81 protein-coding genes (1 of these 81 running past the window's edge) are annotated in these 91,599 nt (G+C 44.2%); 43 read left to right on the top strand and 38 right to left on the bottom strand.

Annotated elements, in window-relative coordinates; all coding sequences use genetic code 11:
• A partial coding sequence (locus tag PLE34_RS04035) for a methylenetetrahydrofolate reductase (protein WP_324554479.1) occupies positions 1-812 on the top strand: 812 nt, incomplete at its 5' end.
• A 272-nt stretch (positions 813-1,084) separates the two neighbouring features.
• On the opposite strand, the gene PLE34_RS04030 is transcribed toward PLE34_RS04035, so the two are convergent.
• A complete protein-coding gene (locus PLE34_RS04030; RefSeq protein WP_324554477.1) occupies positions 1,085-1,648 on the bottom strand; it encodes an AAA family ATPase in 564 nt (187 codons plus the stop codon).
• A gap of 160 nt (positions 1,649-1,808) precedes the next feature.
• Here PLE34_RS04030 and PLE34_RS04025 point away from each other — a divergent pair, with 160 nt between their 5' ends.
• Positions 1,809-2,939, top strand: coding sequence for a saccharopine dehydrogenase family protein (locus PLE34_RS04025; protein WP_324554475.1), 1,131 nt, complete (start codon positions 1,809-1,811; stop codon positions 2,937-2,939).
• Positions 2,940-2,994: 55 nt separating this feature from the next.
• Here PLE34_RS04025 and PLE34_RS04020 read toward each other — a convergent pair whose 3' ends face one another.
• Positions 2,995-3,591, bottom strand: coding sequence for a NifU family protein (locus tag PLE34_RS04020; RefSeq protein ID WP_324554474.1), 597 nt, complete (start codon positions 3,589-3,591; stop codon positions 2,995-2,997).
• 167 nt (positions 3,592-3,758) lie between these two features.
• Between PLE34_RS04020 and PLE34_RS04015 the strand changes: the two genes are divergently transcribed.
• The 4 genes from PLE34_RS04015 (at position 3,759) to PLE34_RS04000 (ending at position 6,756) form a co-directional block, all read left to right on the top strand.
• Entirely contained in the window at positions 3,759-4,280 is a 522-nt protein-coding gene (locus tag PLE34_RS04015) for a ferritin (protein ID WP_324554472.1), read from the top strand.
• A 211-nt stretch (positions 4,281-4,491) separates the two neighbouring features.
• Positions 4,492-5,589: a magnesium/cobalt transporter CorA gene (gene corA / locus PLE34_RS04010; protein ID WP_324554470.1), complete on the top strand. Its 1,098-nt coding sequence runs from the start codon at positions 4,492-4,494 to the stop codon at positions 5,587-5,589.
• Between the two features lie 73 nt (positions 5,590-5,662).
• The gene (locus PLE34_RS04005) at positions 5,663-6,052 is read left to right on the top strand and encodes a DUF1398 domain-containing protein (RefSeq protein WP_324554468.1); all 390 of its coding nucleotides are present in this window, start codon (positions 5,663-5,665) and stop codon (positions 6,050-6,052) included.
• Positions 6,053-6,246: 194 nt separating this feature from the next.
• The gene (locus tag PLE34_RS04000) at positions 6,247-6,756 is read left to right on the top strand and encodes a DUF4251 domain-containing protein (protein ID WP_324554466.1); all 510 of its coding nucleotides are present in this window, start codon (positions 6,247-6,249) and stop codon (positions 6,754-6,756) included.
• A 49-nt stretch (positions 6,757-6,805) separates the two neighbouring features.
• Here PLE34_RS04000 and PLE34_RS03995 read toward each other — a convergent pair whose 3' ends face one another.
• The 3 genes from PLE34_RS03995 to PLE34_RS03985 form a co-directional block, all read right to left on the bottom strand.
• Entirely contained in the window at positions 6,806-9,349 is a 2,544-nt protein-coding gene (locus tag PLE34_RS03995; protein ID WP_324554464.1) for a phosphocholine-specific phospholipase C, read from the bottom strand.
• A gap of 359 nt (positions 9,350-9,708) precedes the next feature.
• Positions 9,709-10,101 (bottom strand): GxxExxY protein, encoded by a 393-nt coding sequence (locus PLE34_RS03990; protein ID WP_324554462.1) that lies wholly within the window; start codon positions 10,099-10,101, stop codon positions 9,709-9,711.
• 142 nt (positions 10,102-10,243) lie between these two features.
• Complete coding sequence (locus PLE34_RS03985) at positions 10,244-11,155, bottom strand: hypothetical protein (protein WP_324554459.1); 912 nt, start codon at positions 11,153-11,155, stop codon at positions 10,244-10,246.
• Between the two features lie 178 nt (positions 11,156-11,333).
• Here PLE34_RS03985 and PLE34_RS03980 point away from each other — a divergent pair, with 178 nt between their 5' ends.
• A complete protein-coding gene (locus PLE34_RS03980; protein WP_324554457.1) occupies positions 11,334-12,851 on the top strand; it encodes a DUF4832 domain-containing protein in 1,518 nt (505 codons plus the stop codon).
• Positions 12,852-12,858: 7 nt separating this feature from the next.
• On the opposite strand, the gene PLE34_RS03975 is transcribed toward PLE34_RS03980, so the two are convergent.
• From PLE34_RS03975 to PLE34_RS03965, 3 genes are all read right to left on the bottom strand, one after another.
• Positions 12,859-14,283 carry a PepSY-associated TM helix domain-containing protein gene (locus tag PLE34_RS03975; protein WP_324554455.1) on the bottom strand — a complete coding sequence of 475 codons (1,425 nt, stop codon included), beginning with the start codon at positions 14,281-14,283 and terminating at the stop codon, positions 12,859-12,861.
• 137 nt (positions 14,284-14,420) lie between these two features.
• Entirely contained in the window at positions 14,421-15,974 is a 1,554-nt protein-coding gene (locus PLE34_RS03970) for a SusD/RagB family nutrient-binding outer membrane lipoprotein (RefSeq protein WP_324554454.1), read from the bottom strand.
• 39 nt (positions 15,975-16,013) lie between these two features.
• Positions 16,014-19,049: a SusC/RagA family TonB-linked outer membrane protein gene (locus PLE34_RS03965; RefSeq protein ID WP_324554452.1), complete on the bottom strand. Its 3,036-nt coding sequence runs from the start codon at positions 19,047-19,049 to the stop codon at positions 16,014-16,016.
• A 248-nt stretch (positions 19,050-19,297) separates the two neighbouring features.
• On the opposite strand from PLE34_RS03965, the gene PLE34_RS03960 reads away from it, so the two are divergent.
• The 6 genes from PLE34_RS03960 (at position 19,298) to PLE34_RS03935 (ending at position 25,306) form a co-directional block, all read left to right on the top strand.
• Complete coding sequence (locus PLE34_RS03960; RefSeq protein ID WP_324554450.1) at positions 19,298-20,359, top strand: helix-turn-helix transcriptional regulator; 1,062 nt, start codon at positions 19,298-19,300, stop codon at positions 20,357-20,359.
• A gap of 71 nt (positions 20,360-20,430) precedes the next feature.
• Complete coding sequence (gene purU / locus PLE34_RS03955; protein ID WP_324554448.1) at positions 20,431-21,267, top strand: formyltetrahydrofolate deformylase; 837 nt, start codon at positions 20,431-20,433, stop codon at positions 21,265-21,267.
• Positions 21,268-21,422: 155 nt separating this feature from the next.
• Positions 21,423-22,268, top strand: a complete 846-nt coding sequence (gene dinD / locus PLE34_RS03950) for a DNA damage-inducible protein D (protein WP_324554446.1) — start codon at positions 21,423-21,425, stop codon at positions 22,266-22,268.
• Positions 22,269-22,439: 171 nt separating this feature from the next.
• Entirely contained in the window at positions 22,440-23,414 is a 975-nt protein-coding gene (locus PLE34_RS03945) for a deoxyhypusine synthase family protein (RefSeq protein WP_324554444.1), read from the top strand.
• A 238-nt stretch (positions 23,415-23,652) separates the two neighbouring features.
• Positions 23,653-24,186 carry an NADPH-dependent FMN reductase gene (locus PLE34_RS03940; RefSeq protein WP_324554442.1) on the top strand — a complete coding sequence of 178 codons (534 nt, stop codon included), beginning with the start codon at positions 23,653-23,655 and terminating at the stop codon, positions 24,184-24,186.
• 169 nt (positions 24,187-24,355) lie between these two features.
• Complete coding sequence (locus tag PLE34_RS03935; RefSeq protein ID WP_324554440.1) at positions 24,356-25,306, top strand: sugar phosphate isomerase/epimerase family protein; 951 nt, start codon at positions 24,356-24,358, stop codon at positions 25,304-25,306.
• A gap of 20 nt (positions 25,307-25,326) precedes the next feature.
• On the opposite strand, the gene gldB is transcribed toward PLE34_RS03935, so the two are convergent.
• The 5 genes from gldB to PLE34_RS03910 all read right to left on the bottom strand — a co-directional run bounded on the left by gldB (position 25,327) and on the right by PLE34_RS03910 (position 32,036).
• Entirely contained in the window at positions 25,327-26,451 is a 1,125-nt protein-coding gene (gene gldB / locus PLE34_RS03930; RefSeq protein WP_324554438.1) for a gliding motility lipoprotein GldB, read from the bottom strand.
• A gap of 202 nt (positions 26,452-26,653) precedes the next feature.
• Complete coding sequence (locus PLE34_RS03925; RefSeq protein WP_324554436.1) at positions 26,654-27,226, bottom strand: gluconate 2-dehydrogenase subunit 3 family protein; 573 nt, start codon at positions 27,224-27,226, stop codon at positions 26,654-26,656.
• Positions 27,227-27,479: 253 nt separating this feature from the next.
• Positions 27,480-29,192, bottom strand: coding sequence for a GMC oxidoreductase (locus PLE34_RS03920; protein WP_324554434.1), 1,713 nt, complete (start codon positions 29,190-29,192; stop codon positions 27,480-27,482).
• A 6-nt stretch (positions 29,193-29,198) separates the two neighbouring features.
• On the bottom strand, positions 29,199-30,974 hold the full coding sequence (locus PLE34_RS03915; RefSeq protein ID WP_324554432.1) for a GMC oxidoreductase: 1,776 nt from the start codon (positions 30,972-30,974) through the stop codon (positions 29,199-29,201).
• A 156-nt stretch (positions 30,975-31,130) separates the two neighbouring features.
• Complete coding sequence (locus tag PLE34_RS03910; RefSeq protein ID WP_324554430.1) at positions 31,131-32,036, bottom strand: hydroxypyruvate isomerase family protein; 906 nt, start codon at positions 32,034-32,036, stop codon at positions 31,131-31,133.
• Positions 32,037-32,151: 115 nt separating this feature from the next.
• On the opposite strand from PLE34_RS03910, the gene PLE34_RS03905 reads away from it, so the two are divergent.
• From PLE34_RS03905 to PLE34_RS03890, 4 genes are all read left to right on the top strand, one after another.
• On the top strand, positions 32,152-33,309 hold the full coding sequence (locus tag PLE34_RS03905) for a Gfo/Idh/MocA family protein (RefSeq protein WP_324554428.1): 1,158 nt from the start codon (positions 32,152-32,154) through the stop codon (positions 33,307-33,309).
• Between the two features lie 115 nt (positions 33,310-33,424).
• Positions 33,425-34,480 (top strand): sugar phosphate isomerase/epimerase family protein, encoded by a 1,056-nt coding sequence (locus PLE34_RS03900; protein WP_324554426.1) that lies wholly within the window; start codon positions 33,425-33,427, stop codon positions 34,478-34,480.
• A 36-nt stretch (positions 34,481-34,516) separates the two neighbouring features.
• On the top strand, positions 34,517-34,975 hold the full coding sequence (locus PLE34_RS03895) for a c-type cytochrome (RefSeq protein ID WP_324554423.1): 459 nt from the start codon (positions 34,517-34,519) through the stop codon (positions 34,973-34,975).
• Positions 34,976-34,980: 5 nt separating this feature from the next.
• Positions 34,981-35,709: a 3-keto-disaccharide hydrolase gene (locus PLE34_RS03890; RefSeq protein ID WP_324554421.1), complete on the top strand. Its 729-nt coding sequence runs from the start codon at positions 34,981-34,983 to the stop codon at positions 35,707-35,709.
• A gap of 68 nt (positions 35,710-35,777) precedes the next feature.
• Here the strand turns inward: PLE34_RS03890 and PLE34_RS03885 are convergent, their stop codons facing one another.
• The gene (locus tag PLE34_RS03885) at positions 35,778-36,008 is read right to left on the bottom strand and encodes a hypothetical protein (RefSeq protein ID WP_324554419.1); all 231 of its coding nucleotides are present in this window, start codon (positions 36,006-36,008) and stop codon (positions 35,778-35,780) included.
• Between the two features lie 542 nt (positions 36,009-36,550).
• Positions 36,551-37,663, bottom strand: coding sequence for a Gfo/Idh/MocA family protein (locus PLE34_RS03880; RefSeq protein ID WP_324554417.1), 1,113 nt, complete (start codon positions 37,661-37,663; stop codon positions 36,551-36,553).
• A 311-nt stretch (positions 37,664-37,974) separates the two neighbouring features.
• Here PLE34_RS03880 and PLE34_RS03875 point away from each other — a divergent pair, with 311 nt between their 5' ends.
• Entirely contained in the window at positions 37,975-38,412 is a 438-nt protein-coding gene (locus tag PLE34_RS03875) for a DUF6526 family protein (protein ID WP_324554415.1), read from the top strand.
• A gap of 2 nt (positions 38,413-38,414) precedes the next feature.
• On the opposite strand, the gene PLE34_RS03870 is transcribed toward PLE34_RS03875, so the two are convergent.
• A complete protein-coding gene (locus tag PLE34_RS03870; RefSeq protein ID WP_324554413.1) occupies positions 38,415-38,897 on the bottom strand; it encodes a hypothetical protein in 483 nt (160 codons plus the stop codon).
• Positions 38,898-38,967: 70 nt separating this feature from the next.
• Positions 38,968-39,474, bottom strand: coding sequence for a pyridoxamine 5'-phosphate oxidase family protein (locus PLE34_RS03865; protein WP_324554411.1), 507 nt, complete (start codon positions 39,472-39,474; stop codon positions 38,968-38,970).
• Positions 39,475-39,648: 174 nt separating this feature from the next.
• On the opposite strand from PLE34_RS03865, the gene PLE34_RS03860 reads away from it, so the two are divergent.
• Positions 39,649-39,804: a hypothetical protein gene (locus PLE34_RS03860; RefSeq protein WP_324554409.1), complete on the top strand. Its 156-nt coding sequence runs from the start codon at positions 39,649-39,651 to the stop codon at positions 39,802-39,804.
• Between the two features lie 16 nt (positions 39,805-39,820).
• Entirely contained in the window at positions 39,821-40,243 is a 423-nt protein-coding gene (locus tag PLE34_RS03855; RefSeq protein ID WP_324554407.1) for a VOC family protein, read from the top strand.
• Positions 40,244-40,255: 12 nt separating this feature from the next.
• On the opposite strand, the gene PLE34_RS03850 is transcribed toward PLE34_RS03855, so the two are convergent.
• Both PLE34_RS03850 and PLE34_RS03845 read right to left on the bottom strand, forming a co-directional pair.
• Positions 40,256-40,831, bottom strand: coding sequence for a DUF1543 domain-containing protein (locus tag PLE34_RS03850; protein ID WP_324554405.1), 576 nt, complete (start codon positions 40,829-40,831; stop codon positions 40,256-40,258).
• Positions 40,832-40,851: 20 nt separating this feature from the next.
• A complete protein-coding gene (locus PLE34_RS03845) occupies positions 40,852-41,064 on the bottom strand; it encodes a hypothetical protein (protein ID WP_324554403.1) in 213 nt (70 codons plus the stop codon).
• Positions 41,065-41,158: 94 nt separating this feature from the next.
• Between PLE34_RS03845 and PLE34_RS03840 the strand changes: the two genes are divergently transcribed.
• Positions 41,159-41,872: an MBL fold metallo-hydrolase gene (locus PLE34_RS03840; RefSeq protein WP_324554401.1), complete on the top strand. Its 714-nt coding sequence runs from the start codon at positions 41,159-41,161 to the stop codon at positions 41,870-41,872.
• 20 nt (positions 41,873-41,892) lie between these two features.
• Here PLE34_RS03840 and PLE34_RS03835 read toward each other — a convergent pair whose 3' ends face one another.
• The 6 genes from PLE34_RS03835 to PLE34_RS03810 form a co-directional block, all read right to left on the bottom strand.
• A complete protein-coding gene (locus tag PLE34_RS03835; protein WP_324554399.1) occupies positions 41,893-42,762 on the bottom strand; it encodes a pirin family protein in 870 nt (289 codons plus the stop codon).
• Positions 42,763-42,816: 54 nt separating this feature from the next.
• Positions 42,817-43,200 (bottom strand): hypothetical protein, encoded by a 384-nt coding sequence (locus PLE34_RS03830; protein WP_324554397.1) that lies wholly within the window; start codon positions 43,198-43,200, stop codon positions 42,817-42,819.
• Between the two features lie 42 nt (positions 43,201-43,242).
• The gene (locus PLE34_RS03825) at positions 43,243-43,962 is read right to left on the bottom strand and encodes a pirin family protein (protein WP_324554396.1); all 720 of its coding nucleotides are present in this window, start codon (positions 43,960-43,962) and stop codon (positions 43,243-43,245) included.
• Positions 43,963-44,054: 92 nt separating this feature from the next.
• Positions 44,055-44,639, bottom strand: a complete 585-nt coding sequence (locus tag PLE34_RS03820; protein ID WP_324554394.1) for a Crp/Fnr family transcriptional regulator — start codon at positions 44,637-44,639, stop codon at positions 44,055-44,057.
• A gap of 53 nt (positions 44,640-44,692) precedes the next feature.
• Complete coding sequence (locus PLE34_RS03815) at positions 44,693-46,009, bottom strand: MutS-related protein (RefSeq protein WP_324554392.1); 1,317 nt, start codon at positions 46,007-46,009, stop codon at positions 44,693-44,695.
• A gap of 49 nt (positions 46,010-46,058) precedes the next feature.
• Complete coding sequence (locus tag PLE34_RS03810) at positions 46,059-47,450, bottom strand: dihydroorotase (RefSeq protein ID WP_324554389.1); 1,392 nt, start codon at positions 47,448-47,450, stop codon at positions 46,059-46,061.
• Between the two features lie 479 nt (positions 47,451-47,929).
• Between PLE34_RS03810 and PLE34_RS03805 the strand changes: the two genes are divergently transcribed.
• Positions 47,930-50,146, top strand: a complete 2,217-nt coding sequence (locus PLE34_RS03805; protein WP_324554387.1) for a S9 family peptidase — start codon at positions 47,930-47,932, stop codon at positions 50,144-50,146.
• A gap of 2 nt (positions 50,147-50,148) precedes the next feature.
• Positions 50,149-52,134 carry a lectin-like domain-containing protein gene (locus tag PLE34_RS03800; protein WP_324554385.1) on the top strand — a complete coding sequence of 662 codons (1,986 nt, stop codon included), beginning with the start codon at positions 50,149-50,151 and terminating at the stop codon, positions 52,132-52,134.
• Between the two features lie 89 nt (positions 52,135-52,223).
• Here the strand turns inward: PLE34_RS03800 and PLE34_RS03795 are convergent, their stop codons facing one another.
• Entirely contained in the window at positions 52,224-52,586 is a 363-nt protein-coding gene (locus PLE34_RS03795) for a DUF4870 domain-containing protein (RefSeq protein WP_324554384.1), read from the bottom strand.
• A gap of 79 nt (positions 52,587-52,665) precedes the next feature.
• Positions 52,666-56,070, bottom strand: coding sequence for a transcription-repair coupling factor (mfd, locus tag PLE34_RS03790; RefSeq protein ID WP_324554382.1), 3,405 nt, complete (start codon positions 56,068-56,070; stop codon positions 52,666-52,668).
• 228 nt (positions 56,071-56,298) lie between these two features.
• Between mfd and PLE34_RS03785 the strand changes: the two genes are divergently transcribed.
• Positions 56,299-57,321 (top strand): hypothetical protein, encoded by a 1,023-nt coding sequence (locus PLE34_RS03785; protein ID WP_324554380.1) that lies wholly within the window; start codon positions 56,299-56,301, stop codon positions 57,319-57,321.
• A 218-nt stretch (positions 57,322-57,539) separates the two neighbouring features.
• Here PLE34_RS03785 and PLE34_RS03780 read toward each other — a convergent pair whose 3' ends face one another.
• Entirely contained in the window at positions 57,540-60,467 is a 2,928-nt protein-coding gene (locus PLE34_RS03780; protein ID WP_324554378.1) for a leucine--tRNA ligase, read from the bottom strand.
• A gap of 280 nt (positions 60,468-60,747) precedes the next feature.
• On the opposite strand from PLE34_RS03780, the gene PLE34_RS03775 reads away from it, so the two are divergent.
• The 4 genes from PLE34_RS03775 (at position 60,748) to PLE34_RS03760 (ending at position 65,158) form a co-directional block, all read left to right on the top strand.
• Positions 60,748-61,596: a cell division protein FtsX gene (locus tag PLE34_RS03775; protein ID WP_324554376.1), complete on the top strand. Its 849-nt coding sequence runs from the start codon at positions 60,748-60,750 to the stop codon at positions 61,594-61,596.
• A 27-nt stretch (positions 61,597-61,623) separates the two neighbouring features.
• On the top strand, positions 61,624-62,655 hold the full coding sequence (gene pheS / locus PLE34_RS03770; protein ID WP_324554374.1) for a phenylalanine--tRNA ligase subunit alpha: 1,032 nt from the start codon (positions 61,624-61,626) through the stop codon (positions 62,653-62,655).
• A 168-nt stretch (positions 62,656-62,823) separates the two neighbouring features.
• The gene (locus PLE34_RS03765; protein ID WP_324554372.1) at positions 62,824-63,792 is read left to right on the top strand and encodes an NAD-dependent epimerase/dehydratase family protein; all 969 of its coding nucleotides are present in this window, start codon (positions 62,824-62,826) and stop codon (positions 63,790-63,792) included.
• A 145-nt stretch (positions 63,793-63,937) separates the two neighbouring features.
• A complete protein-coding gene (locus PLE34_RS03760) occupies positions 63,938-65,158 on the top strand; it encodes a carboxypeptidase-like regulatory domain-containing protein (protein ID WP_324554370.1) in 1,221 nt (406 codons plus the stop codon).
• 68 nt (positions 65,159-65,226) lie between these two features.
• Here the strand turns inward: PLE34_RS03760 and PLE34_RS03755 are convergent, their stop codons facing one another.
• Complete coding sequence (locus PLE34_RS03755) at positions 65,227-66,180, bottom strand: UDP-3-O-(3-hydroxymyristoyl)glucosamine N-acyltransferase (protein ID WP_324554368.1); 954 nt, start codon at positions 66,178-66,180, stop codon at positions 65,227-65,229.
• A gap of 406 nt (positions 66,181-66,586) precedes the next feature.
• Here PLE34_RS03755 and PLE34_RS03750 point away from each other — a divergent pair, with 406 nt between their 5' ends.
• Genes PLE34_RS03750 through PLE34_RS03730 form a run of 5 tightly spaced genes read left to right on the top strand, consistent with a single transcriptional unit; the run spans position 66,587 to position 70,328 of the window.
• Positions 66,587-67,216, top strand: a complete 630-nt coding sequence (locus tag PLE34_RS03750; protein ID WP_324554366.1) for a pseudouridine synthase — start codon at positions 66,587-66,589, stop codon at positions 67,214-67,216.
• Positions 67,217-67,245: 29 nt separating this feature from the next.
• Positions 67,246-68,121, top strand: coding sequence for a YicC/YloC family endoribonuclease (locus tag PLE34_RS03745; RefSeq protein WP_324554364.1), 876 nt, complete (start codon positions 67,246-67,248; stop codon positions 68,119-68,121).
• 16 nt (positions 68,122-68,137) lie between these two features.
• Entirely contained in the window at positions 68,138-68,629 is a 492-nt protein-coding gene (locus PLE34_RS03740; RefSeq protein WP_324554362.1) for a gliding motility lipoprotein GldH, read from the top strand.
• Positions 68,629-69,621 carry a sensor histidine kinase gene (locus PLE34_RS03735; RefSeq protein ID WP_324554360.1) on the top strand — a complete coding sequence of 331 codons (993 nt, stop codon included), beginning with the start codon at positions 68,629-68,631 and terminating at the stop codon, positions 69,619-69,621. Before PLE34_RS03740 ends, PLE34_RS03735 begins: the two co-directional genes overlap by 1 nt.
• On the top strand, positions 69,618-70,328 hold the full coding sequence (locus PLE34_RS03730; RefSeq protein WP_324554358.1) for a response regulator transcription factor: 711 nt from the start codon (positions 69,618-69,620) through the stop codon (positions 70,326-70,328). The genes PLE34_RS03735 and PLE34_RS03730 overlap by 4 nt, the downstream gene beginning before the upstream one ends.
• A 343-nt stretch (positions 70,329-70,671) precedes the next feature.
• Here the strand turns inward: PLE34_RS03730 and PLE34_RS03725 are convergent, their stop codons facing one another.
• Positions 70,672-71,058 (bottom strand): VOC family protein, encoded by a 387-nt coding sequence (locus tag PLE34_RS03725; protein ID WP_324554356.1) that lies wholly within the window; start codon positions 71,056-71,058, stop codon positions 70,672-70,674.
• Positions 71,059-71,300: 242 nt separating this feature from the next.
• Positions 71,301-71,729 carry a DUF1761 domain-containing protein gene (locus tag PLE34_RS03720; RefSeq protein ID WP_324554354.1) on the bottom strand — a complete coding sequence of 143 codons (429 nt, stop codon included), beginning with the start codon at positions 71,727-71,729 and terminating at the stop codon, positions 71,301-71,303.
• Positions 71,730-71,811: 82 nt separating this feature from the next.
• Here PLE34_RS03720 and PLE34_RS03715 point away from each other — a divergent pair, with 82 nt between their 5' ends.
• From PLE34_RS03715 to PLE34_RS03700, 4 genes are all read left to right on the top strand, one after another.
• Positions 71,812-72,891: a sensor histidine kinase gene (locus PLE34_RS03715; RefSeq protein ID WP_324554352.1), complete on the top strand. Its 1,080-nt coding sequence runs from the start codon at positions 71,812-71,814 to the stop codon at positions 72,889-72,891.
• Between the two features lies 1 nt (position 72,892).
• Complete coding sequence (locus PLE34_RS03710) at positions 72,893-73,642, top strand: LytR/AlgR family response regulator transcription factor (protein WP_324554350.1); 750 nt, start codon at positions 72,893-72,895, stop codon at positions 73,640-73,642.
• A 198-nt stretch (positions 73,643-73,840) separates the two neighbouring features.
• Complete coding sequence (locus PLE34_RS03705) at positions 73,841-76,252, top strand: hypothetical protein (protein ID WP_324554348.1); 2,412 nt, start codon at positions 73,841-73,843, stop codon at positions 76,250-76,252.
• 167 nt (positions 76,253-76,419) lie between these two features.
• Positions 76,420-77,286 carry an OmpA/MotB family protein gene (locus PLE34_RS03700; RefSeq protein WP_324554346.1) on the top strand — a complete coding sequence of 289 codons (867 nt, stop codon included), beginning with the start codon at positions 76,420-76,422 and terminating at the stop codon, positions 77,284-77,286.
• Between the two features lie 121 nt (positions 77,287-77,407).
• Here PLE34_RS03700 and PLE34_RS03695 read toward each other — a convergent pair whose 3' ends face one another.
• Positions 77,408-77,977, bottom strand: a complete 570-nt coding sequence (locus tag PLE34_RS03695; protein WP_324554344.1) for a DUF1579 domain-containing protein — start codon at positions 77,975-77,977, stop codon at positions 77,408-77,410.
• A 138-nt stretch (positions 77,978-78,115) separates the two neighbouring features.
• Here PLE34_RS03695 and PLE34_RS03690 point away from each other — a divergent pair, with 138 nt between their 5' ends.
• Positions 78,116-79,150: a ThuA domain-containing protein gene (locus PLE34_RS03690; protein WP_324554342.1), complete on the top strand. Its 1,035-nt coding sequence runs from the start codon at positions 78,116-78,118 to the stop codon at positions 79,148-79,150.
• 6 nt (positions 79,151-79,156) lie between these two features.
• Here the strand turns inward: PLE34_RS03690 and PLE34_RS03685 are convergent, their stop codons facing one another.
• Positions 79,157-80,131: an ABC transporter ATP-binding protein gene (locus PLE34_RS03685; protein ID WP_324554340.1), complete on the bottom strand. Its 975-nt coding sequence runs from the start codon at positions 80,129-80,131 to the stop codon at positions 79,157-79,159.
• A gap of 229 nt (positions 80,132-80,360) precedes the next feature.
• Here PLE34_RS03685 and corA (PLE34_RS03680) point away from each other — a divergent pair, with 229 nt between their 5' ends.
• Positions 80,361-81,335, top strand: a complete 975-nt coding sequence (gene corA / locus PLE34_RS03680) for a magnesium/cobalt transporter CorA (RefSeq protein ID WP_324554338.1) — start codon at positions 80,361-80,363, stop codon at positions 81,333-81,335.
• Between the two features lie 191 nt (positions 81,336-81,526).
• On the opposite strand, the gene lysS is transcribed toward corA (PLE34_RS03680), so the two are convergent.
• From lysS to PLE34_RS03665, 3 genes are all read right to left on the bottom strand, one after another.
• A complete protein-coding gene (gene lysS / locus PLE34_RS03675) occupies positions 81,527-83,065 on the bottom strand; it encodes a lysine--tRNA ligase (RefSeq protein ID WP_324554336.1) in 1,539 nt (512 codons plus the stop codon).
• 69 nt (positions 83,066-83,134) lie between these two features.
• Positions 83,135-84,055: an NAD(P)H-binding protein gene (locus tag PLE34_RS03670; protein WP_324554334.1), complete on the bottom strand. Its 921-nt coding sequence runs from the start codon at positions 84,053-84,055 to the stop codon at positions 83,135-83,137.
• 56 nt (positions 84,056-84,111) lie between these two features.
• Complete coding sequence (locus PLE34_RS03665) at positions 84,112-86,790, bottom strand: MGH1-like glycoside hydrolase domain-containing protein (RefSeq protein ID WP_324554332.1); 2,679 nt, start codon at positions 86,788-86,790, stop codon at positions 84,112-84,114.
• A 314-nt stretch (positions 86,791-87,104) separates the two neighbouring features.
• On the opposite strand from PLE34_RS03665, the gene PLE34_RS03660 reads away from it, so the two are divergent.
• From PLE34_RS03660 to lptC, 4 genes are all read left to right on the top strand, one after another.
• Positions 87,105-87,686 carry an IPT/TIG domain-containing protein gene (locus PLE34_RS03660; RefSeq protein ID WP_324554330.1) on the top strand — a complete coding sequence of 194 codons (582 nt, stop codon included), beginning with the start codon at positions 87,105-87,107 and terminating at the stop codon, positions 87,684-87,686.
• A gap of 152 nt (positions 87,687-87,838) precedes the next feature.
• Positions 87,839-88,561 (top strand): type III pantothenate kinase, encoded by a 723-nt coding sequence (locus tag PLE34_RS03655; RefSeq protein ID WP_324554328.1) that lies wholly within the window; start codon positions 87,839-87,841, stop codon positions 88,559-88,561.
• A 25-nt stretch (positions 88,562-88,586) separates the two neighbouring features.
• Entirely contained in the window at positions 88,587-89,846 is a 1,260-nt protein-coding gene (gene bamG / locus PLE34_RS03650) for a BamG family beta-barrel-assembly machinery protein (protein WP_324554326.1), read from the top strand.
• Complete coding sequence (lptC, locus tag PLE34_RS03645; RefSeq protein WP_324554324.1) at positions 89,846-90,562, top strand: LPS export ABC transporter periplasmic protein LptC; 717 nt, start codon at positions 89,846-89,848, stop codon at positions 90,560-90,562. The genes bamG and lptC overlap by 1 nt, the downstream gene beginning before the upstream one ends.
• Before the next feature lie 317 nt (positions 90,563-90,879).
• Here lptC and PLE34_RS03640 read toward each other — a convergent pair whose 3' ends face one another.
• Positions 90,880-91,425 (bottom strand): CvpA family protein, encoded by a 546-nt coding sequence (locus PLE34_RS03640; protein ID WP_324554322.1) that lies wholly within the window; start codon positions 91,423-91,425, stop codon positions 90,880-90,882.
• A 28-nt stretch (positions 91,426-91,453) separates the two neighbouring features.
• Positions 91,454-91,599: the end of a GatB/YqeY domain-containing protein gene (locus tag PLE34_RS03635; protein WP_324554320.1), read on the bottom strand. Its footprint extends 307 nt past the window's final position; only the last 146 of its 453 coding nucleotides appear in the window; its start codon lies beyond the right edge, outside the window; it ends in the stop codon at positions 91,454-91,456.

Raw genomic sequence — 91,599 nt, 5'->3', positions numbered from 1 at the left:
TAACCTATCACCGGGCAGAGCATATCTTTAAGAAAAAGGCCGACAGCAGCTTTGAGAAGGTGGAGATCAGGAAGCGGCCGGGAACCGTAGGCATTTGCGCCGCCATTATGAATCACTATAAGGTAGACGCGGTTCCGCATCTTATTTGCGGAGGCTTTACCGTTCGCGAAACGGAAGACGCGTTGATTGACCTTTATTTTCTGGGGATAGATAATGTGCTGGTATTGCGCGGGGATGCGGCAAAAAATGAAACCTTTTTTGAGCCGGAGCCCGAAGGGCACAAATACGCCATTGATCTGCTGAAGCAAACGGTAAACCTTAACAACGGCATTTACTTAGAAGAAAGCATTCGCAATGGTTTCCGAACCGATTTTTGCATTGGCGTGGCGGGTTACCCCGAAAAACATTTTGAATCGCCCAATACTTCTACCGACATGCTCTACCTTAAAGCCAAGGTAGATGCAGGCGCCGAGTATATTGTAACCCAAATGTTTTTTGATAACCAGAAATATTTCGATTTCGTTAAAAACTGCCGGGAGAACGGCATTGATGTCCCCATCATTCCCGGGCTAAAGCCCATTTCATCTATTAAGCAACTGAATGTGCTGCCCCGTACTTTTCATGTGGATATACCCACCGAGCTGAGTACGGAAATACTGAAATGCAAAACAGATGCCGATGTGGAGCTGGTAGGAACGGAGTGGCTGAAACAACAATCTATTGAACTCAAAAAAGCCGGGGTGCCCGTACTGCATTATTATACCTTAGGCAGGCCAAAGATCATTGAAAACGTGGTAAGAGCGATTTTGTAAACGAAGCCGGGAACACAATGAACCACGGAGGCAAGTGACACAGAGGGAATGGATGATTTGCATTTTATCCCGAAGCCTTAAATCCGAAACCCAAAGAGAAGAACCAAATCACAAAAAACAAACCTGCCTGCGGCAGGCAAGCTTGTCCGCCGGAGCGGATAAAATTAAAACATCAAATCCAAAGGAGGCCGTTAGCGGTCAGTATCCCCTGAAACTTGTAACCTGCAACCTGTACCCACCCTGCAACTTGTACCCTGCACCTCGCATCAATCTCAAACTTCAAATAGCTTTCCCACTGCCTTTTTTGCTTTTTCAAACCGCCCGGTATAATCCCCGCTAATATCGGCCCACGGCGTGTGCTGATTGATCATAATATCTTTATACATCCGGTACAACCTTTCCCTCGTTTCCAGGTCGGGATATTCCCGGAGTTCATCTTTCGTCCAGGGCAGGTCGGTATTGCATAGCAGGTAAAGATCATAACGGCGGGTAACGATCTGATCAATGATCCATTGATGACATTGATTAAAAACAAATTCACACCACACTTTCATCACGTACATATCCGTATCAATAAAAAGGAGCGGGCTGCCTTCTCCCGGGCTGTATCTGTACTTTTCAGCTACACCGGCTGCTGTTTTGTCTTCCAGCGCTATTTGTCCTTTTGCAATCTCCAGCAGGTTATCATACGTATAATCCATTCCATGCTTCAGCAGGTATTCCCTGGCATATTCCCTACACCATATTGTTTTATAATGACCGGCTAACTGTTCGCATAAAGTACTTTTACCTGTTGACTCCGGGCCAATAACTACAATTTTCTTTAGTTGCTGCATAGCTGGGTTTTAGATGGCGCTTCTATCTGCCACGGAAAGTATGCACAGAATATGAAAGCACAAAGCCTGGTGGAAGATTATTACTACAACGCTTCATTAATGAGAGATTTGATCTCATGTAAAAGTGAAACAATATCTTTATTCTTTAAAATAATCATCAATGAAAATTGCTGTTCTGGGCGCCGGTATGGTTGGACGCGCCATTGCTGAAGATCTGTCCACCTCTTTCGAAGTAACTTCTTTTGATAAAAATTCCGGATCGCTTGCTTTGCTGGCACAAAGAGCACCTTCCGTAAAAACGGAGCAGGCCAACCTTTCGGAACTGGCAAGCTACAACGCGTTGCTGAAACCTTTTGAGCTGGTGGTAACCGCTGTTCCGGGCTTTATGGGATTCGGCGTATTGAAACAGGTGATAGCAGCGGGGAAAAATGTGGTGGATATTTCTTTTTCACCGGAAAATACTCTTCAGCTGGATGCACTGGCTAAAGAAAACAGCGTTACGGCTATAGTAGACTGTGGTGTTGCGCCGGGCATGAGCAACCTGGTGCTGGGCCGCTATAATGAAGAAATGAAAGTAGATAATTTTGAATGCTATGTAGGCGGATTGCCTAAGATCAGGAAAAAGCCTTTTGAATATAAAGCGCCTTTTTCGCCGGTTGATGTTATTGAAGAATATACCCGCCCGGCACGGCTTGTAGAAAACGGGCAAATGGTTACCAAAGCTGCATTAACCGAAATAGAGCTGATGGACTTTGAAGGCGTGGGAACCTTAGAAGCTTTTAATACGGATGGACTGCGCTCCATTATAGATACGATGAAGCATATTCCCAACATGAAAGAAAAAACGCTCCGGTATCCGGGCCATTGCGAACTGATTATAGCATTGCAGCGAAGTGGTTTTTTTGACAAAAAGCGCATTGCCGGTAAGGGAATTGATATTTCACCGCTCGAATATACTTCCGCCATTTTATTTAAGGAATGGAAGCTGCAACCGGGTGAAGAAGAGTTTACGGTAATGAAGATCATTGTACAGGGAGAGCAGGAAGGCAAAAGAAAAACCGTTGAATATGCGCTGCTCGATCATTATGATGTGCAAAGCCAAACTACTTCTATGGCGCGTTCTACCGGCTATACATGCACAGCGGCCGTTCATCTTATTGCCAAAAAATTATTTGCGGCAACCGGAGTTTTCCCGCCCGAAAAAGTTGGCAGCAACAAAGCGTGCTTCAACCATATTATTCAATATCTCAAAGAGAGAAAGGTGAACTGGGAAAAAAGGGAATACGCATAAAAAAAGAGACATGCAACCGCATATCTCCTTTATATTTCTTATCAAACCAATTACCTTATTCGGCTTCGGCTACCACTTCCTTCACTTCGGGCACCATTCTTTTCATCATGCCTTCAATACCTGCTTTAAGCGTGATCATGGAAGAAGGACAGCCTGAGCAGGAACCCTGGAGCATCAGGTTCACCACGCCATCGTCGTAGCTCCTGAATTGTATAGCGCCGCCATCCATTTCAACGGCCGGCTTTACATAATTATCAAGGATCTCTTTAATTCTTTTCACTACATCATCATCATCGGCCGCAACGCTGTTGGAAGCTTCGGGCTTTAATGCCGCAACTTCATCTTCATTGATGATGGCTTTGCCTTCTTCGAGATACTCTTTTAAAAAACTGCGTATGGAAGGGATCACGTCCTGCCATTCTGTTTCAGCCGTTTTTGTAAGTGTTACAAAATTGCTGGCAATAAATACCGACTTTATAAAAGGGAAACCAAAAAATTCCTGCGCCAGAGCTGAAGGCTTTGCTGTTTCTATATCCGGGAAATCAATGCTTTTTCCGGGATAGAGCAGCTTATTAGCCACAAACTTCATGGTTTCGGGGTTGGGCGTCATTTCCGTATAAATGCTTATAACGGGGTTACCTGTCCTGATCATACACGCAAAATTTAGGAGGCAAAGATAAAAAAAATTATGCTTCGCCAGCCGGTTTTCTGTTGTTGACTGCCGATTAGGCAATCATTTAACGATTCCGTACATTCGGGAAAAGAATAATTCCTTTATCTCTAAATCCTTCTCTTTTTATCACCGATAAACTAAATAGTATGATTTCTCCCAAAATCGAAAAATCGTTGAACCAGCAGGTTCAGTTAGAAGCCGAATCTTCGCAAATATACTTAGCTATGGCCAGTTGGGCCGAAGTAGAAGGCTATAACGGCATTTCCGATTTTTTATTCAAGCATTCCGATGAAGAGCGGATCCATATGCTAAAGCTGTTAAAGTTTATTAATGAACGGGGAGGGCATGGCATTATCCCGGCACTTCCGCAGCCGGCGCAAAAATACAAAGGTATCCGCCCCCTGTTTGAACAGGTTTTGAATCATGAAATTCATGTAAGCACTGAGATCAATAAGCTGGTAGACATCTGCCTCAAAGAAAAAGACTACACCACGCATAATTTCCTGCAATGGTATGTAAGCGAGCAGATAGAAGAAGAAGCGCTTGCCAGAAGAGTAATTGATAAGCTGAAGCTCATTGGTGACGACAAAGGCGGTTTGTATTTACTTGACCGGGATATTGTTACTATTGAAAGCACGCTTAAAATAGAAAAAGGAGGCAGGGGCTAAAATTATTAATAACTATCCGGCATTGGGATTTATACGCCACGAATGCACGAATTATTAATCGGGCTTTCGGTAAAACTATACTAATTCGTGCATTCGTGGCATAAAACGCTATAAGGCTTCTATTATTCCCCAAAGGGGACAGTTATTCTAAAACTTCCTATATCATTTTTAACGTCGGGCTACCGGTATACCGCTCATTAAACAACACCTGATGGTAAAAAACAAATATTTACGTTATTTGCCGCTGGCCTCACTGTTTGGTACGCAGCGCACGAGAGAACTGTTTCATTATAATCCTACCATACTTCCCGTTAGGGAAGAGGCGGAAGATGTAAAGTTATTCGTGTATGATTACAACGCGGATCATTATGAAGAACGTACCCTGGAAAATGTAGCAGACTGTGTTGCTTTCAAAAACAATGATCGTATTACCTGGATCAATATTGACGGGTTACGGAAGCAGGATGTAGAAACCATTTGCAATACGTTTGGCATTCATGCCCTGCTTACAGAAGACATCCTGAGCATAGGGCAACGCCCCAAGATGGATGATGTGGAAGGTATTTTGTTCTGCCTGCTTAACATGCTCTATTTTAATGAAACAACCAGAACCGTGGAAACGGAGCAGATCAGTATTGCCCTCGGTAAAGATTTCGTTATTTCCTTCCAGGAAGACGGCTCCCGTGATGTATTTGACCCTATGCGGCACAAATTAAAAATGGCGAACAGCAAGATCAGGCAAAGAACAGCGGATTATCTCTGCTATTCTATGCTCGACATGATCGTGGATAATTACTTTATTGTGATGGAAAGGTTGGGCGAACAAATTGAACTGCTGGAAGAAGAGGTGATACGCCGCAGCAATACCCGGTCGCTGGCGCATATCAATCATTTGCGTAAGGAATTAATCGTGCTTAAACGTAATATCGCTCCCGTGCGGGAGCTGATCAACGGTTTTATACGGAGCGAAAGTGATTTGCTGGATGATCGTACGACCAAATATTTTAAAGATGTTTACGATCATATTGTGCAGGCATACGATTTTACGGAGAACTACCGCGATATGATGATGAGCATGCAGGATATTTACATTAACAACGTAAACCTGCGTATGAATGAAGTAATGAAAGTAATGGCCATAGTAACCTGCCTGATGGCGCCGGCAACGGTTATCGGTGGCATTTTTGGTATGAACTTCGAAGCGATTCCCCTGCTGCATAATAAATGGGGCTTTTATATTTCGGTAGGCGCCATGCTGTTTATTCCGCTGATCATGCTATATCTTTTCAGGAAAAGAGGATGGTATTGAGCTTATTCACTTATACCAAAAACTCATTTGCGCTATAATTCAACCAACCGCTTAACCATAAAATTCCGGGACCGTGTTTACAGCAGAGCAAATTAAAGCAGCACACGAAAAGGTGAAATCAGGAGCAGATTTTCCAAAATACATTCAGGAAATCAAACAACTGGGCGTAACCGCTTTTGAAACATGGGTGAAGGACAGTCATACTGAATATTTCGGGGACAATGATTTTCACACTTCCTCAACAGCCATGTATGCAAACCTGGCTGTTGCCGGTACCAGTAACAAAGCAAAATTTGAACATTACCTCAAGATCCATCAGCAGGGAGCAACTGATTACTTTACGTTTTGCCATCATTGCGCGGAAACAGGTATCGAAAAATGGTTCGTCAGTCTCGGCAAAATGACCTGCACGTATTACAACAAAGCAGGAAACGAAGTTCTGGTGGAAAAAATTCCGCAGTAGCGGAAGGCCAGGTAAAAATTATTTTTTCATATCTTTTTAAAGGACTTCAACGACAAGCAGGATGTGAAGCCTGTTATTGTAACTCAAATATTGCGGGAACCCTATTTAAAAATAGTATACACTCCTTACCTGTTTTACCAGCTATCCTGTAACTTTAGCAAGGAAGATCCCCGCACTTTTTTAAACCTATGCATATGAAACAACAATTTAATTCACTGCTGCGCTGCTGCTTATTTACAGGCGTGCTGTTTGTTTTTATACATGCCGGCTGTTCTCCTGCTAAACATGCTGCCACCGGTGCAGCTTCTGATGAAGCCATCGCAGCGGCCGTTGCTGCAGATAACTGGGTCTTCAGCGCTAACCAGGCCCTGCCACAGCGCGGACGCTCACGAAATCTGACAGGTGGCTATGAGGTGGCATGCCGAAAGGATACCCTCCTGTTTTACCTTCCTTACTTTGGCCGGGCCTATTCAGCAACCATTGGTGAAACCACAAGCCCTTTGAATTTTAAAACCACAGACTTTAGTTTCAGCAAAACGAACAATGATAAAGGCAGATGGAATATTACCGTTGTTCCTAAAGATTACCGGGAAGTACAGTCCTGCGATTTTACTTTGTATGAAAACGGCACCGCACAGCTAAATGTGCAAATGACAAACAGGTCATCCATTAGCTTTAGCGGTTTTGTACGACCGGGAAAATAAACGGTCGCATATTTCCCGTAGATGCAGGAATTAGTATCCTTCATGATGTTTACCCTGTTACTCTACCCATGAAAGGGTCGGTGAAGCTTTCGTTACCCGTTTCAACCCTTCCGGTATAGCGTTTTTCAAAATCATCAAAACCGGCCGCCTTAATACTGAAATCGTACCAGCCATAGCTGCTTTTAAGATTAAGTACAATGTTTTCAGCGGTGGCCAGGGTGAGCGTCTTTTTTATCGTTTTCTTTCCGTAAGCATTATCCCTGATCTCAATATGCAAAGGCTTTAAAGGATCAGCATTGGTTATGCCAAGCATGATATTGCCTGTAGGCTTTTTATTCCTTCCTCCCGTTTCGTAAAGGCAATTCACTTCCAGCAGGGGGTCTTCGTCATTTCCCATGCACTCGCGGTAAAAGCCGTTAGGGCCATACAAGCGCAGATGATAATGCTTATGCTCAAAAGCTGCTACCGGCCAGCTATAGCTCAGGGTATCGCCGGCCGAAACTGCAAAAGACCAGTTTCTTGCAGCTTCAGCAACGCCTTTCTCATCGGTAAATATACCCGGGGCATATACTGTAAATGGTGATCCCGCAGCTCCTGTTCCAAAAAATTCATTGCCCGCTTTCAATTGAAACGCTACCTCCTTGTTACCGGCGTTCATTTTACTATCCGCATACAGCTCATAAGGCAAAGCGCTCGATGGGCGAATGCCCGCTTCCTGTTCGGGTAATAAAGCAGCGCCAACAGGATCCTGTATCACAGCATCAATCTCTTTCGCCGAAAACTGCTGGTATCCCGATGGTTCTTCCTTGAATTTCGCGTTATAAATAGTTGCTACAAAGGTATCGCGTTTAAGAAAAGGAACTTTATCTACTTTGTTGCCGTTAAATGGACTGAAGGCTTCCGTAAGATCACCGCAAATGGTGCGTCGCCACCGGCTGATATTATCAAGCCTGATGCTTTTGTTAAACTTTTTGTTTACAAATGTTTCCAGGAACTGAAGGGTAGACGTATGATCATACACTGCTGAACAAACCTTGCCGCCACGGCTCCAGGGAGAAGCGATGATCATGGGTACGCGAAAGCCGAGCCCTATGGGCGCTTCGCGGGCCTGTTTGGCTGCTACGCCCAGCTTACGCTCGCTTTCCATACGAACGTGCTCTATCTCCGTATCAATGCCGGCAGAACATTTACCGGTTTCCGGTTTGTTATTATCCGGCACAGAGAACGGTGGTACATGATCGAAGTAGCCGTCATTTTCATCGTAGGTTAAAATAAAAATGGTTTTCTTCCACACTTCAGGATTTTTAGTGAGGATATCTAATATTTCAGATACATACCATGCCCCATACCACGGCGCGCTGGGGTGATCGGAAAAATTCTGCGGGCTGGCCAGCCACGATACCGTTGGCAGCTTCCCTTCATTTACATCTTTCCTGAACTGGTGCAGCACATCTCCTGCAGGCACGGTAAGTTCACGTTCGTCGTTTCCTTCTTTATATTGCAGGGTAGTAATATTATGATAAGAAGGATCGCCACTGTTTACTACAAACGCGTTGCGGTACAATGCTTTTTCTTTCTCAGGTAATTTTTCAAACGTTTCCTTATTCCATTTGTTCAGTTCCTGCTTTGCATTATCTAATACTTCCTGCTTTTTTGCAACCTCCGTTTGTATTTTTTTAGCGGCTTCATCCGTTGACGGGCTTTCTTCCTGCAGCTTATTGATTTCACCGGGCAATTCATCTGCCAGCTTCTGCAGGTTTTGTATATAGCGCGGAGAAAATTTCACATTAAAGGCCGCGAAAAACTCTAACAGGTTACATCCGAAGTTAGCCAGCCATGATCTTTCTTCTCCTTTAAACCCGCCGCCACAGCTTATTTCGTTCTGGTAAAACTTCCAGGCAATATCATTTTCTTCCAACAGCTCAGGAAAAGCTTTCCAGGGCATTTTAGCATAGCTGTAATTTTCGTTGCGCATATTGGCCTGCATAACACCATCCTGTTCATGACTGACCTTACCCGTCCAGAAAAAAGAACGGTTAGGCGTTGTGCTCGTCATGGCAGATGAGAAATGCTGGTCGCAAACCGTAAACGCGTCGGCCATACCATAGTTAAATGGCAGATCGGTTCTGTTATAATAGCCAAGCGTTAGCGGCATACCGGAATATTTTTTATTCCCCGACCGTTTAGCGGTTAGCCATTTATCATATTTACCTCCATTGTACGCATCCACCTGGCTGGGGCGCGAATGCGGCAGGTCGCCCATCCAGGTTACTTTGGTATCTTTAATATCCAGCCGGAAGGGCGCATAGGTTTCTCCTTTTTCATTGGTTTGCAGCCAAACCGGTTTTTTATCGGGCAAGGCTATCGCTCTCGGGTCATTAAATCCCCTAACGCCCTGCAGGCTGCCGAAGCAATGATCGAAAGACCTGTTTTCCTGCATAAGGATAACAATATGTTCTGCGTCAAGATAGGTGCTGCCTGCGGGCGGATCAATAGCGAATGCCCGCTGTACCGAGGCTGGAAGTAAACTGGAAAAACCGGCGGCGCCGGATAATAAAACGGATTTCTTAATAAAATCTCTGCGCGAATCCATGGTATCTTTTTGGGTGGTAAAACAATTGTTGAGTTATTGTCGGAGGTGACTTTTTTCCGTTAGACTGAAAAGGTGGATTGCATTGGCTATAGCAATGAAGTTAAGAATTTTGTTTGAAATCTAGTATCCTTCGTTGTTTGCCACGAAGGCACGAGGACACGAAGGTTCACAAAACATCCTGGTGCGCCTTAGTGACTTAGTGGCTTAGTGGCATTCGTTTATTACCTGCCACGAAGGCACGAGGACACAAAGATTCACAAAACAATTTGGTGCTGCTTGGTGCGCTTAGTGTCTTAGTGGCATGCCTTTATTACTTGTCCCGAAAACACAAGGTTAATTTTAACGTAGCCGTAGTTTAATTATACTCTATACCTTTTTATACCGTTTTTAATCATTGGAACAGTAAAATTTATAAGGTATCCAAGTCTGAGTCGGGTCATTTTTAAATGACTTATTATTTGCGCCTGCCAAACAGGATTTACAGTTTCTATCGCTTTTAATTCTGCTATGACTAAATCGTCCACCAGCAAATCTAATCTCAGTCCTTCATTGAAAACCATTCCATCATAAACAATAGGTATATATACCTGGCGCTGCACATGAAAGCCGTTTTTAGTAAGTTCATGAACCATGCATATTTCATAAACCTTCTCAAGTAAACCGGGGCCCAGCGCTGTGTGGATTTTGAAAGCAGCATTTACGATAGCTTTTCCGATTGTTTCTTCTTCTTTGGTCAGTGGTAAATATTCCATAAGTTTTATGTTTTTATGAGGTTTTTATTGGTGGCTTTGCTTTGTTACTTGCCACAAAGTCACGAAGACACAAAGATTCACAAAACAACCTGGTGCGACTTAGTGCTTTAGTGGCTTAGTGGCACTACGCGTCTCCATCACTTTATCTTCTTTCGCGCCCTATGATCAGGCTTAGCTTACACTGCACGGTAAAATAGGAATCGTTCCTGCTGTTGTTGCCTCTTATGGCATTGGGTATTGTTGTAGCGGAAGGATCAATTTCTTTTTGCCTGTCGTGCAATTGCAGGGCATATGCTGCCTGGTAAGGAGAAAGATATTTTTGAAATAAATCAGGATCAATATACCTCGTGCTCACATCATCCAAATAATCCGTTCGGGTAATGCGATGCAATATTTCGATCCGGAGATTCAGTAAGGCTGAGCATTCGAATTGTATACCGGCTCCCACTGGAAAATTCAGTTGGGTGAGTTTGTATACCTTTCTTTCCGGGTATTCTTCAAAGCCCTGTCCCTCTGTATGGATTGTATTCAGTGAAACCCATTCGCCGTTCAGACAGGCCCGCGGATCAAAAATAAACAAGCCTGTACCTCCAACTAAATAGGGCGATACATTCGCTTTATTTTTTGCAGGGAATAACATCAGCGGGTGCAATTCGGCAAGCAGCAGCAGCTCAGTAATACGGCTTTTAAAATGAAGGTTACGGCGGTAGCGATTGCGCGCTTCGGAAGGATCATTTTTTAGAATGCTGTCGTACGCCATAATGTTACCCATGTTAAATTCCAGCCGTGCGCCAAGGGCATACCTATAGGTAAAGCTCACAAAAATTCCGCCGCTCATTCGGGTGTTTTGCCAGTTGAGGTCTTTCAGGAATTTTTTACCATTACCGGGTCTGCCGCCTATATCTGTGAGGCAGTTGATAGCGCCAAGCGACAGTCCTCCTTCAAAAAGAAAATCGCTTTCGTAATAACGGTTATTGTAAAAATAATCCTGTGCAAAGGAGGGATTGCTCAATAAGCAGCACAGGAACAGCAGGTAAACTGTGTGCACTTTCATGGTTAGCATTTTAGGTGTTAGCTGTAAATAATGAAACGGCGGGAACGGGTAGTTTAAGATAATAAATTATTTATCAATCCGCAAAGGGTTTTTAAAAAACATTCGGTGGCAATTCCATAATATCAAGAGTAAAATGTACGGGAAGCCGTATTTTTAATAGCATTAATTAAGCGTCTCCATGAGAAGTTTCCTGTCTATCCTGCTTTGTGTTTATTTTATTATTAGCTTTCAATGGCTGTATGCACAGCCTGTAACGATCAGCTATACCGAAAACAGTAATGATTTTCCCAACCCCGAAAGAGGCTTTTATATTCCTTCACAAACACACGCGGGCAACTTTGTTCCGCTGAATGGGGAGCGGCTCATTTCCTACAGGAAAGCGGAGCAAAAGCATGGCAGCGCCAGTTACGCAGTTTATTCAACGCTGCTGTTCCGCTATTACATATTGGATAAGTTTGTTGACCGGCCCCTGGATGAGGATTTTCTGAAGGCTTTGGAAAATGATTTGGCTATTGTAAGAAAAGCCGGCTTGAAAATGATCCTCCGTTTTTCCTATATCAATAAAGTACATTCGGATGGCTGCGCCGATAAGGAAGGTATTTGCCCGCCTTATGGCGATGCACCCAAAGCCATTGTATTACAACACCTCTCACAGCTAAAACCATTGCTGCAAAGGAATGCGGATATCATTGCTGTGGTGCAACAGGGCTTTATTGGCATATGGGGAGAAAATTATTATACCGACTATTTTGGCGATGCGTCGGAAAACGGCGCCGGCAGGATATTAGACAGCAACTGGCACGACAGGAATGATATACTCAAAGCCCTGCTGAATGCACTGCCCAAAAACAGGATGGTACAGGTGCGTACACCACAAATGAAACAGAAGTTTGTATACGGACCTTCAGCGTCTACCGATTCAAAACCCCTGAGCCGTGAAAAAGCATATAGCGAAACGGATGAAGCAAGAATAGGTTTTCACAACGATTGCTTTTTAGCAAGCGCCGATGATTATGGCACGTACTACGATTATGGCAGCTCATCCACTCCCAAAAAACCTGCAAATGAGATCATGCGAGAATATTTTGAAGCCGACAGCCGCTACGGGCCGGTAGGTGGCGAAACCTGTGATGATGCTTTTAGTCCGCAGAACGACTGCGCTCCTGCCGGGCATGCGGAGCAGGAAATGGCGGCTATGCATTACAGTTATCTTAATACGGGTTACAACAATAAAGTAAACAACGACTGGGATTCGATGGGTTGCATGGGCAGCATTAAAAAAAGGCTCGGCTACCGTTTTGTTTTGAAGGATGCACTGTTTCCCGCTGCCGCCAAAGCGGGCGAACCATTTGCTTTTTCCGTTAGTCTCGTTAACCGGGGGTATGCTGCTCCTTTTAATCCCCGCAGGGTTGAACTGGTATTACGCAATATGGAAACCGGGAAAATTTTTATCCTTCCATGTAAGGCAGATATACGATTCTGGTTTCCGGGCGATATTGCATGGAAAGAGATCATACAGCTCCCTGTTAAAATTCCCGCCGGGCGGTATGCCCTATTGCTGAACCTTCCTGATGCTTATCCCACGCTTTCCAAAAGACCCGAATACAGCATGCAACTGGCCAACCAAAGCATGTGGGAGCCGCATACAGGATTCAACAGCCTGCGCCATACGATTACTATAACCGGCAGCAGGTGAGCTGTTATTACGCATTCCTTAATATACCTGAATTAAATGCTGGTTCTTTTGCAGGCTGAACGGCCAGTGGTTTCCTTTTTCTTTTTTTCTTCAGCTTGTTAAGCCAGATGAGGGTACCTGTTACGGGCAGGGTAGTGGCAACCAAACAGGCAATGAAATAGAGCAGCTTGCTAAACCCGCCATATACATTGCCTACATGCAGCGCTTTTATGGAACCTGCAATTCGCTCATTAAAAGGTTTGTCCCTGAAAATATCTACTTTAACGGCAGCCGCTGTGTATTGATCCAGGGTTAGCCTGTCGCCTGCTGCCGGTGCAAAAAAGCCCACTCTTGTTTTACTAACGGATACCGGGGCTTTTGCATCCGCCGGCAGGTTTACCATATAGTTTCCTTTATAGGGCAACAGCTTGCTGGCTGCTGCTACATACGCCGTAATGCTTAATGGTTCCTGTTCATCTTCAACAGGCGACGCGCTTGTGCCGGCTGATACTTTGGATGACTGGCTTTTTTCTGCTTCACCCTTCTTTTCTCCACTACCCCGGTTAGCCGCGGCTGTTCCCCGGGTTTTATTTTCGCTTTCTTCTTTCCTTTCTGTACCGGCTTCCCTGCTTTGTGACTTTCCGCCAGATTCACCTGCTTTACCTTCCGCTCCCTGTGGCTTTGGTTTGTATGTTCCCAGTGTTTTTTGCAAGCCATCCCTGTACCATTCAAATGACCACTGCGGGCCGGTAAGCCCCATCACCAATAAAAAAATGAGCGAATAAAAGGCGAGTGTATTGTGCAGGTCGTGGTTAATGCGTTTCCAGTTGCCGGTAAGCTTTATTTTTAATCCCTGCCGCCATGTTCTCACTTTTTGCGGGAACCATATGATCAAACCGGTTATACAGCCTACTGTAAAAATGATGGTAGTCCACCCGGATATTTTGCTTCCCAGTTCCCTGTTGGTCATGCTGCTCAAAATCGGCTGCTCCACTTTATCGAGCAGCAGCCAGCGGTGCAGACTGAACATGGTGCTCATGAATTCCTTGGTGCCGTTTTTTTCAAGCGAATTTCCCACGATCTCTCCTGAATAGGGATCAACCATATAAGTAGTGCCGAAACGCGATTTATCATCTTTCGTTCTTACATTAAACTGGTATGTTCTCCCGGGGTCGGCAGGTATGTTTACCGCAGTTACTTTACCTCCCGACACCTGCTGCACTTTTCCTACCAGTTGCTCGGGTGCAATGCGTTCCGCACCCGCTACCTGTTTTACTTCATATAAATGGGGTGCGGCCATTTCCGTTAGTTCGGTATTATACACGTATGCGGTGCCGCTGAAACAAATCACAATTACGATCAGCCCACTGCCAAGCCCCAGCCAGAGGTGAATATCATTGAATAATTTGCGTACTTTTTGCCAGGTTGTTTTCTTTTTCTTCGGCAGTGCCATGGGCGTTATTGTTGTTTGATATAAAGGATAAATTCCCAAAAGCGGAAAATAAAGATTTGCTTTCCCGGAAATTTACAAAAAGCGGAAATTCTTCATTTGAAATCGTTAAAATCCGGGTTTTTGTGTGTTCTTATCGTTTATTTATCCCAAAAAACGGAAGCGGTGAACGGATCTATATTACCCTGCTTTGCCACTTCTTCCCCGTTACCGGTAAGTTCAGACTTGCGGTAAGTAAGCCTTAGCGGACGGTAAGCCGGATCAGCACTGGGGCTTCGTAACGATTGCGGTATAGCCGGTATACCCAGCCTGCGATAATCATTCCATGCTTCAAAACCGTTAATGGTGTTCAGCGAAAGCCATTTCTGTTCTATGATCCTTTCTATTTTATCGGCTGCCTGGTCAAGATCTACTTCGTTCTGTATAATATAGTCAGCGTATCCGGCCACGGCCTCCATGTATTTCAAAGATTCCTGCACTCCAAGGTTGTAAAAATCCTTTGTATTGCCGCTTATCCAGCCCCTTTCCGCGGCTTCCGCCTGTAAAAAAAGGCTTTCAAAAGAACCTAACAATACAGACGACTGGGTAGAACGCTTAAACAATGCACCAGGCTGTCCGCCATTTTCCTGGGGGCCAAGAAAGGGTGAAGTATTTGCCATCGAAAATGCCCCATCTTCCGTACCTAAAGGCACGCCTGTATATTCGCCGGTTGCCTGCGCCCTGGCATATAATTTTTCCAGGCGGGGGTCATTCAACCGCTTATATTCGCTAACCAAAAATGCTGTTGGGCGAATGGTATTATAAGCGGGGGTTAAAGCGCCAACAGCAGTACGGTAATAGGTTTCCCAAAGCGGGTTTTGTAACCCGGCGGTACCATCTGTATAACCGGGATTTACCTGTGCACTTTCTCCCACGCTCAAAAAGCCGCTTCCTTCTGCCGCTATTTTAGCAAGCTCGGCATCAATATAGTTAGCATTACCTGTTTGACTTTGGCGAAGCAGGGCTCTTAATTTAACCGTATTCGCAAATTTTATCCAGCGGGCCATGTCGCCTTTAAACAGGATGTCGTCTGCGGCAGGATGCTTTGAAAGGGGAGTGGCATTTTTAATATCCGCTATACCGTTAGTGATCAGGTTAACAGATTTTTCATACACCGTTTGTCCGTCTTCAAAAGCCGGGGTGGCATTATCTGTTCCCTGCAATGCTTCCTCAAAAGGTACATTGTTGTATAAATCTACCAAACGCATAAAATGCCAGCCCTGCATAATTTTAGCCACCCCGGCATACGCCAGGTGGCCTTCCTGGCTTGCTTTGGTTTCTATATTCCTGTAATTGGTGAGTATCTTATAAATATCTTCCCAAAAATTCCTTCCATCACGGTCGGATGCCATCGCTTCTACGGCGTAGGTTTCTTCCAGCAAGAACAAAGAAGCTGCAGACGGGCCATCGGTAGCCTTAGCCCAGTAACCGCCCCAAACCGAACCCAGTTGATTCAGTGATCCGCTTACACCGGGAGAGTTGGAGATCCCTATGATCTCAATATTTACGGAACTCACCAGCACATTGGGCAGTATCTGTTCTACCGGCACATCAGACGGCGCGTTGGGGTTTTCATTTACATCCAGGAATTTGGAACAGGAAGCCAGTGCGGCTGTTACAATAACCGCAGTGATATATGTTATAAACTTTTTCATTTCTTCTTCTTTTAAATATTTTAAGTGACCGTCATTCTGCTAAAAGCCAACATTTAAGCTAAAACCAATCATACGCGTGGGAGGAAGATGTCTCCAGCTCAGGTATCCTTCGCTGCTGCCGCCTGCATATACAAATTCGGGATCGTTGTAAATGTTATCGGTATGCCATATAGAAAACAGGTTACGGCCAATTAAAGCAACGCCCGCCTGTTTAATGATACCCTGGCGTGCCAGCAAGCCTGCGGGAAGCTTATATCCTATCTGCAGCTCGCGCAGCTTAAAAAAGTTAGCGCTCACAGCATAGGTGGATTGAACCGGGGAAACATAAGAGGTAAAGTATGCCCTGTCTCCCGCTACTGCTGTGGTATTAGCCACATATTTACCGGCTTCGGTTTCCACCACGGAGCCGGGAATAACAAAAGGCTCGCGATTATAGGCTGTGGTAAGCGGGCTGGTGCCATCCTGTATCATACGGTTGGCTGCCTCGCTGTACATTACCGCGCCTAACCGGTAGTCGAACTGCATTCCGATATGAAACCCTTTAAAATCAAAGCTGGTATGTAAACCCATCTGCCAGGGTGGCGTTCCGGTTCCTGCATTGTACAGTTCGGTGGTGCTTACGGGTAAGCCCGTAGCGCCATTTACGATGATATTACCGTTAGGATCACGCCTGTAATCGTAAAACATGAAAGTGTTATATGGCTGTCCCAGCACCACATAGTTCTGCCGGAAGGTATGCAGCGCATCGAGCTCCCCGTATATTTTTGTTACCTTATTATCCATGTAGTATAAGGTTACACCTACGTTCCATTTCATAGCGCGGTTACGGATCACATCCCCGTTAATGCCTGCTTCATAAATATTATTGCTTACTTCAAACGCGTTCACCAACGCTGTTGCATAGCCCGTTGAGCCCGGAATATCTGTTTGTATGATTCCATCCGTAGACAGGGAATACGCATAAGTTAAATCTACATTCAGACGGTTATTGAAAAAGCCCAGTTGGGTACCCGCTTCGTAAGAAGTAACGAATTCAGGTTTCATGTTGAAGTTGGGATAGTTGGTACCCAGTGAAAAGCCCGGCAGGGTTCCAAAAGGAAAGCCGTTGGTTTGACTGTAAGTATTGTTAAGCGCATAGGGCGATATGCCGTTTACATTTCCCGTTCTGTTGTAAGACGCGAATAGCTTACCAAATGAAAGGATGCTGTTGTTTCTCAGCGCATGGATAGCATCGCTGAAAACAAAGGTAGCGCCAACGCCGGGGTAGAAATAAGACCGGTTATCGGGGCTGAGCACCGATACCCACTCCTGTCTTCCGGTAAGGGTTACATATAAATAGTTATTGTAACCGGCAGTAAATTCGCCATATACAGCGGTTTGCCGGTATTGCGTGGTGGAAGCGCTTCCCCCCAGTTGGCCGGTACGGTTGCCGGGATTGAACAGGCCCGGAACCACCAGTGCCGATGCGCTTACCAGCGAAGACTTCGTATCATCGGCCCTAAGGTTATTACCTACCAGCAGGCGGGTGGAAAACTTACCGAAATCTTTATTAAAATTCAGTATGAGGTCGCTGTTGATCCTGCGAAAATCATCTGCACCGTCACTTACGCTTCCCGGAATATGGGTGCGCCCGGGCGTGGTGTAGGTGAATTTACCCGTTGTAGATCCCGTTTGTGCGTTGCGGTTATATACCCCCACCCGGTAAATGGCATTGAACCACGATGCGAATGCATAGTTCAGCTCAATATTGGCATTAAGGGTTTGCTGGTTGGTTAGGGTTCGCTGGTTGGCTGCATTAAAATAGGGGTTGGGCTGGTTGGTGCTGTACCAGTAATTGGGATTGGCGTAAGGTGTATTTTCCCAATCGCGTACTGCATCATAGGAAAGATGCGCCGGATGCCTGTATACAGTTGACCAGGGTTCGCTGGGCGTTACATCATTTCGGTTATACACATAATTTAAATTAAATAATGCGGTGAGCTTGCCAAATTTCCTGGAAGCATTGAAACGGGCGCCTGTTCTCGAGTTTTTATCTCCTTCAATGATACCTTTGGCTGATACGTTTTGAGCCGAAAGGAAAAAAGTTGAAATGTCGTCGCCACCCGAAAGCGAGACGTCTGTTTGCGTGGTAATTCCGGTATTGAAAAACGCTTTCCGGCTGTCTTTATCCGCAGTATAAGGCAATTCCCACTGGCTGCCATCGGGCAGCACGGCTCCCACCGGTTTCATGCTGCCATCGTATGCCGGACCCCAGGAGCGGTATTCTGTTGGATTGTACACGCCGTTAACGCCATTACCATATATGGTTTGCTGCTCAGGCAACTGTGTAACAGATTCAAACAAAGTGGTATTGGATACCGCAATTTTCTGGCGGCCCGCACGTCCTTTTTTGGTTGTTATCATCAGTACACCATTAACGCCTTCCGAGCCGTAAACAGCCGCGGCATTGGCCCCTTTAAGCACATTAATGCTTTCAATATCATTGGGGTTAATCCGGTTGATGTCGGGAATGGGTACGCCATCCACAACGTACAGGGGTGAATTGTCGCCGCTGTGTGAACGGATGCCGCGCAGGTTAACCTGCACATCCGGATCAACCTTGCTGTCGAACATGTTAATGCGCAGTCCGGCTACTTTTCCGGCTAATCCCAGTATAGGATTAACAGGTTTTCCCTGTGTAAGCTCCGCGTTATTCACTTCCTGGCTGGAGGTTGCCAGCTCGCGTGCTGCACGCTTAATGCCCAGCACACCGGTAACTACCACTTCAGAAAGCTGCCTGGTAACAGATTCAAGGGAAATATATATATCGCCCGTATTGTGATCCACCGGCACTTCCGTTACCGAATAAGATATATGCGATATGCTTAATATTTGCCCGCTCCGCACATTAATGGCAAATTTTCCTTCTGCATCCGTTAATACGGAAAGGGCACTTCCTTTAACAACAATACTGGCTTCCTGCACGGGCTGCCCGGAAGCGCCATCGGTTATTATTCCTTTTATAGTACGCTGCTGCGCCTGCAGCACATGAATGGTGAGTAATAAAATAATCAAAAAAACGGGTCTCTTAAACATTGCTGGTCAAATTTTTAACTATACTGTAAATATTAATTTGACCACAAAGTTCTTTTGAAGCAATATCATATGCGGGAAAACAAATAACGCATCAGGGAGAAAAATACTTTCAAATCCGCTCCCAGCAAAGATTTTACGGAATTCGTAAACGGGTTTTACTTTATTGTGACAAATTTGTAACCGTGTACCATTATACTTGCGCAAAGCAGGTATAGTATTCTACTGTTTTATCGTATTTTCTGAATCTCATGAGCATCATGTCATCTCCTCCGCCCCCGGTTCCCATGTGCAGGTTTCACCAGCCTGTAAGTATCGCGTATTCCGACCTTTTCACATTAAAGGACGGCGCTATTATAGAACGGAGAGATCCTTTTCAAATAAATCCTGATGTAGACTATTGCACCGAAATCCTGATCCCGGGTATCCTCCATTTTGCACACTATAAAAGCATTTTACCACAAAAGGAAGAAATACTGCTCAGGAACAGCGGCGCATACCTGAGCATGGTTTTTTCCCTTAAAAACAGGAGCACTTATGCCTGCAGGAATAATGGCGTATTTGCTGCACTCTCCCATAACCAGCACACCCTTGTTTTTATACCCGGTGAGGACGCCATCATTCGCTGGGAGCCGGAAAAATATGGTGAAGTATTTGTTATCAACCTGACACCTGATTATTTTCAAAGATTCTTACCCGAAACACACCCTTTTTTCCCTATCCTGCAGGCGGCGGTTAAAAATAATAAGCCGGTGGCCGCAGGTGCGGAAAACCTTGTTATTACACCCCGGATGTTATCCCTGCTGTATGCCGTATTGCAGTGCGAACATAAAGGTCATTACAAGCGGTTGTTCATCAAGTCGAAGGTAATGGAGCTGCTGATGCTGCAACTGGAGCAGTATGAACAGGAGCCTGCAGCCGATATACCGGAAGAGCTGGGTGAGGCGAATATAAAAAAAATGCACCTGGCGCGGGAGATCATCGCTTCCAATCTTGCCCGGCCCTGCTCCATTATTGACTTGGCGCAACAGGTAGGTACCAATGATTGCTATTTAAAAAAGAACTTTAAGCAGGTATTTGGTACTACCATTTACGGCTACCTGCAAAAAGAGCGGATGGAAAAATCGAAAGCGCTGATATTAGCAGGCAACAAAAAAATAGCCGAAGTGGCCAGGATAGCGGGGTACAAACACGCTTCTCATTTTACCACAGCGTTTAAAAAATATTTCGGGTATTCACCCAATAAGATCAGGCTGGGCATTCTTTCCCTGTTTTATGACTTTGTTTCTCTTTGTGAATTACCGCTTTTATAAAAAGGGGCGCCTGAAGTCATTTTTTCAAGAATGTTTTTAAGCTATACCTTAGCTCATTACCACCATATTAAATGAATACATCACGAACCATATTGGTGAATTGCACCGATGAGAAGGGGCTGATCTACAAGATCACCCGCGTATTATATGAAAACGGGTTGAATATTGTAAAGAATAAGGAGTTTGTAGATGAAGCGAACAACCGTTTCTTCATGCGCACTGAAGCGGAAGGAGAAGCCGATCAAAGGGTATTGCTGGAGGCATTAACAGCAGTGCTTCCACGCAACAGCCGGATAGAAGTTGTGCCCGACCGGAAGAAGAAACTGGTTATACTGGCTACTAAGGAAAATCATTGCCTCGGCGACCTGCTGATGCGCAATCATTTTAATGAATGGAACGCGGAGATAGGCGCAGTAATAAGCAATTATGACCTGTTAAAGGATTTTACCGAAAGGTTCAACCTGCCCTATCATCATATTGCCGCCGAAGCGCTTTCCCGGGAGGAACATGAACAATTGCTGATCAGTGCTATCAACAGCTATGCACCGGATTATATTGTATTGGCCCGGTATATGCGCATACTCACCCCTGCATTTGTACAACAATATGAAGGAAAGATCATCAACATCCACCACTCTTTTTTGCCGGCATTCATCGGTGCGCAGCCATACCGCCAGGCCTACGAGCGTGGGGTAAAGATCATTGGCGCCACCGCGCATTTTGTTAATGATCATTTAGATGAAGGCCCTATTATATGCCAGAACGTTATTCCCGTTGACCACTCGCAGAATGCAGCAGAAATGGCCAGGGCCGGCAAAGGCATAGAGAAAATGGTGCTGGCGCAGGCCTTAAAGCTTGTGCTGGAAGACAGGGTGATGCTGAGCGGAAATAAGACAGTGATCTTTTAATGAAGAACGGCTTAAAAGGAACCTGAAGCACCTGCCCGGTGAGCCTTTTGATGAGTAAAAGCAGTAAGTGCTGTGAGCGGGACGGTACCCGGCCGGTTTTTTGAACGCTGAACAATAGAGGCTTTACTTTCACATTAAACATAAAGCTAATCATTATGAAAAAAGAACAGATCGCAGCATTATTTCAACAGTTTGAACAAGCTGCTTACCATTATAAGGACATTGAATGCTGGAGCGCAAGGGAGCTCCAGGAAGTGTTAGGGTATACCAAATGGGATAATTTCCTCAAAGTAATTGAAAAAGCCAGGGCAGCCTGCGAAAGCAGCGGCGTGGCGGCTTCCGATCATTTTGCCGGCACCGGCAAAATGATCGAACTGGCAAAAGGTGCACAAAGAGAAATTGATGATATAGCCCTTACACGATATGCCTGTTATCTGGTAGCGCAAAACGGCGATTCTTCCAAGCCGTCAGTAGCATTTGCACAAACCTATTTTGCGGTACAAACGCGCAAACAGGAAATCATTGAGCAAAGGTTGCTGGAAGTTGATCGCGTTACGGCAAGAGAAAAACTCACAAAGAGTGAAAAGAAGTTATCCGGTATATTGTTTGAGCGTGGCGTGGACAGTGCAGGTTTTGCCATCATCAAATCCAAAGGCGACCAGGCGCTTTTTGGCGGTTTTACCACTGCTGATATGAAGCGAAGGCTGGGAGTGCCTGCTACTAAACCATTGGCTGATTTTTTACCAACCCTCACCATTAAAGCCAAAGACTTTGCCAATGAACTCACCACGCACAATGTAACAGAAAAAGATTTAAGGGGAGACCAGCAGATAGGCAAAGAGCATACAGACAATAACAAAGCCGTAAGGGATATTTTATTACAGCGTGGCGTAAAGCCAGAATCTTTACCGCCCGATGAAGATGTAAAAAAAGTAGAACGCCGCTTGGAAAGCGATGAAAAGAAAATAGCAAAAGCAATAAAGAAGGATAAGCAGCAATGAGCAAAGCAAAGAACAATATAATAAATAGTCATCCCGGGATTAACGGTGGATTACCGGAAGGGTGGTATGGAAAAATGCTGACATAAAGGTAGCTTGCGTAAGAGATATCATCCCCCAACCCATCCCGCCTAATTATCCTATTTTTGCCGGCAATACCATAAAGCTATTATTATGCAAAAAGGACCCGTATCGCAGTTCATACAACATCACTACAGGCATTTTAATTCGGCCGCGCTGGTGGATGCGGCTAAAGGATATGAAACCCATTTATCAGAAGGCGGTAAAATGATGATCACCCTCGCCGGCGCCATGAGCACCGCCGAACTGGGACTTTCGCTGGCCGAAATGATAAGGCAGGATAAAGTGCAGATCATTAGCTGCACCGGGGCTAACTTAGAAGAAGATATCATGAACCTGGTGGCGCACAGCCATTACAAACGCGTACCCCATTACCGCGACCTGAGCCCGCAGGAAGAATGGGAGCTTTTAGAAAACCATTACAACCGCGTAACCGACACCTGCATTCCCGAAGAAGAGGCTTTTCGCAGGATACAAAAACATATCGTAAAAATATGGAAGGAAGCGGATGCCAAAGGCGAACGTTATTTCCCGCACGAATACATGTACAAGCTGTTGCTGAGCGGCGTACTGGAAGAGCATTATGAAATTGATCCGCAAAATAGCTGGATGCTGGCCGCTGCACAAAAAAATATTCCTATTGTTGTGCCGGGCTGGGAAGACAGCACCATGGGCAATATTTTCGCATCCTACATTATTAAACAGGAGCTAAAAGCCGGTACCATGAAAAGCGGCATCGAATACATGGTTTGGCTTACCGAATGGTACCGGGCTAACAGTGGCGGTAAAGGCGTTGGGTTTTTCCAGATCGGCGGCGGCATTGCCGGCGATTTTCCTATATGCGTGGTGCCCATGATGTACCAGGACTTAGAATGGCACGATGTGCCTTTCTGGAGCTATTTCTGCCAGATCAGCGACTCTACCACCTCTTATGGCTCTTATTCCGGCGCAGTGCCCAATGAAAAAATCACCTGGGGTAAATTAGATATCAATACGCCGAAATTCATCGTGGAAAGCGATGCTACCATTGTAGCGCCGCTGATATTTGCCTGGTTGCTGGGATGGTAAAACAAATATTAAAATTATAAAGGGGCTGTCTCAAAAGTAATATTTTGCCACGAAGCAGTCAGGAAAACACAAAAAAAATAAAACCTGAAAATCAGGGCTTTGTGCCCTTGTGTCTTAGTGGCATATCTTCTATACCGGCCCTTTTGAGACAGCCTCTTTTAGTGCATTAAAATACTTTTGATCATCCTTAGATATTTCATTCGCTAAAGAAAAAACAGATCATTAACCATTGTAAACGATGCCAGGAAAAAACATTCTCGCCATTTCGGGCAGTACCAGGAAACACTCTTCCAACCTTAACCTTATAAAGGCCATCGAAAAATTATATTCAAATGAACTATCCATAAAAGTCTACGATGGGTTATTAACCCTCCCGCAATTCAACCCGGACGATGATACTGAAAACCCGTCCATTCAGGTAACGGATCTCCGCAAACAAATAAAGGAAGCGAATGGTATCCTGATCTGTACTCCGGAATATGCCATGGGTGTGCCGGGAAGTTTGAAGAACTTATTAGACTGGACCGTTTCTTCCTCGGATTTTTCAAACAAACCCGTAGTTGCGATAACGGCGTCTTCGCTGGGGCAAAAAGCACACGCTTCGTTAGTAGCCACGCTTCAGGTAATTGAAGCAAGGATCACCGAAAGCACACAACTGCTCATCTCTTTTGTTAAAACAAAAATGAATGACCGGCAGCAGATCACAGATGAAAATACATTAAAGGATGTGAGGAGAGTGATGGATGCATTTATCGCTATGTTAAACAATTAAAGCACCTTCACAGCGAATTGAAGGTACATACGCCCGCCAATCATTAACAACTGTTTACTACCGCCTGCTTTTTTATTCCTGCGTTTATTTTTTTCGTAGCTTAGTCGCCCTGTTTAACTAACAGCATGGCATATACGACATTGGTCTTACCCATACTTTAATCACATCAATGAAACGCAGAAATTTTATCGGATTGGGAACCGCTGCTGGCATAGCCGCAGGTTCGGCATCGCTTCTTTCTTTTACGGAGAAGGATGCTGCACAAAAAAAAGAAAAAAGATACCAGAAAGGAGTAAGTCCCTGGCCCATTTGCCTTGATACGGCTACTATACGCCCGGCATCCCTTACCGATAAGGTAAAGATAGCCGCCAAAGCAGGTTTCGATGCCATAGAGCCCTGGGATGGTGAGCTTGCGGAATATGAAAAGAATGGAGGCAGCCTCAAAGATCTCGGCAAGCAGATCAGAGACCTGGGTTTATTTGTACCAAGTGTTATCGGCTTATGGAATGCTTTGCCACCCACACAGGAATTATTTGATGCATCACTCAAGGATACCCGCCGCCGTATGCGCATGGCATCGGATATTGGTGCGCAGCATATTCAAACCATTCCCAATACCGTTGGCGAAAATTTCGACCGCAAATGGGTGGCAGCCCGTTACCGGGATATTATTGAAATAGGCCTGAAAGAATATAACATACAACCCGCCCTGGTTTTTGTAAAATTCTTTCCGCTGAAAACACTGGGGCAGGCCGTGGGTATTGCCTTAGACGCCAATCATCCTAAAGCTATGGTTATACCGGATGTATACCATATGTATATAAGTGAAGGTGGGTTTGAAAGCATTAAGCTGATGAAAGGAGATGCATTCGCTATTTTCCAGTTCAACGATGCGCCGGCCACTCCTGCCTTAGCGCAATTAGAGGATAAGCACAGGGTATATCCCGGCGATGGCATATTGCCGCTTACCTCTATTTTAAGGGATTTAAAAGGAACCGGCTTTAAAGGATGTGTGTCGCTGGAAATGTACAATCCTGAATACTGGAAGCAGGATCTTCAAAGAGTTGCCGAAACAGGATTCAGGAAAACACTGGAGGTAATACGGAAGGCAGGGGTATAATAAATTTAGTCCAGTTGGTTCTAGCGTGGCTTATATTTTGAATCTTGCAGGATTTGCCTGGCATCAAGTTGTAACAGGTCATCAATAGCGGTATCCGGAAATCTTTCCATGTATTTTTTTATAATCTGCCATCCTGTGAATAAGGAAATATTGCCCGGAGATCCTTCTCCCAATTCCTGCGTAAGCGGGCCTTCTTCGATATAGGATTGAATTCTAAGCGGATCGCTGTTATAAATTAAATCATTTTGGATCAAAAAACTCCAAATCAGGCCTTCATTGGCATAACAGCCTTTTAATTGCGCCGCTGTATAGCCAATCTTTAACGTATCCGGCACATGCGGCAGCAGTTTGTTTAATACATACAATCTTTTCCCCTTGTCTATAGTAAGGTCTAATAACGTTTTGTCTGTAGCCCTGGCCGGAAAAATATCATCAATAATGTTCTTCATGCAATTTACCGCTATATAAGCCGGTTCAAATTTGCGGGAAACATATTGGGGAAACAGCGATTGTGCTACCGGGCTCTGGTATAAGCTGGCATTCTTACCCAGGTGAAGTTGTAACCCAACCGCAAGCGCGTCCTGTGTAATTACATCGCCGGTTTTTCCGAGGCCCGTTTCAAATATAGCATCGAGCGGGCCGATAAAAGTAATGAGTTTTTCAGGCGCATGATAGGCAGGGAAATAGTATTTAGTGAACTGCAATCCTTTTTTCACTTCATCTTCAATGGCAATAAAGTTGCTGAATATTTTAGATGCCGTATCTTTTACCAACCTGTAATCACGAAGGAACATTTTAATGGCTGCATCAGATTTGCCTCCATCATCAGTAAGGGAGAGCCCCAGTATATGCTGAATAAAATCGGGCAAAAAAATGGGGTATTGCTGTTGCAGCCGCGATATGCCAGCCGCGATATTATTGGTATCTATAGCAAAGAAATCCTGTTCGAACCGTTGTACTTCCAGATTTACCCTGATATTTGAAACATCAGGTATTTTTTTATTTCCGGTGCAGGCTATAAAACCAAGAAGCACAATAGTTGCTGTATAAAACCATTTTCGCATAGCAGGTGTAACGCTATAGTTTTTAAAATGTTGTATCATCAAATCTAAGCCTTTGCTGCGAAAGCAGACTTTGCTTTTCATCAGGCATAATACTCAAATAGTGCAATTCCTGACATGTTTTTTAATACCCCTATAAAAAGAAAAAGTTTATTGATACAAAATTTCAATAAACTTCTCTTAAGCGCTTTTTATGTTAAATCCGGTTACAGAGGATTTTAGCAAACATTGCTGGCATCTGTAACCCAAAATTTCAAACTATAAACAACAAACCATAAATTACTTCTTAAGTCGCCCACGCCCTGTCGCCTTTTGTATAAGGTACACAGCCTTCGTATTTCCCAGGCACGGCAACATAGCGCAGTGCCTGTGTTGCTCCAATTTCTGATGTAAAATAGCCCAGCAGGGTAAGCTCCTTCATCATGCGAAAATAATGTTTAGGATCTTCAGGTTTTTTCTTAGCCATATATTCCTTCGCCTCCGTATCTGTTTCCGTAAGCAATGTTTTACGTTCTCCGGCATCAATATCCATAAACGATTTGCCAAACTTTTTGTCGCTGGCTTCATTTAATAATTTCATGCCTTCAAAAAACACCTGCTGATCTTTTTCATCGTAACAATCGTTCACCATTACGGTCATAAACGCTCCTGCTCCCGCGGCTTTGGCCCCGGGCGTGCTGGTAGTGGGTATAATGGTTTCGGCTATCTCATCCAAGTAAGCGATGTCGGCGTCACTGAAGGTTCCGGCGGTTGCCGTTCTTTTATCGCCGGGTTTGCATCCTTCCAAAAAAACATTGGCTCCCACCACGGTGCCGCCCAGTATAAGCGCTACTCTCGATAAGGCTTCGCGTCTGTTCATAGTTGATATTTTAAGGGATCAAAAATAATTTATTTGTATAGCTCTCGGCTATCAGCATTCAGCTATCCGGTGAGTTACTACTAACGACAGGATGGATAGCTGAATAGTCAGTGGTCAATGGTCAGTACATCCTGGATTTCAGATTTGAGTTTTTCCATTTGAATTTTATTTGTGATTTGTGATTTGGTTCTTGTGATTTAGCCCCTGGTGTCCCTGCAACTTGCAACCATATCCCCATTTTCAAACTTCCACATTAAAGATTCCCTTTTTTCAACTCTTTCACTGCATAATCCGCTGCTCTTGCCGTTAATGCCATATAGGTTATGGATGGATTCTGGCAGGCCGAGGATGCCATGCAGGCCCCATCGGTAATAAATACATTTTTTACTTCGTGCATTTGATTAAAGCCGTTCAAAACAGATGTTTTGGGATCGCGTCCCATCCGGGCGGTGCCCATTTCATGAATACAAAAACCCGGCGCAGGCATGCTGTCATAAGTGTTTACATTTTTCAACCCTGCTTTTTCGAGCATTTCCGCCGCACTGTTCATCATGTCTTTACGCATAGCCAGCTCATTGGTTTTGAATTCGCAATCTATGTCCAGCGTGGGCATTCCCCATTTGTCTTTTTTATCTTTACTAAGCGTTGCTTTATTTTCGTAATAGGGTAAATGTTCTCCCCATGAGCCAATACCCATGCTCCAGTTGCCGGGTTCAAGCAGTTGATCTTTTAGTTCCTCCCCTACTCCATCGGCACTCCATTGCCTTCCCCTGGAAGCGCTGCCCTGGTAGCCAAAGCCCCTTACATAATCGTTTTGTTTTGTTTTTTCGCTGATATTGCGGAAGCGTGGTATATAAATACCGTTTGGCCGCCTGCCATAAATATACTGATCCCGGAATCCTTCAAATGATCCGCTGGCGCCAACGCCGTAATGATGATCCATCAAATTATGGCCCACCTGTTCGCTGCTGTTGCCCAAACCATTTGGAAAAGCATCGGATGTGGAATGAAGTAAAATGGTTGCCGTACCTAAAGTAGATGCATTAAGGAATATGATCCTGGCAAAATACTCTTCCGTTTTCAGGGTTTCGGCATCAATGATCCTGATCCCTTTGGCGCGTTTGCTTTCTTTATCATAAATAACTTCCGTAACAATAGAAAAAGGACGCAGTGTAAGGTTACCCGTTTTTTTTGCCGCGGGAAGTGTTGCCGAATTGCTGCTGAAATAGCCGCCGAACGGGCAGCCTTCATGACATTTATTTCTATACTGGCAGGGACCGCGGTCGCCCACTTTTTGGGTGTGGTTGGCCGACCTGCCAATGATCATTCTTCTGCCATCTGAAAACTCTTTTTCGATCCTTTCCGCCACATGCTTTTCTAAGCAGTTCATTTCCATAGGAGGCAAAAACTTTCCATCGGGTAATTGCGGAAGCCCTTCTGCGGATCCGCTTATGCCTACAAAGGGTTCTACATAATCGTACCAGGGTGCTATATCTTTATAACGGATGGGCCAGTCCACACCATAACCATCTTTGGCGTTGGCTTCAAGGTCTATATCACTCCAGCGGTAGCATTGCCTGCCCCAGGTTAACGATCTTCCGCCAACGTGGTAACCTCTTATCCAGTCAAATGGCTTCACCTGGCTGTAAGGGTTCTCCTCATCATTCACAAAAAAATGCTTCGATACCTCGTTGTAGGCGTAGCATTTACTTTGGATAGGGCTGTCTTTTTTATCCTGCTGTGTACGGCTGCCATGATGCTTCAGTTCCCAGGGATTGAGCGTAGTGCCCGTATAATCTTTAATGTGTTCAACATTCCTTCCTCTTTCCAGCACAAGGGTTTTTAATCCTTTTTCACAAAGCTCTTTGGCGGCCCATCCGCCGCTGATACCGGAGCCTACCACTATAGCATCATAGGTATTCTGCGCCACGGCTTTGTTGTTAATATGGATGCTGTCGTTTGGCATGATATATTAAAGGTTTCCTTTTTTCAATTCGCTCACGGCATGGTCTGCTGCCCGGGCTGTAAAAGCCATATAACCCAGCGACGGATTTACACATGAGGCTGATGTCATAAATGATCCATCGGTAACAAATACATTAGGTGCATCCCATACCTGGTTCCATTTATTCAGCACCGATGTTTTAGGGTCTTTACCCATACGGGCTGTACCCATTTCATGTATACCCCTTCCCAGCGTACCATCGCCGTCACGCCCTTTTACATTTTTAACGCCTGCGGCTTCCAGCATTTCAATGGCATCGTTTAACATGTCTTTGCGCATTTTCTTTTCGTTCTCCTTGTATTCTACATCAAAAGCCAGCACCGGGAGCCCCCACTTATCCAAGCGCTGTTTACCATTTTTATCTGGCACGGGGCGCATACCCAGGTCTTTACCGGTTACAGGATCGTTAAACTGTTCCAGCTTGTCTGAATACGTATTTTTATCAAGATATATCCTGTTTTCGTGGTAAGGTAGTGTTTCTCCAAAGCCCCCTATACCCATTGTCCAGGTTCCCGGCTCAATGAGCGCGTCTTTAAGGCCGGCGCCAATAGAAATTTCTTCTGCCGAACGGCTGTAACCGCCCCGGCTCCCGCCGCCCTGATAGCCAAAGCCACGCAGGTAATCTCTTTTATCTCCGAAGAAATTGCGGTAACGCGGAATGTATACGCCATTGGCGCGCCTTCCAAAATAATACTGGTCTTCATAACCTTCTACCTGCCCGCCGGCGCCTACGCCCAGGTGATGATCCATTACATTATGCCCCAGTTCACCGCTGCTGCTGCCCAAACCATCAGGCCATATATCGGTGGCAGAATTCATTAATATCCATGCGCTGTTTAATGCGGAAGCATTAACGAAAATTATTTTTGCATTGTAGGTATAGGTGTTGTTGTTTTCGCCATCGAGAACTTCAACACCAGTTGCCTTTTTCTTGTCTTTATCGTATAAAATTTTAGTAACGATGCTCCAGGGGCGAAGCGTAAGGTTGCCGGTTTTCATAGCCGCAGGCAAAGTAGACGATTGGGTGCTGAAATATGCACCATAAGGGCATCCCAGCCAGCACTTGTTGCGATACTGGCAACTGGCTCTTCCCTGGTTGGTAAAAGGCACCGTAATATTAGCTGTACGGCCTATGATCATATGCCGTTTGCCGCCGAATTTTTCCCTGATACGGGCAGCAACATCTTTTTCCACGCAGGTCATTTCCATGGGTGGAAGAAATTGTCCGTCCGGCAGTTGAGGTAATCCTTCTTTAGAGCCGCTGATTCCAGCAAACCTTTCGGCATAGTCGTACCATGGTGCAATTTCCTTATAGCGTACCGGCCAGTCTATGGCAATGCCTTCTTTTGCATTGGCTTCAAAATCAAGGTCCGACAGGCGGTAGCTTTGCCTTCCCCACATCAGCGAACGGCCGCCCACATGGTAGCCGCGAAACCAGTCGAAGCGCTTTATTTCCGTATAAGGATTGTCTTTATCGCTGCACCAGTAATCTAAGTTGGTTTCATTCAATGGGTAGTCGCGCTTTAGTACAGGGTAATCTTTGATCATCTGTTGTGTACGCCCGCCCCTGTGCGGGAACTCCCATGGATCTTTATTGGCATTTACATAATCTTTTACATGCTCAATATTGCGACCTCTTTCCAGCATCAGCACTTTCAGTCCTTTTTCAGTAAGTTCTTTGGCGGCCCATCCGCCGCTGATTCCTGAGCCTATTACAATAGCATCATAAACGTTATCGGGCATAGCACATCATTTTTAAGAATTAACTGTATAAGTATATTTATGAAAAGCATGCTTCAATCAATTACCGGCGTTTGCCGGAAACACTTCAATTGTTTTAGCATACCGCTGCTTTTAATTCTAAAGCGTATTCGTGTATTAAAAAATACCGGTAGCATTTTATACGTCGCAGATGCTTACGCCCTCCTGCAGGGAAGCCAATTGGCCTTCAGCATCTTTGGGTGTTGGAATAAATTCCTGTGCAACATATCCTTTAAATCCCAGCTCAACAATAGCTTTCATAATAGCAGGGTAATGCAGCTCCTGCGTTTCATTAATTTCTCTTCTGCCCGGAACGCCGCCTGTATGAAAATGCGAAAGGTAAGGATAGTATTGCCTGATGGTTCTGATCACATCTCCTTCATCTATCTGCATATGATAAATATCATAGAGCAGCTTAAAATTTTCCGATCCTATACGTTTGGCCAGCTCCACCCCCCATGCTGTTTTATCGCAGTGGTAATCTTTATGGTCTATCTTGCTGTTGAGCAGTTCCATTACCAGGGTTACGTTATATTTTTCGGCTATCCCCGCTACCTGCTTCAATCCCCCGGCGCAGTTTTTCCAACCGGTTTCATCATCTAAGTTCCTGCGGCTGCCGCTAAAGCAGATCAGTTGCTTATATCCCGCCTTGGCCACGAGCGGTATCATTTCCGAATAATTTTTTATAAGCCTGGGATGAAATTCCGTATGATTCCACCCGTCTTCGAGGTTAATTTCGGCGCCATTGCACATGGAGGAGTATAGCCCGTGCTTTTGTAAAACCGGCCAATCTTTGGGTCCAACAAGATCAATAGCAGCAATACCCATTTTCTTTACCGCTATGCAAAACTCCTCCAGGGGAATGCTGCCATAGCACCAGCGGCAAACGGAGTGATTGATATTTCCTTTCATAACATAAGCCTCCCGTTCTTTTGCCTGAGCTGCACTACCGGCAAACGCACCGGGCGCCGTGCCCATTGCGAGGGAGCCTAAAACAATATTTTTAATAGCCCGCCTGCGGGGATGTGATGAAGCATCAGCCATAATAAAAATAATGGTTAAGTTAGGGAATGTTTAATAAAAAACAAGTTGGCAGTAAATGTAAATGTTTTATTTTTAAAGCCTCTTCTGATTTTTTAATACGTTAATCTTTTTTTTCATGAACAGAAAATTACGAATGGGCATGATCGGTGGAGGCAAGGATGCCTTCATCGGTGCGGTTCACCGCATTGCCGCTAACATGGACGGACTTATAGAATTATCATGCGGCGCTTTGAGTATTCGGCCGGAAATAGCCACAGACTCGGGGAAAGCCCTGTTTTTGCCGGAAGACAGAACCTATCTTACTTACGAGGAAATGCTGGAAAAAGAAAGCCAGATGCCGGCCGATAAGCGGATAGATTTTGTAACGATCGTTACGCCTAATTTCGCACATTTTGCTCCTGCCATGCTTGCTTTAAGCAAAGGATTTCATGTGGTTATTGAAAAACCCATGACGTTTACACTTGATGAAGCTAAACAACTGCAAAAAAAAGTAGCTGAAACAGGATTGATATTATGTCTTACGCATACTTACTCCGGTTATCCTATGGTTAAGCAGGCCAGGCAAATGATAAAAGAAGGTGTTCTCGGAAAAGTAAGGAAAGTTTGGGTAGAGTATCCCCAGGGATGGCTGAGCAGGCTTACGGAAAGAGAAGGTAACGCGCAGGCAGCCTGGAGAACTGATCCTTCCAAATCGGGCAAAAGTGGTTGTATGGGCGACATCGGAACGCACGCCGCTCATTTGGCGGAGTACATTACCGGCTTAAAAATTACCAAACTGGCTGCAGACCTGAATATTATGGTGGAAGGCAGACCTTTGGACGATGATGGAAATGTATTATTAAAATTTGATAATGGAGCGGCAGGCGCATTGCTGGCATCACAGGTAGCGGCAGGTGAAGAAAATGCGCTTAAGATCAGGATCTATGGCGAAAAAGGTGGATTAGAATGGGTACAGCAGGAACCGAATACCTTATTGGTGAAATGGTTAGATCAACCCACACAAATATATCGCACGGGCGGTGGTTATTTGGGTAATTACGCCAAACACAATACCCGTGTGCCGGGCGGGCATCCTGAAGGATACTTAGAAGCATTTGGTAATATTTACCGCAATTTTGCATTAACGGTATCTGCTCATATTGACGGACAAAAACCTGCAGAAGAAGTATTGGATTTTCCAACTGCAACTGATGGCGTAAGAGGAATGGCTTTTATAGATAATGTGGTGAAGAGCGGCGCCAGCAATGAAAAGTGGACGGAATTTGCGGTGTAAGGTATAGGTGGGTAGGGTATAAGGTATAAGGTGTAGGGTATAGGGTGTAAGGTTGTACGGCCTTATACTCTACACCTTCCACCTCAATTAATAATTTTTTTCAAATTTTACAATCATGACAAATATCCAGGGTCCAGCTATATTTCTCGCCCAGTTCCTGGGAGATGAGCCACCCTTTAATAATTTAAAATCTATCTGCGGGTGGGCCGCGGGGTTAGGTTATGCCGGGGTTCAGCTCCCCACATGGGACAGCCGCATTATTGATCTGCAGAAAGCAGCGGAAAGCAAAACCTATGCCGATGAAATTAAAGGCATTGTAAATGAGGCGGGATTACAGATCACCGAACTTTCTTCTCATTTGCAGGGACAACTTGTAGCGGTACACCCGGCTTATAACGATTTATTTGACGGCTTTGCGCCTGAAGCCTATCGCGGTAATCCAAAGGCGCGCACCGAATGGGCGGTGCAACAGTTAAAATATGCTGCCAAGGCTTCGCAAAACCTGGGACTGAAAGCACATGGCACTTTTAGCGGTGCTTTGTTGTGGCAAACGGTTTATCCCTGGCCTCAGCGTCCGGCAGGATTAGTAGAAACAGGCTTTACCGAATTAGCCAACCGCTGGCTGCCCATTTTAAATGTGTTTGATGAAAACGGGATAGACCTGTGTTATGAAATACATCCGGGAGAAGACCTGCACGATGGTATTTCGTATGAAATGTTTTTGGAGAAAGTGAACAACCATCCCCGTGCCTGTCTTTTATATGATCCCAGTCATTTTGTTTTACAATGTTTGAATTACTTAGATTATATAGACAATTACCACGAACGCATCCGCATGTTTCATGTAAAAGATGCGGAATTTAACCCCACCGGAAAACAAGGTGTATATGGAGGATACCAGGGCTGGGTGCAACGGGCAGGGCGTTTCCGTTCTTTAGGCGACGGGCAGGTTGATTTCAGGTCAATTTTCAGCAAGCTGGCGGCGTATGATTATGCCGGCTGGGCCGTGCTGGAATGGGAATGTGCCATTAAACATCCTGAAACAGGCGCAGCGGAAGGAGCGCCATTTATTAAAGATCACATTATCCGGGTAACCGAAAAGGCCTTTGATGATTTTGCAGGAACAGGCAGCGATGAAAAATTTAATCGCAGGGTTTTAGGACTTGAGTAGGATTTATTCGGATATTTACGCCCTGATTTTGACAATATGATGACATTAAAAAAAGTAAGCATGAAAAAAGTGGTAGCTGTTTTTTCCATCATTGCAGCCTGTTATGCCTGCAGCAGCGGGCCGGCCGAGGTAAAAAAGCCGATAAGTATTAATGTAAATCCACAAATTGATGAAGGCCATGCAACGGCAGTTGTTGCTTCCGCGGCAACCGGCGCTACGAATGCTGCTCCTGCTGCAGTTGCTCCTGCAAAAGATGGCAAAGCATTAATCGCGGGCTCGGATTGTCTTGCCTGCCACACGGAAACAAACAAGCTGGTTGGGCCATCTTATGCTGAGGTAGCCAAAAAATATAAAGAAGCAGACATTGCCCATCTGGTGAAAAAAATAATAGACGGGGGCTCAGGCGTATGGGGAGAGATACCTATGCCACCTCATGCCGCTTTAGCACATGATGATGTGGAAGCCATGGTGAAATACATTCTTACTATTAAATAAATATTATGAAAATTTTCAGAACAGTAGCTTTAGGAAGTTTATTACTGGCCGGTACTGCTTTATTGAATAATACATTTGCCCAGCAAAAAGACAATACGCTTACCAAAAAAGAAAAAAAGCAGGGTTGGCAATTGCTTTTCAACGGAACCACCACCAATGGCTGGCACTCATTTAATAAACCGCAGTTGGGCAGTGCATGGAACGTGGAAGACGGTGCATTTCACCTGGGTAAGAAAGAAAACAGCGATGCGGGCGGCGATGCCATTACCAATGAAGTGTTCGGCGATTTTCAATTAAAGCTCGAATGGAAAATTTCGCCTAATGGCAACAGCGGTATCATGTTCCTGGTAAAGGAAGATCCTAAATACAAATATGCGCATTACACTGGTCCTGAAATGCAGGTATTAGACAATAATGGTCACCCGGATGCAAAGATCGTTACCCATCGCGCGGGTGATTTGTATGACCTGATTACCAGTAAGCCTGAAAATGTAAAGCCCGTAGGCGAATGGAATAGCGTGGAAATTAAACTAAAAGATTCTAAGCTTGAGCTTTGGCAAAACGGCGTTAAAGTGGTATCAACCACCCTGTGGGATGATAACTGGAACAACCTGGTAGCGGGCAGTAAGTTTAAAGACCTGGAAGATTTTGCCAAATTTAAATCCGGTCACATTGTATTACAGGATCATGGCAATGAGGTGTGGTATAAAAACATTAAGATCAGGAAACTGTAGCGCATTAATAACGAAAAAGAACCGGAACCGGTTAGGCAACGCTTAACCGGTTTTGTTTTATATGCAGTTCACGGCTCCTTATTCAAAACGGTATAGCTCATTTTAAGTATCGTTTCAAGTTCACTTAGTTTTTTCAGCGTTAATGTGTCTGTTAACAGGCGGCTATTCTTATCAAAGAACCGTTTATTATACTCATAGTATGTTTCTTCTCCGTTTTCAACTTTTATAAGACTTTTTTTAGTGCAATACAGTATAAATTGCTCTTTGGTTGAATCGGGTTGGATGATTATTTTAAACACTTCATTGCCTGCGGCGTTAGAAAAGACTTTCCCTGTATAAGCGCCAATAAGCGAATCGCGGCCAACTATTAAATTTATTGTATAGTTATTGTGTGCATTTATGTCAATGGCAAGCGAATCGGCAATTTTTATTTGGATTTCTCCAAGACCCTATTGTGCCTATGTGTTGAAAGATAACCAACACAGGAAGCTTATGGTTAAAATGTGCCAGCTCATGGCAAAGCGGTTTATCGAATCTTTTCCCCCTGTAATCGAAATAAAACATCGCTTAATCGAAATAAGTTCCATGACCACTTAATGTTTTACACATTTGTACTGTTATAGTTGATGATGTTAACCCAATGAAAACTGAAATCCCAATCCCCGGAAAGAAAGATCCGATTCTTCGGAAAAACCAAAGCCAGCCTGAAAAAACCGTATCCAATTTATCCCCTGAAAGAAACCGTGGAGTCCAGTCAGTACCACTAAAAAACCATAATAGTTGCTTTACAACCTCTGACAGATTTCAAATAATTGAACCGCACCTCATTCTAAGTGCGGTTTTATTTTTTATACAGGTAAATCTTTTCACCGCCTTTTCGTAGCGACTCATAAATCGCATCAACCACTACCATGTCTTTCAGCCCTTCTTCGCCGGTCATGCCCGGGTCGGGTGTGCCATTGAGTATACAATCGGCCAGCCCGTCCATTTGTGCTGCCTGGTGGGTGATCAGCGGCTGGTTCATAGGGCCAAGATGTGTTCTGCCCTGGATAGGGCCGTAGCCAAATGCCGGGCTAAGCTCCGCAAAACCCTTGTCACCAATAAGGTAAACTCTTTCGTAGTTATTAAAATTATAAGTGGTTCCGCAGGAAGCGATAACGCCGCTGGGAAAGCCTAACTGGAAAGTAACGGTTTCATCTACTTCGGCAAATTTTACCATATCCGTTTTGCTTTCCTGGGCAGTTACCCAAACCGGCTCTTCACCGGTAGCATAACGGGCACCATTAAGCGCATATACGCCCACGTCCATCATGGCGCCTCCACCGGCCAGCGCTTTTTTCAACCGCCACTGGGTGGGGTCGCCTATCTTAAATCCCATATAATTATTTACATGCATAATATTGCCAAATTCACCGGCTTTACGCATCCTTACCAGCTCACGGGTATGCGGCTCAAAATGCAGGCGGTAGCCCACGTAAAATTTAACGCCTGCTTTTTTACAGGCGGCAATCATTTCCCTTGCCTGCTGCGCATTATCGGCAACAGGCTTTTCACAAATAACATGCTTACCTGCGGCGGCTACCTGCAGCACATGCTTATGATGCAGGGAATTGGGTGTGGTAACATATACCAGGTCTATCTCAGGGTTATTGGCAATGGTATGAAGCGTATCGTAATTGTATACGTTTTTATCCGGTATGCCGTAGTTCGATTTCCAGGTAGCTATTTTAGAAGGTGTTCCCGTAACAATACCCGTAAGTGTTGCCAGCTTGCATTCCTTCATTGCCCTGGCTACAATACCGGCATATCCCCCCAGGCCCATCAGCGCTACACGGAGCTGCTTAACCGGCTTTCTAAGATCAGGAAAAACAGAAGCGGGGGATGACAACGGCGTTAATGCTGCTGCACTTAGTCCGATAGATAGCTTTTGCAAAAAATTACGGCGGGATGACATAATGAATGGTTTAAAGCAATGACGGCTACCCGTGTTTATAACACCTGTATACCGGTAAAAGGGATACGCAATAAAGATCGTATATACTTCCGGAAATAAATATACAATTTCCCAAAAATAAATGGCTCGTTAGGGCGTATTTCAATTTTTCGCTCCAGGTACAACTTTCCGGTCGGTGAGACACCGACCGGTAGCGGGTTCTACAGGTGGGTGTCACCACCCACCTGCGAAAAATGCGCCCGCTCGTTATTTTATTTCACCGGCAATAAAAAAACCTAATTTGTGCCTTACTATCATTCAACAAAAGAAATATGAAAACGCAGCAGTACTCCAATCATGTGCGCTATTACCCGCCGCATCATTTTGTTTTTTACCCGGTTATTATGCTATTACTTTTTATCAGCATCCGTGGAATATGGCTCAACGCTGCCAATACATGGCTGTGGATAATGGTTGCTTTGTTAACCCTGATCACCGGCTGGCTGAGCTTTATGATGAGGCAGCATTATGCGCTAACCACCCAGAACCGTATAGTGCGGCTGGAGCTTCGTTTACGTTACTACCAGCTTACACAACAACGCTTGGAAAGTATTGAAGACCAACTAAGCATTAAGCAACTGGCTGCACTACGGTTTGCTTCAGATGAAGAGTTTGTTTCACTTATACAACGAACCTTAAGCGAAGGACTATCTCCCGATGCTATTAAACAGGCGGTTAAACACTGGCTGCCCGATACCATGCGGGTATAAAACTACTCCATATCTTTATTCCGGTCTTCTGTTTCATTGTCTGTACTGAAGGAGTTATTTTCTTCATCTTCTTCGCCTATTGCTTCATCTTCATCATCTGCTTCACTTCCCGGAACATCCAGGTCGCCACCGCTGAATCCGCTGCCTTCATTCAGCAATTCTCCGTCGGCATCTGTGCTATCAAATTTTGAATGCTGCAAAGCATTTTCATCATCTGTCAGCATTTTTTCGGCCGCATCTGCAAGATTTTTTCTTTCACCCGCGGTTACATCTGCATCCGGGTCTGTATCTGTATCCGGATCGCCCGGATTTTTATCTGTTTCACCGGGCGTAATATCCGGTACTTCTTCCGGCGGTTTTTTATATGGAATATCGTCTGGCGGTTCGGGAACTTCTGTTATTTTTTTACTGCCGGACTGAATATTTTTTTCAATATCCGGAAATTCAGGTTTCCCTTTTTTATCAGGCTTTTTATTTTCCATCATAAATATATTTAAGCGTTTCGTGTTTTGAAAATCCTCTTTTGGGAAATCTTCTCCCCTGCATAATCCTTTTTTACTGATTATACTTTACGCTGCCATGAACTCCTGCATCCGGTTGCTTTCCCGTAAGGGCCGCCGCTGCAATTTTTATCATGGAAATAAGCTTCCCATTTTTTGTATCCCAATAATGTCCTTCGGTGGGCTGTACTTTTATAAGTGTAATATCAGGGTCATCTTTACCCTGTTCAAACCATGCTTTAGCAAGTGGCGTCCATAACGATTCAATTTTCTTCCGGTCATCTACAATTTGAGCATGCCCTGTAAGCGACAGGTAATGCTGTGCGCCTGTATCTGCGTACATCAGGTAAACTTTATTATCCGTTGCTATTTGGATGTTTTTGATACTGTTTCTGTTGCTAAAAAACCAAATGGTTCCATTATCATCAATACCCTGTGTACCCATTGGCCTCGAAACAATTTCATTTTCTTCGAACGTGCAAAAAAGGCATATTTTATTTTCAGCAAGTGCTTTGAGTTTATCAATAGCCACATCACCGGATAAGTTTTTTATATCTTCCATAAGTTTTTTTCTTTATTAAATCCACAAATCATACCATAGCTATTACCTCACACCTGTGCTGAAATATTGGTAATCCTGTAGAATAAATTACCCGTATCGTCATCCCATCGCATTTTAGCTTTTATGAAAGCTCAGAATGCGGTATAAGACGTATCTTTATAAAAAATATAAACTATGTCATTGCTGAATCAACAAAACAACAAGGGCAAGAAAAAAGGAAATAAAAAAGCCAACCTGGCCAATAACCAGGGGTCCAAATTCATACAAAAACCTAAAGCCGCAGGTTTTGTAAGTAAACAAACCAATACCGGTTCACAAAGAGGAAGCTAAGCCATATACTTAATAAATGGAAGACCCCGTTCGGCTTGCTATACGCTCCATACAACATATTGGAATTCCGGTTACAAATATTATTGCATCGGAAGCATTCTATAAGCGGTTGGGCTTTACCAATGTAATGCAGTCAGCATTTATGCATAATGATGAAAGCGGTACCTGTATTATGATGAAGCGGGAAGAGATGATCATAGAATTATACCAGTTGCCCGGCAGTGAACTTGAAAACATCCGCAACCGTAAAGACGGGCATATAGATCATGTTGCTTTTGATGTGCCCGATATTGATGAGGCTTTTACGATGCTGAAGGCTGGCGGGTTTACGATCATGGAAGCGGCGCCTGTATTTTTAAACTTCTGGCAAAATGGATGTAAGTACTTCAATATAGCGGGCCCCGATGGGGAAAGGCTAGAGTTTAACCAGGTGCTTTGATGCTGATGGCTTTCAGACCCCGGACAATTTTTCCACTTTAAGATATCCAACATGTATCCCGTCTTCTGCATTTTGTGTGGCAGGAGATAGTTGAATGGCATATTTTTCTTTAAAGGTATCGGGCAGAATGTCGCCGATCTCGTATATATCATCCACATCCACACCATATTTATCATCAATATGTGAAACAGCACCGGCAAAGCCGGTATGGCGGTAAAACGCGGTTTGTTTTGCCTGCTGCACCGCAATGCCTTTGTTTGGGCAGGCTATCAGCATTTTATAATGGTATTCTTCGGGGTCATTTTCCTTGTATCCTCCGAGATTTATGAAAAATAATTTTGCCATCCCCTGCATATCCGCAGAAAGTTCAGTACGGGGTATAACTTTTACCGTATAGCCGGCTACCTGCGTTACTTCCCGCCAGGAGTCAATATGTATTTTGCCGTTAGCTTCCGGCCAAAAAGCAAACATGTCCGGCAAAAGATCACGGAGGGTAGATCCTATTCCAAAAAATATGTCATGCTGCTCCGTATACCGGCCCGGAGGTTTGCAACCTAAGAGCAGCATAAAAAGTTTGGGTGATGTCATAGGTTAAAATTAAAGCATAATCATTTCTCTCCGTCTTTCTGCTGCAGGGCGGCTGTCTTTTTTTGTGTGCCGGTTTTTGGATGAATGACCTCCTCTTTAGCCGGGGCATACGGAAATCCCGGGAAATCCTGGTCAATACGACTATCAGGATTGGACTGAATGTCTTCTTTCTTTAATGGATTTGTTTTTTCGTGCTTTTGCTGCAGGTATTGCTGCGATCTTTTCTTTTTCATGGCTTCTTTTTCTATACTATCTTACAACGGCGTGCCAAACTTTTCGTTTATGCAGTATTTAGCCACATTATTCTTCTCATTGTAAATAAAAGCTATGCAGGTTTTAAAAAATCTTTTCCAGGTAGGTGGCGATATTAACGGGATCACCTTTGATCTTCAGGATGCGTTGTGGAATGATGGTAATTCTTATATTTTAAAAACAGCAGAAGGGCTGATCATGTTTGATTGCGGTTGTGGTGATACGATGGAGCAGATATTTGAGAATATGCGGTACTGGGATTTGTCGCCCGGCGATATCCGTTATTGTGTGCTCACCCACCCGCATTATGATCATGCCGGCGGAGCGCATATACTTAAAAAAAGGGGCGTAAAATTGGTAGCTATCGGAGAAACCGCCGATGCCGTGGCTTCGGGCGATGAGCGTTGCTGCGGTTATTTGTATCATAAAATTTTTACGCCTGCAACGGTTGACCAGTTAGTGAAAGACGGAGAGAAGCTCAGCCTGCTGGGTGTGGAAATAGAAGTAATGCATTTGCCCGGACACAGTATGGGTTGTACCGCGTTTTTATTTGAATGGACCGGTAAAAAGCTTGTGATCAGCGGAGACGTGATCGGTACGCTGCTGGTGGGTGATTTTGGCTGGGATGGTTCCATTGATTTCGATAAAAAAATATATACGGAATCACTGCGGCGTTTTGCCAAGGTAGATTCAGATATTATGCTGCCCGGCCATGGCATGATATACTTTCATAAGCCCAGGTGGCGGGTGGAGCAGGCGCTGAACTCAGCGTTGATGCAATGGCGTTAGTTTATTAAAACTTCAGGGGGTTAATGTAACGTACCATATTTACCGGATTGAAACTCCTCAAGCGCTTCATGTATTTCTTCCTGGGTATTCATTACAAATGGCCCGTAGCTGGCAATAGGCTCATTAATGGGCTCGCCACTTAACAATAGCACTACTGCGTTTTCAGTGGCATTAATCGTAATTTCTTCACCATCATTATTAAACAGAACAAAGCTGTGCTCCGGCGCTTTTTCACCATTTACCACTATACTTCCATTAATGACCAGCAGGGCCGTATTGTGCGTTGCCGGTATACCGGTGGTTAATTCGCCATCCCTGTTCAGCTTTATATCAAACATATTCACCGGCGAATAGGTAGCAGCAGCACCGGCTACCCCCTTAACGCTGCCTGCAATTACATTTACCAATCCGCCGTTGTTGGGCAATTGTACTTTACCCATTTGCGCGGCAGTAATAGCCTGGTAATGCGGCGTGGTTGATTTATCTTTTTTTGGCAGGTTAACCCAAAGCTGTACCATTTCAAACGCACCGCCTTTTTTAGAAAATTCTTCTTCGTGATATTCCTTATGCAAAATACCTGCTCCCGCCGTCATCCATTGCACATCTCCCGGGCGAATAACGCCACTGTTGCCCGTACTGTCGTGATGCGCAATACTGCCCTTATACGCAATGGTTACGGTTTCAAAGCCCTTATGCGGATGTACACCCACACCCTTTACGGTTTCTGATGGTCCAAAATCGTATTCGGCATTAAAATCGAGCACCAGGAAAGGGCTGATCCTGCGTTGCGTAACATGCGTGCCGGGAATATAATGATACACCCTGAATCCGTCACCAACCATTCCCGGCGCAGGAGGCCGTTGTATAATTTTTTCAATTGTTTTTTTCATACTGTTATTCTTTTATTTTGATTGCAATAGTTTAGCGCTTTTTGTAACCGCTGTTTATTCAATATGAATATGCAGGCCTGCATTCTTTAACGCATCATCCGTAAAGCTTACCGTTGGCTTATTAGCGGCTTTCTGTTTATCCAGCGCTTCCCTGATCTCTGTTTGCAACAATCCGCTGCCACCACCATAGTGCTGAATAATAATGATATCAGGGTTTTGATGGGTGAAGATCGCGCGGAGCTTTTTGTCTTCTTCATCACTAATGCCATTGGTAAGCAATACCACATCAAAAGGATGATGATGAAATTTTTCAATAGCATCTTCATCTGTAGCCGCACCTGTTCCAGCCCATAAAGGATCATTGTTTACTAATCTTACTACTGTTTGCAGAATGGATTCATCTCTGCCAATTATTAAAATTTCTGTTCTTGTGCTCATACTATTATTTTAACGTGAGTTTTGAGTGGTGTTTAAGCTCAATTAAATATCCATAGGAACATCCATCAGCAATATTTCCGCGTTGGTACCGGCTGTAATAGCAATAGTATCTGTTTGCCATATCCCCAACCCATCGCGGGTGTTCAGCTTTAGATCCCCGATGGTTACGTCTCCCTTCAACACGAACAGATATACACCATTTTCTTTTCTTTTGATATCGTAACTCAACTGTTTCCCCTGTTCAAGATCGCCGAGGCTGAACCATGCGTTCTGCTGAATGGTAACGCCATCGCTGCCGTTGGAACGGGGAGATACGATTTGCTGCAACTTGTTTTTCCTGTCTGCAGGCTCCAGGGTTACCTGGCTGTATTGCGGCTGAATATTTTTTTGGTCGGGGTAAACCCATATTTGTAAAAATTTTACGGGTTTGTCTGTATTGGCGTTGTACTCACTATGCGCAACGCCCGTGCCCGCGCTCATGGCCTGGATATCGCCGTTACGGATGGTAGTTTTATTTCCCATACTGTCTGTATGTTCCAGGTCGCCTTCTAACGGAATGGAAATGATCTCCATATTGTCATGCGGATGCTTGCCAAAGCCTTTACCTGCGGCTACCGTATCATCATTGAGCACTCTTAGCGCGCCAAAATGAATGCGTTCAGGATTATAATAATTGGCGAAACTAAAACTGTGATAACTGTTGAGCCAGCCATGATCGGCATGCCCCCTTGTATTTGCTTTGTGTAGTATTGTTTTTGCCATATTACTGTTTTTATACGGCAAAGCTACTGCAGATACCGTAGCGGGGAAATAATGCAGGTTAAGCGAAAAACTTAATCTACGTTAAGCATAGCTTATCTTTCCGAGGCAGACCGGTTCAGCATTTTACTTAAAAATTCAGGTGTAACACCTATATATGCCGCTACCTGTTTTTGTGGAAGGCACTGTATCAGTGAAGGATAGAGCCGGCAAAAATTTTCATAGCGTTCTTTTGCAGACAGGCTCAGGTTGCCGATCAGGCGGTGCTGGTAAGCAGCCAGGGCGTTTTCGGCCAATATGCGAAAAAAGCGCTCAAACTTTGGAATGGTAGTATATATTTTTTCGAGATCTGTTTTAAGAAGAAGGATGATCCCGGAATCGTCAACCGCATCAATATATAATATTCCGGGCTCCTGCGCTATAATACTCCGCATATCGCCGATCCACCAGCCGGGCGGAGCAAACTGCAGGATATGCTCAAACCCGTTTCTGTCAACAGAATAGCTTCGCAAACAACCCTCAACAACAAAGGCCTGGAATTTATTTACATCACCTTCCTGGTACAGGAACTGCTTTTTTTTGATTTTCCTGTATTGTAAAAAAGAAATGAAGTAAGCCTCTTCCTCATGAGAGAGGCTGATATGCGTAGCAATATTTTTAAGTAATAGTGCAGTATTCATTTTATAAAACTAACGGGTTTTATTTCATATCTGTTGTACGCATAAAGTAGCCGTTACAGACTTTCAAGCAATTCTACCACCTTCTCGCTTTTTAAAATAAAATAACCAAGGCGGTCATTGCTTATACCGTCTTTCAACTGGTAACTGAATACCAGCTTATCATTATGTATCCTGGTTTCAAAATATTTGAATGAAATGGTGGGGTATCCTTTCATCTCATCTCCTATTTCATAAAGATGCGTGGAGAGGATAAATAAAGAACCTTTAATGCGGGTTAGTCCTTTAATTACTGCCAGCGAACAGCGCATGGCGTCCTGTATATTGGTTCCTTTAAATAATTCATCAATCAGCACCAGCCATTTTTTTCCGTTGCTTATGGTAAGTATTGTTTTTTTTATACGCTGCACTTCATTAAAAAAATAGCTTTCGCCCTTCACAATATTATCTTCAACGTTAATATTGCTCAAAATACCGTCAAACAACGAAAGCCGTAATTTTTCGGCGGGAACGCCCATGCCCAGATGTGCCAGGTATACGGCAACGCCCAGCGATTTAATGAATGTACTTTTGCCCGCCATATTGGCCCCGGTAAGAAAAAGAAAGTTGCTTTGGGGAGATAAGGCTATGTCGTAAGATACGGGCTGAGGCAGCAGGATATGGTATATCTTATCCGCTTTTATGAAGGGTTCATCTGAAACAACAAATTCGGGAAAGGTTAGCCTGTACTGCTGAACCGCCCTGGCCATAGAATACCATGCATCTAACTGATAGAATATTTCCGTTAGTTCATTAAAGCGCGTTTTAAAAGCAGCCTTCAGGAAATGGCCGTAATACAGGATTTCTTTTATGGAAAAAATTTCCCCGGGTTTCTTTTTCAATAGTTCCTGCAGTTGCTGGTGCAGCAGCAGCGATCGTATCCGGGAGGCGAATAGCTGCAGCTTAGCCGGCGCCTGTGGCGCATCAATCAATACAGCCAGTTGCTGCATGCCCGCTATAAAATCACGGAAATGCGTAACCGAAAACCGGATCAGCCCGTAATCTGCGCTGTGCAGGACTTTATACAGCCGGGTGCTGAAAAAATCGGCTGAATGGGGGATAGGATCAAGCGGCGTATCATAAAACCTGTCCATCATTATCATAGTGCCGTTGGTTATGGAAGCTGGCCATTCATCGAGGCGGGATACCATAAGCCGGATAATATTTTGGGTATCCTGTATTTTATGTAACGCGTCAAAAGGCTCCCGCATCATGTGGCGGAGCCATTCTTTGCCACCGTTGGTACGTGTGAAATTGAGCTTATGAAAAACGGAAAACGCTTCTTCAGCATTGAAGACGGAAAGATCGTTATATGTGGTTTTGTCTATTTGCATGTGTTAAAATCGCCGTTCAATGCTGTAAAATCAATCCTGCCCATTTGCACTATCGCTCAAACTCCAGTCTCATGCCCTTATGAGATTCATTCCATACCCCGTTTCCATAATTTTCATATACCAGGTTACCGTTCACAAATGTATGGGTAATGGTTGCAGGGAAAGTAAAGCCTTCCAGCGGGCTCCATCTGCACTGGTATAAAATATCTTCCCGCTTTACGGGTTGTGGCTTATCTATATCTGCCACCACAAGGTCGGCCCAGTATCCTTCGCGGATGTATCCCCGGTTGGGCAACTGGTAACAATCGGCCACGGCATGGCTCATTTTTCGCACAATGGTTTCCAGCGTTATTCTTCCCTGCCTGTAATAATGCAGCATCAGCAACAGGGGGTGCTGCACCAACGGCAGCCCGGCATGCGCCTGCTCATACTGCATGTTTTCAGTGAGCATAAGCTTACCGGTGCCATCCCTGTAATATCCTTTTTCCTGCAAGGTGTGCGGCGCATGGTCTGTAGCAATCACATCAATCCTGTCGTCTAATAGCGCTTCCCATAAGGCTTCCCTGTTATGCGGCGCTTTAATAGCAGGGTTGCATTTGATCAGGTAACCCAGGCGTTCGTAATCATCTGCGGTAAAATGCAGGTGATGAACACAGACTTCACAGGTAATGCGTTTTTCTTTCAGCGGTTTAAGATTACTGAACAATTGCAGCTCTTTGGCCGTTGAAATGTGCAGGATATGCAGGCGGCTGTTATGTTTTTGAGCAAATTGTATAGCAGTGAGCGATGATTCAAAACAGGCTTCTTCATTGCGGATCAGCGGATGGTGTGCGGGTGTTAAAACAGGTTGGGCCTTCTTTATTTTTTCATAATTGCTTTTAATGATCTTTTCATCCTCGCAATGCGTGGCAATCAGCACTTCACTTTCCCTGAACAGCTTGTCGAGCGTGAGGTAGTTATCTACCAGCATATTGCCTGTGCTGGAGCCCATGAAAATTTTAATGCCGCATATACTGTTACGATACTGGTTCACTTTCAGCGCCTCGTCAGCATTATCATTAGCGGTACCCATGAAAAAAGAGTAGTTTGCCAGGGCTGTTTGCGCGGCAATATTATACTTGTCTTCCAGCAAACCGAGCGTAAGCGCATTTGGAATGGTGTTAGGCATTTCCATAAAAGAGGTAACGCCACCGGCTACTGCCGCTTTCGACTCAGAGTAGATGGTGGCTTTGTGGGTGAGCCCCGGTTCCCTGAAATGTACCTGGTCGTCAATAGCACCGGGAAGCAGGTATTTACCTTCACCGTTAATTTCTTTAACGGCCAGCCCGGTTTGAATGGCAGAGCCTATCTTTTCAATTCTTCCCTGCTTTATAAGCACATCCGCAGCAACAATAGTATTTTCATTAACAATGTTGATATTTTTTAAAAGATAGTTTGTCATAACGAGTCGTCTATAATGGTGTGCTTAAGCATTTTGAAAATGACATAATGTATCGTTGGCCCCTGCCCGCCTTGGCGGGGAACGAAATATCTGAATTTATTTATCTTCTACTTTTTGTCACTTTTTTTGCGGAAAAAAAGTAACCAAAAAAGCCGCCCGAAAACCCATCCTGCCGCCTGCCTGTCCGGTAGGCTGGGCTGGCAGGGATTACTGCCCGTTTTCGGGAAGGAGCCCTGATTAAGCTTTTGTGCTACTGTGATTTCAGCTTCATTTTGTTGCTGCTTTCTTACTTTCAGTAGTCCGCACTATAGCTATCTTGTGTGAGCGCTGAGATTGCATTTCCCTTCAAATTTCGTGCTTCCGGCTTCGGATTTGAAATTTTTTTGGTTCTTGTTTTTTGTTATTTGATCCTTTGTATTCCCCCGGATTTATCATGCAATTTAAATGAATACCTTTATTTTTACCCAATTATGCTGATAATGAAAAAACTGCTTATCTCCATATTTATTATTTGTGCTTCCCTTTTTGTTCATGCGCAGCAGCAGGGAAAAATGGATATTGATCTGGAAAAGATATGGAGCGGTCATTTTGATGAGCGCAAATACGTGGTGCATCTCATGAACCAGTCTCCCCGCTTCGCCTGGATACAAACGGATACCGCCTCGGGGCCGCAGGTTATCTTATCGCTCGACTTTAACACCACCCGGATCGTAGATACCCTTTTTTCGAACCAGATCAAAGGAGAAACGGATTCACTACCCACTACTTTTACCTATTTCCAGGACTTCAGCTTTTCACCGGACGACAGCAAAGTATTAATTCGTACACAAATTGAACCCTTATATACCATCTCTGAAAAATCTTTTAATTATGTGTGGGACATCAATAAAAGAACACTGAGGGTTGTTTCTGCCAACGGCAAACAACTGTATCCCGGCTTTTCGCCGGATAGTAAACAATTGGCCTATATTATTGATGCCAACCTGTATATTATGGATATTGAAAAGAACACTACCGTGCCGGTAACGGTTGATGGCTCGGCGGGGCAGTTCCTGTATGGTATGGCAGATGCGTTATACGAGAATGGGTTTGGCATGACGAAAGCCTATGAATGGAGCCCCGACGGGAAGTATATTGCCATGCTCCGCTTCAATGAAAATACTGTAAAAAACTATCCTTTAACGGTATACGAACGGCCATACGCCGAAATAAAGAACCAGCGCTATCCTTTAGCGGGCGAAATGGTGCCTGATGTAAAAGTTTTTGTGTATGATATTACTAATAAACTTTTTGTTCCGGTAGACGTAGGCGTTAACCCGGATCAGTATATCACCGGGATACACTGGAGCCCCGATAATAAAACGCTGTTTGTGCAGCGCCTGTCAAGAGATCAGAAAAAGTTAGAGCTGCTTAAGGCAAATGTTGTTACGGGAAAAACTTCAGTTGTATATACAGAAGAAAGCCCGGATAATTACGTTCGCGTTTACCCGGATAATGTATATTTTATTAAAGAGGGCCAATCGTTTTTGTGGAAGAGTGAAAAGGAAGGATTTACCCATTTATATGAAATCAGCACCGACGCTGCCACCGTTGCGCCCGTAACCAGCGGTAAATGGGAAGTGCTTGAGGTGAAGGCGGTTGATGATACGCGCAATGAAATATATTATTCCTCGAACGAATCGGGTTCGCGGCAAAAACAGTTGTACAAAATAAATTACGATGGCAGGGGAAGAACGAAATTAACCTCCGGTAACGGGTATCATGATACATGGATAAGCAATGACAAAAGATTCTTCTTTGATGAGTTTTCTTCTTTAAATGATCCGCCGGTTTACCAGGTTGTTTCCACGGTTGAAAAAGAGCAGAAAAAGCTGATTGAAAATAAAGAGCTGAATGACCGGCTCAGGAACTATAAGATACCCAATGCGTATTTCTTTACCGTGCAGGCCAATGACAGCATGACCATGAACGGATGGCTGATCCGTCCGTATAATAACGTAAGAGGAAAATTGCCCTTAGTATTGTATGTTTACGGGGGGTCAACACACCAGGAAGCGTTAGACAGGTGGAGTGATAAATTTACGCTCACCATGCGCTGGCTGGCCAACCAGGGATATGCTGTAGCCTGCATAGATCCCCGGGGTACACCCGGTAAAGGAGAAGCATTCAGGAAAAGCAATTATAAAGTACCCGGCGATATTGAGATAGAAGATTTGCTTAAAGTAAAAGATCATTTGGCGCGGAACTACCGCATTGATTCATCGAAAGTAGCGGTTATGGGCTGGAGTTATGGCGGCTACCTGGCGGCACTGGCTCAAACAAAATATGCCGGCCGTTTTAAAGCTGCCGTAGCCATAGCGCCGGTTACCAACTGGCGGTTTTATGAAAACGTGTATGCCGAACGCCTGCTTTCCATGCCCAGTGAAAATACAGACGGGTATAAGAACGCTTCCCCGGTAAGCTTTGCCGGCAACTATAAAAGCGGGCTTTTTCTTGTTCATGGAACTGCCGATGATAATGTGCATTTGCATAACAGCTTAGAACTGAGCAAACAGTTAACAGCGGCTATGAAAGCCAACTTTGAGCAGCACTTCTATACCGATAAAACCCATAACCTCAGCGATGGAATGCCCAATATTCTCAGGATGACCCTGTATACAAGGATCAACGAATTTTTAAAGCGGGAGTTAAAATAAAAATGACTTTACATGAGCACAGGCAATGGAAAAGGCGCCACTCAGGTTGCCTGTGGCTGGTTGTTTTGCTTTGCCTACTGCCGGGCATGCACGCGCTGCATGCTCAAACAAACAGACCTTATCATCTTAACGGGAACGCAACACAGGAAGACTGTAACTGCTATACGATTACAAACGACAGGAATGACCAGTCTGGATCTGTTTGGAATATTAATAAAATTGATCTCACCCACCCCTTCGATTATCACTTCAATGTGTTTTTAGGGTGCCGTGATGCCGATGGTGCCGATGGCATTGCGTTCGTGCTGCAACCACTGAGCACCAGCATCGGCACAACAGGCCAGGGACTGGGCATACAGGGCGTAGCGCCGTCTGTGGCAGTGGCTATTGATACGTACCAGAACACAGACTTCGGTGATCCGCATTATGATCACCTGGCCATTCATTTGAACGGCGACTTAAATCATAATACCGCTAACAATATTGCGGGGCCTGTAACGGCTTTGGAGAATAATGATAATATTGAAGACTGTAAGTGGCATATTATACGTATAACATGGGATCCTGTTGCCACAATGATAACAGTATATATGGATGGCAAAGAAAGAATGCATGCCCTTAGAGACCTTGTACAAAATGTTTTTAACGGCGACCCTATGGTTTTTTGGGGGTTTTCGGGCGCAACAGGCGCCGCCACCAACCATCAGCGTTTCTGTACATCGCTGAACCCGTCCTTTTCCCTTGCGGAAGATCAGATCACCTGTTATCCCGAACCGGTTTTGTTTCGCGATAGCTCTACTTCTTTTGGAGATATTGTTAAATGGTACTGGGATTTTGGAGACGGCACCACCAGCACAGTTAAAAACCCGGGCGCACACACCTATCCTGAGCCGGGTAACTATACGGTGAGCCTGAACATCGTTGGCAACGATGGATGCATCTCCGATACTTTCCGGCAGCAGGTGGTGGCCGGGTCAAAACCGGTGGCCGACTTTAACTTCAAAGACCCGCCCTATTGCGATAACAAGCTCATTCCTTTTAACGATCTTTCAAAAGTGGAGTATGGCACAATCAATGCATGGCACTGGACTGTAAACGGTAGCGCCATCCCCAACCCGGAACAGCCTCTGCAACGCCAGTTACCATTAGGCGATAATACCATTACGCTTGAAGTAAAAACCAAAGAAGGCTGTGTATCTGAAATAACTCAAAAAGTAATTATCATACAACAGCATCCTGAAATTAGTATGCAGGAGGCAATGGATGCCTGCAAAAATGAGCCGGTTCTTTTTGTTGCAGCTAACGGCAACCCGGCACTGCCCGTTCAATCGTGGCACTGGGATCTTGGGGATGGTGCAACCGCTGATGAATCATCGCTTACCCACGCTTACAGTAACGGTGGAACCTTTAGTGCGGCTGTTTACGCGCGTGGGCCGGGTGGCTGCCCGTCTGATACCCTGCGGCAGGAAGTTACCATTTTCGCTACCAATGCATTTGCAGGCAATGATACCACCGCAGCTATAGGACAGCCCATACAGTTGCAGGCATCCGGCGGAGATTATTTTATATGGACACCCTCTTCGGGGTTAAGCGATGCAAACAGCTCAAACCCGGTTGCAACCGTTCAACATGATGCCACCTATATAGTTACTGCAACCAGTGACGCAGGCTGCCCAACAACAGATACGCTGTTCATTAAAGCATATGAGGGCCCCGAATTTTACGTACCCAATGCTTTTACGCCCAATGGAGACGGCAGGAATGACGTGTTCCGGTTTACAGCCGTGGGAATGACGGCTATACATTATTTTAAAATATTCAACCGCTACGGTCAGGTAGTGTACAGCTCAACCGCTCCTTCGCACGGATGGGACGGGAGCTTTAATGGCAAACCACAAACCACGGGCACGTATGTGTGGATGATTGAAGGAAAAGATTACCAGGGCAATAACATAAAAAGAAAAGGAACAGTTACACTCATAAAATAGTGCAATACAGCGGCCATCTAAATGACGGGAAAAGAAGTGGAAAAGTTTTACTCCTCACCTTCGCCCATCACCAGCATTCCGGCATGTTCTTATTTGATCAGCCTTAATGTAAAAGGATAGCGGTACAATTTCCCGTCATTGGCTTTAATAGTAGCTACAATTACAAGGATCAAAGCAATGATGCCCACGATCCACAATAAAAAAATACCAATAATCGTGATAAACAATACAATGCAGGCCAGCGCAACCGTTATCTGGAAATTCAGGGATTCCTTTGCATGAGCGGCAACAAATTGAGATTCATCTTTTTTAATCAGGTAAATGATCAGCGGTGCAAATAACCAAACTACCAAAGTGAGAATATGCGAAAGAATGGCCAATGTTTTTTCATCGCTTGTGGGTTGTAAAAGCGGTTGTTCATCTGTTCCAAGGAGGGAGTTTTGTTGTTCCATGACATTATAATTTTGTATGGAAATATAATTCAATTCAGAGAAATTTCATAATCTATTCGCCGGGCCCGGCTTCCGCATTTCATACCACGTTAACCTGTTCTCTCGTGTATTGATGCATTTTAAACAGGAAATGATACAATTGCTCCATCCCGCCTATATCTTCATGAACGAGCAGGAAGTTTCTTCCCGTTTGTTTTAGTCTTGCCTTATGTGTAAGGGTTTGCACAAACTGCAGCATCTTATTGAAGGTGTCCGATTCAAAATAGGGTGAGTCGGGGTTATTAATAAAATAGCACCTCAGGGTTTCTCCTTTCAGCACCATTTTTTCAAATCCAAGCGCTACCGCCAGCCGCCGGCAGCGCACGGTAGTAAAAAGGTCTTCCACCTGGGATGGTACAGGGCCAAAACGGTCTCCCATCTCTGTATGAAACTGTTGCAGATCTTCTTCCGTATCACAATTGTCTAAGCGGGTGTATAACGACAATCTTTCATTGATGCTCTCCACGTAAGCATCAGGGATCAGTATTTCAAGATCGGTATCAATAGTACAATCCTGCACAAAATCTTCCTGCTTCTGAATTTCTTCCTTAAATACCTCCCGGAATGATGTGCGTTTTAATTCCCTGATGGCTTCATCTAATATTTTCTGATACATTTCAAAGCCTATCTCGGCCATAAAGCCACTCTGCTCGCCGCCCAGCAAATTACCCGCGCCACGAATATCAAGGTCGCGCATGGCAATCTGGAAGCCGCTGCCCAGCTCGCTATGCTGCTCCAGCGTTTGCAGGCGCTTGCGCGAATCATCCGGCAATGTGCTTACCGGCGGCGCCAGGAGGTAACAAAAGGCCTTTTTGTTGCTTCTACCCACGCGTCCCCGCAACTGGTGCAGATCGCTTAAACCAAACTGGTGTGCATTGTTAACAATAATGGTATTTACATTCGGTATATCCACCCCGCTCTCTACAATATTAGTAGATACCAGCACATCATATTTATGTTCAATAAAATCCAGTATCCGCTCTTCCAGTATATGACCTTCCAATTGCCCGTGAGCTACGCCTATGCTCAGGTCGGGGCAGAGGCCCTGTATAATGTTAGCCATTTCATTCAACCCCAGCACGCGGTTGTGTATAAAAAATACCTGTCCGCCTCTTTCCGTTTCATAATATATGGCGTCGCGGATATTATCTTCATTAAACACCTGCACCTCTGTTTGTATGGGCTGACGGTTTGGCGGGGGGGTATTAATGATGCTTAAATCACGTGCACCCATCAGGCTGAACTGCAGTGTTCTTGGAATAGGCGTGGCCGTTAGTGTAAGGCAATCTACATTTGTTTTAAGCGTTTTGATCTTCTCTTTATGCCCCACACCAAATTTTTGTTCCTCATCTATCACCAGCAGGCCCAGGTCCTTAAACTTCACCTCTTTCCCAACCAGCGCATGTGTGCCGATAATAATATCAATTTTACCCTCCTGTAATTTTTGAAGGGTTTCTTTTTTTTCTTTAGATGATTTAAAGCGATTGATATAATCCACTGTTACCGGAAAATCCTTAAGCCGGTCTTTAAATGTTTTATAATGCTGGAACGCAAGAATAGTAGTAGGCACCAGAACAGCGGCCTGCTTATTATCGCAACAGGTTTTAAACGCCGCACGAACCGCTATTTCCGTTTTACCAAAGCCCACATCACCGCAAACCAGCCTGTCCATAGGATGCGGCACTTCCATATCTTTTTTTACATCTGCCGATGATTTGCTCTGGTCGGGCGTGTCTTCATAAATAAAGGAAGCTTCCAACTCGGTTTGCATATAATTATCGGGGCTATGGGCAAAACCTACCTGCGCCTTACGTTGCGCATATAATTGAATAAGGTCGAAAGCGATTTCCTTGACCTTCGCTTTCGTTTTCTCTTTCAGCCGGTTCCATACATCGCTGCCCAACTTATTAACCTTGGGTACGCTGCCCTCTTTACCCGTATACTTGGCTATTTTATGAAGCGAGTTAATATTAACATACAGGATATCCGTATCCTTATATATGATCCGGACAGCTTCCTGCAGCTTGCCGTTCACTTCAATTTTTTGGAGTCCGCTGTAAATACCTACGCCATGATCAATGTGCGTAACATAATCGCCCGGCTGCAATTCGCGCAGGGAACGAAGCGTAAGCGCTTTGTTTTTATTATAAGCCTGCTTGATCCTGTATTTGTGATAGCGCTGAAAGATCTGGTGATCCGTATAGCAAACCACTTTAAGGTCGTGCGCAATAAATCCACCATGAATGGAAATCGGTACAGGAGTAAACTGTATTTCCGCTTTCATGTCTGCCAGAATGCTGTGCACCCTTTCTAATTGTCTCGGGTTTTCCGCGAACAGGTAAATGCTGTATTTTTTTGCCTCCCAGTTTTTCAGGTCTTTGATCAGGAAGTCGAACTGGCGGTTAAAAGAAGGCTGTTCTTTAGTGTCAAACGCTATTTCTATACCGCCAAAATGAGGGGTATGCCCAAATTCAACGATATGCCGCGATTGTAATTGTTCTTCAATAGCGGCTACCGGCACAAAATCATCGCTGCTTACATCTTTCTTTTCTAAATTATCATCGTTGTCGTTCTGTGGCTTTTTTGCTGTTTCCTGCACCCTGAAAAATATTTCAAGGTCTTCTTCCTGCACCTGCAGCTTTTCTTTTACCACATCCCAGTCCTGCACCCATATTACGGTATTTTCAGGAAGGAATTCCAGGAGGGAAACTTTTTCGCCGGAATCAAACTGTGTTTCCACATTGGGGATAATGGTTACCTGCAATAACTTTCTCTCGCTTAACTGTGTTTCCGGGTCAAAAATGCGTATGGAATCCACGTCATTGCCAAACAATTCAACGCGATAGGGTTTTTCATTACCAAAGGAATAAATATCGAGTATACCCCCGCGCAGGGCAAATTGGCCGGGCTCGTATACAAAATCGGTTCTTTCAAAGCCATAATCCACAAACAGCGATAGCAATTCATTTACATTGATGCTATCGCCGGCTTTAATGCGAATGATATTGCCCGAAAGGGTTTTAGGTAATACCACTTTCTCAAACAGCGCTTCGGGATGTGTAATAATGGCGCCTACCCTGTTGCCGGTTGCGGTAGAAAAGCGGGTAAGCATTTCCGTGCGCAGCATTACATGCGATGCATTGAGTTGCCTGTAGTTCTTCCTGTTTTTAAAAGAAGAAGGGAAATAAAAGACGTTGAGCGCCGAGGTAAGGTTTTCTAAAGTGTTGTGAAAATAAGCAGCTTCTTCCGCGTCATTTAATATAACAAGATGGTTTAACTGGGAAGCCAGGTCGTGGCGAAAAACGGATCCGAAAACAAATTGTGAAGCGCTGCCATACAGGTTTTTAAGAAAAATACGTTGGGGTTTAGACAATACGATCCTGTCCGCAATCTGAAAAATGCGGGTATCTTCTAAATACGCTTCCAGCAACACATTCAAATTCATCTTATATCAAATCCGCTCTTACAGCTAATATCTGCTGCACGGGCAGTGGTAAGGAGGGGCAAAGATAAGACGTATATTTAAGTTGTATGGTTGTTAATTTCATCCCTGGCTAAATGGCATGTTATGTTTAAGTTTTCGAAGAAAAACAATATTTAGTTAAAAGGGTTTCATAAAACCATCCTGGCAAAATAATCGCCGCTACTATCCGTTACATCCAAAATTCGGACTTTGAAACGGAGTGTACTGAATAATAGTATTTTCATTATTGTTATTTCCCTGTTTGGGCAGCAGGCTGCTGCCCAAATGATCACCGGCGTATGGCATGGTAAAATAAACCGGCAAAAAGTAGAGCTGAAGCTCATACAAAAGGGAGACAGCCTTACCGGCACATCCTACTATTTCCAGTCGCCCGGTAATTACCGGCGCTACAGCATAAAAGGATTTTTTGACGGACCTAACAATGTTGCCGTATGGTGGGATGATGAGCTGTTAGAAGAAAAAAGCGGAAGAACGGCCATTGGCTCTCCGGGCAAAGATGCTTTGCTTTCGCAGGCAGACTTTAATTGTCCCGGTGGCGGTATTATGAAACTGGAGGGTGAAGCCTCGTTGAAAGAAGATGAAAACAGATCAAAGGGTGAAGTACGCCTGGATAAAACCAACCATCCTTCCTTTTATGATGAATGGGATTTCATAATTGAAAACTTTACTGCCGGCGCTAATGATCCATACATCATTGACAGTGTGGGATTAATTGCAAGGCAGCCCGCTCCCGTAATAGCAGAAAACCCCGTGGTAATTACAACCCCTGTAATAAAAGAAAAAGTAAACCCTCCAGCAGTTGCCATACAACCCCAGGCGCCGCCGGTGAGCATAGCAGCGCCGCTTACCATTGAACAGAAGTTTACGCAAAGGCAAAAAATACCGGTACTCGAAATACCTTTATCCGGCGATTCTATTGAACTGAATTTTTATGATAATGCCGAGATAGACGGCGATTCAATTACCCTGTTTTTAAACGACAGGCTAATCTTTCAGCATATTTATCTTACCGATAAACCATTTATTGTAAAGCTGCCGGTTAACGAATTGCAGCAAAGCAATGAGCTGGTAATGGTGGCAGAAAACCTGGGATCCATTCCGCCCAATACTTCTTTTATGGTTGCCTATATTGGAGAGAAGCGTTATGAAGCGCGGCTTGAAAGCAATGAAGGCAGCAGCGCGATGATACGGTTTGTGAAGAAGAGTGAATAGTGAGAAGTGAATAGTGAATAGTTGTTCACCAGGTGAGAGATGAAACGTGAGAGGTGAATAGTTTATCGTCTATCGTTTCACGTTTATCGTTCACGAGGTGAGGGCAGAATTCACCATTGCCATTCACGCGCCCCTTATTCCTTACCCTTTTGAGGCGCCGGTTACAAAGACAAATTTCCTTGCAACCTGTAACTTGTAACCTGAACCCTGCAACCTACTTACACCACCACGTTAATCATCCGGTTCTTAACGTAAATAATTTTCTTGGGTGATTTGCCTTCCAGCCATTTTTGCACTGCCTCATTAGCAAGCACCAGATCTTCCACCTGCTGCTGGGTGGTATCCAGCGCGATATTTATTTCTGTGCGTGTTTTACCATTAATGGCTACCGGGTAAGATTTAGATGATTCTATTACATACTTTTCTTCAAACACCGGATAGGGAGCATCCAGCACACTGCCGCTGTTACCCAACTGCTGCCACAGTTCCTCGGCGATATGCGGCGCATAAGGCGTTAACAGCACCAGTATATTTTTCAGGATCGCTTTTTTATGACATTGCAGATCGGACAGCTCATTCACCGCGATCATAAAGGCGCTCACTGCCGTATTGAAAGAAAAACGTTCAGTATCATCTTCTACTTTCTTAATGGTGCGGTGCAATACCTTTAATTCATCAGCCGTAGGTTTTTCCTCTGTCCAGATTTTCCCTTTTTGCTCATCGTAAAACAAACGCCATAATTTTTTGAGGAAACGGTGCACCCCTTCAATACCCTTGGTATCCCAGGGCTTGCTTTGCTCCACCGGGCCAAGGAACATTTCATACATGCGGAAAGTGTCGGCGCCGTATTTCAAAACGAGATCATCGGGGTTAACTGTATTGAATTTCGATTTGGACATTTTCTCTACTTCCACGCCGCAAATGTATTTGCCATCATCTTCCAAAATAAACTCAGCATTGGCATATTCGCCGTTGCGCCATTTTTTAAAAGCTTCAATATCTAATTCAATGCCGTCAACAATATTTACGTCAACATGAATAGACGCCGGAATTAGATCTGTTTTTTGCGCTATATCTGAAAAGTCTATAGTCTTATATATATCAGGAAGTTTAAGTCTGATTAAATGTCCGATTGAATCTCCCGGATTTATAGATTGCTCAACTTTTGTTAGAACATTTCTGGAAATAAATATTTGTTTGGGTTTGCCAGAAGTGCTGTTTTTCAAATCTATCCTATGAACAAACCTGCTGCTCCCCTGTATCATCCCCTGGTTCAGTAATTTTTTAAACGGTTCATTAAAACCGATATAGCCCAGGTCGTACAAAACTTTCGTCCACATGCGGCTGTACAGCAAATGTCCCACTGCATGCTCGGTGCCGCCTATGTACAGGTCAACCTGGTTCCAGTAGTCGGATGCTTTCCTGTCGCAAAAAGCTTTGTCGTTATGCGGATCCATATACCGCAAAAAATACCAACTGCTGCCGGCGTATCCGGGCATGGTGTTGGTTTCAAGGTGCTGCGCTGTCCACGTTTTAATATTCGCCAAAGGTCCTTCTCCTTCCGGCCCCGGCTTATACGATTCCACATGCGGCAATTCCAACGGCAGCTCACTTTCATCTAAAGGATACGCAATGCCGTTCTTCCATACAATGGGAAAAGGCTCGCCCCAGTAACGCTGGCGGCTGAACGCTGCGTCCCGCATTTTATAATTCACTTTTCTTACCCCTTCTTCATTATCTTCTAACCAGTGTATCACTACTTCCGCGGCATCCTTCATTACCATACCATCCAAAAAACCGCTGTTCTGTAATACCGCTTCTTTGGTAGCGTTGGCTTCTTCTCCATTATAATAACCGCCTATAATATTGGTAACGGGTATATTAAAATGCTTCGCGAATTTATGGTCGCGTTCATCGCCGCAGGGCACGGCCATAATAGCACCGGTACCATAGCCGGCTAATACATATTCACTGATCCATACCGGAATTTGCTTTCCGCTCAACGGATTAACCGCATAGGCGCCGGTAAAACAACCGGTGATCTTTTTTTCGGTCATGCGTTCCCGTTCACTGCGGCTTTTTACATAGGCCAAATATTCCTCCACCGCCGCTTTTTGCTCCGCTGTGGTTATTTGCTCCACCAGTTCATGCTCCGGCGCCAGCACCATAAAATCCACTCCAAATATGGTGTCGGGGCGGGTAGTGTATGCTACAATTTGAAATTTCAAATTTAAAATTTCAAATTTAATCTCCGCTCCGCTGCTTTTGCCAATCCAGTTGGTCTGCATTTCTTTCATGGCATCGCTCCACTCTAATGTATCAAGATCGCCCTGCAGGCGGTCGGCATATTCGGTTATCCGTAAATACCATTGCCGCAACTTTTTCTTTATCACCGGGTAACCGCCGCGTTCACTAACCCCGTTAATTACTTCATCATTGGCTAATACCGTTCCCAGGGCCTCGCACCAGTTTACCTCGCCATAGCCGCAGTAAGCCAACCGGTATTCCATCAGGATGGCCTGTTGTGTAGCCTCATCAAATCCCTTCCAGTCGGGGGCGGTAAAAATTTGAGATCCGCCACGGCGGACAGGTTTGAGATTTATTATTTGAGATTTATTATTCGGGAAAGGATGATTAACATTTCCTTCTGTTTCAAAAATGGTGATCAACCCATCTATACTTTCGGCTTTGCTAGCGCTGCGATTATACCAGCTTTTAAATAACTGCAAAAAGATCCATTGGGTCCATTTGTAGTAAGAAGGATCGCTGGTACGGATCTCCCGGCTCCAGTCGTAGCAAAATCCAATATTATCTAACTGCTTTCTGAACGTATTAATATTATTTTCGGTAGATACGGCAGGATGAATGCCATGATCAATGGCATATTGCTCGGCTGGCAGTCCAAAAGCATCATACCCCATAGGATGTAATACATTGAAGCCTTTCAGCCGTTTATAGCGGGCAAAGATATCACTGGCAATATACCCCAAAGGATGACCCACATGTAAACCGGCGCCGCTCGGGTACGGGAACATATCCAAAACATAATATTTGGGTTTGCCGGCATCATTCCCCACCTTGTATATACCTTCCGCTTTCCATTTATGCTGCCAGCGTTGCTCTATTGCTTTGAAATTGTATTCCATAATGTTAAAAATCCCTTATCGTACAAAGTAAATGGCCATTGTAAAAATATTCAATTCAATCGGCCGTTAAGTGGGGGGCAAAATTACGGAAAGCAGCCATAAAACCGTTAATTTTGCCCAACGCCGGCCGTACCGTCACTACGTTTGTAGTAATAAACCGGAAATTCGCATTGCGCCTGAAAACCGGAAAGTGAAAAAAGATTTTCCTGCTTTTGGCAAAATGCTATCATTACAGAACTTAATTAATCCTGTTTCAATGATTGAAATCAGTAAAACTTCTATGAGAAGGAGTAAACCTTCTTATTTCTTTAGTATTCTTGGCGTAGCTTCCCTGCTGATCCTGGTTGGTATTTTAGGCTGGTTTGTTATAAACGGCAGCAAGCTCGAACGGTATTTCCGCGGAAGCGTGCAGGTGCAGGTATACCTGCGTGAAAATGCTCCCCAGGCAGATATTGACAGCCTGATCTCCTACATCAGGTCAAAACCCTATGCTTCAGCGGCAGAGCATGTTACCAAAGAAATAGCGAGGGAGAAGTTTATAAAAGACGGCAATGAAGACTGGGATAAAGTGCTGGATTACAACCCCCTCCCTGCGAGCATTGACTTTAATCTTAAATCGGAATATGTAAATAAGGACACCCTTACCAATATAACCGCAGATCTTTCACAAAACATTATTGTCAGCGATATCAGGTACCCAGATGAAGTAGTGAGCAACCTCAATAATGTAGTACGCAAGGTAGGCTGGGTTTTGCTGGGCGCCGTAACCTTATTGGGTATTCTGGTGCTTATTCTCATCGACAATACGATCAAGCTGGCAATGTTCAGTAACCGGTTTTTGATTAAAACCATGCAAATGGTGGGCGCTACCCGCTGGTTTATTTCCAAGCCTTTTGATTTAAAAGCAGTGGCGAACGGCTTTGTAAGCGCCCTCATAGCAATAGCGGTGGTACTCATCTTTATTTTTAGCGTTGAAAAATGGCTCCCCGAAATTAAGGCGCTGCGCGATTATACCCTTTTGGCTTTTTTATTTTTGGGACTCATTGTCATTGGGATCGTTATCACCTTCATCAGCACCCACCGGAGCGTAACCAAATACCTGAAGATGAAGCTGGATGATCTGTATTAAAGATTTTCCTTTTCTTATCTTCGCGCAATGGAAGCGTTGTTACAAAAGATTGAGGCATACCGCCGGGAAATAAATGCCTATAAAGCCGCCGGGGCAGAAGCCGCCGAACAATTCCGCATTACTTATCTGGGTACCAAAGGCCTGGTAAAAAACCTGATGGGTGAAATGAAGCAGGTGCCTGCAGACCGGAAAAAGGAATTTGGACAAATATTAAACGAGTTCAAGCAATTTACAGAAACGAAATATAACGAGCTGAAAGAAACCGGGTTGAACGGGCAGGCGTCATCTGTTGCTGCTATTGACCTGAGTTTGCCGGGGGATGTTATTCCTGTGGGCAGCCGCCATCCTGTTAGCATGATGCGCAACCGCATCGTCTCCATCTTTCAGCGTTTGGGCTTTTCGGTTGCCGAAGGGCCCGAAATAGAAGATGACTGGCATAATTTTACCGCGCTTAATTTGCCCGAATATCATCCTGCACGCGACATGCAGGATACGTTTTATATTTCAACCGATCCTGCCTGGATGCTACGCACACACACCAGCAATATCCAGATAAGGGAAATGGAAAAGGGCATTTTGCCTTTGCGTATTATATGCCCGGGAAGAGTATATCGCAATGAAACCATCAGCGCCCGCAGCCATTGCTTTTTTCACCAGGTAGAAGGATTGTATATTGATGAAGATGTTTCTTTCGCCGATCTTAAACAAACCCTTTACTTTTTTGTAAAAGAAATGTACGGCAATGATGTGAGTGTTCGTTTCCGCCCCAGCTATTTCCCTTTTACCGAACCCAGCGCCGAAATGGATATCAGTTGCCTGTTGTGTAAAGGCAAAGGTTGTAATGTATGCAAGCACACGGGCTGGCTTGAAATACTGGGCTGCGGCATGGTGCATCCGAAGGTGCTGGAAAACTGCCATATTGATCCGGATAAATATACCGGTTTCGCTTTTGGTATGGGCGTTGAGCGTCCCGCGCTTTTAAAATACGGCATTAACGATATCCGCCTTTTTAGTGAAAATGATGTACGATTTCTGAGGCAGTTTACAGGGCTGGTGTAGGATAGAAAAATGTGGAGATGTGAGAAATGTGGAAATGTGAAAATGGGGAGATGGTTACAGGTTGCAAGGGAACAGCAAAGTATCAAAATCAAATCTGTCCGCCGTGGCTAATATGAAAATGCGGGGATGTTGGAATCTCAAATCATAAATCTCAAATCACAAATCCAAATGGTTTTTGTTACGGGCGGCACAGGGTTATTAGGCAGCTATCTTTTACGCGAACTGGTTGCCCGTGAAAAAAAAGTAATTGCGCTTTACCGGAAAAAAATCCCGCAAACCGGTTATGCAAGCCAGGTACAATGGATCAAAGGCGATATTCATGATGTGGTACTGCTGGAAGAGATCATGCGCCAGGTGCAGCAGGTTTATCATTGTGCCGCCACGGTATCTTTCAATCCTAAAAAAAAGTATGAACTGCTTAAAGTAAATGCGGAAGGCACTGCCAATATAGTGAATGCAGCGCTCAAAACAGGCGTACAAAAATTAATGCACGTAAGTTCTGTTTCGGCGCTGGGACGCAAGCGCGATGGCATGCAGGTAACCGAAGCAACCCGGTGGGAAGAAGACAGTAATAGTTCCGACTACGGACGCAGTAAGTATTTCGCGGAACTGGAAGTATGGCGGGGCATAAGCGAAGGGTTAAATGCCGTTATTGTAAACCCCACGCTCATTTTGGGAGTGGGGAACTGGGAAACCGGGTCTTCCGCCATTTTTAAAAAAGCCTGGAATCAGTTTCCCTGGTATACCGAAGGTATCAGCGGTATGGTAGACGTCGCTGATGTTGCCAGCGCCATGATATTGCTTATGGAAAGCGATATCACTAATGAAAGGTTTATCATTAGCGCTGAAAACTGGCCATTCAAAAAATTGTTTACCGCAATGGCAACGGCTTTTGGCAAAAAGCCTCCTTTTAAAAAAGTTTCCCCCTATATGGCAGGTTTGTTGTGGCGTATAGAAAAGATAAGAGGATGGTTTGCAGGAGGCGAACCGTTGCTTACCAAAGCAGCTACAGAGACGGCAGGCATAAAAGTATATTTTGACAGCAGCAAACTCCTGAAAGCATTACCACAATTTGCATACCGGCCGCTGCAGCAAACTATTGAAGAATACTGTAATGAATACAGATCCATGCAATAATTCTGCCACGTTAATGTTATTATATATTTTACAGAAAACATAAAATGGCAGGGCATTTGTCATTTGATAACCTGCAACGAAAGGAATGGTATGCAACAGGTTTTCTTTCGTTATAAATTACATTGCGCTTCATAACTATTAGCTAATGATAAGAATAGTAAAATTATTACCGGTGCTTTTGCTGCCTGTTTTTGTAATGGCACAGGGTAGTTTTCGCGTAGCCGGGAAAGTAATAGATTCCCTCACCCAGCAACCCTTACAGGGCGCTTCGGTATTTTGTCAGAATACTACCATTGGCACAGTTACCAATGCCAACGGCGAGTTCCGGCTTAATTTAAGCAATGGCGGTTATGACCTGGTGGTTTCGTTCATGGGACTGGAAACGCAATCTGTCCGCATCAGCAATACCATGCCCGAAGTAGCTGATCTTACCATAGCACTTAACCAAAAGGAGAAAAGCCTCGAAGAGGTAGCTATTGTTGCTACTAATGAAGTAGCGGACGGCTGGGAAAAATACGGGCAGTTCCTTACAGACAATTTTATAGGTAAAACCGGCAACAGTAAGGAATGTGAAATTGTAAACCCCGAAGTACTGCGCTTTTTTTACAGCAGAAAAAGAAAGCGGCTGAAGGTTACAGGCGATTCCGTTCTGATCATCAATAACAAAGCCCTGGGCTATGTTATTAAATACCAACTGGATTCCTTTGTGCATGAATATGATAATGGCAAAACGCTTTATGCCGGCTATCCCTTTTACGAGCAAATGGAGGGTAGCGATGAAGAAATGCTGGTATGGACGGAAAAAAGGAAAACAGCGTATAACGGATCTGTACTTCAGTTTTTGCGGGCCTACCACGACAGTACATTAAATGGCGATGGATTCAGGATTGAGCTTATTGGCGATGGCAATAGCGACCCTTCACCGATATATAACCCGTATGAAGCGCCTTATTACGATACCCTTGAATTTAAACGGGTGGAGCTGTTCTTTCCCGGCAAGCTCAGGGTGGTATATTCAAAAGAAAAACCCGGACCTGCTTACCTGGCTGCCAACAAGCTGCCCATGAGCACCCCTGTGCAAATATCCATACTGGATCTTGCCAATGGCATTATTGTTGAAGAAAACGGTTATTATTTTGACCAGAAAGATGTGCTTACACTGGGTTACTGGGCCTGGGAAAAAATGGCGGATTTTCTTCCCTCTGATTATTACCCCTACATGAATACCATTGAAGAAATGAGAGCAAGGATTGAGGAGAAGAGAGCAAGGATTGAGGAGGAGATGAGGGCTAAGATGAACAGTGAGCCTGAACCTGAAAAAGAAGAACCGTTGAAAGAAAACGTTCCTGAGAACAATATTCAGTAGTGAGCGGTGAAAAAATTTCACGTCTATCGTCTCCCGAAATGAAAAGTGCATTCACCATTGCCCATTGCCTACTGCCCATTCACCATCATTACCTTTTTCCATATTTCCGGTATACGTTTTATCCAAACCAGTTCGCGTTTCTTTATCCCTGCATCATCTGCAGGAGAACCAAAATAGGTTTTTCCTTTTTCTAATAAGCCGCCCACACCGCTTTGTGCCAGCACCGTAACATTATCTTCTATAGTTAATGTTTTGCTTACACCCACCTGCCCCCATAAGGTTACGCCATTACCTATTTCAACACCACCCGCTATACCAACCTGCGCTGCCAGCAAACAATTTTTACCGATGATGGTGTCATGTCCAACATGCACCATGTTATCCATTTTGGTGCCGCGGCCAATTACGGTATCATTGGTTACACCACGATCAATGGTGCAGCCCGCTCCAATTTCCACGTCATCTTCTATAACCACCCTTCCGCAGCTTTCCATTTTCTTATACCATACTTCACGGTTCTTTTTGCTGTTATAGTAAAACGCATCGGAACCAATAACCGTACCCGGCTGTATGATTACATTATTGCCAATGGTGCAATGATCAAGAATAGTAACATTAGGATGGATGATGCAATTATTTCCAATCGTTACTTCATTTCCAATAACCACACCCGGCGCTATGGATGTTCCTTTTCCGATTACCGCGGTGTCGCTGACCGCTTTAATAGCCGGAGTGTAGGGCCTGAAATGACGAACGATGGTAAGATAGGCTTCAAAAGGGTTTTCAGTTACCAGTAATGTTTTCTCTTCCGGGAAGGCCGTTATATTATTAATGATGATGCAGGTTGCCGCAGAATTAATGCATTGATCATAATACTTGGGATGGTCTACAAATACAATATCGCCGGGTTCTACCCTATGAATTTCATTTATACCAGTTACGGAACCGTTAATGTTACCCGCAATGCCGGCGTCAATTAATGCCGCTAACCATTGAACAGAAACGGGAGATGGAAATTTCATGAGCTAAGTTTTAGCAAAAGTAAAACAGCTTGTACAACTTCGGTAAACTAATTCTGCCGGTTTCTTTAATTGCTTTTCAACTGCATAACGGAATAAATGAAACGCGGCTAATGCAGTGGTATCAATAGTTACAAAGAAAACAAAACCGCATTGCAGCAAACTTTATTTTTATAAAGAAGTGGAAACGTTTTTTTAAGAGGTGTATTTATAGCCGGGAAAAAGAGGAACACCAAAACGTAGAATCACAAGTTTCCGGTACCCCTTTTTTAAAAAGTTGCTGATATCCACAAGCGGGCGAGCCAAAATGTGTATAAAAATTAATCGAAAAATTTTCTTGTTAGAAAAAATTATTTTTAATATTGTGTTGGGAAATTTATTTCCCGGTACTTACTAACCCATCCATATAATGAAGTCTCCCGCAAAACGGGAGGCTTTTTTATTTGACATGCAATACAAATACTACATCATTTATAAACCTTACCTGGTATTATCACAGTTTACCTCTTCTGATGGCAAAGCATGCCTGAAAGATTTTTTTACGGTTGAAAAAGATGTGTACCCGGTGGGAAGGTTAGACTACGATAGTGAAGGCCTTCTTATTTTAACCAACGATGTTTCTTTAAATCATCGTTTGCTGCATCCGCAATTTGTGCACGAACGGGAATACCTGGCCCAGTGCGAAGGATTAATAACGGATAAGGCATTGCAGGAGTTAACAGCAGGCATACCCATCAATATCAATGGCGCCCGCTACCGTACCCAACCCTGCAAGCCCTTGCTATTGGAAGAAGGGCCTGGCATGCCGGATCGCAATCCTCCCATACGTTTTCGCAAAAATATTCCTACGTCATGGATAAAGCTGATCCTTACAGAAGGAAAGAACAGGCAGGTACGTAAAATGATGGCTTATACCGGCTTCCCGGTACTCCGGTTAATTCGCATCCGTATTGAAAACATTACAGCAGAAGGTATGCAGCCCGGAGATATGAGATCCGTATCGCAACACACAATCTATCGTAAACTCTTCGGAAAATAAATTACCTTGCCAACTAAACATATTGGAGTATGCTAAAGTCAATGACGGGATTTGGACGTGCAGAACAAGCCATTGGGAAAAAAACATTTTTAGTGGAGATCAAATCCCTGAACGGGAAGCAATTTGAAATTTCCCTGAAGATGCCCTCTTTACTCCGGCCCTACGAGTTTGATATCAGGAATATGCTTTCCGAAAATTTGCTGAGAGGCAGCATTGATTGTATGATTACGCTTAAGCAAAATGGTGCGGCCAGACCTGTTGTGATCAACACCGAGCTGGCGAAGGCTTATTACCAGTCGTTGGCTGAGCTGGCCGAAAACCTGCACCTCGATACCGGCTCCATTTTAAGTTCATTGCTCAAATTACCCGAAGTGGTGGTACCTTCTACCGAAGTGCTGGACGAAGACGACTGGCAGGGCTTTCAACAGGTTTTGCTCAGCGCTGTTAACAATATTAATGCGCACCGGGTAAATGAAGGCGCCGTGCTTGAAAGAGATCTTATGCTGCGTATTGATAATATTAGGGAGCAGCAAAAAAAAGTGATTGAGCTGGAACCCTTACGGCAGCAAAAGATACGTGAAGGATTAAAGAAGCTGCTGGAAGATAACGTAGGAAAGGATAATTTTGACAGCAACCGCCTGGAGCAGGAAATGATATACTACATTGAAAAGATTGATATTAGCGAAGAACAGGTGCGATTAAAAAATCATTGTGATTATTTTCAGTCATTGCTCAAAGAAAACGGGCAGGCCAAAGGAAAGAAGCTTTCCTTTATTTTACAGGAAATAGGAAGAGAAATTAATACCACGGGAGCCAAAGCATACGACGCCACCATTCAAAAATGCGTGGTGCTTATGAAAGATGAGCTGGAAAAGGCCAAGGAGCAGGTGCTAAATGTTTTGTAAGTAAAATTATATGTGCTTGAAAAAGAGATCAGGTTCAGCAGTTTTTTTTGCTGTAATTATTGGAAGTATGGTTTTGTGTGGTTCGTCATGCAGAACCATTGATGTTTTTGAAAAGAATAGCAGCATTCCCGCACAGGAATGGGACCGCGCTTTTCAGCCCGTTATCGTATTTAATATTACCGATACGGCCGCGCTGTATAATATATATGTAACCCTCCGCCATACCCATGCCTATAATTACAATAACATCTGGCTAAGTGTTAATTACCAGTTGCCCGGGGATACGGTAAAGCAGCAAAGAGTGGATATCCCGCTTGCGGATAACAGCAAAGGATGGTTAGGTACGGGCATGGATGATATTTATGAAGTAAGAAGACTGATCACCCCGCAACCCTACCGGTTTAAAAATTCCGGCACATGTACTTTTACACTTGAGCAGATCATGCGCGAGAACCCGCTGAAGCATGTTATGAACGCGGGTATCCGCGTTGAAAAGGTGGAACGCTGATGGCAAGCTTATACAAAAGAAAAAGACTTACGGTTATTACCATTGTATACTGGTTCCTGCTCACCTACATCATTACCGCACTGGTTTTCTGGTTTCTTTCGCTGGTAAGACAAAGTACCCAGATGTCGGAATATAAGCTGCTGCAACTAAAAAAGGATGCGCCCGACTACAGTATTAAAGTAGCTGAAATTGAGAAGGAGGAAAAAAGAAAAGTAGCCCAGTATGTGGGAGAGGGAGCTACTTTTATGTTGCTGATATTAGTGGGAGCGGTTTTTGTTTACCGGGCTACACGGCGGCAGATACAGCTTAACACGCAGCAGCAAAATTTTATGATGGCCATCACCCATGAGCTCAAAACGCCTATTGCCATCACCAGGCTCAACATTGAAACGCTGCTGAAAAGGAAGCTGGAAGAATCGCAGCAGGAAAAGCTTTTACACAATGCCCTCCAGGAGTCGAACAGGCTGAATGACCTTTGCGATAATATTTTACTTGCTTCTCAGATAGATGCGGGTGATTACCTGCCCGATAAAGAAGTGATCAACCTGAGCACGCTGGTGGGGGAGAGTGCCGCTTATTTTAAAACACGCTTCCCTTACCAGCTAATTGAAGAAACCATTGAAGCAGGTATATATGTGAAAGGCGATAGCCTGCTGCTTCAGTTAGCGGTGAATAATCTTATTGAAAACGCTATCAAGTATTCGGAGAAACAAAAGCCGGTAACCGTTGCACTGCAAAAAAGCGGTGCAACGGTGCAGTTACAGATAAAAGACCAGGGAAAAGGCATCGCCCAAAAGGAAAAGAGAAAAATATTCGAGAAGTTTTACCGGGCGGGCAATGAAAACACGCGGAATACAAAAGGAACAGGGCTTGGATTGTATCTTACCAAAAAGATCATTACAGATCATAATGGAAATATAACGGTGCAGGATAATATCCCTTCCGGATGTATTTTTGTAATATCATTACACACAACAGAAGATGCATCATGAGTAAAACAACGGAACAGGGATATATTTTACTGGTAGAAGATGAAGAAAACCTGCAGGAAGCATTAAAGCTCAACCTTGAGCTGGAAGGATATGAAGTTACCTGTGCAGGCGATGGCGTTCAGGCGCTGAAAAGTATAAGCGAAGAATATTTCGACCTGATCATTATGGATGTAATGCTGCCCGAAATAGATGGCATTGCGGTTACCGAAAATGTGCGTTTAAACAATAATGATACGCCCATATTAATGGTAAGCGCCAAAAGCAGCAGCGCGGAAAAAGTGCTGGGCTTAAAAAAAGGAGCGGATGACTATATTACCAAACCCTTTAACTTAGAAGAGCTTTTATTGCGTGTAAAAAACCTTATCAATAAAAACAAAAGGCTGCAGGATAAAGAAACAGTAGGAGATCACTACCAGTTTGGAAAAAACACAATAGACTTTAAAGCGCAATCGGCCACCAATTACCGGGGTAAGGTTATTGAGCTGAGCCGTAAAGAAGCCATGCTCCTGAAGCTGTTGCTGGAAAACAAAAACGATGTGGTGCCCCGCGAAAAAATATTACAGGCTGTTTGGGGCTACAATGTATATCCTACCACCCGCACGGTTGATAATTTTATACTCAGCTTTAGAAAATATTTCGAGGAAGACAGCCGCAACCCGCGCTATTTTCATTCTATACGGGGCGTGGGATATAAGTTTACGAATTGAAACCGTAGTGCCGTGCCGGGGTTTTCATGCAAAGCCATGCGTGCGGCACTGAAACACCATAACATGAATTTTGGATGTTCGGAAAAGAAAATCACTTTGTTATTGTTTCTGACTATTTACCACATAGAAACATAGGCACACATAGTTTTAATATGCCCTATGCGTGCCTATGACCCAACCGCCCCGGCACGTGCCTCAGGTTACTATACTTTTTTCAAACAATACATATGGCTTTGCGCCGGGGCCCCGCCAATACACATGAACAAAGCAATTAGTTAATGCTAATACTTTCTGAGTATCACATCACTTCCCTCCATTCACCCTTCACTATTCACCACCCTTATTAAGCACCGGAATGCAACCCTATCCGGTTTCCTTCCGTATCAAGGAATAAGGCCATATAGCCATATTCAGGTGTAATTTCCGTTTTGGGCATCAGCACTTTACCCCCTGCTGCTTCAACGCGGTCTAAAACGATCTGCAGATCGGGGCTTCCGTTTAAATAGATCAGTGGCCCGTCTGTGGCAGAAGGCTTATGCGAATCTCCGCTATCTACTAGGGCGCCGCCCACTCCCGACATCATATCGGTTAATGCAAACATGTGCATCCTTATTTCAGGCATATCCATGGGAATAAGCTGGGTATCGAATATTGTTTCATAAAACTTTGTTGCCCTGTTTAAATCAGTGGCCGGAATTTCAAACCAACTGATTGCGTTTGTAAATGTCATGGTAAAATGTTTTAGTAGTTTATATGTTTCCGTAATTCACGGAGATTTCACCCGTAGCTCCGGGCTATCAGCCATCGGCTTTCAGCTAAAACGTACTAACGATGGGAGATAACGCATTGATGCAAACATTCAATGTGTTAAGCCCGAAGCCGTAAATCCTAAATCCGAAGGAATACACAGCATTCCATCTTTCACTTCTCACTATTCACTTCTCACTATTCACACCTCACCTCTCACCATCCTCATCTCCATGCGCCTATTATTGCACCCATTAAGGTAAGCGCCACCACGCTGTAAAATCCATTGATCAGTATCAGCCGCCAGCCTTTCAGCTCAAAGAGGCTATGGATGGCAATAGCGCAGAAGGTCCATATGCCGGCCAAAAAACCTGCGGTAGCCCCCCATGCAACATCTGTTCTTTGAGCGCAGTTCGCCGGGCAGTCGCCGGGGGTGTCGGCAAGAAACATACCGAGGTTAGCCGCCATGAGCAGGGAAAAGATAAACGTCCATCCGAAAATCTTTCCCTTATTTCCCCGCCTGATCTCTTCTTCAGAAAGATTGTTTGCTTTCATCCATGCTTTTCCAAACAGGTTGGGCGAATACCATATGCCCCCAACAACAAAAGAGGAGATGCCGGCAACCAATACGGCCAGCCAGTTAACGGATCCCATACGTGTAAGATTTATTGTTCAAAATGTTATGCTGTCGAATCTAATGTTGATTTTTGCAGTATAAAAGCAAAACCGGACGAAATTGGAAAGAAGGCGGATCAATACCGGACTTTTACCGGCGAAGCTCAACGGGCAGCGGTTAAGCATAAACGACATAGGGTTCCGGCTTATGCTTGCCCCGGTTTTTGGCATTGCCATCCCTTTGGTAACCGGCATGATTAATGTAAATAATCTTTCTCACTGGCAGGTTAAACTGAGCTTCCTGTATACTATTCTTATTGCTTTTATGGTATGGGAAGGCAACCGATACCTGCATTTTTCACTAAGAAGCTATTTTGACTGGCATAATAGGCCGGTACGCAAAATTGCGGTAATGCTTCTTTCCATATCCTTTTACACCATACCGGTTTCCGTACTGATGCTTTCGGGATGGTATACCATCTTTTCAGATGACAAGCCCAACCGCCAGGTTATTATTACGTCAACACTGATCATCATGATCTGCGTTATTTTTATTACACATGTATATGAAACGGTTTTCCTGGTAAAGGAATCGGAAAATGAAATGCTCAGGAACGAACAATTAGAAAGAGCAAAAACAGAGGCAGAACTGGAAGCGTTAAAGAGCCGGATAGACCCCCATTTTATTTTTAACTCCTTAAATACGCTTTCTCATCTTATAGAAGAAAAGCCTGCGAGGGCCAAGCTGTTTAACGATCATTTAGCCGGTGTTTACCGTTATATCCTGCAGCATAAGGAGCAGGAACTGGTGCTGCTACGGGATGAAATACATTTTTTAAACGACTATTTTTCCCTGCTGTGCATACGGTTTGAAAATGCCGTTCACCTGCAATCAGAAATAGATGAAGCACAGTACGAAGCCTGGCTTATTCCGCCTATCTCTTTGCAGTTGTTAGCCGAAAACGCGATCAAGCATAATGAGTTCTCCGACAGCAGCCCTTTGGTTATTCATATACAATGGAAGGAAGAAAGGTTAATCGTGCGTAACAGGCTGCAAACAAAAGAACAGAAAAGGGAATCTTCAAAAACCGGTTTGAGCAACCTGAATGAGCGTTATAAATTAATTACAGGAAAAGAAATTGCAGTTGCTGCTACGGATGATTATTTTGTTGTTGAATTACCGCTACTCAAAATGACGTAATATGAAGGTTATTATTATTGAAGACGAAAAGCCGGCCGCTCAAAAACTGCATAAAGCCATTTTGCAATGTAATGGTAATATTGAAGTATCCGCCATTTTAAGCAGTACCAAAGCAGCAGTAGAATGGCTGAGGGAAAACGGGTTGCCGGAACTGATCTTTCTGGATATTGAATTATCCGACGGACTGTCTTTTGGTATATTTGACAAAATCAACATCACCTGCCCGGTGATATTCACCACCGCCTATGATGAATACTGGCAGGAAGCTTTTGAGCATAACGGCATTGACTACCTGCTTAAACCTATACACCAGCATAAGCTGGAAACCGCATTGAAAAAATATGAAACGCTGAAAAACTATTTTACGCTCAGCTATGAAAAACTGATACGCTGGCAACCTGAAAGCAATGAATATAAAAAACGGTTCCTGGTAAAAAGAGGGTCAGATTATATAAGCATCAGAACGGAAGATATTTCCTGTTTCTATGCTATGCATAAATTAGTGTGCCTGGTAGATAACAAAAATCAAAAATTTATCCTTGATCAATCGCTTGCCGGTATTGAAAAGCGATTAGACCCTTCCCGGTTTTACCGGGTAAACCGCAAATACCTCGTTAATATGACGGCCATAAAGCTGCTGAAAGCTTATCCTAAAGGTAAAATAAAGCTGGAGGTAGCGCCGGCGGTTAATGAAGATATTATTATACCCCAGGAAAATGTAGCTGCGTTTAAAGAATGGATAGGCCGGTAATACGCCTATGCTCAATTGTAACATTTTACAGTGCAACGCGTTATACCATATGGCTGTCTGTAAGATTAGCATATAGCCGCCGGGTATGGCAAAACATTAACAAAACGCACTACAAAAGCAATCCCCGATTCGGTAATTTTAAATTAAACTAACGGTTATAAGTTTTGTCTTACTATTACACTACTAAATGTTTACAATATGAAAGCATTTTACACCATAATAGCCGCCCTGTTTTTTAGCATGGCATTGCCCTTTGCGGCTACCGCTCAAAATGAATGGCCTAAAACCATTACCACACAGGATGGCCAGTTGATAAAAGTATATCAATGGCAGCCCGAATCTTTTTCAAACGGAACATTGCAGGCAAACGCTGCTATATCCGTTAGTGAAAATGGAAAGAGCGAACCCTCGTTTGGAATGATCTGGTTAACGGCCTCAACAAACAACAATGGCCAACAGGTAATTATTCGTTCCGTTGAGGTAAACGCCATCAGGCTCCCTAATGAAACTGATGAAAATAAGCTGGCAGCCCTGCAAACCAGCATTGCCGGTGGCATGTCGAACAGGAATATCTCCATCGCTGCAAGCGAAATCAATACCGCTTTACAAACCACGCAGGAACAGCAAAAGATTGCCGGCGAGCTTAGCAATACGCCGCCAAAAATCATATATGCCGACAAGCCTTCCCTGCTCATTGTAATAGACGGGGCGCCCAGGTTACAGCAAAACAGCAACTGGGGTGTGGAAACAGTGGTCAATACGCCTTTTATTATCGTAAAAAGCAGTAACAAATTTTATCTGTATGGAGGCAAGCACTGGTATGCTGCTCCATCAGCTACCGGGCCTTATGCTATTACAACCAGTGTTCCCTCCAGCCTCGAAAAAATACAATCGGAAATTGCACAGGCTAACAAAGACAATAATGCGCAGCAGGAAGAAAATGATTATGTGATTTCCAATATCATAGTAAGTACGGAGCCTGCAGAACTCTTACAGTCGAACGGCGAACCCAATTTTACACCCATACAGCAAACCAACCTGTTGTATGTAAGAAATTCCTCCAACGACATATTTATGGATGTTGCCAGCCAGCAATATTATGTATTGCTTTCGGGCCGCTGGTATAAATCAACAGCGTTAAGCGGTAAATGGAACTATGTGGCTTCCGACAAACTGCCTGCCGATTTTGCGAAAATACCGGAAGGGTCGCCTAAGGACAATGTATTGTCGAGCGTGGCAGGTACACTTGCAGCCAGCGATGCCGTGATGGATGCACAGGTTCCGCAAACGGCTAAGGTTGACCGCAATAATGCAAATGCTGACATTCAATACGACGGCAATCCCAGGTTTGATAATATTGACGGTACGGATATGGCTTATGCCGTTAATACGCCGGATTATGTAATACGCTGGAGAGGTACCTATTATGCTGTAGATAACGGCGTATGGTTCCAGTCTTACAATGCAAACGGCCCCTGGGTAGTAAGTACTGTCCGTCCCTATGCTGTTTCGCTTATTCCCCCGCGTTACCCTGTATATGCCATGAAGTATGTGTATATATATGATGTAACGCCCGATTATATCTATATGGGCTACACACCCGGGTACCTGAATACTTTTGTATACGGGCCTACAGTGGTGTATGGCACAGGATACTATTACCAGCCCTGGTATGGAAATCATTACTATGCCCGTCCTTACACCTGGGGTTTTAATATGCATTACAATCCGTGGACCGGATGGGGCTTTGGATTCAACTATAGCACAGGATGGTTTAACACGGGTATAGGAAACTATAGCGCCTGGGGTTGGGGCGGATGGTGGGGTCCGGCTATATACCGCCCTTCCTATTGCTGGACACCTTATTATGGCGGGTACAGGCACGGTTATTACGGCAACAGCTATTACAGGAGCAGAAATACCGTTATTGTAAATAATATCAATGTTTATCACAATAACAATATTTATAATCACCGCAGGGATGTGGTTACAAGAGACAACCGCAGGCCCGTGTCATACAACAGAAACGCGCAGTCGGCTCCGGTAAGAAGATTTAATAACGCACGTCCTGCCGAAAGAACTGCAGGCCGGAATACCAATAGCAATGCACGTCCTGCTGAAAGAAGGGTGAGCACCACTCCCGGCGCCGTTACTCCGCGCAACCCATCCGGGCGCAGTTCAGATAACCGGGCCAGCGGAACGGTTACCAATCCGAACACAGCACGGCCTTCCAGGAACCTTCGTGAAGCTCCGGCAACCGGCAATACAGAACGCGCTACACCGCAACGACCTGCAAGAACAAATAATACAAACAACAGTAACCCTGTGAACAGGCAACTGGCTGAACGCAGGGAAAATACAACACCGGCGCCTGCTATCAGAAGAGAAACCGTTCGCCCCCAGACGCAACAACCGGCTATACCTGAAAGAAGAGCACCCAATACCGTTAGTGAAAGAACGCAGCCTGCACGCAGCAATGTTGAACGGACACGGCCTTCTACTGCACCACAAAGAATAGAAAGTCCCTCCCGTGCTCCTTCCTCCGGAAGCGAAAGCAGAAGCAACAGCAGGCCTTCAGGCAACAGTGAAACACGTGCAAGAAGAGGATAATTTTCTTAATATTGGGCCTTAAGGCACGAAAAAGAGAAAGAATGTATGTATATTCTTTCTCTTTTTTATTAAAAATGATAGCTTTGTGCGAATTTCCAGCCCCTGAAACGATTTTAATCATTTTCATAACATATCTTTACCAATAACATCTCAAAAAACAATTCAAAATGAAATTGAAGTATTTTTTACTCTTGGCCCTTGCTCCGGCTTTTCTGTTTTCCTGTGTAAGCAGTAAAAAATTTAAAGCGGCACAGGCTCAGTTAGATTCTCTGAACCAGGCTCACACAAAGCTACAAGGTGATTTTAAAATTTGTGAAGACGACAAAGCAGAGAATGCCCGCAAAAATGCAGCTTATCAAAGTGAAATTGAAGCACTGAATAAGCAACTCGCATTTCTTAAAGAAAACAACACTACAACGTTAAAGCAACTGGAAGATCTTTCTGTAATCTCCAGTGCCCAGGCTGAAAGCATAAAGAAATCGCTCGACAATATCGGCGCAAAAGATGCTTATATCCAGGATCTGCAATCGGCTATGGCCCGTAAAGATTCACTGAATATGGCATTGGTGATGAACCTCAAAGGCGCTATAGGTAATTTAGATGACCAGGATATTAATATTAAAGTAGACAAAGGCGTTGTGTTCATTGATATTTCTGATAAATTATTATTCAGAAGCGGCAGCTACGTTATTACCGACAAAGCAAAAGAAATATTGGGTAAAGTAGCACAGGTGCTGAAAAACCAGCCGGATCTTGAATATATGGTTGAAGGGCACACCGATGACCTTTCATACAGCAAAGGCGTATTGGTAGACAACTGGGATCTGAGTGTTAAACGCGCTACCTCGGTAGTAAGAGTGCTTCAAAAACAATATGGTATTGCTCCTGCCCAGCTAACCGCAGCCGGACGCAGTGAATATGTTCCTGTTGCTGATAACAATACAGCAGAAGGAAGAGCAGCCAACCGCAGAACAAGGATCGTTGTACTTCCGCAATTAGACCAGTTCTTTAAACTGCTTGAACCTAAGCAATAAGTTATTTTATTATAGTATTTTTTAAAAAGCCATCCCATTATGTGGATGGCTTTTTGCTTTTGGTAAAATTATACCAACAAACCCTGAAGTGTATAATACTTTAGGGAATGGGCATTGGTCTTTATTTTCGGGTAAATTTAATTTCCATATTCTTGAATTCTTTGCCATCCTGCTCTATAAACATCTCCATTAATTGTGTATTGTCGTCTATCCATTTAAACGTTTCCCTTACCTGCAATTCATTACCGATAGACGGATCAACCAACGTGCCGGTAAAATGAATCGTTTTCATTTGGGGATCCCATTTGCCTTCCATATGCATAATGCCGGTACCCATATTGTCTATCCAGGAACTTTGAAAAATTTTCTTTGCATTATCATAGCCCATTAAACCATAGCCTTCAAACGGCTGTCCCATAAAATTAGCAGTATGCTTTGATTCCTGGTAGCGTCCGCCCATTATCATCTTATTTACTACAACACCATTGCTGTTGGTGGGTGTTGCCCCGGGAGCCACCCAGGTTGTTATTTCCTCATTCCATTCTCCATCGTCTTTTGCAAGCATTTGATGTATTTCACCCGGGGTCATATAGGCCATCCAGGCTTTAGTGGCGGCATCATCCTGGGCCATTAACCGGCCGCATGAAATGAGCAAAAAAATTGCGCAGCAACTGGTAAATATCTGTTTCATAAAATGTGTTTTCCTAAAGTTACAAAATCACTTTGCCATTTTTTAGTGGAAAACAGGGTGGTGTTTAAAACAATTGCAGGGGTTTAATTTGTTTAAAAAATAAACATGTAATTTGCCGTAGTTCTATAAATTCATAACATGAAACAATTCTTCTCTTTAAGCTCATGCATTTCCCGCGTATTCGTGGTTATTATTTTTTGTACTTCGTGCACACTGGCGCAGCAGCCAAAGCAGTGGGTTACGTATGCCGGAGGCGAAGGGCCGGGCAAAGGAAAACATATTGTGCTGATCAGTGGCGATGAAGAGTACCGCTCTGAAGAAGCGTTGCCCATGCTGGGTAAAATACTGGCCCGGAAATATGGATTTAAGTGCACGGTATTGTTTGCTGTTGATCCTGCAACCGGTTATATCAACGTGGAAACGCTTGATAATATTCCCGGATTGGAAAATTTGCAAACCGCCGACCTGATGGTGATCTTTACCCGGTTCAGAGAATTACCCGACGAACAAATGAAATACATTGATAATTATATACGGCAGGGTAAACCGGTTATGGGATTACGTACTGCAACACATGCTTTTTACTATAAGAAGAATCCAAATAATCAATATGCAAAGCATTCTTTTAATAGTAAAATAAAGGGTTGGGAAGATGGTTTTGGAAGAAGAATTTTGGGTGAGACCTGGATCAATCATCATGGTAAGCATGGAAGCGAAGGCACGCGCGGATTAATTAATGGCATACTAAAAGATGAAAAAAATCCTATTCTCAACGGTGTTGCTAATATATGGGGGCCAACAGATGTATATACGGTACGAGAATTGCCGGGTGATTCCAAAGTTCTGGTATATGGGCAATCCACCAATGGATTATCGTCAGACAGTAGTGTCAATCTCAATAAATCCATTATGCCGGTATCGTGGATCAGAACTTACCAGGGGGAGAATGGCCAAACTGGAAGGGTTTTTGCCAGCACGATAGGCGCTTCCATTGATTTTAAAAGTGAAGATCTTCGCAGATTGTTTGTAAATGCAGCTCTTTGGTGTACGGGTATGGAAAGTAAAATTCCTGAAAAAGCTGATGTAGGTGTTATAGGAGAATACAATCCTACTATGTTTGGGTACGACTTGTTTAAAAAAGGAGTGCTTCCTTCCGCATATGGGCTAAAATAATACAGGTCAGTCCCCTTCTGCTCTTAACGATACGTATACCATATCGGCAACGGCAGGAGGAGCCTTTTCTGTTCTTACCGAAATCTTGATGTTGGAAAGCAATATTTCTACTTCATAATAACTTCCCCCAAAATATACCGCGTTTACCTTTCCTTTAAGCGCGTGCGTTTCACTGCTGCCCATTTTTAAAGCTTCCGGACGTATGAATACCGCTTCGTTATTGATTTGATTGCCCGGCAAACCTAAAAGAGCTTTTACCCGCGCATCGCGAATGACATTACAGGTGCCGAACAATTCGGCCGCATAAGCGTTAATGGGAGAGCGGTAAATTGCTTTGGGCGATCCTTTCTGGATGATTTGCCCTTCCCTCATTATAAAAATTTCATCTGCCCAGGGAAGGGTATCACCGGGATCATGCGAAACCAGCGTGCAGGTAATATGGAGTGCTTCGCTAATATCACGGATAACGGACTTCAGTATATTTTTATGTATCAGGTCAAGGTTCGAAAAAGGCTCATCAAGTAATAAAAGTTTGGGTGAAGTGGTAAGTAACCTGGCCAATGCAATTCTTTGTTTTTCTCCGCCCGATAATTCATCCGTTCTCCTTTTCAGTAAATGACCGATCCTGCAAACTTCATATAAATCCGCTGTTTCTCCGGGCAATAATGTGTTTGCGTAACTCAGTATCTCTTCTACGCTGTAGTTATTGCGCAATTCAAATTGTTGTGACAAATAAGCAACTTCCGGATGTCCCGGTATCAGTTTTTCATAAGGCCCTTTTACCCTTTTATTTTCAAATAATACTTCACCCGCATCAGCCTGAATCAATCCTGCGATAATTTTCAGTAAGGTGCTTTTTCCTGATCCCGACGCGCCTGCAATAGCAATTTTTTGTAACTGTTGCTGGGTAAAGCTAACATCCTGCAATACAACATCAGATCCTTCCTGCTTGCGGATTCCCGATACTTTTAATAGAACCATATAACCAGAACAAAGTTTTTAATACAGCATTAAGTGTGGCGTCAGGGTTTTAGGCTATACTGTTTACACAGAAGGGGCTTATCATTTCAGGGCAAAGATAGCATTTGCCTTTCGTGTGCGACTAAGTAAGCAGATTTAATCCGGGAATCCTGTTATAGTTTGCACCATCTGTCTGTTTTTTTCCGAACTTTCTGTAAGTAACAGTATTGATACTTTCAAACAGCAGTACATGAAAGAGATTATCAATTGCGCCGCTTATGCAGGTGGTCAAAAGCTTGCCGATATTGAATTAAATAAAGTACATGATATCCTTAAAGAAAAGGATAAGTTCGTATGGATAGGGTTATATGAACCATCTGAAGCAATACTCAGCAAGGTGCAGGATGAATTTAATTTACATGACCTAGCTATTGAAGACGCACACCGGGCACACCAGCGTCCTAAAATAGAATTATATGGCGACTCCATCTTTGTGGTGCTTCGTACGGCACAGATGAACCAGGAACGTCATATTGAATTTGGCGAAACCCATTTTTTTGTGGGAATGAATTTCATTGTGAGCATACGGCATGGTTCTTCTGTTCCATATACCGAAGTAAGGTCGCGTTGTGAAACAATGCCTGAGCTGTTAGGCAAAGGCCAGGGCTTTGTACTATATGCCATTATGGATTTTATTGTTGACAAGTATTTCCCGGTTGTAGAGGAGCTCGAACAGGAGTTAGACGTAATTGAGGATAAAATATTTAAAGCAAAGCCCAGCCGGGAAACTACAGAACAGATATACGAATTAAAGCGGGAATTGCTGGAAGTAAAAAGAGCGGTGTCTCCCCTGATAGATATTTGCAACCGCCTGATGCGGTTTGATATCAAAAGCATATCAACTGAAACACAACCTTATTTCCGCGATATTTACGACCATGCTGTACGCATTAATGAAATGATAGATAATACAAGAGAATTATTAAATACTGCACTGGAAGCCAACTTTTCTTTAATATCCATATCTCAAAATGATACTTCAAAAAAGTTTGCGGGATGGGCTGCGATCATTGCTATGCCAACAATGATCGCTGGTTTTTATGGTATGAATTTTAAATTTATGCCTGAGCTCGAATGGCATTATGGATACTACGCTGTAATTATTTTAACCATTGCTGTCTGTAGTCTGCTCTATTATTTTTTTAGAAAGTCAGGATGGTTATAGCAGGCAAATACAGGCATTTAGCGGGTAGAATACAAAGCACCAAAACAAATAACTGGCACCAAATGAAAATACAGATGCTTCGTTACTCAGCATGACAGGGAAATCCGAAGCATTAAATCTTAAATCCGAAACGATAAGCCGGATTAAAACGGATACTCCCTGGGCCCTGCAACCTGTAACCTGAACCAATCTTAAATCTCAAATTTCAGATCTTCCCCCTCCCTTTTCTCGGGCCGCATCTGCGGAAAGAAAAGCACATCCTGTATGGAAGGCTGGTTGGTTAGCAGCATGCACAAGCGGTCTATGCCGATGCCGATGCCGGCGGTAGGTGGCATGCCGTATTCCAGCGCTCTCAAAAAATCGTGATCAATGAACATGGCTTCTTCATCGCCACGCTCCATAAGCTTTACCTGCTCCTCAAAGCGTTCACGCTGGTCAACAGGATCATTCAGCTCACTATACGCGTTGGCTATTTCCTTACCGTTGATCATGAGCTCAAAACGCTCTACCAGCCCCGGCTTACTGCGATGCTTTTTGGTTAGGGGGCTCATCTCCACGGGATAGTCAATAATAAAGGTGGGTTGTATATAATGCTTCTCGCATTTTTCACCAAAGATGCTGTCAACAAGCTTTCCGCGGCCCATACCCGGCGTAGTTTCTATATGCAGCTTTTTACAGGTATCTCTTAAAGCCGCTTCATCCATTTCACTGATATCAATGCCCGTGTGGTCTTTTACTGCATCGTAAATGGAAACCCTTTTAAAAGGCGCTTTAAAATTTAATACTTTATCACCTGCGGGCACATCGGTAGTATTGTGTAAAGCAATAGCAACCTGTTCCAGCAGGTTTTCCGTGGTATTCATCATCCAGAAATAGTCCTTATATGCCACATAAAATTCAAGGATGGTAAACTCGGGGTTATGCGTACGGTCCATCCCTTCATTCCGAAAGTTCCGGCTGAACTCATACACCCAGTCAAAACCGCCAACGATCAGCCTTTTCAGGTACAGCTCATTGGCAATGCGCAGGTACAAAGGAATATCCAGCGCGTTGTGATGCGTTATAAAAGGACGCGCCGCTGCGCCTCCGGGAATGCTTTGCAATACAGGTGTATCTACTTCAAGCGCCCCATGTTCATTTAAGAAATCGCGGATGGTATTGATCATCAGGGTACGTTTGGCAAAAGTGTCCCTCACCTGCGGGTTGATGATCATATCGGCATAACGCTGGCGGTATTTGAATTCCGGATCGGTAACAGCGTCGAAGCTTTGTCCTTCCGCTTCCTTTACTACCGGCAAAGGCTTGAGTGATTTGGAAAGCAGGGTAAATGAAGTAACGTGGATAGAGGTTTCACCCGTTTTGGTAATAAAGCCATATCCTTTTACGCCAATGATATCACCAATGTCTAATAATTTTTTCCATACGGTATTGTATAGTGTTTTGTCTTCTCCCGTGCATATATCATCACGCTTTACATATATCTGTATCCTGCCCGAATGATCCTGCAATACGCCAAAAGAAGCCTTGCCCATATCCCGTATGCCCATGATACGCCCGGCGAAGCTGATATCTGCAAAATGCGCTTTGTGTTCCTCGGAAAAATTCTTTTTTATCTCCGCTGCGGTATGGGTAACAGGAAAAGCATCAGCAGGATAAGGATCAATGCCCAGCTTTTCCAGCTCCTGTCTTTTTTCTCTCCTGATGATTTCCTGCTCAGACAAATGTTGCATACACGTTTACATTTCTTTTTTCAAAAAAGTGGAGCAAAGGTACTGGTTACACAGAAGCCTGCAAAGATTTTAGTGTTGCAGTTCCTGCAGCAACAACTTCACCGCTTCATCGGGAGTAACAGGAGTGTAAGAAAAGCGCCGGTTAAACTTGCTGCTGTCAAAAAAATAATCACGGTCATACTGGTAGGTCATTTCTTTAATTTCTTTCAGCACGGGCATAAATATTCCCAGTAATCCCAGCATGGTAGTTGATAAAGTGCTATAGCGCGGCTTGGCGTTCAGCGCTTTGGCAATGAGCTCAATCCATTGCCTGCCGGTTAATTTGCTTTGATCTGTTGGTAAATGCCACACCTGGTTAAAAGCATCGGACGTATTGCCTAAAATGGCCGTTCCGTTTGCTGCATCGGCTACAAAAGTAAAGTTGTGCACCTTGTTTGCATGGGCAAGCCAGTTTGCTCTTTTACCTTTCACCAGGTTGTCTGTAACCAATTGATGCAATACGCTGGATTTGCCATTGGTGAAATCCGCCGACCGGGCAATAAGCGCAGTAAGCTTTCCCTGCTTCACCTCGTCCATCAGCATGTCTGCGATCTGCTGGCGGATTGCTCCTTTTTTACTGGTAGGGCGAACGGGTGTTTCTTCCGTCATGTGATGCAGGTGATCGCGGTCGTACATATATACATTATCGAAGAAAACCAACCGGGCATTATATTTTTTACAGGCATCAATCACATTACGCATAGTAACCGGCCAGCGTTCCTCCCATATTTTTAAACGGTAGGGAAACCCAACGGTAAGATACACTACTTCAGATCCGCTTACGGCTTTATCCACCGCTGTTGCGTCTGTAATATCAGCGGCAAACAGTTCATCGCCGGCATTTATTTTTTGAGGTGTGCGGCTTACTAAACGGATGTCATCCGTGAAAGCAGGAAGTATTTTTGCCAGCTCAACGCCTATGGAACCTCCCGCGCCTAAAATAGTTTGCATGATATGCCCTGTTTGTAAAATAAAAATATAACCCCCCGGCGCATTTCATAAACAGGTTAAGTGGTGGCCTTACTTTCGGCAGTAGCCGCTTCAGAGGCCAGGCCTGTTTTATGCTTTCCGTTACTATGATGCAACTCGTTAATCAGCTCTGCCACCAGCGAGGTCCACCCGGTTTGATGAGAAGCGCCCAGCCCGTTGCCGTCATCGCCATGAAAGTATTCATAAAACAATACCAGGTCTTCGTTTTCCGGCTTTTGATAAAACCAGTTATGCGTTCCGAATAATTTCCGTTTTCCTGTATCATCTTTCTTAAAAATACTAATTACACGTTTCGTAAGCTCATCCGCTACCTCGCCCAGCGATAATTGTATGCCCGAGCCTGTTGGGCATTCCACTTTCAAATCATCGCCGTAAAAAGCGCCGTACCGGCGGATAGATTGTATGATTAGGTAATTAATGGGCATCCACACCGGTCCCCGCCAGTTGGAATTACCTCCATAAAAATCGGAAGTAGAATCTCCGGGGTCGTATTGTGCGGTATAATGAATGCCGTTGATGGTAACGCTGTAAGGATTTTTTTCGTGATGCTTCGACAATGCGCGAATACCTCCTTCGGACAGGAATTCATTTTCATTCAGCAAATGTTCCAGCAGATACACGAGGCGCTCCCGCGGTACGAGCGACAACAGCATGGCTTCTCCGTCGCTTTTTTCTTCATTGGGCCAAAACTTCCCATTTTTTTTACGGTAATTTTCAAACCAGCCAATGCGCTTTTTAAAATCACTTAATTTATCAAACACCTTTTTTTCAATGGTAGATACGGCAAATAAAGTGGTAAGTCCAACAATGGATTGTATACGCAACTGCAATGGCTCAGAGCCGGCTATGGATAATGTGTCATAAAAAAATTTATCTTCTTCATTCCACAGCCCATGCTCATTAATGGCTTCCGCGATCAGTACGAACTGCTCAAAAAACTTGGTGGCGGTATCTTCAAAAGCTATATCATGCATAGCGATCTCCAGCGCCATATCCAGCATATTCAGCGCATACATACCCATCCAGCTTGTGCCATCGGCCTGCTCCAATTGCATATTGCTGCCCAATTGCGAACTGCGGTTAAACACACCAATATTATCTAATCCCAGGAAGCCGCCTTCAAAAAGATTATTACCACTTACATCTTTGCGGTTCATCCACCAGGTAAAATTGATCAGCAGCTTTTGAAAAACTTTCTTTAAAAAAACAATATCCCCTTTACCATCCTTTTTCTTTTCAATATAATATACCTGCATGGCGGCCCATCCCTGCACGGGAGGGTTAACATCGCTGAAGTTCCATTCATAGGCGGGCAATTGTCCGTCCGGCTTCATATACCATTCGCGCATGATCAGCAATAGCTGGTTTTTTGCAAAACAGGGATCGGCTACCGCCATTGAAATGCAATGAAAAGCAAGATCCCAGGCCGCATACCAGGGATATTCCCATTTGTCGGGCATAGAAATAACATCTTGGTTCTTAAGATGCTTCCAGTCGTGATTACGCCCGTTTTGTTTGCCTGCATTTACCGGGGTAATGCCATCGCTTGTAGTAAGCCACCGCTCTACATCGAAATGATAGTATTGCTTGCTCCATAGCAAACCTGCGAGCGCCTGGCGCTGAATTTTAGCCATATCTTCATCCATTCCCTCAGGTAATATAGCGGCATAAAAATCATTGGCTTCATTTTTTCGGGATACAAACACTTTTTCAAACCCCCTGTCAAAAGGCCTGTCTGCGAGTTGATTGGTGAACCTGCAATAAATGGTTTTTGTTGCGCCGGCGGGAATTTTTAATTTGTATACCGGGGAAAACTTGGTTCCCGATTTTTTATCGCGCAATGCCTGGAGGTTCTTCCCTTCAATGATGGCATCATGAAAAGCATCTTTTACAAAAACAGTAGCATTGGGTGTTTGATTTACCTTCTCCGTATTGGTTTCATTTTCAGTAAACAAACAATCATCCGCATTTTGAAAATACAGGTAATAGTTACCCAGCTTATAATGGGAGGCCTGCACCGCGTTTTTATTCAGGTACTTTATTTCCGGTTTTACATCCAATCCGGTGTAAGTCCAGCGGTTATAAAACCAAAGGGTGGGTAATACGGTTACAGGGGCTGATTTAGCCGCACGGTTGGTAACATCAATTTTAATGAAAATATCCTTCGAGCTTTGTTTTGCATAGGTAACCTTAACGTCAAAGTATTCATTATTATCAAATACACCGGTATCTAAAATTTCATATTCGGGTTCCTGTTTTGAACGTTTCCCGTTTTGCTCCAATAAATCTTCATATGGAAAAGCCTGCTGGGGGTACTTGTATAAGTACTCCATGTAATAATGCGTGGGCATATTATCTAAGTGATAGTATAATTCTTTTACATCCTCACCATGATTGCCTTCGCTGTTGCCCACGCCAAACAGCCGTTCTTTTAGTATCCTGTCTTTACCGTTCCACAGTGCTATACCAAAACAAAGATTTCCAAAGAAGTCGCAAATGCCGGCCAACCCGTCTTCTCCCCACCGGTAAGCCCGGCTGTGCGACTGATGAAAAGGAAAGTAATTCCAGGCATCGCCATTCGTGCTGTAATCCTCCCGCACGGTTCCCCACTGGCGTTCACTTAAATAAGGCCCCCATTGTTCAAGCGGAACCGGTTTTTGCGCATTAACGGAAAGACGTTGATGTTCTGCAGTCATAGCCTGTATTTATAAGATGTACACCGGGCTGATCGCCTCTTTTTGGATACATGCGGATACATCTCAGTATTAAGTAATCAGTTACAGACAAGCAATCTTTTATAGAATACCTGGTATTGGTAAATGAAAATACAAAGCAAAACTAACGGTTACAGCGCATATGGATAAAATTAAGCGTTTGGGGCTTATATATCGGACTGATTGTAGGATGCCAATCCAATTAAAGATTTTTCACCCGACAAAATATTCCACTTAAAGATGTTGACCTTTTTCAAATTCTCCGATATAGTATCTAACAACTTAAAACTAAAGAAATGAAAAAACTAAGCAATGCCGTGTTAACTTCTTTTCCTTTATTATTGATGTTGACCATGGTTAGCCTGTCCTGTTCAAAAAAAGACGGGGCCGGTGATGGTCCAAAAATCAGCAGCATATCTCCGTCAAGCGCATTGACCGGTGCAACAATTACTATAGCAGGTAACAATCTTTCAGGTTCGTCTGTAACTATCGGAGGCATTGGCTGCCAGGTGGATGACAATACTTCAACAGCTATCATCACCTCTATTCCGTCCGGAGCGACAACAGGTGAGCAGCAGGTATTGGTTCAGAATTCGCTGGGTAAAGCTACATCAAAGATTACCGTAACAGGTGCAGGTGCAGGCCCGGTAATTACTTCTATAACTCCGGCGGAAGTGGCAGTAGGGCAAGCAATAACGATCAGGGGTACGGGCCTGTCCAATGCAGTTGTTCAAGTTTATAAGAAGTTAGCGACCGTAACTGCCAATACAGCTACCAGTATCACAGCTACCGTACCAACAGGCATCCCGGTAGGACAGGCAGCAGTAGATGTTACAACCTCTCTTGGCTATACCGGAAGTACTGTTATTATTAAATAACAAAGCGAACGCTCCGGAAATGGCAGGTTAAAGCGTGGTACAGGCACTCAGCTCCATTAATTTGAGATGCCCGGCAATAGTTTGGAAATTTATCATTTTTTATCAGACTTTTGGTGTTGCCCATGCTTCCTTAACTTTTAACCTGAACAGGAATGGTAACACTTTGTTTTGATTTTGGTAACACAAGACTTAAATATGCTGTATTTAACGGGCGCGATCTGCAATCTGTAGAAGTATTGGATGACGCGGAGCCCGATACCATTACCCGGCTGGTGCGGCAAATTCAACCTCAGAAAAGCATTTTATCTTCTGTAATCAACCATAACAGGGAAATGGAACGTATTTTGGCAGCGCATTCAAAATTTCATTTACTCACCAACCTTACCAAACTGCCTTTTACTGCGCCGGTTACAAAGCCGGAAACGATTGGCGCCGACCGGCTGGCCTTATCGGCCGGAGCTACTGCTTTTTTCCCGGGTAAGCATAATCTGGTAATAGGCTTAGGCACCTGCATCACCTATAATTTTATTAGCAAATACAACCAGTTTTTGGGAGGAGGCATCTCCCCCGGAATGGAAATGAGGCTTAAATCGCTAAGGGATTATACTGCCAAATTACCTTTGGTAAAGGCCGATTGGAACTTTCCATTGGTGGGATATGACACAAAAACCAATATAACCAGTGGTGTAATACTGGGTATGGCAAAAGAAATTGACGGCATAATTGACGCATATTCAGAGCGATATAACAACTTTAACGTGCTTTTAACCGGGGGTGATTCACCCTTTTTTGCTCAAGTGCTGAAAAATAAGATATTTGCAGACCCTCATCTAATTTATAAAGGCTTGTATGCGATCAGTGAGTATAATAACTAACTGCAGAATATTTTTTTTGTTCAGTGTGGTTTTATTGATAGAAAATAGCGCTTCGGCACAGGAAAATTCTCCCTATTCCCGGTATGGCTTAGGCGATATTGTACCCAGCCAGAATATTGTAAACCGCGCTATGGGAGGAGCTTCGGCTGCATATTATGACCCCGTAACCGTAAATTTTATTAACCCGGCATCCTACGCCCGTTTAAAATATACCACATTTGATGTGGGACTTGACTATACGGGCCGTACCCTGAAAGCTACCGACCCGGTTCGCACGCTGAATTCAGGCTATCTTATACCATCATATATCCAGGTGGGCTTCCCCCTATCTAAAAAAAATAACTGGGGCATGAACATTGGATTGCGCCCGCTTACCCGTATCAATTACGAGCTGCAACAAACTACACGCCTACCCGGCATAGACAGTGTGCTTACTTCCTTTAGCGGACAGGGAGGCTCCTATCAGGCTTACATGGGAACCGGTATAGGCAGCAAACATTTTACGGTGGGCATTAATGCGGGTTATTCATTTGGCAGTAAAAATTATGTTACTGAACGGCTTTTTATCAATGACAGTGTTTTATATGAAAAGGGCAAGTGGGCCGACAGTACTTTCTTCGGCGGCATTTTTGTACATGCGGGAGCGCAGTATTCAACCCGTATCAGCAAAAGCTTCACGCTTAAGCTGGGAGCATACGCCCAGTTCAAAAACACATTGAATGCCTCCAGGAATATAATCAGGGAAACCTTTGAATACAACGCCTCTTTGGGAGAAATCCAAAAAGACAGCGTATACATTTCAAAAGACAATAAAGGTAAAATTATAGTGCCTGCTACCTATGGAGCGGGCATTACTATTGAAAAAGACCTTACCTGGTCGGTGAGCGCTGAATACAGTTTGTCGCAATGGGCGGATTACCGGTATTACGACCAGAAGGATGAAGTAAAAAATAGCTGGCTGTTCAGGCTGGGCGGCTCAGTGATACCGAACTATAAAAGCACGAGCTACTGGGCACAGGTACAATACCGCGCCGGGTTTTATATAGGCCCTGATTACATTGCCGTTAATAAGAGCCTGCCGGTATATGCCGTTACTTTTGGCGCTTCCTTTCCCGTTCGTAAGTATGGATACAGCTTATATTCCGGCCAGTACACCAGCGTTAATACCGCTTTTGAGATCGGCGCCCGCGGCAATAAAAGCAATTCCCTTCGCGAAACCTTTTACAGGATTTCCATAGGCTTATCTTTAAGCGATATATGGTTTATCAAACGCACATACCAATAATGCGTACCGCCAGGGGTAGAACACTTTTTATGTGTGCTTCTTTTTCTATACTGCTCTTTTTGGCGGCCGGATGTGAAAACAGCGAGCAGGAAATAAGAGAACTTACAGAAAAGAAAATAGGAGTTGACGAAGCCAGAACGATTGAAACCTATTTCAGCCAGGCGGGTAAAATGCGGGCCAAGCTTACCGCACCATTAATGTACCGCTACCAGGATACATTACCGAGAGTGGAATTCCCTAATGCCTTACATGTTGATTTTTACAACGATTCCCTGCAGGTAGAAAGCATATTGGATGCCTTATACGGCCGGTATATTGAAGGACAAAAAAAAATGTACCTGAGAGACAGCGTGGTGGTTATTCAGCAATTTAACCAGGATACCCTGCGTTGCGAGGAATTATGGTGGGATCAGAATAAAGAAATATTTTATACCGATAAACCCGTGAAGATCACAAAAAAAGACGGCACAGTTCTTCCGGGAAAAGGATTAGAAGCTTCACAGGATTTCAGGAATATTAAGATCATTAATCCTTCACAGGGCATATTACCTGTTCCGGAAACCGAATTCACCGGCGGTGTTCCTGCGTCAGACAGCTCCGCTGTTCCCGACAGCAGTCATCCCGGGAACAGGCCGTTCCCGGCTCCTGATTCCTCCGCACAAATAAAGGGCCTGTCTCAAAAGCAATATTTTGCCACGAAAACACAAAGAAAATAAAACGGGAAGATCAGGACTTTGTGCCCTTGTGCCTTAGTGGCATATCTTCTATACCGGCCCTTTTGAGGCAGCCTCTTGCTCATAACTGAAGAAGCCTTATGGATTTGTGGTGAAAACAAAGTTATTGCCACTATATTTCATCAATGATTTCTCGCCCGCCTACCGGAGGTCTGCCAGCGTGCACAGCGAAGCAGCGTACGCAACATATGCTTCTTTGTGACCGCCGCAACGCTGCGTTCTCTGCGTGAAATAGGATTTTACATAGATTACACGAATACCAAAAAACGTATTCGTGCATTCGTGGCGCACTTTGCCTGTTATTCATTACCGGAAAACGCTTTTCCTACTTTATCAAAAAAGGTTTGCAGCTCCTGAAACGTATTTTTAAATGCGGGAATCATTACGCCTAACCCCTCTAATAAAGCAGGTGCTACCCCTGCAGTAAGCGAATAAGCGCGGCTGGACAACAAGGTTTCCACACTGATCAACTGCATCTTTTCGGCATAAAACAACAATATACTCCCCACCAGCACATACATACCGGCATACAGCAATGCGCCGCCCAAACGGTTCACCCAGCCCAATAAAGTAAAGTTGAATATATTTTCTATTGCTTTGCCGGCCCACTGTACCAGCAATGCCACTATGCCAAATACAAGTATAAAAGCGATCAGGGGTAGCCATTTGGCGTTAATGCTGGTATGTTCCTGCATGTATACCGCCACTACCGCCGATAACTTTAATGCCGCCGCCAGGCCAATGATCCAGCCGGCAAATGAAAACAGTGCCATTACAATGCCCCGCATAGCCCCTTTGATAAGGCCTGCTACCAGCATTACAAGAAAAGCAATATCTATCCACATGGGTTATAGCATGGTAAAGGGGTTAGTGTTATTTTGCCAGCAAGCCCCTTACTACTGCGCTGATGGTTTTGCCATCTGCCTGACCTGCCAGTTGCTTAGTTGCGGCCGCCATTACTTTGCCCATATCCGCAGGTGAAGCAGCGCCTGTTTCAGCTATGATTTTAATGAGCGCCG

Source organism: Agriterribacter sp., from assembly GCF_035445465.1.
Taxonomy (GTDB): Bacteria; Bacteroidota; Bacteroidia; order Chitinophagales; family Chitinophagaceae; genus Agriterribacter.
Note: the sequence above shows the minus strand (reverse complement) of the source record. Positions and strands in the feature narration are given on the sequence as shown.

Bases quoted from the DNA above. Each gene is read 5' to 3' on its own strand.
- PLE34_RS04030 (WP_324554477.1), bottom strand. From the start codon at position 1,648: ATGCAGCAACTAAAGAAAATTGTAGTTATTGGCCCGGAGTCAACAGGT.
- PLE34_RS04025 (WP_324554475.1), top strand. From the start codon at position 1,809: ATGAAAATTGCTGTTCTGGGCGCCGGTATGGTTGGACGCGCCATTGCT.
- PLE34_RS04020 (WP_324554474.1), bottom strand. From the start codon at position 3,591: ATGATCAGGACAGGTAACCCCGTTATAAGCATTTATACGGAAATGACG.
- PLE34_RS04015 (WP_324554472.1), top strand. From the start codon at position 3,759: ATGATTTCTCCCAAAATCGAAAAATCGTTGAACCAGCAGGTTCAGTTA.
- corA (WP_324554470.1), top strand. From the start codon at position 4,492: ATGGTAAAAAACAAATATTTACGTTATTTGCCGCTGGCCTCACTGTTT.
- PLE34_RS04000 (WP_324554466.1), top strand. From the start codon at position 6,247: ATGAAACAACAATTTAATTCACTGCTGCGCTGCTGCTTATTTACAGGC.
- PLE34_RS03995 (WP_324554464.1), bottom strand. From the start codon at position 9,349: ATGGATTCGCGCAGAGATTTTATTAAGAAATCCGTTTTATTATCCGGC.
- PLE34_RS03990 (WP_324554462.1), bottom strand. From the start codon at position 10,101: ATGGAATATTTACCACTGACCAAAGAAGAAGAAACAATCGGAAAAGCT.
- PLE34_RS03985 (WP_324554459.1), bottom strand. From the start codon at position 11,155: ATGAAAGTGCACACAGTTTACCTGCTGTTCCTGTGCTGCTTATTGAGC.
- PLE34_RS03980 (WP_324554457.1), top strand. From the start codon at position 11,334: ATGAGAAGTTTCCTGTCTATCCTGCTTTGTGTTTATTTTATTATTAGC.
- PLE34_RS03975 (WP_324554455.1), bottom strand. From the start codon at position 14,283: ATGGCACTGCCGAAGAAAAAGAAAACAACCTGGCAAAAAGTACGCAAA.
- PLE34_RS03970 (WP_324554454.1), bottom strand. From the start codon at position 15,974: ATGAAAAAGTTTATAACATATATCACTGCGGTTATTGTAACAGCCGCA.
- PLE34_RS03965 (WP_324554452.1), bottom strand. From the start codon at position 19,049: ATGTTTAAGAGACCCGTTTTTTTGATTATTTTATTACTCACCATTCAT.
- PLE34_RS03960 (WP_324554450.1), top strand. From the start codon at position 19,298: ATGAGCATCATGTCATCTCCTCCGCCCCCGGTTCCCATGTGCAGGTTT.
- purU (WP_324554448.1), top strand. From the start codon at position 20,431: ATGAATACATCACGAACCATATTGGTGAATTGCACCGATGAGAAGGGG.
- dinD (WP_324554446.1), top strand. From the start codon at position 21,423: ATGAAAAAAGAACAGATCGCAGCATTATTTCAACAGTTTGAACAAGCT.
- PLE34_RS03945 (WP_324554444.1), top strand. From the start codon at position 22,440: ATGCAAAAAGGACCCGTATCGCAGTTCATACAACATCACTACAGGCAT.
- PLE34_RS03940 (WP_324554442.1), top strand. From the start codon at position 23,653: ATGCCAGGAAAAAACATTCTCGCCATTTCGGGCAGTACCAGGAAACAC.
- PLE34_RS03935 (WP_324554440.1), top strand. From the start codon at position 24,356: ATGAAACGCAGAAATTTTATCGGATTGGGAACCGCTGCTGGCATAGCC.
- gldB (WP_324554438.1), bottom strand. From the start codon at position 26,451: ATGAAAAGCAAAGTCTGCTTTCGCAGCAAAGGCTTAGATTTGATGATA.
- PLE34_RS03925 (WP_324554436.1), bottom strand. From the start codon at position 27,226: ATGAACAGACGCGAAGCCTTATCGAGAGTAGCGCTTATACTGGGCGGC.
- PLE34_RS03920 (WP_324554434.1), bottom strand. From the start codon at position 29,192: ATGCCAAACGACAGCATCCATATTAACAACAAAGCCGTGGCGCAGAAT.
- PLE34_RS03915 (WP_324554432.1), bottom strand. From the start codon at position 30,974: ATGCCCGATAACGTTTATGATGCTATTGTAATAGGCTCAGGAATCAGC.
- PLE34_RS03910 (WP_324554430.1), bottom strand. From the start codon at position 32,036: ATGGCTGATGCTTCATCACATCCCCGCAGGCGGGCTATTAAAAATATT.
- PLE34_RS03905 (WP_324554428.1), top strand. From the start codon at position 32,152: ATGAACAGAAAATTACGAATGGGCATGATCGGTGGAGGCAAGGATGCC.
- PLE34_RS03900 (WP_324554426.1), top strand. From the start codon at position 33,425: ATGACAAATATCCAGGGTCCAGCTATATTTCTCGCCCAGTTCCTGGGA.
- PLE34_RS03895 (WP_324554423.1), top strand. From the start codon at position 34,517: ATGATGACATTAAAAAAAGTAAGCATGAAAAAAGTGGTAGCTGTTTTT.
- PLE34_RS03890 (WP_324554421.1), top strand. From the start codon at position 34,981: ATGAAAATTTTCAGAACAGTAGCTTTAGGAAGTTTATTACTGGCCGGT.
- PLE34_RS03880 (WP_324554417.1), bottom strand. From the start codon at position 37,663: ATGTCATCCCGCCGTAATTTTTTGCAAAAGCTATCTATCGGACTAAGT.
- PLE34_RS03875 (WP_324554415.1), top strand. From the start codon at position 37,975: ATGAAAACGCAGCAGTACTCCAATCATGTGCGCTATTACCCGCCGCAT.
- PLE34_RS03870 (WP_324554413.1), bottom strand. From the start codon at position 38,897: ATGATGGAAAATAAAAAGCCTGATAAAAAAGGGAAACCTGAATTTCCG.
- PLE34_RS03865 (WP_324554411.1), bottom strand. From the start codon at position 39,474: ATGGAAGATATAAAAAACTTATCCGGTGATGTGGCTATTGATAAACTC.
- PLE34_RS03860 (WP_324554409.1), top strand. From the start codon at position 39,649: ATGTCATTGCTGAATCAACAAAACAACAAGGGCAAGAAAAAAGGAAAT.
- PLE34_RS03855 (WP_324554407.1), top strand. From the start codon at position 39,821: ATGGAAGACCCCGTTCGGCTTGCTATACGCTCCATACAACATATTGGA.
- PLE34_RS03850 (WP_324554405.1), bottom strand. From the start codon at position 40,831: ATGACATCACCCAAACTTTTTATGCTGCTCTTAGGTTGCAAACCTCCG.
- PLE34_RS03845 (WP_324554403.1), bottom strand. From the start codon at position 41,064: ATGAAAAAGAAAAGATCGCAGCAATACCTGCAGCAAAAGCACGAAAAA.
- PLE34_RS03840 (WP_324554401.1), top strand. From the start codon at position 41,159: ATGCAGGTTTTAAAAAATCTTTTCCAGGTAGGTGGCGATATTAACGGG.
- PLE34_RS03835 (WP_324554399.1), bottom strand. From the start codon at position 42,762: ATGAAAAAAACAATTGAAAAAATTATACAACGGCCTCCTGCGCCGGGA.
- PLE34_RS03830 (WP_324554397.1), bottom strand. From the start codon at position 43,200: ATGAGCACAAGAACAGAAATTTTAATAATTGGCAGAGATGAATCCATT.
- PLE34_RS03825 (WP_324554396.1), bottom strand. From the start codon at position 43,962: ATGGCAAAAACAATACTACACAAAGCAAATACAAGGGGGCATGCCGAT.
- PLE34_RS03820 (WP_324554394.1), bottom strand. From the start codon at position 44,639: ATGAATACTGCACTATTACTTAAAAATATTGCTACGCATATCAGCCTC.
- PLE34_RS03815 (WP_324554392.1), bottom strand. From the start codon at position 46,009: ATGCAAATAGACAAAACCACATATAACGATCTTTCCGTCTTCAATGCT.
- PLE34_RS03810 (WP_324554389.1), bottom strand. From the start codon at position 47,450: ATGACAAACTATCTTTTAAAAAATATCAACATTGTTAATGAAAATACT.
- PLE34_RS03805 (WP_324554387.1), top strand. From the start codon at position 47,930: ATGAAAAAACTGCTTATCTCCATATTTATTATTTGTGCTTCCCTTTTT.
- PLE34_RS03800 (WP_324554385.1), top strand. From the start codon at position 50,149: ATGACTTTACATGAGCACAGGCAATGGAAAAGGCGCCACTCAGGTTGC.
- PLE34_RS03795 (WP_324554384.1), bottom strand. From the start codon at position 52,586: ATGGAACAACAAAACTCCCTCCTTGGAACAGATGAACAACCGCTTTTA.
- mfd (WP_324554382.1), bottom strand. From the start codon at position 56,070: ATGAATTTGAATGTGTTGCTGGAAGCGTATTTAGAAGATACCCGCATT.
- PLE34_RS03780 (WP_324554378.1), bottom strand. From the start codon at position 60,467: ATGGAATACAATTTCAAAGCAATAGAGCAACGCTGGCAGCATAAATGG.
- PLE34_RS03775 (WP_324554376.1), top strand. From the start codon at position 60,748: ATGAGAAGGAGTAAACCTTCTTATTTCTTTAGTATTCTTGGCGTAGCT.
- pheS (WP_324554374.1), top strand. From the start codon at position 61,624: ATGGAAGCGTTGTTACAAAAGATTGAGGCATACCGCCGGGAAATAAAT.
- PLE34_RS03765 (WP_324554372.1), top strand. From the start codon at position 62,824: ATGGTTTTTGTTACGGGCGGCACAGGGTTATTAGGCAGCTATCTTTTA.
- PLE34_RS03760 (WP_324554370.1), top strand. From the start codon at position 63,938: ATGATAAGAATAGTAAAATTATTACCGGTGCTTTTGCTGCCTGTTTTT.
- PLE34_RS03755 (WP_324554368.1), bottom strand. From the start codon at position 66,180: ATGAAATTTCCATCTCCCGTTTCTGTTCAATGGTTAGCGGCATTAATT.
- PLE34_RS03750 (WP_324554366.1), top strand. From the start codon at position 66,587: ATGAAGTCTCCCGCAAAACGGGAGGCTTTTTTATTTGACATGCAATAC.
- PLE34_RS03745 (WP_324554364.1), top strand. From the start codon at position 67,246: ATGCTAAAGTCAATGACGGGATTTGGACGTGCAGAACAAGCCATTGGG.
- PLE34_RS03735 (WP_324554360.1), top strand. From the start codon at position 68,629: ATGGCAAGCTTATACAAAAGAAAAAGACTTACGGTTATTACCATTGTA.
- PLE34_RS03730 (WP_324554358.1), top strand. From the start codon at position 69,618: ATGAGTAAAACAACGGAACAGGGATATATTTTACTGGTAGAAGATGAA.
- PLE34_RS03725 (WP_324554356.1), bottom strand. From the start codon at position 71,058: ATGACATTTACAAACGCAATCAGTTGGTTTGAAATTCCGGCCACTGAT.
- PLE34_RS03720 (WP_324554354.1), bottom strand. From the start codon at position 71,729: ATGGGATCCGTTAACTGGCTGGCCGTATTGGTTGCCGGCATCTCCTCT.
- PLE34_RS03710 (WP_324554350.1), top strand. From the start codon at position 72,893: ATGAAGGTTATTATTATTGAAGACGAAAAGCCGGCCGCTCAAAAACTG.
- PLE34_RS03705 (WP_324554348.1), top strand. From the start codon at position 73,841: ATGAAAGCATTTTACACCATAATAGCCGCCCTGTTTTTTAGCATGGCA.
- PLE34_RS03700 (WP_324554346.1), top strand. From the start codon at position 76,420: ATGAAATTGAAGTATTTTTTACTCTTGGCCCTTGCTCCGGCTTTTCTG.
- PLE34_RS03695 (WP_324554344.1), bottom strand. From the start codon at position 77,977: ATGAAACAGATATTTACCAGTTGCTGCGCAATTTTTTTGCTCATTTCA.
- PLE34_RS03690 (WP_324554342.1), top strand. From the start codon at position 78,116: ATGAAACAATTCTTCTCTTTAAGCTCATGCATTTCCCGCGTATTCGTG.
- PLE34_RS03685 (WP_324554340.1), bottom strand. From the start codon at position 80,131: ATGGTTCTATTAAAAGTATCGGGAATCCGCAAGCAGGAAGGATCTGAT.
- corA (WP_324554338.1), top strand. From the start codon at position 80,361: ATGAAAGAGATTATCAATTGCGCCGCTTATGCAGGTGGTCAAAAGCTT.
- lysS (WP_324554336.1), bottom strand. From the start codon at position 83,065: ATGCAACATTTGTCTGAGCAGGAAATCATCAGGAGAGAAAAAAGACAG.
- PLE34_RS03670 (WP_324554334.1), bottom strand. From the start codon at position 84,055: ATGCAAACTATTTTAGGCGCGGGAGGTTCCATAGGCGTTGAGCTGGCA.
- PLE34_RS03665 (WP_324554332.1), bottom strand. From the start codon at position 86,790: ATGACTGCAGAACATCAACGTCTTTCCGTTAATGCGCAAAAACCGGTT.
- PLE34_RS03660 (WP_324554330.1), top strand. From the start codon at position 87,105: ATGAAAAAACTAAGCAATGCCGTGTTAACTTCTTTTCCTTTATTATTG.
- PLE34_RS03655 (WP_324554328.1), top strand. From the start codon at position 87,839: ATGGTAACACTTTGTTTTGATTTTGGTAACACAAGACTTAAATATGCT.
- lptC (WP_324554324.1), top strand. From the start codon at position 89,846: ATGCGTACCGCCAGGGGTAGAACACTTTTTATGTGTGCTTCTTTTTCT.
- PLE34_RS03640 (WP_324554322.1), bottom strand. From the start codon at position 91,425: ATGTGGATAGATATTGCTTTTCTTGTAATGCTGGTAGCAGGCCTTATC.